120 protein-coding genes, 3 tRNA genes and 1 riboswitch (2 of these 124 running past the window's edge) are annotated in these 109,502 nt (G+C 62.3%); of the genes, 36 read left to right on the forward strand and 87 right to left on the reverse strand.

Features of this window, described 5'->3' with window-relative positions; genetic code table 11:
- The 10 genes from nuoG to tpiA all read right to left on the reverse strand — a co-directional run.
- Positions 1-271, reverse strand: the 5' portion of a protein-coding gene (nuoG, locus tag ACWBU6_RS21205) for an NADH-quinone oxidoreductase subunit NuoG (protein WP_452645351.1). Its footprint begins 2,060 nt before the window's first position; the window shows 271 of its 2,331 coding nt (coding positions 1-271); the start codon lies at positions 269-271; its stop codon lies off the left edge, out of view.
- 12 nt (positions 272-283) lie between these two features.
- Complete coding sequence (nuoF, locus tag ACWBU6_RS21210) at positions 284-1,582, reverse strand: NADH-quinone oxidoreductase subunit NuoF (protein ID WP_452645352.1); 1,299 nt, start codon at positions 1,580-1,582, stop codon at positions 284-286.
- A complete protein-coding gene (gene nuoE, locus ACWBU6_RS21215) occupies positions 1,579-2,058 on the reverse strand; it encodes an NADH-quinone oxidoreductase subunit NuoE (protein WP_452645353.1) in 480 nt (159 codons plus the stop codon). The genes nuoF and nuoE overlap by 4 nt, the downstream gene beginning before the upstream one ends.
- Before the next feature lie 9 nt (positions 2,059-2,067).
- A complete protein-coding gene (locus tag ACWBU6_RS21220; protein ID WP_452645354.1) occupies positions 2,068-3,321 on the reverse strand; it encodes an NADH-quinone oxidoreductase subunit D in 1,254 nt (417 codons plus the stop codon).
- Positions 3,322-3,324: 3 nt separating this feature from the next.
- Complete coding sequence (locus ACWBU6_RS21225; RefSeq protein ID WP_452645355.1) at positions 3,325-3,915, reverse strand: NADH-quinone oxidoreductase subunit C; 591 nt, start codon at positions 3,913-3,915, stop codon at positions 3,325-3,327.
- 6 nt (positions 3,916-3,921) lie between these two features.
- On the reverse strand, positions 3,922-4,398 hold the full coding sequence (locus ACWBU6_RS21230; protein ID WP_028104278.1) for a NuoB/complex I 20 kDa subunit family protein: 477 nt from the start codon (positions 4,396-4,398) through the stop codon (positions 3,922-3,924).
- Between the two features lie 3 nt (positions 4,399-4,401).
- Entirely contained in the window at positions 4,402-4,761 is a 360-nt protein-coding gene (gene ndhC / locus ACWBU6_RS21235) for an NADH-quinone oxidoreductase subunit A (protein WP_170298974.1), read from the reverse strand.
- 142 nt (positions 4,762-4,903) lie between these two features.
- A tRNA-Leu gene (locus tag ACWBU6_RS21240) sits at positions 4,904-4,988 on the reverse strand.
- A 95-nt stretch (positions 4,989-5,083) separates the two neighbouring features.
- Positions 5,084-5,536 carry a preprotein translocase subunit SecG gene (gene secG, locus ACWBU6_RS21245; RefSeq protein ID WP_452645356.1) on the reverse strand — a complete coding sequence of 151 codons (453 nt, stop codon included), beginning with the start codon at positions 5,534-5,536 and terminating at the stop codon, positions 5,084-5,086.
- 30 nt (positions 5,537-5,566) lie between these two features.
- On the reverse strand, positions 5,567-6,313 hold the full coding sequence (gene tpiA / locus ACWBU6_RS21250) for a triose-phosphate isomerase (RefSeq protein WP_452645357.1): 747 nt from the start codon (positions 6,311-6,313) through the stop codon (positions 5,567-5,569).
- A gap of 74 nt (positions 6,314-6,387) precedes the next feature.
- Here tpiA and ACWBU6_RS21255 point away from each other — a divergent pair, with 74 nt between their 5' ends.
- Positions 6,388-6,789, forward strand: a complete 402-nt coding sequence (locus tag ACWBU6_RS21255; RefSeq protein WP_452645358.1) for a hypothetical protein — start codon at positions 6,388-6,390, stop codon at positions 6,787-6,789.
- 15 nt (positions 6,790-6,804) lie between these two features.
- Here the strand turns inward: ACWBU6_RS21255 and ACWBU6_RS21260 are convergent, their stop codons facing one another.
- The 5 genes from ACWBU6_RS21260 to ACWBU6_RS21280 all read right to left on the reverse strand — a co-directional run bounded on the left by ACWBU6_RS21260 (position 6,805) and on the right by ACWBU6_RS21280 (position 10,219).
- Positions 6,805-7,785 (reverse strand): NAD(P)H-quinone oxidoreductase, encoded by a 981-nt coding sequence (locus ACWBU6_RS21260; RefSeq protein ID WP_452649593.1) that lies wholly within the window; start codon positions 7,783-7,785, stop codon positions 6,805-6,807.
- A 39-nt stretch (positions 7,786-7,824) separates the two neighbouring features.
- A complete protein-coding gene (locus tag ACWBU6_RS21265; protein ID WP_452645359.1) occupies positions 7,825-8,403 on the reverse strand; it encodes a TMEM165/GDT1 family protein in 579 nt (192 codons plus the stop codon).
- A 9-nt stretch (positions 8,404-8,412) separates the two neighbouring features.
- A riboswitch (yybP-ykoY riboswitch) is annotated at positions 8,413-8,583 on the reverse strand.
- Between the two features lie 50 nt (positions 8,584-8,633).
- Complete coding sequence (locus tag ACWBU6_RS21270) at positions 8,634-9,251, reverse strand: tetratricopeptide repeat protein (protein ID WP_452645360.1); 618 nt, start codon at positions 9,249-9,251, stop codon at positions 8,634-8,636.
- Between the two features lie 42 nt (positions 9,252-9,293).
- A complete protein-coding gene (locus ACWBU6_RS21275) occupies positions 9,294-10,055 on the reverse strand; it encodes a GIN domain-containing protein (protein WP_452645361.1) in 762 nt (253 codons plus the stop codon).
- 29 nt (positions 10,056-10,084) lie between these two features.
- The gene (locus ACWBU6_RS21280; protein ID WP_452645362.1) at positions 10,085-10,219 is read right to left on the reverse strand and encodes a hypothetical protein; all 135 of its coding nucleotides are present in this window, start codon (positions 10,217-10,219) and stop codon (positions 10,085-10,087) included.
- 143 nt (positions 10,220-10,362) lie between these two features.
- On the opposite strand from ACWBU6_RS21280, the gene ACWBU6_RS21285 reads away from it, so the two are divergent.
- From ACWBU6_RS21285 to ACWBU6_RS21305, 5 genes are all read left to right on the forward strand, one after another.
- Positions 10,363-11,769 (forward strand): c-type cytochrome, encoded by a 1,407-nt coding sequence (locus ACWBU6_RS21285; RefSeq protein ID WP_452645363.1) that lies wholly within the window; start codon positions 10,363-10,365, stop codon positions 11,767-11,769.
- A 138-nt stretch (positions 11,770-11,907) separates the two neighbouring features.
- A complete protein-coding gene (locus tag ACWBU6_RS21290; RefSeq protein WP_452645364.1) occupies positions 11,908-12,321 on the forward strand; it encodes a hypothetical protein in 414 nt (137 codons plus the stop codon).
- Positions 12,322-12,455: 134 nt separating this feature from the next.
- On the forward strand, positions 12,456-12,863 hold the full coding sequence (locus ACWBU6_RS21295; protein WP_452645365.1) for a hypothetical protein: 408 nt from the start codon (positions 12,456-12,458) through the stop codon (positions 12,861-12,863).
- 16 nt (positions 12,864-12,879) lie between these two features.
- Complete coding sequence (locus ACWBU6_RS21300; protein WP_452645366.1) at positions 12,880-13,284, forward strand: hypothetical protein; 405 nt, start codon at positions 12,880-12,882, stop codon at positions 13,282-13,284.
- Between the two features lie 13 nt (positions 13,285-13,297).
- Positions 13,298-13,696, forward strand: coding sequence for a hypothetical protein (locus ACWBU6_RS21305; protein WP_452645367.1), 399 nt, complete (start codon positions 13,298-13,300; stop codon positions 13,694-13,696).
- Here the strand turns inward: ACWBU6_RS21305 and ACWBU6_RS21310 are convergent.
- The 15 genes from ACWBU6_RS21310 to rpsO all read right to left on the reverse strand — a co-directional run bounded on the left by ACWBU6_RS21310 (position 13,683) and on the right by rpsO (position 24,448).
- Positions 13,683-14,246, reverse strand: a complete 564-nt coding sequence (locus ACWBU6_RS21310; protein WP_452649594.1) for a serine hydrolase domain-containing protein — start codon at positions 14,244-14,246, stop codon at positions 13,683-13,685. The genes ACWBU6_RS21305 and ACWBU6_RS21310 overlap by 14 nt on opposite strands.
- A gap of 36 nt (positions 14,247-14,282) precedes the next feature.
- Positions 14,283-14,603 (reverse strand): MmcQ/YjbR family DNA-binding protein, encoded by a 321-nt coding sequence (locus ACWBU6_RS21315; RefSeq protein WP_452645368.1) that lies wholly within the window; start codon positions 14,601-14,603, stop codon positions 14,283-14,285.
- The gene (locus tag ACWBU6_RS21320) at positions 14,600-15,061 is read right to left on the reverse strand and encodes a YciI family protein (RefSeq protein WP_452645369.1); all 462 of its coding nucleotides are present in this window, start codon (positions 15,059-15,061) and stop codon (positions 14,600-14,602) included. Before ACWBU6_RS21320 ends, ACWBU6_RS21315 begins: the two co-directional genes overlap by 4 nt.
- Before the next feature lie 93 nt (positions 15,062-15,154).
- Positions 15,155-16,242 (reverse strand): IS3 family transposase gene (locus ACWBU6_RS21325; RefSeq protein WP_452644703.1). Its coding sequence is split into 2 segments (ribosomal slippage): positions 15,155-15,990 and positions 15,990-16,242, totalling 1,089 coding nucleotides; the frame shifts between segments, so codons are not numbered across the junction.
- 105 nt (positions 16,243-16,347) lie between these two features.
- Positions 16,348-16,734: a hypothetical protein gene (locus tag ACWBU6_RS21330; protein ID WP_452645370.1), complete on the reverse strand. Its 387-nt coding sequence runs from the start codon at positions 16,732-16,734 to the stop codon at positions 16,348-16,350.
- 304 nt (positions 16,735-17,038) lie between these two features.
- Positions 17,039-17,425 carry a hypothetical protein gene (locus ACWBU6_RS21335; protein WP_452645371.1) on the reverse strand — a complete coding sequence of 129 codons (387 nt, stop codon included), beginning with the start codon at positions 17,423-17,425 and terminating at the stop codon, positions 17,039-17,041.
- An 11-nt stretch (positions 17,426-17,436) separates the two neighbouring features.
- The gene (locus ACWBU6_RS21340) at positions 17,437-17,907 is read right to left on the reverse strand and encodes a hypothetical protein (protein WP_452645372.1); all 471 of its coding nucleotides are present in this window, start codon (positions 17,905-17,907) and stop codon (positions 17,437-17,439) included.
- Positions 17,897-18,328 carry a hypothetical protein gene (locus ACWBU6_RS21345; protein WP_452645373.1) on the reverse strand — a complete coding sequence of 144 codons (432 nt, stop codon included), beginning with the start codon at positions 18,326-18,328 and terminating at the stop codon, positions 17,897-17,899. The genes ACWBU6_RS21340 and ACWBU6_RS21345 overlap by 11 nt, the downstream gene beginning before the upstream one ends.
- A 589-nt stretch (positions 18,329-18,917) precedes the next feature.
- Positions 18,918-19,187, reverse strand: coding sequence for a hypothetical protein (locus ACWBU6_RS21350; protein ID WP_452645374.1), 270 nt, complete (start codon positions 19,185-19,187; stop codon positions 18,918-18,920).
- Positions 19,184-19,831 (reverse strand): LysE family translocator, encoded by a 648-nt coding sequence (locus ACWBU6_RS21355; RefSeq protein ID WP_452645375.1) that lies wholly within the window; start codon positions 19,829-19,831, stop codon positions 19,184-19,186. The genes ACWBU6_RS21350 and ACWBU6_RS21355 overlap by 4 nt, the downstream gene beginning before the upstream one ends.
- A 69-nt stretch (positions 19,832-19,900) precedes the next feature.
- A complete protein-coding gene (locus tag ACWBU6_RS21360) occupies positions 19,901-20,428 on the reverse strand; it encodes a YbhB/YbcL family Raf kinase inhibitor-like protein (protein ID WP_452645376.1) in 528 nt (175 codons plus the stop codon).
- 83 nt (positions 20,429-20,511) lie between these two features.
- A complete protein-coding gene (locus ACWBU6_RS21365; RefSeq protein WP_452645377.1) occupies positions 20,512-21,309 on the reverse strand; it encodes a helix-turn-helix transcriptional regulator in 798 nt (265 codons plus the stop codon).
- An 11-nt stretch (positions 21,310-21,320) separates the two neighbouring features.
- On the reverse strand, positions 21,321-21,791 hold the full coding sequence (locus ACWBU6_RS21370) for a VOC family protein (RefSeq protein WP_452645378.1): 471 nt from the start codon (positions 21,789-21,791) through the stop codon (positions 21,321-21,323).
- Between the two features lie 81 nt (positions 21,792-21,872).
- The gene (pnp, locus tag ACWBU6_RS21375) at positions 21,873-23,996 is read right to left on the reverse strand and encodes a polyribonucleotide nucleotidyltransferase (RefSeq protein WP_452645379.1); all 2,124 of its coding nucleotides are present in this window, start codon (positions 23,994-23,996) and stop codon (positions 21,873-21,875) included.
- A gap of 182 nt (positions 23,997-24,178) precedes the next feature.
- Positions 24,179-24,448, reverse strand: a complete 270-nt coding sequence (gene rpsO, locus ACWBU6_RS21380) for a 30S ribosomal protein S15 (protein WP_130311226.1) — start codon at positions 24,446-24,448, stop codon at positions 24,179-24,181.
- 145 nt (positions 24,449-24,593) lie between these two features.
- On the opposite strand from rpsO, the gene ACWBU6_RS21385 reads away from it, so the two are divergent.
- Together ACWBU6_RS21385 and ACWBU6_RS21390 are read left to right on the forward strand one after the other, a co-directional pair.
- Positions 24,594-24,917: a hypothetical protein gene (locus ACWBU6_RS21385; RefSeq protein WP_452645380.1), complete on the forward strand. Its 324-nt coding sequence runs from the start codon at positions 24,594-24,596 to the stop codon at positions 24,915-24,917.
- An 81-nt stretch (positions 24,918-24,998) separates the two neighbouring features.
- On the forward strand, positions 24,999-25,682 hold the full coding sequence (locus tag ACWBU6_RS21390; RefSeq protein WP_452645381.1) for a transposase: 684 nt from the start codon (positions 24,999-25,001) through the stop codon (positions 25,680-25,682).
- Between the two features lie 21 nt (positions 25,683-25,703).
- On the opposite strand, the gene ACWBU6_RS21395 is transcribed toward ACWBU6_RS21390, so the two are convergent.
- The gene (locus tag ACWBU6_RS21395) at positions 25,704-27,011 is read right to left on the reverse strand and encodes an MFS transporter (protein WP_452649595.1); all 1,308 of its coding nucleotides are present in this window, start codon (positions 27,009-27,011) and stop codon (positions 25,704-25,706) included.
- Positions 27,012-27,232: 221 nt separating this feature from the next.
- Here ACWBU6_RS21395 and cyoA point away from each other — a divergent pair, with 221 nt between their 5' ends.
- From cyoA to ACWBU6_RS21430, 7 genes are read left to right on the forward strand one after another with little or no spacing between them, the layout of a single operon-like run.
- A complete protein-coding gene (gene cyoA / locus ACWBU6_RS21400; protein ID WP_452645382.1) occupies positions 27,233-28,177 on the forward strand; it encodes a ubiquinol oxidase subunit II in 945 nt (314 codons plus the stop codon).
- Positions 28,178-28,179: 2 nt separating this feature from the next.
- Positions 28,180-30,180: a cytochrome o ubiquinol oxidase subunit I gene (gene cyoB / locus ACWBU6_RS21405; protein WP_452645383.1), complete on the forward strand. Its 2,001-nt coding sequence runs from the start codon at positions 28,180-28,182 to the stop codon at positions 30,178-30,180.
- A gap of 49 nt (positions 30,181-30,229) precedes the next feature.
- Positions 30,230-30,814, forward strand: coding sequence for a cytochrome o ubiquinol oxidase subunit III (gene cyoC / locus ACWBU6_RS21410; RefSeq protein WP_452649596.1), 585 nt, complete (start codon positions 30,230-30,232; stop codon positions 30,812-30,814).
- On the forward strand, positions 30,811-31,221 hold the full coding sequence (gene cyoD / locus ACWBU6_RS21415; RefSeq protein WP_452645384.1) for a cytochrome o ubiquinol oxidase subunit IV: 411 nt from the start codon (positions 30,811-30,813) through the stop codon (positions 31,219-31,221). The genes cyoC and cyoD overlap by 4 nt, the downstream gene beginning before the upstream one ends.
- Positions 31,218-31,943, forward strand: coding sequence for an SURF1 family protein (locus ACWBU6_RS21420; protein WP_452645385.1), 726 nt, complete (start codon positions 31,218-31,220; stop codon positions 31,941-31,943). The genes cyoD and ACWBU6_RS21420 overlap by 4 nt, the downstream gene beginning before the upstream one ends.
- A complete protein-coding gene (locus ACWBU6_RS21425) occupies positions 31,940-33,223 on the forward strand; it encodes an ATP-binding protein (protein ID WP_452645386.1) in 1,284 nt (427 codons plus the stop codon). Before ACWBU6_RS21420 ends, ACWBU6_RS21425 begins: the two co-directional genes overlap by 4 nt.
- Positions 33,224-33,233: 10 nt before the next feature.
- Positions 33,234-33,770, forward strand: a complete 537-nt coding sequence (locus ACWBU6_RS21430; protein WP_452649597.1) for a response regulator transcription factor — start codon at positions 33,234-33,236, stop codon at positions 33,768-33,770.
- Positions 33,771-33,832: 62 nt separating this feature from the next.
- Here ACWBU6_RS21430 and ACWBU6_RS21435 read toward each other — a convergent pair whose 3' ends face one another.
- The 5 genes from ACWBU6_RS21435 to ACWBU6_RS21455 all read right to left on the reverse strand — a co-directional run bounded on the left by ACWBU6_RS21435 (position 33,833) and on the right by ACWBU6_RS21455 (position 38,301).
- Positions 33,833-34,474: a CatA-like O-acetyltransferase gene (locus ACWBU6_RS21435; protein WP_452645387.1), complete on the reverse strand. Its 642-nt coding sequence runs from the start codon at positions 34,472-34,474 to the stop codon at positions 33,833-33,835.
- 80 nt (positions 34,475-34,554) lie between these two features.
- Entirely contained in the window at positions 34,555-36,093 is a 1,539-nt protein-coding gene (locus ACWBU6_RS21440) for a 2-isopropylmalate synthase (protein ID WP_452645388.1), read from the reverse strand.
- Positions 36,094-36,128: 35 nt separating this feature from the next.
- Complete coding sequence (gene pssA, locus ACWBU6_RS21445; protein WP_452645389.1) at positions 36,129-36,974, reverse strand: CDP-diacylglycerol--serine O-phosphatidyltransferase; 846 nt, start codon at positions 36,972-36,974, stop codon at positions 36,129-36,131.
- A gap of 71 nt (positions 36,975-37,045) precedes the next feature.
- Positions 37,046-37,804 carry an SIMPL domain-containing protein gene (locus ACWBU6_RS21450; protein ID WP_452645390.1) on the reverse strand — a complete coding sequence of 253 codons (759 nt, stop codon included), beginning with the start codon at positions 37,802-37,804 and terminating at the stop codon, positions 37,046-37,048.
- A 272-nt stretch (positions 37,805-38,076) separates the two neighbouring features.
- Complete coding sequence (locus ACWBU6_RS21455; protein ID WP_452645391.1) at positions 38,077-38,301, reverse strand: SIMPL domain-containing protein; 225 nt, start codon at positions 38,299-38,301, stop codon at positions 38,077-38,079.
- Between the two features lie 125 nt (positions 38,302-38,426).
- On the opposite strand from ACWBU6_RS21455, the gene ACWBU6_RS21460 reads away from it, so the two are divergent.
- On the forward strand, positions 38,427-40,049 hold the full coding sequence (locus ACWBU6_RS21460) for an alkaline phosphatase family protein (protein ID WP_452645392.1): 1,623 nt from the start codon (positions 38,427-38,429) through the stop codon (positions 40,047-40,049).
- Positions 40,050-40,165: 116 nt separating this feature from the next.
- A complete protein-coding gene (locus ACWBU6_RS21465) occupies positions 40,166-40,507 on the forward strand; it encodes a hypothetical protein (RefSeq protein WP_452645393.1) in 342 nt (113 codons plus the stop codon).
- 44 nt (positions 40,508-40,551) lie between these two features.
- On the opposite strand, the gene ilvC is transcribed toward ACWBU6_RS21465, so the two are convergent.
- From ilvC to ACWBU6_RS21480, 3 genes are read right to left on the reverse strand one after another with little or no spacing between them, the layout of a single operon-like run.
- Positions 40,552-41,568 (reverse strand): ketol-acid reductoisomerase, encoded by a 1,017-nt coding sequence (ilvC, locus tag ACWBU6_RS21470; RefSeq protein WP_426336189.1) that lies wholly within the window; start codon positions 41,566-41,568, stop codon positions 40,552-40,554.
- A 33-nt stretch (positions 41,569-41,601) separates the two neighbouring features.
- Positions 41,602-42,093 carry an acetolactate synthase small subunit gene (gene ilvN / locus ACWBU6_RS21475; protein WP_028104341.1) on the reverse strand — a complete coding sequence of 164 codons (492 nt, stop codon included), beginning with the start codon at positions 42,091-42,093 and terminating at the stop codon, positions 41,602-41,604.
- 2 nt (positions 42,094-42,095) lie between these two features.
- A complete protein-coding gene (locus ACWBU6_RS21480; protein ID WP_452645394.1) occupies positions 42,096-43,817 on the reverse strand; it encodes an acetolactate synthase 3 catalytic subunit in 1,722 nt (573 codons plus the stop codon).
- Between the two features lie 392 nt (positions 43,818-44,209).
- On the opposite strand from ACWBU6_RS21480, the gene ACWBU6_RS21485 reads away from it, so the two are divergent.
- The 5 genes from ACWBU6_RS21485 to ACWBU6_RS21505 are packed head-to-tail and all read left to right on the forward strand — an operon-like array spanning position 44,210 to position 47,405.
- Entirely contained in the window at positions 44,210-44,803 is a 594-nt protein-coding gene (locus ACWBU6_RS21485) for an RNA polymerase sigma factor (protein ID WP_452649598.1), read from the forward strand.
- Positions 44,800-45,210 carry a DUF3619 family protein gene (locus ACWBU6_RS21490; RefSeq protein WP_452645395.1) on the forward strand — a complete coding sequence of 137 codons (411 nt, stop codon included), beginning with the start codon at positions 44,800-44,802 and terminating at the stop codon, positions 45,208-45,210. Before ACWBU6_RS21485 ends, ACWBU6_RS21490 begins: the two co-directional genes overlap by 4 nt.
- 3 nt (positions 45,211-45,213) lie before the next feature.
- Entirely contained in the window at positions 45,214-46,059 is an 846-nt protein-coding gene (locus ACWBU6_RS21495) for a DUF3106 domain-containing protein (RefSeq protein ID WP_452645396.1), read from the forward strand.
- Positions 46,046-46,561: an RDD family protein gene (locus ACWBU6_RS21500; RefSeq protein ID WP_452645397.1), complete on the forward strand. Its 516-nt coding sequence runs from the start codon at positions 46,046-46,048 to the stop codon at positions 46,559-46,561. Before ACWBU6_RS21495 ends, ACWBU6_RS21500 begins: the two co-directional genes overlap by 14 nt.
- Positions 46,562-46,598: 37 nt before the next feature.
- Positions 46,599-47,405 (forward strand): class I SAM-dependent methyltransferase, encoded by an 807-nt coding sequence (locus ACWBU6_RS21505; RefSeq protein ID WP_452645398.1) that lies wholly within the window; start codon positions 46,599-46,601, stop codon positions 47,403-47,405.
- Here the strand turns inward: ACWBU6_RS21505 and ACWBU6_RS21510 are convergent.
- Genes ACWBU6_RS21510 through ACWBU6_RS21520 form a run of 3 tightly spaced genes read right to left on the reverse strand, consistent with a single transcriptional unit; the run spans position 47,389 to position 49,230 of the window.
- Positions 47,389-47,682, reverse strand: a complete 294-nt coding sequence (locus tag ACWBU6_RS21510; protein ID WP_452645399.1) for a putative signal transducing protein — start codon at positions 47,680-47,682, stop codon at positions 47,389-47,391. The two genes, ACWBU6_RS21505 and ACWBU6_RS21510, sit on opposite strands and share 17 nt — an antisense overlap.
- Before the next feature lie 7 nt (positions 47,683-47,689).
- Complete coding sequence (locus ACWBU6_RS21515; protein ID WP_452645400.1) at positions 47,690-48,331, reverse strand: hypothetical protein; 642 nt, start codon at positions 48,329-48,331, stop codon at positions 47,690-47,692.
- The gene (locus ACWBU6_RS21520) at positions 48,331-49,230 is read right to left on the reverse strand and encodes a LysR family transcriptional regulator (protein ID WP_452645401.1); all 900 of its coding nucleotides are present in this window, start codon (positions 49,228-49,230) and stop codon (positions 48,331-48,333) included. The genes ACWBU6_RS21515 and ACWBU6_RS21520 overlap by 1 nt, the downstream gene beginning before the upstream one ends.
- 98 nt (positions 49,231-49,328) lie before the next feature.
- Between ACWBU6_RS21520 and ACWBU6_RS21525 the strand changes: the two genes are divergently transcribed.
- Positions 49,329-49,556 carry a DUF2798 domain-containing protein gene (locus ACWBU6_RS21525; RefSeq protein WP_452645402.1) on the forward strand — a complete coding sequence of 76 codons (228 nt, stop codon included), beginning with the start codon at positions 49,329-49,331 and terminating at the stop codon, positions 49,554-49,556.
- Between the two features lie 123 nt (positions 49,557-49,679).
- On the opposite strand, the gene ACWBU6_RS21530 is transcribed toward ACWBU6_RS21525, so the two are convergent.
- The 14 genes from ACWBU6_RS21530 to ACWBU6_RS21595 form a co-directional block, all read right to left on the reverse strand.
- Positions 49,680-50,363, reverse strand: coding sequence for an RNA pseudouridine synthase (locus ACWBU6_RS21530; protein ID WP_452645403.1), 684 nt, complete (start codon positions 50,361-50,363; stop codon positions 49,680-49,682).
- On the reverse strand, positions 50,363-51,322 hold the full coding sequence (gene ltaE / locus ACWBU6_RS21535; RefSeq protein ID WP_452649599.1) for a low-specificity L-threonine aldolase: 960 nt from the start codon (positions 51,320-51,322) through the stop codon (positions 50,363-50,365). Before ltaE ends, ACWBU6_RS21530 begins: the two co-directional genes overlap by 1 nt.
- Positions 51,323-51,426: 104 nt before the next feature.
- Positions 51,427-52,374, reverse strand: a complete 948-nt coding sequence (locus ACWBU6_RS21540; RefSeq protein WP_452645404.1) for a class I SAM-dependent methyltransferase — start codon at positions 52,372-52,374, stop codon at positions 51,427-51,429.
- Entirely contained in the window at positions 52,361-52,555 is a 195-nt protein-coding gene (iscX, locus tag ACWBU6_RS21545) for a Fe-S cluster assembly protein IscX (RefSeq protein WP_452649600.1), read from the reverse strand. The genes ACWBU6_RS21540 and iscX overlap by 14 nt, the downstream gene beginning before the upstream one ends.
- 16 nt (positions 52,556-52,571) lie before the next feature.
- On the reverse strand, positions 52,572-52,913 hold the full coding sequence (fdx, locus tag ACWBU6_RS21550; RefSeq protein ID WP_090444791.1) for an ISC system 2Fe-2S type ferredoxin: 342 nt from the start codon (positions 52,911-52,913) through the stop codon (positions 52,572-52,574).
- Between the two features lie 17 nt (positions 52,914-52,930).
- Positions 52,931-54,811: a Fe-S protein assembly chaperone HscA gene (gene hscA / locus ACWBU6_RS21555; protein ID WP_452645405.1), complete on the reverse strand. Its 1,881-nt coding sequence runs from the start codon at positions 54,809-54,811 to the stop codon at positions 52,931-52,933.
- Between the two features lie 19 nt (positions 54,812-54,830).
- Entirely contained in the window at positions 54,831-55,346 is a 516-nt protein-coding gene (hscB, locus tag ACWBU6_RS21560; RefSeq protein ID WP_452645406.1) for a Fe-S protein assembly co-chaperone HscB, read from the reverse strand.
- 4 nt (positions 55,347-55,350) lie between these two features.
- Positions 55,351-55,674: an iron-sulfur cluster assembly protein IscA gene (gene iscA, locus ACWBU6_RS21565; RefSeq protein ID WP_452645407.1), complete on the reverse strand. Its 324-nt coding sequence runs from the start codon at positions 55,672-55,674 to the stop codon at positions 55,351-55,353.
- An 18-nt stretch (positions 55,675-55,692) separates the two neighbouring features.
- Positions 55,693-56,076 carry a Fe-S cluster assembly scaffold IscU gene (iscU, locus tag ACWBU6_RS21570; protein ID WP_452645408.1) on the reverse strand — a complete coding sequence of 128 codons (384 nt, stop codon included), beginning with the start codon at positions 56,074-56,076 and terminating at the stop codon, positions 55,693-55,695.
- Positions 56,077-56,113: 37 nt separating this feature from the next.
- On the reverse strand, positions 56,114-57,379 hold the full coding sequence (locus ACWBU6_RS21575; RefSeq protein WP_452645409.1) for an IscS subfamily cysteine desulfurase: 1,266 nt from the start codon (positions 57,377-57,379) through the stop codon (positions 56,114-56,116).
- Positions 57,380-57,398: 19 nt separating this feature from the next.
- Positions 57,399-57,881 carry a Fe-S cluster assembly transcriptional regulator IscR gene (iscR, locus tag ACWBU6_RS21580; RefSeq protein ID WP_057259448.1) on the reverse strand — a complete coding sequence of 161 codons (483 nt, stop codon included), beginning with the start codon at positions 57,879-57,881 and terminating at the stop codon, positions 57,399-57,401.
- A 147-nt stretch (positions 57,882-58,028) separates the two neighbouring features.
- Complete coding sequence (locus ACWBU6_RS21585; protein ID WP_452645410.1) at positions 58,029-58,790, reverse strand: uracil-DNA glycosylase; 762 nt, start codon at positions 58,788-58,790, stop codon at positions 58,029-58,031.
- 55 nt (positions 58,791-58,845) lie between these two features.
- Entirely contained in the window at positions 58,846-60,204 is a 1,359-nt protein-coding gene (locus ACWBU6_RS21590; RefSeq protein WP_452645411.1) for a hypothetical protein, read from the reverse strand.
- Between the two features lie 33 nt (positions 60,205-60,237).
- Complete coding sequence (locus ACWBU6_RS21595) at positions 60,238-60,642, reverse strand: hypothetical protein (RefSeq protein ID WP_452649601.1); 405 nt, start codon at positions 60,640-60,642, stop codon at positions 60,238-60,240.
- Between the two features lie 130 nt (positions 60,643-60,772).
- Here ACWBU6_RS21595 and ACWBU6_RS21600 point away from each other — a divergent pair, with 130 nt between their 5' ends.
- Both ACWBU6_RS21600 and ACWBU6_RS21605 read left to right on the forward strand, forming a co-directional pair.
- Positions 60,773-64,447: an ATP-binding protein gene (locus ACWBU6_RS21600; protein ID WP_452645412.1), complete on the forward strand. Its 3,675-nt coding sequence runs from the start codon at positions 60,773-60,775 to the stop codon at positions 64,445-64,447.
- A gap of 85 nt (positions 64,448-64,532) precedes the next feature.
- On the forward strand, positions 64,533-66,206 hold the full coding sequence (locus tag ACWBU6_RS21605; protein ID WP_452645413.1) for a diguanylate cyclase: 1,674 nt from the start codon (positions 64,533-64,535) through the stop codon (positions 66,204-66,206).
- Here the strand turns inward: ACWBU6_RS21605 and maiA are convergent, their stop codons facing one another.
- The 3 genes from maiA to ACWBU6_RS21620 are packed head-to-tail and all read right to left on the reverse strand — an operon-like array spanning position 66,207 to position 68,423.
- Complete coding sequence (gene maiA / locus ACWBU6_RS21610) at positions 66,207-66,851, reverse strand: maleylacetoacetate isomerase (protein ID WP_452645414.1); 645 nt, start codon at positions 66,849-66,851, stop codon at positions 66,207-66,209.
- On the reverse strand, positions 66,848-67,870 hold the full coding sequence (locus tag ACWBU6_RS21615; RefSeq protein WP_452645415.1) for a fumarylacetoacetate hydrolase family protein: 1,023 nt from the start codon (positions 67,868-67,870) through the stop codon (positions 66,848-66,850). The genes maiA and ACWBU6_RS21615 overlap by 4 nt, the downstream gene beginning before the upstream one ends.
- A gap of 22 nt (positions 67,871-67,892) precedes the next feature.
- Positions 67,893-68,423 (reverse strand): VOC family protein, encoded by a 531-nt coding sequence (locus ACWBU6_RS21620; protein ID WP_452645416.1) that lies wholly within the window; start codon positions 68,421-68,423, stop codon positions 67,893-67,895.
- An 87-nt stretch (positions 68,424-68,510) separates the two neighbouring features.
- On the opposite strand from ACWBU6_RS21620, the gene ACWBU6_RS21625 reads away from it, so the two are divergent.
- Together ACWBU6_RS21625 and ACWBU6_RS21630 are read left to right on the forward strand one after the other, a co-directional pair.
- Positions 68,511-69,380: a LysR family transcriptional regulator gene (locus ACWBU6_RS21625; RefSeq protein ID WP_452645417.1), complete on the forward strand. Its 870-nt coding sequence runs from the start codon at positions 68,511-68,513 to the stop codon at positions 69,378-69,380.
- 8 nt (positions 69,381-69,388) lie between these two features.
- The gene (locus ACWBU6_RS21630; protein WP_452645418.1) at positions 69,389-70,000 is read left to right on the forward strand and encodes a gamma-glutamylcyclotransferase; all 612 of its coding nucleotides are present in this window, start codon (positions 69,389-69,391) and stop codon (positions 69,998-70,000) included.
- Positions 70,001-70,023: 23 nt separating this feature from the next.
- Here the strand turns inward: ACWBU6_RS21630 and ACWBU6_RS21635 are convergent, their stop codons facing one another.
- A complete protein-coding gene (locus ACWBU6_RS21635; protein WP_452645419.1) occupies positions 70,024-71,190 on the reverse strand; it encodes a PA0069 family radical SAM protein in 1,167 nt (388 codons plus the stop codon).
- Between the two features lie 125 nt (positions 71,191-71,315).
- Between ACWBU6_RS21635 and ACWBU6_RS21640 the strand changes: the two genes are divergently transcribed.
- From ACWBU6_RS21640 to ACWBU6_RS21650, 3 genes are read left to right on the forward strand one after another with little or no spacing between them, the layout of a single operon-like run.
- Entirely contained in the window at positions 71,316-71,882 is a 567-nt protein-coding gene (locus ACWBU6_RS21640) for a DUF2760 domain-containing protein (protein WP_452645420.1), read from the forward strand.
- A complete protein-coding gene (locus ACWBU6_RS21645; protein ID WP_452645421.1) occupies positions 71,879-73,726 on the forward strand; it encodes an Hsp70 family protein in 1,848 nt (615 codons plus the stop codon). The genes ACWBU6_RS21640 and ACWBU6_RS21645 overlap by 4 nt, the downstream gene beginning before the upstream one ends.
- The gene (locus ACWBU6_RS21650) at positions 73,723-76,587 is read left to right on the forward strand and encodes an Hsp70 family protein (RefSeq protein WP_452645422.1); all 2,865 of its coding nucleotides are present in this window, start codon (positions 73,723-73,725) and stop codon (positions 76,585-76,587) included. The genes ACWBU6_RS21645 and ACWBU6_RS21650 overlap by 4 nt, the downstream gene beginning before the upstream one ends.
- On the opposite strand, the gene ACWBU6_RS21655 is transcribed toward ACWBU6_RS21650, so the two are convergent.
- From ACWBU6_RS21655 to ACWBU6_RS21685, 7 genes are all read right to left on the reverse strand, one after another.
- Complete coding sequence (locus ACWBU6_RS21655) at positions 76,580-77,206, reverse strand: tRNA-uridine aminocarboxypropyltransferase (RefSeq protein WP_452645423.1); 627 nt, start codon at positions 77,204-77,206, stop codon at positions 76,580-76,582. The two genes, ACWBU6_RS21650 and ACWBU6_RS21655, sit on opposite strands and share 8 nt — an antisense overlap.
- A gap of 15 nt (positions 77,207-77,221) precedes the next feature.
- The gene (gene tssA / locus ACWBU6_RS21660; protein WP_452645424.1) at positions 77,222-78,145 is read right to left on the reverse strand and encodes a type VI secretion system protein TssA; all 924 of its coding nucleotides are present in this window, start codon (positions 78,143-78,145) and stop codon (positions 77,222-77,224) included.
- Between the two features lie 106 nt (positions 78,146-78,251).
- Positions 78,252-78,716 (reverse strand): type VI secretion system baseplate subunit TssE, encoded by a 465-nt coding sequence (gene tssE, locus ACWBU6_RS21665; RefSeq protein WP_452645425.1) that lies wholly within the window; start codon positions 78,714-78,716, stop codon positions 78,252-78,254.
- Positions 78,717-78,778: 62 nt separating this feature from the next.
- The gene (locus tag ACWBU6_RS21670; protein ID WP_452645426.1) at positions 78,779-79,270 is read right to left on the reverse strand and encodes an Hcp family type VI secretion system effector; all 492 of its coding nucleotides are present in this window, start codon (positions 79,268-79,270) and stop codon (positions 78,779-78,781) included.
- A 14-nt stretch (positions 79,271-79,284) separates the two neighbouring features.
- Positions 79,285-80,766 (reverse strand): type VI secretion system contractile sheath large subunit, encoded by a 1,482-nt coding sequence (gene tssC / locus ACWBU6_RS21675; protein ID WP_452645427.1) that lies wholly within the window; start codon positions 80,764-80,766, stop codon positions 79,285-79,287.
- On the reverse strand, positions 80,767-81,261 hold the full coding sequence (tssB, locus tag ACWBU6_RS21680; RefSeq protein ID WP_452645428.1) for a type VI secretion system contractile sheath small subunit: 495 nt from the start codon (positions 81,259-81,261) through the stop codon (positions 80,767-80,769). It lies immediately after the preceding gene.
- Positions 81,262-81,271: 10 nt separating this feature from the next.
- A complete protein-coding gene (locus ACWBU6_RS21685) occupies positions 81,272-81,853 on the reverse strand; it encodes a tetratricopeptide repeat protein (protein WP_452645429.1) in 582 nt (193 codons plus the stop codon).
- A gap of 164 nt (positions 81,854-82,017) precedes the next feature.
- Between ACWBU6_RS21685 and tssK the strand changes: the two genes are divergently transcribed.
- Together tssK and icmH are read left to right on the forward strand one after the other, a co-directional pair.
- Positions 82,018-83,322: a type VI secretion system baseplate subunit TssK gene (tssK, locus tag ACWBU6_RS21690; protein ID WP_452645430.1), complete on the forward strand. Its 1,305-nt coding sequence runs from the start codon at positions 82,018-82,020 to the stop codon at positions 83,320-83,322.
- Positions 83,319-84,065, forward strand: coding sequence for a type IVB secretion system protein IcmH/DotU (gene icmH, locus ACWBU6_RS21695; protein ID WP_452645431.1), 747 nt, complete (start codon positions 83,319-83,321; stop codon positions 84,063-84,065). The genes tssK and icmH overlap by 4 nt, the downstream gene beginning before the upstream one ends.
- Here icmH and ACWBU6_RS21700 read toward each other — a convergent pair.
- The 4 genes from ACWBU6_RS21700 to ACWBU6_RS21715 all read right to left on the reverse strand — a co-directional run bounded on the left by ACWBU6_RS21700 (position 84,062) and on the right by ACWBU6_RS21715 (position 90,116).
- On the reverse strand, positions 84,062-84,808 hold the full coding sequence (locus tag ACWBU6_RS21700) for an OmpA family protein (RefSeq protein ID WP_452645432.1): 747 nt from the start codon (positions 84,806-84,808) through the stop codon (positions 84,062-84,064). The two genes, icmH and ACWBU6_RS21700, sit on opposite strands and share 4 nt — an antisense overlap.
- 14 nt (positions 84,809-84,822) lie before the next feature.
- On the reverse strand, positions 84,823-85,779 hold the full coding sequence (gene tagF, locus ACWBU6_RS21705) for a type VI secretion system-associated protein TagF (protein ID WP_452645433.1): 957 nt from the start codon (positions 85,777-85,779) through the stop codon (positions 84,823-84,825).
- Entirely contained in the window at positions 85,776-89,333 is a 3,558-nt protein-coding gene (tssM, locus tag ACWBU6_RS21710) for a type VI secretion system membrane subunit TssM (protein ID WP_452645434.1), read from the reverse strand. Before tssM ends, tagF begins: the two co-directional genes overlap by 4 nt.
- 69 nt (positions 89,334-89,402) lie before the next feature.
- Complete coding sequence (locus ACWBU6_RS21715; protein ID WP_452645435.1) at positions 89,403-90,116, reverse strand: M15 family metallopeptidase; 714 nt, start codon at positions 90,114-90,116, stop codon at positions 89,403-89,405.
- A gap of 103 nt (positions 90,117-90,219) precedes the next feature.
- Here ACWBU6_RS21715 and ACWBU6_RS21720 point away from each other — a divergent pair, with 103 nt between their 5' ends.
- The gene (locus tag ACWBU6_RS21720) at positions 90,220-90,801 is read left to right on the forward strand and encodes a hypothetical protein (protein ID WP_452645436.1); all 582 of its coding nucleotides are present in this window, start codon (positions 90,220-90,222) and stop codon (positions 90,799-90,801) included.
- Here ACWBU6_RS21720 and ACWBU6_RS21725 read toward each other — a convergent pair.
- From ACWBU6_RS21725 to ACWBU6_RS21740, 4 genes are read right to left on the reverse strand one after another with little or no spacing between them, the layout of a single operon-like run.
- Complete coding sequence (locus ACWBU6_RS21725) at positions 90,782-91,546, reverse strand: alpha/beta fold hydrolase (protein ID WP_452645437.1); 765 nt, start codon at positions 91,544-91,546, stop codon at positions 90,782-90,784. The two genes, ACWBU6_RS21720 and ACWBU6_RS21725, sit on opposite strands and share 20 nt — an antisense overlap.
- 9 nt (positions 91,547-91,555) lie before the next feature.
- Positions 91,556-94,786, reverse strand: coding sequence for a DUF748 domain-containing protein (locus ACWBU6_RS21730; protein WP_452645438.1), 3,231 nt, complete (start codon positions 94,784-94,786; stop codon positions 91,556-91,558).
- Positions 94,783-96,762, reverse strand: a complete 1,980-nt coding sequence (locus ACWBU6_RS21735; protein WP_452645439.1) for a DUF6351 family protein — start codon at positions 96,760-96,762, stop codon at positions 94,783-94,785. The genes ACWBU6_RS21730 and ACWBU6_RS21735 overlap by 4 nt, the downstream gene beginning before the upstream one ends.
- Before the next feature lie 48 nt (positions 96,763-96,810).
- Entirely contained in the window at positions 96,811-97,704 is an 894-nt protein-coding gene (locus tag ACWBU6_RS21740; RefSeq protein WP_452645440.1) for a hypothetical protein, read from the reverse strand.
- A 66-nt stretch (positions 97,705-97,770) separates the two neighbouring features.
- On the opposite strand from ACWBU6_RS21740, the gene ACWBU6_RS21745 reads away from it, so the two are divergent.
- Both ACWBU6_RS21745 and ACWBU6_RS21750 read left to right on the forward strand, forming a co-directional pair.
- A complete protein-coding gene (locus ACWBU6_RS21745) occupies positions 97,771-98,388 on the forward strand; it encodes a TetR/AcrR family transcriptional regulator (RefSeq protein WP_452645441.1) in 618 nt (205 codons plus the stop codon).
- Complete coding sequence (locus ACWBU6_RS21750; RefSeq protein ID WP_452645442.1) at positions 98,385-99,239, forward strand: alpha/beta hydrolase family protein; 855 nt, start codon at positions 98,385-98,387, stop codon at positions 99,237-99,239. Before ACWBU6_RS21745 ends, ACWBU6_RS21750 begins: the two co-directional genes overlap by 4 nt.
- 18 nt (positions 99,240-99,257) lie before the next feature.
- Here the strand turns inward: ACWBU6_RS21750 and ACWBU6_RS21755 are convergent, their stop codons facing one another.
- The 6 genes from ACWBU6_RS21755 to ACWBU6_RS21780 all read right to left on the reverse strand — a co-directional run bounded on the left by ACWBU6_RS21755 (position 99,258) and on the right by ACWBU6_RS21780 (position 104,244).
- Positions 99,258-100,271 carry a hypothetical protein gene (locus tag ACWBU6_RS21755; RefSeq protein WP_452645443.1) on the reverse strand — a complete coding sequence of 338 codons (1,014 nt, stop codon included), beginning with the start codon at positions 100,269-100,271 and terminating at the stop codon, positions 99,258-99,260.
- A gap of 432 nt (positions 100,272-100,703) precedes the next feature.
- Entirely contained in the window at positions 100,704-101,024 is a 321-nt protein-coding gene (locus ACWBU6_RS21760; protein ID WP_452645444.1) for a HigA family addiction module antitoxin, read from the reverse strand.
- A gap of 1 nt (position 101,025) precedes the next feature.
- Positions 101,026-101,295, reverse strand: coding sequence for a type II toxin-antitoxin system RelE/ParE family toxin (locus ACWBU6_RS21765; protein ID WP_452645445.1), 270 nt, complete (start codon positions 101,293-101,295; stop codon positions 101,026-101,028).
- A gap of 104 nt (positions 101,296-101,399) precedes the next feature.
- Positions 101,400-101,475: transfer RNA gene (locus tag ACWBU6_RS21770), tRNA-Asn, on the reverse strand.
- A 58-nt stretch (positions 101,476-101,533) separates the two neighbouring features.
- Positions 101,534-103,717 (reverse strand): TonB-dependent receptor, encoded by a 2,184-nt coding sequence (locus tag ACWBU6_RS21775; protein WP_452645446.1) that lies wholly within the window; start codon positions 103,715-103,717, stop codon positions 101,534-101,536.
- Between the two features lie 107 nt (positions 103,718-103,824).
- Entirely contained in the window at positions 103,825-104,244 is a 420-nt protein-coding gene (locus tag ACWBU6_RS21780; protein WP_452645447.1) for a cupin domain-containing protein, read from the reverse strand.
- 121 nt (positions 104,245-104,365) lie between these two features.
- Here ACWBU6_RS21780 and ACWBU6_RS21785 point away from each other — a divergent pair, with 121 nt between their 5' ends.
- Complete coding sequence (locus tag ACWBU6_RS21785; protein ID WP_452645448.1) at positions 104,366-107,029, forward strand: S8 family serine peptidase; 2,664 nt, start codon at positions 104,366-104,368, stop codon at positions 107,027-107,029.
- An 8-nt stretch (positions 107,030-107,037) separates the two neighbouring features.
- On the opposite strand, the gene ACWBU6_RS21790 is transcribed toward ACWBU6_RS21785, so the two are convergent.
- The 6 genes from ACWBU6_RS21790 to ACWBU6_RS21815 form a co-directional block, all read right to left on the reverse strand.
- Positions 107,038-107,754, reverse strand: coding sequence for a hypothetical protein (locus ACWBU6_RS21790; protein ID WP_452645449.1), 717 nt, complete (start codon positions 107,752-107,754; stop codon positions 107,038-107,040).
- Positions 107,729-108,262 carry a hypothetical protein gene (locus tag ACWBU6_RS21795; protein ID WP_452645450.1) on the reverse strand — a complete coding sequence of 178 codons (534 nt, stop codon included), beginning with the start codon at positions 108,260-108,262 and terminating at the stop codon, positions 107,729-107,731. Before ACWBU6_RS21795 ends, ACWBU6_RS21790 begins: the two co-directional genes overlap by 26 nt.
- Positions 108,259-108,402: a hypothetical protein gene (locus tag ACWBU6_RS21800; protein ID WP_452645451.1), complete on the reverse strand. Its 144-nt coding sequence runs from the start codon at positions 108,400-108,402 to the stop codon at positions 108,259-108,261. Before ACWBU6_RS21800 ends, ACWBU6_RS21795 begins: the two co-directional genes overlap by 4 nt.
- Positions 108,403-108,507: 105 nt before the next feature.
- Complete coding sequence (locus tag ACWBU6_RS21805; protein ID WP_452645452.1) at positions 108,508-108,708, reverse strand: hypothetical protein; 201 nt, start codon at positions 108,706-108,708, stop codon at positions 108,508-108,510.
- Positions 108,709-108,766: 58 nt separating this feature from the next.
- Positions 108,767-108,842: transfer RNA gene (locus ACWBU6_RS21810), tRNA-Asn, on the reverse strand.
- Between the two features lie 52 nt (positions 108,843-108,894).
- A protein-coding gene (locus ACWBU6_RS21815; protein ID WP_452645453.1) for a DUF3334 family protein crosses the window boundary here: on the reverse strand, positions 108,895-109,502 show its 3' portion. Its footprint extends 85 nt past the window's final position; only the last 608 of its 693 coding nucleotides appear in the window; its start codon lies off the right edge, out of view; its stop codon occupies positions 108,895-108,897.

A 109,502-nucleotide genomic window follows, 5' to 3' on the forward strand; every position in this document is an offset into this window, starting at 1 on the left:
GCAGGAATTCCATCACCGACTTCTGTGCCTGCACAGCCTTGTCGGAGGCGGATTTCACGACCATGCCAGCCGATACCGGCGTGGCGCATGCTGGCAAAGGCTTAGGCGCCTTCTCCACTTCGACCAGGCACATACGGCAGTTTGCTGCGATCGACAATTTCTTGTGATAGCAGAAGTGCGGGATGTAGGTGCCCAGCTTGTTGGCGGCGTCCATCACCATGCTACCCGCAGGGACTTCTACCTTTTTGCCGTCAATTTCGATTTCAACCATGATAATCGCAGCTTAGTAAGCCGAAACAGGCACCAGGCAGTGCTTGTGTTCGACGTGATATTCAAATTCTTCGCGGAACTGCTTGACGAAGGCGCGTACCGGCATCGCGGCAGCATCGCCCAGCGCGCAGATGGTGCGGCCCTGGATGTTGTCGGCGATGGAGTTCAGCATGTCCAGGTCGCTCGGACGGCCCTGGCCGTTCTCGATGCGGTGGATCATGCGGTACATCCAGCCGGTGCCTTCACGGCATGGGGTGCACTGGCCGCACGACTCTTCAAAGTAGAAGTAGGACAGGCGTTCCAGGGCCTTCACCATGCAGCGCGTCTCGTCCATCACGATCACGGCGCCCGAACCGAGCATGGAGCCGGCTTTGGCGATCGAATCGTAATCGAGGTCGGTCTGCATCATGATCTCGCCGCGGATCACTGGAGCGGACGAACCGCCCGGGATCACGGCCTTGATCTTTTTGCCGCCGCGCATGCCGCCGGCCAGCTCCATGAGCTTGGCGAACGGAGTGCCCAGCGGGACTTCGTAGTTGCCTGGACGCTCAACGTCGCCCGAGATCGAGAAGATCTTGGTGCCGCCGTTGTTAGGCTTGCCTAGGCCGAGGTAGTTTTCGGCGCCGATGTTCAGGATGAACGGCACGGCCGCGAACGTCTCGGTGTTGTTGATGGTGGTCGGCTTGCCGTACAGGCCGAACGAGGCCGGGAACGGCGGCTTGAAGCGCGGCTGGCCCTTCTTGCCTTCCAGCGATTCCAGCAGCGCGGTTTCTTCGCCGCAGATGTAGGCACCGTAGCCATGGTGGGCGTGCAGCTGGAAGCTGAAGTCCGAACCCATGATCTTGTCGCCCAGGAAGCCGGCGGCGCGCGCCTCTTCCAGCGCTTCTTCAAAGCGCAGGTATTCCTGGAAGATCTCGCCGTGGATGTAGTTGTAGCCCACGGTGATGCCCATCGCGTACGCGCCGATGGCCATGCCTTCGATCAGTGCGTGCGGGTTGTAGCGGATGATGTCGCGGTCCTTGAACGTACCAGGCTCGCCTTCGTCGGTGTTGCAGACGAGGTATTTCTGGCCAGGGAACTGGCGCGGCATGAAGGACCATTTCAGGCCGGTCGGGAAACCCGCACCGCCGCGGCCGCGCAGGCCGGAGGTCTTCAGGTCGGCGATGATCGCTTCCGGCGCGATCTTCTCTTCCAGGATGCGGCGCAGCGCGGAGTAGCCGCCACGCTTGACGTAGTCGGCCAGGTGCCAGTTGTCGCCGTTCAGATCCTTCAGGATCAGGGGATTGATGTGACGGTCGTGCAGGGAAGTCATTTCTTGAGCTCCTCCACGAGGGCGTCCAGTTTGTCGTTGCTCATGTGGGAACACATGCGGTGGTTATTGACCAGGATGACCGGTGCGTCGCCGCAGGCGCCCATGCACTCCCCTTCCATCAGCGTGAACGCGCCGTCTTCGGTGGTGCCGCGGAAGTCGATGCCCAGCTTGGACTTCAGGTGTTCGGCCGCTTTCACGCCGCCCGACAGTGCGCATGGCAGGTTGGTGCACACGGTGATCTTGTGCTTGCCGACCGGCTTCAGATTGTACATATTGTAGAAGGTCGCAACTTCCTGCACGGCGATGGCCGGCATGCGGATGTAGTCCGCGATTTCCTTCATGGTTTCTGGCGACAGCCAGCCCAGTTCAACCTGGGCGTGGGCCAGCGCGGCCATCACGGCCGACTGGCGCTGGTCGGCCGGATACTTGGCCAACTCGCGGTCGATTTTTTTATAGCATTCTTGGGATAACAGCATTTCTTGCCCTTAGCGGTCGATTTCACCGAAAACGATGTCCTGGGTACCGATGATGGTCACGGCGTCGGCGATCATGTGGCCGCGCGACATTTCGTCCAGACCCTGCAGGTGGGCAAAGCCCGGTGCGCGGATCTTCATACGGTATGGCTTGTTGGCGCCATCGGAGATCAGGTAGATGCCGAATTCGCCTTTCGGGTGTTCCACCGCGCTGTACGCTTCGCCCGGCGGCACGTGGAAGCCTTCGGTAAACAGCTTGAAGTGGTGGATCAGCGATTCCATATTGGTCTTCATGTCCACCCGGTTAGGCGGAGCGACCTTGCGGTTGCTGGTCATGACAGGGCCCGGATTCGCTTTCAGCCATGCCACGCACTGCTTGATGATCTTGTTCGACTGGCGCATCTCTTCGATACGCACCAGGTAGCGGTCGTAGCAATCGCCATTGGTGCCGATCGGGATGTCGAAGTCCATCTTGTCATACACTTCGTACGGCTGTTTCTTGCGCACGTCCCAGGCGACACCCGAGCCTCGCAGCATGGCGCCGGTGAAGCCCATGGCCATTGCGTCGTCAGGAGACACAACGCCCACGCCGACGGTACGCTGTTTCCAGATACGGTTGTCGGTCAGCAGGGTTTCGTATTCATCGACATAGGTCGGGAAACGCTTGGTGAAGTCTTCGATGAAGTCGAGCAGCGAGCCCTGGCGGTTCTCGTTGCGCTCGGCCAGCGCTTTCGCGTTGCGGATCAGCGATGCCTTGTACTGCGGCATGGCATCCGGCAGGTCGCGGTAGACGCCGCCCGGACGGTAGTAAGCCGCGTGCATACGCGCGCCGGAAACGGCTTCGTAGCAGTCCATCAGGTCTTCGCGGTCGCGGAAAGCATACAGGAACGGGCCCATGGCGCCCACGTCCAGCGCGTGCGCGCCCAGCCACAGCAGGTGGTTCAGCAGGCGGGTGATTTCGTCGAACATCACGCGGATGTACTGCGCGCGCACCGGCACTTCCAGGCCCAGCAGCTTCTCGATCGCCATTACGTAGGCGTGCTCGTTGGACATCATGGACACATAGTCCAGGCGGTCCATGTAAGGCACGGATTGCAGGTAGGTCTTCTGCTCGGCCAGCTTTTCGGTAGCGCGGTGCAGCAGGCCGATATGCGGGTCGGCGCGCTGGATCACTTCACCGTCCAGTTCCAGCACCAGGCGCAGCACGCCGTGCGCTGCCGGGTGCTGCGGACCAAAGTTCAGGGTGTAATTCTTAATTTCAGCCATTTCTTACTTCCCGTAGTTTTCTTCGCGGATCACGCGCGGCACGTTTTCGCGCGGTTCGATGGTCACAGGCTGGTAGACAACGCGCTTCTGCTCCTGGTCATAGCGCATTTCAACGTAGCCCGACACTGGGAAGTCCTTGCGGAATGGGTGGCCGATGAAACCGTAGTCGGTCAGGATGCGGCGCAGGTCGGTGTGGCCTTCGAAAATGATGCCGAACAGGTCGAACGCTTCACGCTCGAACCAGTTGGCGGAGCGCCAGATCGTGGTCACGGAGGCCAGGATAGGCATGTCGTCGTCCGACGCGAACACGCGTACACGCAGGCGCCAGTTCTTTTGCACGGACAGCAGGTGGGTCACGGCCGCGAAGCGCAGGCCGTCCCAGGTGCCTTCACCGTAGGTCGAGTAGTCGACGCCGCACAAGTCGATCAGCGTATCAAAACGCAAAGCTGCGTCGTCGCGCAGCTCTTGCATTACCTGGTAGTAGTCCCCAGATTTGACTGTAATCGTCACTTCGCCCAGCGCGACGACGATGGAGGCCCGCTCGCCCAGCTTTTGCTCGAGGGCGGAGACCAGTGTTTGCAGATGTGTGTTCATAAGGTCTTACCGCGCGATCGTGTTGGTCTTCTTGATCTTGTTGTGCAACTGCAGGATGCCGTACAGCAGTGCTTCTGCAGTCGGCGGGCAGCCCGGCACGTACACGTCGACCGGCACGATACGGTCGCAGCCGCGCACTACGGAGTACGAGTAGTGGTAATAACCGCCGCCGTTGGCGCAGGAACCCATGGAGATCACCCAGCGCGGATCCGGCATCTGGTCATAGACCTTGCGCAGCGCAGGGGCCATCTTGTTGCACAGGGTGCCTGCCACGATCATCACGTCGGACTGACGTGGCGACGGACGGAACATGAAACCGAAACGCTCCAGGTCGTAACGGGCAGCACCAGCATGCATCATCTCCACCGCACAGCAAGCCAGACCGAACGTCATCGGGTACATCGAACCCGTACGCGCCCAGTTGATTACCGTGTCAAAGGTAGTGGTGATGAAGCCTTCGTTAAATACGCCTTCAATAGACATGGCTTATTCCCAATCAAGGGCACCTTTCTTCCAGATATACCAAAAACCGACCACGAATTCGGCGATGAACACCATCATCGTCACGTAACCCTGCCAGCCCAGTTCACGCATGGAGACACCCCATGGGAAGAAGAATGCAGTTTCAAGGTCGAACAGAATGAACAGAATTGCGACGAGGTAGTAACGCACGTCGAATTTCATGCGCGCGTCTTCAAAAGCTTCGAAGCCGCACTCGAATGGGGAAAGCTTGGCCGCATCAGGCTTGTTCGGGCCAAGGATATGACCCAGCACTTGCGGGACTACGCCGACGCCAAGGCCGACGAGAAGGAACAACAGGACGGGGAAGTAATTTTCGAGGTTCACGATGGGTAAGCAGCTTAGTTGAATTACGCTCGACCCCAATCACTTGCTACTGAGACCAGGATCAAACGACACATCCTCGTAAAAAAACCAGCTAAGCCACTGAATCAACGATTCAAACGACCTGCTGGCTTTTGATCTTTTTTGGTGCCGACGACGAGACTCGAACTCGTACAGCTTGCGCCACTACCCCCTCAAGATAGCGTGTCTACCAATTTCACCACGTCGGCAATAGGCCGCTATTCTACACTGTGATCATCGCTTTGTTAATGCAAATTGCGCATAATCAAGAAGAAAAACGGCAAAAAGTTCAAAGTTGCCAGTTTTACTTCGCTGGCGAAGCGGCTGGAGCAGCCGCCGCAGGCGCCGCAGCAGCTGGCGCAGGTGCAGCCGGAGCCTCGACCGGAGCCGGGGTGGCGGCGGCCGGAGCAGCGGGCGCAGGAGCCGGTGCGGCCGAAGGGATCGCTGCCGCGCCAGTCACGGGCGCCGGGGCTGGCGCCTTGACGTTGTCCATCACGCCGGCGCCGGCCGAGATATTACCCTTGCTGGCCAGGACCGACAGGCCAAGGGTGGCGCCGAAGAAAATCGCTGCCGCCAGCGCGGTCGACTTGGACAGGAAGTTCGAGGAGCCGGAAGCGCCAAACAGGCTGCCGGAAGCACCCGAGCCGAAGGCGGCACCCATGTCGGCGCCCTTGCCATGCTGCAGCAATACCAGGCCGATGATCGCCACGGCGGAGATGACCTGCACTACGATAACCAGATTGAACAGAGTGTTCATGCTATTCCTTAAATAATAAAATTGCCCTGCTTATGCGGCCGCGATGATGGCGAGGAAATCCGCCGCCTTCAGTGCCGCACCGCCAATCAGGCCGCCGTCGATATCGGGCTGAGCCATCAATTCCCTGGCGTTTTCCGGCTTCATGCTGCCACCATACAGGATCTGCATGCCGGCGGCGGATGCCGCATCCCTCTTCGCCACACGGGCGCGCAGCAGTGCGTGCACTTCCTGCGCCATTTCCGGTGTGGCAGTCTTGCCGGTGCCGATCGCCCACACAGGCTCGTACGCCAGCACAATCTTTGCCAGCTGTTCGGCGCCCAGCACCTCCAGCACGGCATCGAGTTGCTCGCCGACCACGTCGGCAGTCTTGCCAGCTTCGCGCTCTTCCAGCGTCTCGCCTACGCAAACCACCGGCACCAGGCCGGCACTCACGGCAGCCAGCGCCTTCTGGGCGACCAGTGCGCTGCTTTCCTTGTGATAGGAGCGGCGCTCGGAATGGCCGACGATGACAAATGCGCTGCCGAAATCGAGCAGCATCGCTGCCGAGACCTCGCCCGTGTACGCGCCCGCAGCATGGGCGGACACATCCTGCGCACCCCAGGCAATTGCGCTGCCAGTGAGTTCAGCCTGACATTGTGCCAGATATGGGGCTGGGACGCAGACCGCGGTATCGGCCTTTGCATCACCCAGGCCAGCCTTGATGCCTGCCAACAGGGTAGTGTTGGCGGCACGGCTGCCGTTCATTTTCCAGTTACCGATGACGAGTTTGCGGCGCATAGTAGCTTAATTTTTAATAACCCGTAATTGTAGCGTGCGCCCCAAAGTCGGGTCAAACGCTAGACTCCGCGCCCATGAAAAATAATATTTTTGACATCTTTTTCGGACTTACTTTAGCGCTGCCGATAGCGCTCATCCTCGGTGCGATGCCGATGTTGTTCAACAGTCACGCCCACGGCGCCACTTCGGCGGCGACTTTCTGGACCTTTGTCATTGCCTGGCCGGCGTTGTCATGGCGCTGCGTTGAACTGCGCCATCTCCGCAAACGCAGGGTCGAGAACATGCTTGCCGCATGCATGCTCCTGTTTCCGCTGGCCGCCGTTGCAGCACGATTCGGCTTGGTCGAAGACCGGGGCGGACTGGCCGGATCCATTGACGCCATATTCAACAACGTGGCCGGGGCCACGACAGTTGTCCTGGGCTGGAGTGGCGCCGCGCTTGCCTTTGCAACCCGCCGCAAGTTGCCGGCGCCCTGAGCAGCAGGGCCCGACTTAAAGCACCTGCAGCATGATCTTGCCTACATGGCTGCTGCTTTCCATCAGCGCGTGGGCCTTGGCCGCCTGCTCCAGCGGAAAGCTCTCATAGATTACAGGCTTGATGTCGCCCGCCTCGATCAGCGGCCACACTCGTTCTCGGAGCTGGCGCGCGATGGCGCCTTTGAAGGCCACCGAGCGCGGGCGCAACGTGGAGCCGGTGATGGTCAGCCGGCGTTTCAGCACCTGCCCCATGTCCAGCGTCCCCTTGGCGCCACCCAGCAGCGCGATGATGGCGATGCGGCCGTCGTCGGCCAGGCAGCTGATCTCGCGCGGCAGGTAGTCGCCGCCGACCATGTCAAGGATTACATCGACACCGGTGTCGCCGGTCAGCTCCCGCACCACGGCCGCGAAATCCTCGGTGCGGTAGTTGATGCCGCGCGCCGCGCCCAGGGCTTCGCACGCCCTCGCCTTCTCGTCGCTGCCCGCAGTGGCGAACACGCGATGGCCAAGTGCCCGCGCGAGCTGGATCGCCGTCACGCCGATACCCGAAGTCCCGCCCTGCACCAGCAAGCTCTCGCCCTTGCCCAGCCCTGCGCGGTCGAACACATTGCTCCAGACGGTGAAGAAGGTCTCCGGCAGCGAGGCGGCCTCCAGCGGCGACAGGCCGCGCGGAACCGGCAGCACTTGCTGCACCGGCGCGGTCACATACTCGGCATAACCGCCACCCTGCACCAGCGCGCACACCATATCGCCGACCTTGAAACCGCTGGCTGCCAGGTCGCCATCGACGATCTCGCCCGCAACCTCCAGGCCGGGGATGTCGGTGGCGCCAGGCGGCGGCGCGTAGCTGCCCATGCGCTGGAACACGTCCGGCCGGTTGATGCCGGCCGCGTGCACGCGGATGCGCAGCTCTCCTTCTTTTGCCACCGGCAGCGGTCGCTCGCACAAGCGCAGCACGTCGGCCGCGCCGGGTTTCTGGATTTCGATCGCACGCATCATGGCATCACCCCGCTAGGAAAGAGGCGATTGTAGCGCTTACAGGCCGAACCGGGCGCCCATGCCGAACAGGGTCGCCAGGCCCAGCGCGGCAAACATGGCGGCAGCGACGCCATGGACCAGCTTAAGGGGGATCCTCGCGGCCAGCTTATCACCCGCAAAGACGGCAGGGACATCGGCGACCAGCATGCCGAGTGTGGTGCCGGCCACCACCATCAGCGGGTCCGGATAGTGAGCGGCCATGGCCACGGTGGCGACCTGGGTCTTGTCCCCCATCTCGGCCAGGAAGAAAGTCACCAGGGTGGCGCCGAGGACGCCGAAACGGCTGGCGATGCCGGTTTCGTCATCCTCGATCTTGTCCGGAACCAGGGTCCAGGCGGCCATGCCAAGGAAGGACAGCCCCAGCACCCAGCGCAGCACATCGGGCGTGAGCAGGGACGTGATCCAGGCGCCCAGCGCGCCGGCCAGGCCGTGGTTGACGATGGTGGCGATGAAAATGCCGGCGATGATCGGCAGCGGCTTTTTGAAGCGGGCAGCAAGCAGGAACGCCAGCAGTTGGGTCTTGTCGCCGATTTCGGCCAGGGCGACTACTCCGGTTGAGACGAGGAGGGATTCCATTGTTTTAATCCAGGCCGGGCACGGACGAATGACCGCAACACGCCCCCGGCCTACATCGGCGGCGTCGCGGTCAAAGGTCTTGCCAAGTATGGGACCGCATATGCCATGGCCTGTGGGCCAAGTGTGTTGACAGATGCCTCCTCCAGGGTGGAGGAGCGGCTACTCCCCGATGACGGGCGGGATTTTACCCCAAAACCGGTAAGGCAGGGTCAGCCCCAGGTTTACCGGTTCTAGCCGCCCCCAGTGCGCGAACTGCGTGGCAACGGCGTCCCCCGCTTCCACCCCGACGACAACGCCTGCCCTTCCTCAATCTGCTCCTGCGTCATCCCGCGCGCCACAGACGCACGCTGCTCCGCCGCATTGGCCGACCCGCCGGCCGCCGCCAGGTTCCACAACATATAAGCAATCACATTATCCTGCGGCATGCCGCCAATGTGATACCGGTACATCAGGCCAAGCACTTGCTGCGCATCCGGATGCCCCTGCTCCGCCGCCTTGCGGAACCATGTCACGGCCTCCTTATGGTCCTGCAGCACCGCATTGCCGGTGTAGTACATGGCCCCCACCACATACTGCGCATCCGCCTTGCCCTTGAGCGCCGCCTTGCGATGCCAGTTCAGCGCCAGCTTGTAATCCTGCGGCACGCCACGGCCCATGTAATACATCAAGCCAAGCAAATGCTCGGCCTCCGTATTGCCCGCCTTGGCCAGCGGCAGGATCTCCTTGTAGGCCAGCGCATAATTCTTGTTGTTATACGCCGTGGCCCCTTCCGCGAACCCGGCATGCGCATTGGCCTGCAGCCCCAGTGCGATGCTGAGCGCGATTAACACGCCTCGTAGTTTTTTCATGGTGCTTTGATTTATCTCTTTTTATGCACTGCAGAACGTCTCTTACTTCCAGCTCACCTTGCCCAGGCCATCGACACTGACGTTGCGGGTGACAGGCTTGCCATACACGGTCACGGAGCCCAGCCCGCTCAGGTTCAGGTTGGCGTTGTGGGACGCATTGATGGTCGCGTTGCCCAAGCCGCTCAAGTCCAGGCTTACGTCTTCGGCCTTGAACTGCTGTGCATTCAGGCCGCCCAGGCCTCCCAGCGTCGCCTTCAGGTACTTGCTGCGGCCGCCGATGGTGATGTAGCCCGCGCCCTGCAAGTCGAGGTCGACGTTCTCGTTCTCCGTCACCCACACATGCATGCTGCCCACCCCACCGAGGTTGGCCTTCAGCTTTTTATAGTCGCACACCACCTTCATGCTGCCTGCGCCGTCCAGGGTAAGGTCGATGTTCTCGCCGCTAAAGCCGCTGACCTCCGTGCTGCCCACGCCTTCCGACACCAGTTCGCGCAACTGCGGCAACACCAGCTCCACCTTGACCGCGGCCGATTTCAGCTTGACGCCGCGGCTTTCCGTGTCGAGGTAGAGCGTGTCGCCGGTCTGCACGGCCGTCACGGTGCTCATGTAGCGCTTGTCGGTGATGATGTTGAGCGCCGGCGTATCGCCGCGGCGCAGCTTGAGGTCGATCACGCCGTCGAGCTTGACGCGTACCACGCGCGCATCGATGGTCCGCGATTCCGTCGTCGTGTCATCGGCACTGGCCAGGCCCAGGAACAGGCACAACGCAGTAAACAGCAAGCCAAACTGGAAAGTTTTCTTCATTTCGTATCCTTGGTAAGTCACCAGCGCGCTCACTGGTTGGCTGCCACAAGGACAAACGGCAACTCAGGGATCGCACTGGCGGCAACGATGGTTGCAATATTAATACCAACAAGGACCAGGAGGGTGGCCAGGACGAGGGCTTCCCTGTGTTTGGTGATGTTCATTTCGCGCTCCCGAATGACTTGTTTTCTCGATGGTTCCATCATATCGGCGGCCCCCGTCCCCGTCCTGCCGTATGCGACGAAATGCAAAAAACAGGGAACAGGCGGATAATCCGACTGCCTTTTCGCCATTCCAGAGGGAAACAATGAAACGATATGTCCTGGCGGCCGCTGCCGCCCTGCTCACCTCCCCTACCATTGCAGCACCCGACCTCAGCGCCGCCCACAAGCTCTACCAGGCCAACTGCGCCCAATGCCACGGCAAGGAGCTGGAAGGCGCGGCCGGCCCCGCCCTGGCCGACGCAACCTGGATTCACGGCCAGCCCACCAAAGCCAACCTGGTTCGGTTGATCGGCAAAGGCGTCGCCGACAAAGGCATGCCGGCCTGGGACAAGCAGCTAAGCAGCACCCAGCTCAGCCAGTTGGCCGAGTACCTGCTCCCGGCCAACGCGGCCGCCCGCAAAGCAGCGGCCGGTGCCGGCGCCGCCCCTGCCGCCGGCGCACCAGCGGCCCCGGCCAAAGGACTGCCTGCGCTCAAGCTGCCAAAAGGCTTCCATATCGCCGTCTACGCCGACAAGGTCGGCGGTGCGCGCCAACTGGCAGTTGCCGCCAGCGGCCTGGTCTTCGTCGGCTCGCAAAAAGCGGGCAAGGTCTACGCCCTGGTCGACGCCAACAAGGACGGCATCGCCGAAAAAGTCGTCACCGTCGCCGACGGCCTGAACAATCCCAACGGCGTCGCCCTGCTGGACGGCGACCTGTACGTCGGCGAAATCTCGCGCATCATCAAGTTCGACGCCATCGAAAAGACCTACGCCGCCAAACCTTCCTACAAAGTCATCAAGAACGACCTGCCAACCGACACCTGGCACGGCGCCAAGTACATCAAGGCCGGCCCGGACGGCAAGCTGTACATTCCGATCGGCGCACCATGCAATGTCTGCGACAAGGAAACCGAAGCCTACTCCAAAATCTGGCGCATGAACCCGGACGGCAGCAACTGGGAACTGTATGCCCGCGGCGTACGCAACACAGTCGGCTTCACCTGGCACCCGGTCACGAAAGAGCTGTGGTTCACCGATAACGGCCGCGATGAAATGGGCGACAACACCCCATCCTGCGAGTTGAATGTGGCGCCGCAAGCCGGCTTGCACTTCGGCTTCCCATACTGCCATGGCGGCGTGCTGCCCGACCCGCTATTCGGCAAAGGCAAAAGCTGCGAAGCCTACGTTCCGCCGGTGGCAGCGCTGGGTCCGCACGTGGCACCGCTTGGCCTCGCCTTCTACACTGGCACCCAGTTCCCGGAGCAATACCGCAACCAGCTGCTGATCGCGGAACACGGCTCATGGAATCGCGCCAACAAGATTGGCTACCAGGTCCGCCTGATCACCCTGCATGGCAACAAGCTGGTCAGCGACACCGCCTTCATCGACGGCTTCCTGCAGGATGAAGAAGTAAGCGGCAGACCGGTCGATATCGCAATGATGCCGGATGGTTCGATACTGGTTTCTGACGATCACGCGCACAAGGTGTATCGCGTTACCTATCAACGTTGATGGGGCATATGCGCAAGGTATCGACGCAGTCGCTTTCATCAAAATATTGAAATTCCGTCGTCCTCTTCCAAGGCTATATTTAAGAATGCCAGACAACAATTACGAACTGGCACCCTTGGTCCACGAACGGAGGCAGTCATGAAGCGATACTTCGCTGCCGCCGGGCTATTTGTGTTCGCTGCAAGCGCAGCAGCACAAAGCGGCACCGGCGCTGACCAATCGGTGGTTGTGCCCGCGCAGAAGCAAGTAACATTGGAGCGCAAGCTCATCTCACCGCAAGAGTTCTACCAATACCAGGGCGCCTATGCCCTGTCCAATGGCCAGACCCTCACATTGTCGCGCGGCGCAGTCCGCCTCTACGCGCAAATTGGCCAGCACCCACGGCAGCAAATCTTCTGGCATGGCGACGGCAAGTTCACTGCGGCCGACGGCAGCCTGAATATGAACATCGTCTGGATCGACGATGATACCGCCACCGGTGAACTGAACTTTTCGCCAAGCATGGCCGGCCGCCAGCCGGCGCATGCCACCCTCTCAATAGCCTCGCGCTGAACGCGAGCGAAAGCCTGCACACCGCGGCCACAAGCTACGGTGAAGCAGGGGTAGCAACCTGCCCAACCGGGCGCTATATTGAAAGAGCCAGGCAATTTTAGAGACCTGGCCACACCAAAAAAATGGAGGCAATCATGAAGCGGTTAGTGGCAACCGGCTGCCTGTTCGCGCTCGCCCTTACGGCATACGCACAGAGCTCCAATCAACAAGTTGTGATCCCCGCCTCGAAAGAGGTTCAACGCACGTATATGTCGTCCGAGGAATTCAGCAAATACAAGGGCGCATACGACCTCTCCAACGGCAAAACGCTGTACCTGATTCGCAAGGCTACGCGCATGTATGCGCGGGTCGACGATCAGAGCGAACACGAAATCACCCGCGCCGGCAATGGGAAGTTCCAGGCTCTCGACGGCAAGATGTGGATGGAACTCGTGTGGGCGCATGATGACTCCGTCAGCGGCAGCTTGAACTATGTCGACGAGTCGCCATCGGTGGCCGGCCTGGAACCCAAGGTGATCAGCATCCGGTTTGCATCGCGCTGAACCATGGGAGGCTATCGTGAAGCGCCTGTTGCTCGCGTGTGGCCTGGGCTTGTTCGGAGTTAGCGTTCCAGCCCAGAGCCAGACTTCGGTCGAAACAGTTGTGGTGCCTGCCCAAAAGGACGTGAAGCCGCTTACCTTGTGGCCCGACGAAATCCTTGAATTTATTGGCGACTACCAGCTCGCCAACGGCAAGACCTTGTACCTCACCAGGCAAGGCGCCAGGATGTACGGCCAGATTGGCTCGCTGCCGAAGCACGAATTGATCGCCACAGGCGTGCGCAAATTCAGCGCACCGGACGGCCAGCTTTCCGTCCACATCAAGTACACCTGGGACGGCCAAATTACCGGCAACGTGGCTTATGTCGATAGCAGCCGCAGCGCCGGCCTCGCGCCGGTGCTGGTAGAAATCGCCTCACGCTAAACAAGGAGGCGCCATGAAAACAACAATTGCGGTACTGGGGCTTGCGCTATGCAGCATGCAAGCCCTGGCGCAGCAACCAGCCGATGTCGGCCGCGTCATCATCCCGGCCGCCAAACCCCAGCCATACTATATCTGGCCGGACGACCTGCATGCATACAAGGGCGAATACTATCTCTCCAACGGCAAGAAGATGTACATCAACCGCATTGCCAACCGCCTCTACGCACAGGTCGGCAAGCTGAAGGAAAGGGAAATTATAGCTACGGGTGAGAACATGTTTGAATCGGTCGACAATTCCATGACCCTCAACATCGTCATCTCGCGCCAGGGCTATGTCAGTGGCAGCATAGTTTATCAAGATGAGGACCTGCCAGATAAACCGCTGGCCTATGCCTCCCTCATGACGCGCTAGCCGCGGGCACGTCTGGGCCGCCAGCCATCAGTGAAGCTGGCGGCCTCTTTTTACTGGCGCAGCGCGGTCGCGTCAGCGCCAGGCTGGCGCACCAGCAGGCTGCGGACCTTGCCGTCCGCACCGCGGCATGAGCAGCTTGTCGCCGTCGCGTCGCACGACACGTTTGACCTTGTCCGGGCTGACGTAAGTGCAGGAAATACCCCGAATTGCTGTAGCTGTAACGTTTGCCCGGCGCGAACTCCAGCGCTTCCCTGGCAAACAAGTCACGCACTTGCGCCAAAGTCACACCGTCATCCGGCAGCTCGCGGAATGCTTTCAGTGCTGTGTAGTTGGGAATGCCGGAGGTATGCTGCAGCAGGTGTTCGATCGTGACGATGCTGCCTTTGTCCGGAAAATCCGGCAGGTACTTACGGAAGTCGTCCTTCACCGACAGCTTGCCCTGCTCCGCCAGCATCAGGATGCTGACTGCCGTGAACTGCTTGGTGACGGAGCCGATGCGAAGCTGCATGTCCGGCTGCATCGCGCCTGGTCGTGCCGACGAATGGTCGATTCCGTGGGGCGAATGGTCTTTTCGCGAGCGCGAACGTCAGTTGCCCTTGCGCTTCGGCGCCTTATGCTCCCATGCCTGCTTCACCAGCCGCCTGACCACCGCCGCATCGGCCTTAGCCAGCTCTACCCGTACGCCGAGCACCTTACCACCCCACAGCAGCTTCTCCGCGAAGGAAGAATAAAGTTCCAGCACTTCATCCCGCTGCTCGTCGGGAACGAAGATGTGCACGAACTCCTCTCCCGGAGGGACAGTCACGAAAATCTTCCCCTTCACACGGAACGAACCAAAGGTGTGATGCGGTTGCTCGCTGACGTCCGGTAGCGACATGGCAAAGCTGCGGACAGTCGAGAATTTCACTTCGCTGCCGGCTTCATGATTTGCGAATGAACCTGGTTCACCATCATCAGGCCCGCGGAGCCGAAGTGGGAGTGGTACTCGGCAACCATTTCGCCTTTGACGATGACGGGATCGGTCGCTACCAGGGCCTTTGCCTCGTCGATGCTTTCGACTGCGAAGATGAAGATGCCGCGTGCGCCATCGACGCCATCCAGCGGGCCGGCATAAGCCAGCTTGCGCTCATTCGCCAGGCGCTGGATATTGGCCATATGGCCGGCAAACATTTCGGTTCTTTCCTGGCCCGCAGGGACTTTATTCGGCCCTGTGCGCAGCACGACGAACACATACTTGCGCATGCCATTGTCGTTCCCGCCCAGCGACTTCGCCAGCTCGGCATTGTAAGCCGGCGGCATTTGCGGCTGCGCCTGTGCAACAAAAGCCAGGGCGGACAACAGGATAGCGCCCAAAGTTGTTTTCATTCTTTGTCCCCTAATCGCCAGTGGATACCGGCACCGCGCACAATCATAACCCGGGGTAATCCCCCCATTTTTGATGCGCGCCAGAAGTAGGGGTTAGTCGGCGAGAGCGAGCTTCTGTTTTGGTGTTATCCCGCCCAGGCCCATGTTGGGGCGCTCGTGATTGTAAGTCCAGAGCCAGCCGGTGGCAAAGTCCTGGATCTCGTCGAGCGATTCAAACAGGTGCTGCGCAAGCCAGTCGTAGCGTACGGTGCGGTTATAGCGCTCGATGTAAGCGTTCTGCTGCGGCTGTCCAGGCTGGATAAACGCAATCTCAATGCCATGCTTCTTTGCCCATTGCGCCGTAACGCCGCTTATGTACTCCGGGCCGTTATCACAGCGTATCGCTCGAGGCTTGCCACGCCACTCAATGACTTGGTCCAGCGCCCGCACAACGCGTTCCGATGGCAGCGAGAAGTCCACGTCGATAGCCAGTCCTTCTCGGTTGTAATCGTCGATCACGTTGAACAATCTGATACTGCGACCGTCGGCAAGTTGGTCATGCATGAAGTCCATCGACCAGGTCTGGTTGATGGCCGTCGGCACGGACAACGGCACTGGCTTTTCCCTCATGATGCGCTGTCGTGGCTTGATGCGCAGATTCAGCTCCAGCTCGCGATAGATTCGATACACACGCTTGTGGTTCCAGCCGAAGCCCTTCACGTTGCGCAGGAACAGGAAGCACAAACCGAAGCCCCAGTTGCGCTGGTTGTTCGTCAGGCGAACCAGCCAATCGGCTATGACCTCATTCTCGGCATTGAGCTTTGCTTGATAACGGTAGCAAGTCTGGCTGATGCCGAAGGCCACACAGGCGCTCTTGACGGTCATGCGGCCGGCTTCGACGTAGTGTCGTGCCATCTCACGTCGGCGAGATGGCTTCACCACTTTTTTGCCAGCGCCTCCGCAACAATCTCCGCCTTCAGGCGCTCCTCCGCGTACATCTTCTTCAACCGACGATTTTCCTCCTCCAGCTCCTTCATTCGGGCCATCAGGGAGGCGTCCATGCCGCCGAACTTGGAACGCCATTTGTAGAACGTGGCACTGCTCATGCCATGCTCGCGGCACAGCTCAGGAACTGGGGCACCGGCCTCGGCCTGCTTCAGGATGGCGATGATCTGGCTTTCAGTAAAACGGGACGTCTTCATGCGGTAGAACCTTCAATTTCAAAGTTAGAAAATTCTACTTCCTGCGGCGATCATTTGGTGGGGGGATTACCCCGGCTCCGCGAGCATCGCGCCTCATGGCTCCCCTCAGTTCCAGAATTTCCACCATGATTTTGCATGGGTCTCCTGGGAAGGCTGTCGCTCCAAAGGCTGACCGACTGCGGGCTGGTCCTGGTAGGTGAAATCGAGTTTGTAGGACCATGCGCCCTCCTCTCGGAAAAAATGCAGCACGGCCTTGACCCACCAATCTCCCGATTCCCGCATCTCGACGTAAAGGTCTTCGCAAAGCTGCCTGAGCTGACCGCTGATTTGCGCCTTGTCTTCACTCTTCCCATTCTTGAGCGAATAGTTCATATAAGTGCCATCACAATCGATGGTCAGCCATCCTGCGTCCCAGGTTTCGGGCGAGCACGAAATCGACTCCTTCAACAACGCAATCAAGTGTCCGTTATAACGGTCAAAACGATTTGTCAAAAGTGCCTCCAGAAATATAAGTACAGTTCATCGCTCGCAGCTTCCGGCCTAATGGGAATCGTGCCAGTTCCCCACCCGCACTTTCCTCATCCACAGATCACGAGGTGTGTCGCGGAATACGCGGAATGGTCCAAGGAGATGGCGTACAGGACGTACGAAAGCCGGCGGACAGAATAGCATTCTTGCCCACGTGCAAAATGCGCAAATTCTCACGCAAGGAAATGAGTTTCAGTCTTTGGAATTGAGAACGTACGGCGTTTTCGAATGAGCTCTCCCGAAAACTCACTGATAGTGCATTCCTCAGCTATGCCCGCCCCCAGGTTTCGAGGGCCCCGACGAGTTGATAGTCGTCCAGCCCGTGAAGCCTCTTGATTAATCCATCAAGCGCCCGGGAGAGTGATGCGGCATCTGCCGCTTCATACTGGACGCAAGCCAGGCGACCTGGAGACCAGTCGATAATCTGTGCGGGCCGCAACGGTGCAAGCGCTCCATCGATCAGCGTGTCCGGCGGGGCTATCCCGGTGTAAGAAAAGTCCATGTAGTCGCCGTAGACCAGCATCCATACTTCAGGGTACCCGACCACGTTCAGTCTCGCAAAATGCGCACTCGCTGGAAGGTCTCCATGAAGAGATTCGCTGCCAAAGGCAGCCAGCAGAATGCGGCGAACTTCTTTTTCCAATTGCTCGTACATTGCGTGCGGTCCTACTGATCGGATATGAATATCAGCACAGATGCTCGTGCAATACCTGCACCGCGTCCATACAATCCCTCAACTCCCCGCCAACGCTTCTTTTCCACTTCAGCACTGACGGAGATCGTCAGCCCCGGCACATGTTCAAGCTGCAATCCAAACGTTGGCCAATCGACTAACTGGGCTACGTTGTAGATGATGTCAACCTGGGTCTCACGGACAACGTCCATCAAGTCGTCAGGATCGACTCCCTTATCCAGGAGTCTCTGGACGCTATGGCCTCCCACTGCCGACAGATGCGATGGATCTTTTTCGTCGATGACGAGGCTCCAAAGGCCGCGCAGCAGCAATTCCGAAAGCAAAGAACGGGCGTCGTGCGCGGACAGGTCTTTGGCGATGGATTCAGCTTGCACTTGTGCGATGCCCACCCGCCGAAGTTCGTCCACAACCACTGTGGATGGTGAAGACCTGCTATGACTCATTGCGCGCGCCTGCGACGATTTCCTTCGTTGCTTCCAACATTTTGTTGAAGGGTTCCGGAGGTTCGCCTTCGTACGAAATCACAGCGTCGCACAATTTCGCCAGGGCGCAACTGACAATCAAGGCCGCCGCGCAATCCTTCATGCTTCCCCTCCAGATCATGCTGATACAGAACTCCCTGTCTCCGATGAGCGAACGGAATTCGTCGGTCCCGTCGAGGAACTCCTCCGCCTCGCCCGAGTACAACTCAAAGCCCACATCAGGTGTCCCTTCCAGAATACACGGGGAGAAGCCGGAATCCTCCGCGAAGTCCAGCTCAGGGTGCAGCTTTAAATCAAAACCAAGAGCGTCAATGGCGGCTTGGAGCTCACCACGGCCTGGAATGGCGGTATGTTTCAGGAAGGCGTACTGTGTGTTGGACATTTGTTTTCCTAGAAAAATTCGATTTCAGTGCGGGTTCTTCATTGGGCATCAATATTCTTACCGTTTTCAAACCAGGATGCGCCACTAAGCCTGCCACCCCAGATTATGCGAAATTCTCCATGTGGTTTACCATCCTTGAATGTGCCGGTCCAATCCACGGTCGCATAGCTTGCAGAAGCTTGCCCCGTATACGGAACTCCGTCAGCAGAGGTTGCGAAGACGGGAACAGCACGATCCTCAACATATGTAAGCAGCAGGCCCGGCGGCGAAACAGCGAGGTGGTCAAGGGTAAGCAATGTTGGACCTCATGTCCGGTTTGAACAATATCGGAAACGGCGTCATTCCGAGAATGCCTCGTCGGGCGCACGCTCCTCCTCGACCGAATCCGGATCGTGATACCAATCTTCATGTGGCGAGAATTGCCCGCATTCGAGGCACTGTGTCTTCGGCCATTTGACGCGACACCCCGGGCAGACCGCCCTCGTCCAGAAGGTATTCCATACGGTCCCGCATGAGGGCACGCATGCCCAACGGTCTTCCGCTTGTGGGCGCCACTCGCAGCGCGGACAATAGATTTCGGCCTTCTCGTTCATTTCCGCACCAGCTTCACGCCGTCCACCGTCATCGTCCAATTGCCCGCGTCTTCATGTGGAGCACTGGAAACCACGAATACCGTCTTGACCGGGCCGGCTCCAACAATCAGGTTATCTCCTTCAAACTCCTTCAGCGGCACCCTGATCGACGTGTTCATGTTGCCGTCGCGTCCCGCCTGCGCAGGAGGAACAGGCTTGGTACAGCTCGCGAGTACAGCGGCAACGAGGACTGCGAATATTGCTCTTACTGTGCGCATGGTTTTCATGCTGCTCGCGCTGATGCCAGCATGCGGATGCCGGCGTAACCAAAGACTGCGGCCAACACCCCGTCAAACCAGCGCCGCATACGTCGGTAGATCTTGCGTGCGGCCTGGGTGGAAAACAGCAGCGCGTAGCCGCCAAATACTCCAATGCCGATCACGGCGCAACCGGCCACGATCAGCAGCGCGTCGGCGCGTTGCACTTCAGCGGGCAGTGCCAGCGTAACGATCGACAGCCATGTGAAGATCGCCTTGGGATTCGTCAGGTGCATGGCGGCACCGCGCAGGTAGAGCTGCAAAGCCGGGCCTCCGCGAGCCCCCACGTCAATGCCAGCAGGGAGCCTCGTGGCCAGCGCCGACCGCATGGACTTGAAAGAGAGCCAGAGCAGGTACATCCCGCCCAACACCTTCAATGCAATAAGCGCCTGCGAATACCGGGCCATCACCGCGGCAAGTCCGAAAGCAGCAAGCAGGCCCCATGCGGTCGAACCGCTGACGACACCCAGCGCAAATACCAGCGCACTCCGGCGCCCGGAACTCATGGCAGTCGCCATGACCGCAAGGTTGCTTGGCCCGGGACTTGCAGCCCCGAGCGTATAGGCCGAATAGGCCAGTACCAGATTGGCGCTTAGTATCGATGCGGAACCCAACACATTCTCCTGTAGGCGAGTCATGGCTCCCTGAATCATAGCTTGAACTGGCTATTGGCGCTCGGCGGCTTAGTCGCGTTTATATACGGCTTCGATGGTACTGGATGCCAGCGAATGTGCCTTCACCATATAACCGGTCAGCGCACCCGATGCGTTCTCCGGCAGCTCGAGCTTTCCAGAGAGCGCGTACACGGTGAACTGATAGCGGTGCACGCCATGCCCTTGCGGCGGACAGGCACCGCCAAAACCTTTGATGCCGTAATCGTTATTCATCGACTGGCTGCCGGCGGGCGCTGCGGCTCCCGCCGGCAAGGACGTCACATCTTTCGGAATGTTCACGAGCTGCCAGTGCCACCAACCGCTGCCGGTCGGTGCATCGGGGTCGTGGACCATGATGGCGAATGCCGCCGTACCTGCCGGCTCACCGGACCAGGATAGTTGCGGGGATCGGTTGCCGCCGGTGCAGCCAAAACCATCGAATTCCTGGCTCCTGCCCATGAACTTGCCGTTGGCGATATCGGTGCTGGTGAGTGTCAGCGAGCCAGCCGCAAACGCCTGGCCGGACACGAGGGCTGCAGCGAGAATGAGGTAACGCATGAATGCTCCTTAGTTAATCTGGAGCGCATATGGTATGCAGCCGGAAGACATTCGTTTAGCGCATTTTCAACCAGGATTTCGCCCTAATCGCGCATTCGTGTTTTGCGAAGGTCGCTCGGCGTCACGCCGTAGAACTGCTTGAACTTGTCGGTAAAGCGCGATTGCGATTGATAGCCGCACCTTTCAGCAACGCGTCCAATCGCATCAAAGCTTGCCTGGATAAGGTGAAGTCCATGGCCCAATCTTGCCCTGTCCTTGATCTCTTGCAGATTTGTCCCCTCGGCTGCGAGCTTTCGCCGCAGCGTCGACTCACTGATGGCCAGGCGCGAAGCCAGCGCGCCTGCATGAATGTCGTTAGCGACATCCTCAACGATAATGCCGTGCACCTTGTGGCTAAGACTCGGCGGCTCGACTACGGCGCCGATCTGCCCGTAGCCTAGATGATAAAGAAGCTGCAGGATCTCCTGTCGACGCGCGGCCCACATGGCGCGCGGCGCAAATGCGGACCACTCTACGAACTGTTGCAGCGTTTTCAGGAAGCTTTGCCCTATCTCGCCCTGGACGTACGGTGCGGCCCGGGCGTTTTTTGGCGGCAGGCATTTGAAATCGTCATACTCAAACTCAATGATCAGGGCCAGGTATTCGGCGTCGCCGGGAATATTGCGCATATCGATGCCTGGCCGATTCGAGAGAATGACGAAGCTGCCAGGCGGGCAATCTATTTCGCCAAGCTTCTTTTTGCCATCGAGCACGCAGATCAGCGTTGGTTTGATGATCGGGACATTGACGATCCGCTGCTGCCTGACCGACGAGTACACGGAGAACGGCAGCGCACAGCCGGCTTCCTGCATCCGCCTGACTGCGAGTCTTAAGTTTTCCATCAGGTGGAATCCTATCTGGTGTTCACCACGTCCACGACCAGCCTGTGATCCGCATCAAGCATCCAGGCCTCTTCATAGTCTATTTCGAAAAGATGACCGTCGGGATCCTTGAAATAAGCCGCGACGCCCCAGGCAGTTCTGGTGACAGGCTTGACGACGGTTCCGCCAGCCGCAAGCGCCCGCTCCAGGACACGAGGCACCTCGTCCTCAGATTGCGCCAGATACACGAGTGCAACTCCCGGAAAGCCCGTTCCTTTCGAGGTCGGGGATAAAGCATCCTTCGCGAACTCCTCCCTCGACAACAGGCAGAGTGCATAGCCGCCGAGATCGAACTTGGCAAATCCGTCATTCCCGGAAGGTGACTTTTTCCATCCCAGCGCTTCATAGAACTTGATGGAACGTGGGACATCTTCGACGCCCAGCAAGATCAGGTGCAACCTTTGGCTTGGCGGAGTGGAAGCGATTTTTTCTGCGAGGAGCATATTGACCTGAATCGATGGCATCAAAAAAACAAAAAGCCGCCAGGCTTACGCACCGGCGGCTTCCCTTGTCAGCTTGGCTGATTACTGTGCAGCGGCAGCCGCAGCTTCTTCAGCGGCAGCCTTCATCGACAGCTTCAGGCGGCCGCGCTCGTCGGTCTCGAGGACCTTCACGCGCACTTGCTGGCCTTCTTTCAGGTAGTCGGCAACAGCGTTCACACGCTCGTTGGCGATCTGAGAGATGTGCAGCAGGCCGTCCTTGCCAGGCATGACCTGGACGATGGCGCCAAAGTCCAGCAGCTTCAGCACGGTACCGTCGTAGCACTTGCCCACTTCCACGGAAGCGGTCAGTTCTTCGATACGGCGCTTGGCTTCCTGGCCGGCAGCTGCGTCGACGGAAGCGATGGTGACGATGCCGTCGTCGCTGATGTCGATCTGGGTGCCGGTTTCTTCGGTCAGCGCACGGATCACGGCGCCGCCCTTGCCGATCACGTCGCGGATCTTCTCAGGGTTGATCTTGATGGTGATCAGGCGTGGAGCGAAGTCGGACAGCTCGGTCTTCACAGTCGGCATGGCCTTCTGCATTTCGCCCAGGATGTGCTGGCGGCCCTCTTTTGCCTGTGCCAATGCAACCTGCATGATTTCCTTGGTGATGCCCTGGATCTTGATGTCCATCTGCAGTGCGGTAATGCCGTTGGCGGTACCGGCAACCTTGAAGTCCATGTCGCCCAGGTGGTCTTCGTCGCCCAGGATGTCGGACAGGACGGCGAAGCGGCCGCCTTCCTTAATCAGGCCCATGGCGATACCGGCCACGTGTGCTTTCATCGGCACGCCGGCATCCATCAGCGCCAGGCAGCCGCCGCAGACGGAAGCCATCGACGAAGAGCCATTGGATTCGGTGATTTCCGATACCAGACGTACGGAGTAGGAGAACTCTTCCTGCGACGGCAGTGCAGCGACCAGCGCACGCTTGGCCAGGCGGCCGTGGCCGATTTCGCGGCGCTTAGGCGTGCCAACACGGCCGGTTTCGCCAGTGGCGAACGGAGGCATGTTGTAGTGCAGCATGAAGTCGTCGGTGTACTCGCCCATCAGAGCGTCGATCTTCTGCGAATCGCGGGCGGTGCCCAGGGTCGCTACGACCAGTGCCTGGGTTTCGCCGCGTGTGAACAGGGCGGAACCGTGGGTGCGTGGCAGGACGGAGGTGCGGATGGTGATCGGACGCACGGTCTTGGTGTCGCGGCCGTCGATACGCGGCTCGCCTTGCAGGATCTGGGAGCGCACAACTTTCGCTTCCATTTCGAACAGGATGTTGCCGACTTCGACCGAATCAGGAGCGTCCACGCCGCTGGCGGCTGCATCTGCAGCCAGGTCGGCGATTACTTCAGCGGACATTGCGCGCAGCTTTTCGGTGCGGGCTTGCTTGTCCTTGGTCTGGTAAGCGGCGTTGATCTTCGCTTCGGCGAATTGCGCAACCTTGGCGATCAGCGCCTCGTTCTTGGCAGGAGGAGTCCACTCGTGCTCCGGCTTGCCGCCGTCGCGCACCAGTTCGTGGATCGCATCGATCACGACCTTCATCTGCTCGTGGCCATAGACCACGGCGCCCAGCATCACTTCTTCGGACAGCTGCTGCGCTTCGGATTCGACCATCAGCACGGCCGATTCGGTACCGGCAACCACCAGGTCCATCTGGGAGTCTTTGAGCTGGGTAGCGGTCGGGTTCAGGATGTACTGGCCGTTCTTGTAGCCGACGCGCGCTGCGCCGATCGGGCCGTTGAATGGCACGCCAGCCACGCACAGGGCGGCGGATGCACCGATCATGGAAGCGATGTCCGGGTCGATTTCAGGGTTCACGGACAGGACGTGCACGATCACCTGGACTTCGTTCATGTAGCCCTCTGGGAACAGAGGACGGATTGGACGGTCGATCAGGCGGGAAGTCAGGGTTTCTTTTTCAGAAGGACGGCCTTCGCGCTTGAAGAAGCCACCAGGGATCTTGCCCGCTGCGTAGGTCTTTTCCAGGTAGTCGACGGTCAGTGGGAAGAAGTCCTGGCCTGGTTTTGCGTCTTTACGCGCCACCACGGTTGCCAGTACGACGGTGTCGTCCATCGATACCATTACCGCACCGGATGCCTGGCGAGCGATTTCGCCGGTTTCCAGCGTCACGGTGTGCTGGCCGTACTGGAAGGTCTTCGTTACTTTATTAAACATGGGTTTATCCCTCTTTCTCTTTAGCCGACAGATTTTCAGGAGCTGTCGTAGCACCTCACCACGGACGGCCCGTAGGCCGCCATACTGCTTTACTGCAATAAAACTAAGGGTTTAAAAAACCAAAATGCCTGCGGCAGCGAACTGGCGCAGGCATTTCTCGTTTAAACCGGGTAACGCAAGAATTACTTACGCAGGCCGAGTTTAGCGATCAGGTCGCGGTAACGGTTTGCGTCTTTGTTCTTCAGGTAGGACAGCAGGGACTTACGACGGTTAACCATCTTGATCAGGCCACGACGGGAGTGGTGATCTTTGGTGTGCTCTTTGAAGTGGGTGTTCAGTTCGTTGATGCGAGCGGTCAGCAGAGCAACTTGCACTTCTGGGGAGCCGGTGTCGTTTTGGCCACGAGCGTTGTCGGCAATGATGGCCGACTTGTTGATGTTTTCAACGGTCATTTTCTTACCTTTCACATGCGATGCACGGAGTCTTTGGAACCCTGCACATCGTGAATTACGTTTAATATAAAAATCCGGCCGGATGGCCAGACACGGGAGTATAACCGGAATGAGGGGCGAAAGCTACCGCCACACACGATCAGCCATGAAAACCGCCACTTGCGTTGCATTTTTATCACTATTCCTCGCAGCCTGTGCTGCCGCCCCGCCCTCCTGGCAGCGTGGCAACGACAGCTTCAAGCCGATCCAGCTTGGCGTGACCACGCAGGCCGACCTGTTGCGCCTGTACGGCCCACCCGACGACCGCACCTTCTTACAGTTGCGCGACCTGAACGTCTGGAGCTACCGCTACAAAGAGTCCGGCGTATGGGATTCGATGATGCACATCATGTTGGACCGCCAGGGGATCGTCCGCGAAACCATGAGCGGCCCCGACCTTGAAAAAGAAGAGCGCGGCTTCTTCCGCTAAAAAAATGGGGACGTACCCCATTTAATTAGCAACATTGGCCTGTATCAAGGCCTGATGGCGTTTGTGCGGCAGAATTGGCGAATGCCTCGTCATGCCCGACTCGTCATTCCTGGCGTTCCCGTCCACTTGATTCAGCGTGGGCACAACCGACATGCCTGCTTCTTTTGCGAAGACGACTTCCAGTATTACTTGCGTTGGATGATGCGCTTTGCAAAGGAGGCCAGCTGCGACATCCACGCCTACGTGCTGATGACCAACCACGCCCACCTGGCGCTGACTCCACACGACGCTGGTGGCCTTGCCCTTCTCATGAAGATGCTTAACCAGCGCTATGTCACATACATCAACAAGAAGCGCCATTGGACGGGCACGCTTTGGGAAGGCAGGTTCAAGTCATGCCTGATATTTGACCAAAGCTATTTCCTCACCTGTATGCGATACATCGAACTGAATCCGGTGCGGGCGGGCATGGTCGATCATCCTCGCGATTATCCCTGGTCCAGTTATCGCGCAAATGCTGATGGGGCATACAACCCTTGCATTACGCCCCATGCCATATATCAGGCGCTCGGCGACACTGCAGCAGATCAGCGTTCCGCCTATCGCAACATCGTTTTATCCCAAGGGGATGAGATCGCCACCGTCAATATTCGCCGTGCCACGAATGGGAATTTCGTTCTCGGCGAGACGACCTCGACAGAAGAACTAGCGACTGTACTTGGCCGCAGGGTCACCCCAGGCAAACGGGGCCGCCCCCATAAATAAATGGGGTACGTCCCCATTTATTTAGTCCTTGATTTCAAGGGCGCGGTTGAGGCTGAGGGCGGCAAGCGAGCCGGCGGCGCCGGACAGCAGGTACAGGCTGACGTAAGCCAGGCCAAAGTGCGCCGACAGGCCGAGCGCAACCAGCGGGGCGAAGGCGGCACCGACCAGCCAGGCCAGGTCCGAGGTCAGCGCTGCGCCGCTGTAGCGGAAGCGTGACTCGAAGTTGGCGGTCACGGCGCCGGCAGCCTGGCCGTAGGACAGGCCCAGCAACGCGAAGCCGAGCAGGATGAAGGTGGTCTGCCCCGCGTCACCGCCCTGCATCAGCAGCGGGACGAAGCCGCTGAACACGCCAATCAGCACGGCCAGCGATCCCAGCGTGCGGCGACGGCCGATGCGGTCGGCAATCCAGCCCGAGGCGACGATGCAGGCTGCGGCAATGAACGCGCCGCCTATCTGGATGACCAGGAATTCGCTGACCGAGCGTTCCGAGTACAGCGTGATCCAAGACAGGGGGAAGACCGTTACCAGGTGGAACAGCGCGTAGCTGGCCAGCGCCGCCAGCGCGCCGATCACGACGTTGCGGCCTTGCGACTTGAACAATTCGCCGATATCGGTCGGCTGGAGTTCGCGTTCTTCCAGCAGGCGCGCGTATTCATTGGTCGACACCAGGCGCAGGCGCGCAAACAGGGCCACCACATTGATCGCAAAGGCAACATAGAACGGGTAGCGCCAGCCCCAGTCGAGGAAGTCGGCGCTGGACAGGTTCGCCAGCAGGAAGGAGAACAGGCCAGCCGCGACGATAAAGCCGGTCGGCGCGCCCAACTGGCCCAGCATGGCATACCAGCCGCGCTTCTCTTTCGGTGCATTCAAGGCCAGCAGCGACGGCAGGCCGTCCCAGGAGCCGCCCAGCGCAATACCCTGCCCGAAGCGCAGCATGGCCAGCAAGGCCAGCGCGCCCATCCCGCTCTGCCCATAAGTCGGCAGGAAGGCCATGCCCGCCGTCGATGCGCCCAGCAGGAATAGCGCCGCCGTCAGCTTGGCTTCGCGCCCGAACCGCAGCTGGATCGCCATGAAGGTCGCCGTGCCCAGCGGCCTTGCCAAAAATGCAAATGAAAAGATCACGAAGGAGTACAGCATCCCGTCGAGCTGCGAGGCGAACGGGAAAAACACCGCCGGGAACACCAGGACGGAGGCAATAGCATAAACGAAAAAGTCGAAATATTCGGAAGCCCGGCCAATCACCACGCCCACGGCAATTTCGCCGGGGGCAATGTGCTGGTCGCTCGAATCGGATGGCCGCATCGGAATTCCGTGGGCTGGTGCGGACATACTCTGCATGGTTCAGTCTCCTGTCTCTCACCGGTTGAGAGATATCACCGGTGTTTATTACTGTTATCTAACCTGCTGGTAGGACAATATGTCCAATTTCGCGCCTTGTCCAGACCCTTCAAAATAGAAAGATTCTTGACTTAGGACATTGTTTCTTGCGCATGCCTATATTACTTCTCCTCCTCGCAGCCGTCTGCCTTACAGGCTGCAATACCATCGTTATGAACCCTGCCGGCGATGTTGCCTCGCAACAGGCGCAGCTGGTGACCATCTCGACGCTGCTCATGTTGCTGATCATCGTACCGGTGATCGCCCTGACTGTGCTGTTCGCTTGGCGTTACCGAAAAGGCAACGCCAACGCCAAATATACACCTGACTGGGACCACTCGACCCAGCTCGAACTGGTGATCTGGGGCGCCCCGCTGCTGATCATCATCGTGCTCGGCCTGCTGACCTGGATCAGCACCCACCTGCTGGACCCGTACCGTCCACTGAGCCGCATCGACGAAAAGCGTCCGCTGGCAGCCGACCACAAGCCGCTGGTGGTGCAAGTGGTGGCCCTGGACTGGAAATGGCTGTTCATCTACCCGGAACAGGGCATTGCCACCGTCAATGAACTGGTGACCCCGATCGACACCCCGATCCGCTTCAAGATCACCGCTTCGACCGTGATGAACTCGTTCTACATTCCAGCGCTGGCCGGCCAGATCTATGCCATGCCGGGCATGGACACGACGCTGAACGCGGTGCTGAACAAGCCGGGCACGTATGAAGGTTTCTCGGCCAACTACAGCGGCGCGGGCTTCTCGCACATGCGCTTCAAGTACCACGGCATGTCGAGCGCCGACTTCGACGCCTGGGTCGCCAAGACCAAGGCCGGCGGCGGCAACCTGGACCGGGCCGATTACATGGCCCTCGAAAAGCCAAGCGAGCGCGAACCTGTGCGCCGTTACGGCGCGGTGGAAAAAGAGCTGTATACCGCGATCATCAACCGCTGCGTTGAACCGGGTTCGACCTGCGCCAGCCACACCATGGCTGCCGATGCCGCCCGTGTGCGCGCCGTCGTCGCCAAGAAAGAAATGGAAGCACGCATCTGCACGCCAAGCGATACCTACGCTGAAGCCAAAGCGGACGTTGCCCTCGCATCTACTTCCCGCAAGAACTGAATATGGACAACCAAACCCTCCACCCGTTGCTGGGCCGGCTGAGCTGGGAAGCAATCCCTTATCACGAGCCGATTCTTGTCGCCACCTTCACCATGGTGCTGCTGGGCGGCATGGCCATTCTCGGTGCCATGACCAAATACCGCCTCTGGGGCCCGCTGTGGCGTGACTGGATCACCAGTATCGACCACAAGAAGATCGGCATCATGTACATGGTGCTCGGCCTGGTCATGCTGCTGCGCGGCTTTGCCGACGCGCTGATGATGCGCCTGCAGCAAGCCATCGCCTTCGGCGACCAGATGGGCTACCTGCCTCCGCACCACTACGACCAGATCTTCACCGCCCACGGCGTGATCATGATCTTCTTCGTGGCGATGCCTTTCGTGACCGGCCTGATGAACTACGTGGTGCCGCTGCAGATCGGCGCGCGCGACGTGGCCTTCCCGTTCCTGAACAACTTCTCCTTCTGGATGACCGCATTCGGCGGCGGCCTGACCATGGTCTCGCTGTTCGTCGGCGAGTACGCGAAAACCGGCTGGCTGGCTTACCCGCCGCTGTCCGGCATCCTGGCCAGCCCGGACGTCGGGGTGGATTACTACATCTGGTCCTTGCAGGTCGCGGGGGTCGGGACATTGCTCTCAGGGGTCAACCTGATCGCTACCATCGTCAAGATGCGCGCGCCGGGCATGAAGCTGATGAAGATGCCTGTCTTCACCTGGACTTCGCTGTGCACCAACGTGCTGATCGTAGTGACCTTCCCTGTGCTGACCGCCGTACTGGGCATGCTGTCGCTGGACCGCACCTTCGGCACCCACTTCTTCACCAGCGATTTCGGCGGCGACGCCATGTTGTACGTGAACCTGATCTGGATCTGGGGCCACCCGGAGGTGTACATCCTGGTGCTGCCGGTGTTCGGCGTGTTCTCGGAAATCGTGTCCACCTTCTCCGGCAAGCGCCTGTTCGGCTACTCGTCGATGGTCTACGCTACCGTGGTGATCACCATCCTGTCCTACCTGGTATGGCTGCACCACTTCTTCACCATGGGCTCCGGCGCCAGCGTGAACTCCTTCTTCGGCATCACGACGATGATCATTTCGATCCCGACCGGCGCCAAGATCTTCAACTGGCTGTTCACCATGTACCGCGGCCGTATCCGCTTTGAACTGCCGATGATGTGGACCATCGCCTTCATGATCACCTTCGTGATCGGTGGCATGACCGGCGTGCTGCTGGCCGTTCCTCCTGCGGACTTCGTGCTGCACAACTCCCTGTTCCTGATCGCACACTTCCACAACGTGATCATCGGCGGCGTGGTGTTCGGCGTGTTCGCTGCAATTAACTACTGGTTCCCGAAAGCCTTCGGCTACAAGCTGGACGTGTTCTGGGGCAAAGTCTCCTTCTGGTGCTGGGTGGTCGGCTTCTACCTCGCCTTCATGCCGCTGTACGTGCTGGGCCTGATGGGCGTGACCCGCCGCATGAGCCACTTCGAGGATCCTTCGCTGCAGGTCTGGTTCCAGATCGCCGCCGTTGGCGCCGTGCTGATCGCCGGTGGTATCGGCTCCATGCTGATCCAGTTCTACGTGTCGTTCCGCCGCCGCGCCGCCCTGCGCGACGTAACCGGCGACCCATGGGATGGCCGTACCCTGGAGTGGTCCACTTCGTCCCCTCCTCCGGACTATAACTTTGCATTCACCCCGCGCGTGTACGACAACGACAGCTGGACCGACATGAAGCGCCGTAACTACATCCGTCCGGTGAAAGACTTCGTGGCCATCCACATGCCGAAGAACACGGCTGCCGGCTTCGTCATTGCCGGCCTGAGCGCCGTGACCGGCTTCGCCCTGGTCTGGCAAATGTGGATCTTCGCAGTGCTCGGCCTGGTGGCCACCGTGGGCGCGGCGATCATCCATACCTTTAACTACAAGCGCGATTACTACATCCCGGCCGAGGAAGTCGTTGTGACCGAAGCCGAGCGCACCCGTATCCTGGAGGCAGCCAATGTCTGAACTCGTTCTTGATCCTGCAAAGGCAGGTGCGCACGGCGCGCAGGACGACATGCCGTTCCACGTTCGCGAACACCATCCGGAGAACGGCACCCTGCTGGGCTTCTGGCTCTACCTGATGAGCGACTGCCTGATCTTCGCCGTCCTGTTCATCGCTTACGCAGTCCTGGGCCGCAACTTCGCGGGCGGCCCGTCCGGCGCCGAGCTGTTCGACCTGCCGCTGGTAGCCCTGAATACCGGTTTCCTGCTGCTGTCGTCGATCACCTACGGCTTTGCCATGCTGGCCTCGCAGCGCGCCAAGCTGGGGTCGACCCTGGCATGGCTGGCGGTCACCGGCCTGTTCGGCGTGGCCTTCCTCGGCCTGGAAATGTACGAATTCATGCACCTGATCCACGAAGGCGCAGGCCCGCAGCGCAGCGCGTTCCTGACCTCGTTCTTCGCACTGGTCGGCACCCACGGCCTGCACGTGACCTTTGGCGTGATCTGGCTGGTCACCCTGATGGTCCAGCTGAACCGCCATGGCCTGGTTGAAGCCAACCAGCGCCGCCTGATGTGCCTGTCGATGTTCTGGCACTTCCTGGACGTGATCTGGATCGGCGTCTTTACCTTTGTCTACCTGATGGGAGTCCTGCCATGAGCGCACACCACGACCACGAACATGGCCACGGCCACGGCGCGCACGGCGGCGGCCATGACCACGGCAGCATGAAGAGCTATGCCATCGGCTTCATCCTGTCGGTAATCCTGACCGCGATTCCGTTCTGGCTCGTCATGGGCAACGTGATCAAGGATTCGAGCACCACCGCCTTCGTCATCCTCGGCTTCGCCGCGGTGCAGATCGTGGTTCACATGGTCTACTTCCTGCACATGAACTCCCGTTCCGAAGGCGGCTGGACGCTGCTGGCACTGATCTTCACCATCGTGCTGGTGGCGATTGTGCTGATCGGTTCGATCTGGGTCATGTATCACCTGAACCACAATATGATGCCGTCCATGGGTCCGGCCGGCAGTTCTTCCGTGCATCCAATGCACGACATGCCTTGAGCAAAGCGCGCACCGCCTCCCCGCGGGCGCGCCTTTTTTGGGCCGCCGGGATTTCGCTCGCCTGTGCATTGTTCCTGGCGCTCGGCACCTGGCAGCTGTTCCGCATGCAGTGGAAGCAGGAGCTGATCGCCCGCGTCAACCAGCGGGCGCATGCGGCTCCGGTGGCCGCTCCCGCCAATCCCGAATGGCCGTCCCTGACAGCCGACAATGCCGAATACCGGCATGTGCAAGTTTCCGGCACCCTGCTGCTCGATCGCAGCACCCTGGTGCAAGCCTCAACCCAGCTTGGCCTTGGCTTCTGGGTCATGACGCCGCTGCAAACCGCTTCCGGCGAGACCATCCTCATTAATCGCGGCTATATCGCCGACCGCAAGACTGGCGCCGGCTCCGGCACGGCCCAGGCGACGGTCACCGGCCTGCTGCGCATGAGCCAGCCCGACGGCGACCTGCTGCGCAAGAACGATCCTGCCAGCCAACGCTGGTATTCGCGCGACGTGCAGGCCATTGCCAGCGCCCGCGGCCTGGCGCGTGTCGCCCCCTACTTCATCGATGCCGATGCCAGCCCTGCCCCGCAGGCCGGGCAGCCCGTCGGCGGCCTGACCGTGATCGCTTTCCGTGATAATCACCTGGTATACGCATTGACTTGGTATGCTCTAGCGTTGATGATCATCGGACGCACATGGCAAATCACTCGGAAAAAACGGCGGAACCCGGCGGAATGATGTCCTTGTCCCTGGCGGCGGGCGTCGGCGACACTACCGGCCACAAGAACATGCTGTACCTGATCCGGCTGCGCTGGATCGCGGTACTGGGCCAGATCACGACCATCGCCGGCGTAACCCTTGGCCTGGGCCTCAACCTGCCGATGCCGCAAATGCTCACGGTGCTGGCCTGCCTGATCGCCTTCAACATCGGCAGTCATTTGCGCTGGCACGAAAACCCGATCGTCACCAATAACGAGATGCTGCTGGCCCTGCTGGTCGACGTGGCCAGCCTGACGGCGCAGCTGCATTTCAGCGGCGGCACCACCAATCCCTTTGCCTTCCTCTACCTGCTGCAGGTGATCCTGTCGGCCGTGCTGCTCGATGCCTGGGCGGCCTGGACCATCGTCGGCATCACGGGCGCCTGCCTGGGCGGCCTGGCCCTGTTCTCCAAGCCCCTGCCCCTGCTGCTGGAAGACGAACGCGCCTTCGCCCACCTGTACGTGGTGGGCATGCTGCTGTGCTTCCTGCTGAACGCCGGCTTGCTGGTCATCCTGATCAAGCGCATCACAGGCAACCTGCGCGAGCGCGACGCCCATCTGGCGGAACTGCGCCAGCGTGCGGCCGAAGAGGACCATATCGTGCGCATGGGCCTCCTGGCATCGGGCGCCGCCCACGAACTGGGCACGCCGATGGCGACCATGGCAGTCCTGCTGGGCGATTGGCGCCGCATGCCTGAATTTGCGGGCAACGCGGCACTGCAGGAGGATATCGAAGAGATGCAGACGCAGCTCCAGCGTTGCAAGACCATCGTGACCGGCATCCTGTTGTCGGCCGGCGAGCTGAGGGGCGAGTCTTCGGCCAAGACCACGCTGCGCGCCTTCCTCGACGAAATGCTGGAAGAATGGCGCAGCAACCGTCCTGTCGTGGCCTTCGAATACGATGACCAACTGCCGAACGACCTGCCGGTGGTGTTCGAATCCGCCCTCAAGCAGACTATTTTCAACCTGCTCGACAACGCGCTGGAAGCCTCGCCACAGTGGGTGCGGTTGGAAGCGTCGGCTGACGGCGAAGTGCTGAAGCTGGCGGTCAGCGACCGCGGTCCCGGTTTCGCGCCGCCGATGCTGGCGCAGTTCGGCAAGCCTTACCAGTCAAGCAAAGGCCGGCCCGGCAGCGGCCTCGGACTGTTCCTGGTCGTGAACGTGATTCGCACATTGGGCGGCACTGTCGAAGCACGCAACCTGGACAAGGGCGCACTGGTCGAGCTGCGCCTGCCGCTGTCGGCAATCGCACTGGAATAGGAAAGGCATGATGGCTACAGAGCGCTTATTGTTGATCGTGGAAGACGACCCAGCGTTCGCGCGCACGCTTTCGCGCTCGTTCGAGCGGCGCGGCTATGCCGTTCTTCGCGCAAGCAACCTGGACGAAGTCGGCGCCCTGCTGCAAAAGCACACGCCCACGCATGCGGTGGTCGACCTCAAGCTGGAAGGCAGCACCTCCGGCCTGGCCTGCGTGCAGGCCCTGCACACCCATTCGCCCGACATGCTGATTGTGGTGCTAACCGGTTTCGCCAGCATCGTGACCGCGGTCGAAGCGGTCAAGCTGGGTGCCTGCCAGTACCTTGCCAAGCCGTCCAACACGGACGATATCGAAGCGGCCTTCTCGCACGTGGCCGGGGTGGCCGAGGTGGAACTGACCAACCGCTCGACCTCCATCAAGACGCTGGAGTGGGAGCACATCCATCAGGTGCTGGCGGAAACAGGCTTCAATATCTCGGAAGCCGCGCGCCGGCTCGGCATGCATCGCCGCACGCTGGCGCGCAAGCTCGAAAAACAGCGCGTCAAATAAGCGATGGAATTCCGCCACGCGTGGCGGAATTCGCGACGGTTCTACAGCGGCGCGCCCACTGCTCACAAGCCGGTTTCGAAAGCAATGCGCTCACCAAGGCGCTGCAATAGCAAGTGGACGTGGTAGCCATCGACGAAGCCGTGGTGCGCCTGGACGCAGAACGGGACCGTCATGGTATCGCCGTCCAGATCGCTGTAACGCCCCCAGGCGATTAAGGGAATGTCCGCGCTCTTGTACTGGTAAATCGGATGCTCGATTGCACGCATGTCGAGCCACGGCATGCAGGTGGTGTAGACATTGTTCTTCTGTTCGCGCAGCGCCAGGTCGCGGCCAGTATTGATGAGCTCGCGCGTCGCACGGGCTTCGACGCCGGCTGCCAGACTGCGTGAAATGAATTCCCCGCGCTCGTTCGACATGTCGAACCTCGCGTAATTCAGGTTATTGTCCAGATTGAGCACCGTATAAGCGCCGTAGAAATCGTCGATCCTGATCACCTCCCCCTCAAACTCGCGGTAGAGGAAATTGTCGACATCCTTCACGCTCATGTACAGGCAGTACAAAAGAAAATGGAACGGCGGCAGCTGCCGCTCCTTGCAATAGTGACGGAACTCCGGCAGCCGGGCGACAACACTCAGGTTCAGCAGCGGATTGGCATACTGGCGGAACGCCTCGTAGCGGTCGCGGCGATATTCAAATTTATCCATTCTCAATACTCACTCGGCGAGGCGGTCATCATATGGCGCGTGCGGCACTCTGTCCTTAAGACTTGCCAAGCAAATCCGGCTCAGACCTGCGGATTCAATTTTTCGATTTTAGAGTGCAGTTTGTTCAGTCCCGCCAGGTAGGCCTTGGCGGAAGCAACGACGATATCGGGGTCGGCGCCGACCCCGTTGACGATGCGGCCGGAATGCGCCAGCCGCATCGTCACCTCGCCTTGCGATTGGGTGCCGGGGCTGATGCCGCTGATGGCGAACAGCACCAGCTCGGCGCCGCTTTGCGCCCGGCTTTCGATGGCGTTGACCATGGCGTCAACCGGGCCGTCGCCGGTGCCTTCGGCGGCGTGCTCGACGCCGTCAATCGCGAATACGACGCGAGCAAACGGCAGTTCGCCAGTCTCGGAACGCTGCGCCAAGGAGACGAAGCGGTAATGCTCGCCGCCCGAAGCGGCTTCCTCATCGCTCACCAGGGCCATGATATCTTCGTCAAAAATTTCGGCCTTGCGGTCGGCCAGCTCCTTGAAGCGGGCGAAGGCGGCGTTGACCTCGGCCTCGGAATCGAGCTCGATGCCCAATTCTTGCAGGCGCTGCTTGAACGCGTTGCGGCCGGAGAGCTTGCCCAGCACGATCTTGTTGGCAGTCCACCCCACGTCCTCAGCGCGCATGATTTCGTAGGTTTCGCGCGCCTTGAGAATGCCGTCCTGGTGGATGCCGGAGGCATGGGCAAAGGCGTTGGCGCCGACCACCGCCTTGTTCGGCTGAACGGCGAAACCGGTGATCTGCGACACCATCTTCGACGCCGGCACGATCTGCGCGGTATCGATGCCGCAGTCCAGGTTAAAGTAGCCGGCACGGGTGCGCAGCGCCATGACCACCTCTTCCAGCGCGGTATTGCCGGCGCGCTCGCCCAGGCCGTTGATCGTGCACTCAACCTGGCGCGCGCCGCCGATCATCACGCCCGCCAGCGAATTCGCCACCGCCAGTCCAAGGTCGTTATGGCAGTGCACCGACCACACTGCCTTGTCGGAATTGGGAATGCGCTCGCGCAGGCGGCGGATGGTTTCGCCGTACAATTCCGGCACCGCATAGCCCACGGTGTCGGGGAAATTGATGGTAGTAGCCCCTTCCGCGATGACATTTTCCAGCACGCGGCAAAGGAAATCTTCTTCCGAGCGGCTGCCGTCTTCCGGGCTGAACTCGATGTCGTCCGTGAACTTGCGGGCGAAGCGGATCGCCAGTTTGGCTTGCTCCAGCACCTGCCCGGGCTCCATGCGCAACTTCATCTGCATATGCAGCGGCGAGGTGGCAATGAAGGTGTGGATGCGCTTTCGCGCTGCCGGTTCCAGCGCTTCGGCAGCACGCGCCAGGTCGCGGTCATTGGCGCGCGCCAGCGAGCACACGATCGGCTCGCGCACGGCGGTGGCAATGGCACGGATGGATTCGAAGTCGCCCTGCGAAGCAGCGGCGAAGCCCGCCTCGATCACATCGACCCGCAGCTTTTCAAGCTGGCGGGCGATGCGCACCTTCTCTTCGCGGGTCATGGAAGCGCCCGGCGATTGCTCGCCGTCGCGCAACGTGGTGTCAAAGATGATGAGGCGGTTATTCATGGATGCGCTCCTGTTGAATTGCCGCCCCTGCGGCGTTACGCCTTGTCGTCAGGCGTGGTTTTCTCGATCAGTTTGACCGGATTGCCCTTGACCAGCCGGGTCAGGTAGATCACGTAGCCCGACAGTCCGTATGCCACGAACAGCACAAACAGCACCTTCGGCGGGTCAATCGAAATCAGGGCGAAGAACATCGCGATCAGGAACACGGCCAGGAATGGCACCGACTTGCGGAAATTGATGTCCTTGAAGCTGTAGAACGGCACGTTCGACACCATGCTCAGGCCAGCAAACACCGCCAGGACCCAGGCCTGCCAAGGATAGAACACGCCATCCACGCCCAGGTCAGTCAACAGCATGACAAAGCCGGCGATCAGCGAAGCGGCAGCCGGCGATGGCAGGCCCTGGAAGTAGCGCTTGTCGACCACTTCGATATTGGTGTTGAAGCGCGCCAGCCGCAAGGCGGCGCCGGCGCAATAGACGAAGGCGGCGATCCAGCCCAGCTTACCCAGGCCGCGCAGCGCGAACTCGTAGATCACCAGCGCCGGGGCGGCGCCGAAGGACACCATATCCGACAGCGAATCGTATTGCGCGCCGAACTCGCTCTGGGTGTTGGTCAGGCGCGCCACGCGGCCATCCAGGCCGTCCAGCAGCATGGCGACGAAGATTGCCCAGGCAGCGTGCTCGAAGCGCTGGTTCATGGCCATGACAATGGCGAAAAAGCCGCAGAACAGCGCACCGGTGGTGAAAGCGTTCGGCAGCAGGTAGATGCCGCGCGAGCGCGGCTTGTCGAGGCCATCGGCCCCCTTGCGGCGGGCGAAACGGCTGAACAGCGATTGCTTGCCGGCGGCGTTCTTAGGCCGGCGGCGGGGGAATTTGGCCATACTCTTCCATTTTTTGTACCAGGGTGGCCCCTATTATAGAGGACACCCCGTATGGAAGTGGCAACTTTGGCTTACTTGAACTTGACCTTGCCGACCACGCGCATTTCCAGCGTGGTTTCGCCTGGCTCGAAGCTTGGCTCCGCCACGGACTGGTCCATCTCGGCCTTGGCTGCCATGCGGGCCATCATCGGCGCCGGAGCGCCGGCCGGGCCGCCGCCGTAATTGCCGGAACCTTCATAGTCGATGGTGTCCAGCACCGCGTCGCTCACCGGACGGCCCATGGCGGAGGCGATGGAGGCAATGCGCTCGTTCAGGTTCTTGTAAGTGGCGGCGATGCGCGCGTCGTCCAGCTTGCGGGTTGCTGCCGGGCTCAGGCCGAAGGACAGGCCGTTCAGCGTCAGCACCTTCTGCGCCGCGGCGACGGTCTTTGGCAGCACGCCGATATTGGTGGTGGTCATCTGCACGTACTGACCTACGCGCCATGCGGTCGGCTGGCGCGGCTTGGCCGCGGCGCCCGGCGGCAGCGGACGGTCTTCCGGATAGACCGGATAGGTATAATAACCCTGGGTTTTCAGCTTGGCTTGCGGGTCTTCCTTCTTCAGGATTTCCAGGCCCTGCTTGATCTTCTGGTTCACGCGCGAGGCGGCAGCCGCCTTGTCCTTGTCCTGTTCTTCGATCGCCAGCACGGCGACGGCCTGGTCGTTCGGGGCAGTGACTTCACCATAGGCAGGCACGATGACGGTGGCACCGGCGGTCGGGACGGATTGCGCGACGGCAGTCTGGGCGCCCAACACCAGCGCGGCGGCGGCAACAGCTTGCAGGACGGTCATTGTTATTCTCCTTGTTTGGTTACGATGGGACGCACTTTAACTGAGATCGCACTGCAGGTCTGTCACAGTTCGTGAGCGTTTGTAACACGCCGATTACTTGAAGCGTATTTTTGCCGTCGCGCGCAACTGTAACCTGGTCTCGCCGGGCTGCAGGCTTGGCTCTTCCACTTCGCCGATGTCTTCGCGGCGGATGCGGCTGCCCGTAACCTCTACCCGCTGATACTGCTGATGTTGCTGGTCGCCGAAGTCGAGCGACTCAAGCCTGGCATCGCTTATCGGGCGACGCCCTGCTTCAGGCGCTGGTTGACGCTTGAAGCCAGCGCCGCCTTGTCCTTGCCTTGCTCTTCGTAGCCAAACACGAGCTGCGCTTCGTCGTTTGGCGCCGTGACTGACCCCACTGCCGTCACCGTAACGAGCGAATTTTCGGTAGGCAGCGCCTCAGCCATCGCCATCTGTGCAGAACCGAGCGTCGCCAACAGAACCAGGGGCTTGAACATGCAAATTCCTTTTGAGGTAATCGTCGAAGTTCGAATGTAACTGAAACTGATACAAAAGTGTCATCTCGCGGACATCCGCTTGTGGCATGATCACGTGTCGTCCACTCCATTCATGAACAAGGAAAATGGCAAAGTACCTGATTCCCGCACTGGCCCTGGCGGCCACGTTCGGCGCCCAAGCGGCGCCGGCCAAACAGCCTGCACAACCAAAACTCGTCCTGGTCATGGCCGTCGATGGCCTGCCGCAGGAACAGGTGACGCGCTACGCCCACCAGTTCGGCCAGGGCGGCTTCCGCCGCCTGCTGGAGCAGGGAGCATGGTTCAGCAACGCACACCAGGCACACGGCATTACCGTCACCGCAGTCGGCCATGCGGCCATCCTCAGCGGCGCCTACCCTTACCAGCACGGTATCATCGGCAATAACTGGGTGAACCCGGCCAACGGCGCCAGCATGTACTGCACCGAGGACACCAATCACAAGTACATCGGCAACGAGAAGACCGACCCGCATGACGGCACCTCCCCGGCCAACCTGCGCGTGGATACGCTGGGCGACCAGCTGCGCTACGCGACCGGCCAGCAGTCCAAGGTGATTACCGTATCGGGCAAGGACCGTGGCGCCATCCTCCTGGGCGGCAAGACCGGCACGGCCTATATGTATATGGAAGAAAGCGGCAATTTCGCGTCCTCCACCTTCTACATGAAAGAGCACCCGCAGTGGGTGCAGAAGTACCAGGCGGGCAAGCCGCAAGAGCGCTACTACGGCGTCAAGTGGAAGCCGCTGCTGGCAGATTCGGCCTACGCGGGAGATTACGGCGATGCGCCGAACCTGCAGCTCTCCAGCGAATCGGGCAAGACCGACGCGGCCTATTACAAGCGCCTGAAAGAGTCTCCATTCCTCGACGAGCTGACCGTGGAGTTCGCGCAGGCTGCAATCGAAGGCGAGAACCTCGGCAAGAATCCGGCCGGCGTACCCGACCTGCTGGGCGTCAGCTTCTCCGCACACGACCTGGCGAACCACGGCTACGGCCCGGAGAGCAAGATCTCGCACGACCACCTGCTGCGCCTGGACCGCATGCTGTCCAACTTCTTCTCCTACATCGACAAGCGCATCGGCATGGACAATGTGCTGGTGGTACTGACTGCCGACCATGGTTTCGCGAATACCCCGGAATTTGCGAACGAAGTCCAGAAAGCTGGCGTCAACCACATTGACGGCAAAAAGCTGGTGGAAGACCTGAATGCCCACCTGACGTCCAAATTTGGCCTGGCCAAGGGCGTATCTGCCTACTCGATCCCGAACCTCCACCTGGACTACGCCCAGATCGAGAGCAAAGGCCTGAAACACGAAGATGTTGAAAATGCCGCAGCACGCTTCCTGTTGTCGCAACCCGGCTTGGCCGACGTGTTCACCCGCACCCAGATGGAAAGCGGTGCGGTCGGCGGCACGCGCATTGCGACCCTGATGCGCAGGGCCTGGAACCGCCAGATTTCCGGCGACCTGATGGTGGCAGCCAAGCCGCACTGGATCTTTGGCTTCCCGACCGGAAAAGGCACCACCCACGGCTCGCCGTATGCCTACGACACCAACGTCCCACTGATCGTCATGGGCAAGCCATGGGTGAAGTCCGGCCACTACGGCCAATATGCCGAAGTAGTCGACATCGCCCCCACCCTCGCCCACCTGCTGAACGTACGCCCCCCAGCCGGCGCCGAAGGCCGCGTCCTCACCGAAGCGCTGAAGTAAAACAATTGTCCACTTTGGGGTCAGGAACCAAAGTGGACATTTCCGCCCGTATAATGAAGCTCCGATCCCATCCCGGAGCACGATATGCCGAATTTCCGCATCGCCCCGATGCCACAATGCGTTCTTCGGATGTCGTGGCAGCGTTAGGAAACGTCAGCAAGGCAGGCAACGACAAATCGAACTCCGGTAACACCCTTGTACTTGAGCTGCAGCGATATTCATTCGAAGACCACGGTGCGCACATCGAGCTGGCGATCAGCATCCGCAACATCAAAGGGGAAGTGTTCCGGAAGGTCTATAGCGCCGATGGCCGTACTCAAGGCGGGAAGATGTTCTGGGGCGGCGCGTTTGCCATGAAGAATGCAGTCCAGCAATCGACCAAGCTGGCGATGGACGACATCCTGGCGCGCTTCATTCGCGATGCCGGCAGTACCGGCCTCGCCTCGGCAGCAAAATAAAAAAACGGCCCCGAAGGGCCGTTGAAGTTTGCTTCTAGGGACAATCAGTTCTTGGACTGATCGACCAGTTTGTTTTTGGCGATCCAAGGCATCATCGCGCGCAGCTTGGCGCCGACTTCCTCGATCTGGTGCTCGGAAGTGAGGCGGCGGCGGGAGATCAGGGTCGGTGCGCCGGCCTTGTTCTCGAGGATGAAGCTCTTGGCGTATTCGCCAGTCTGGATGTCTTTCAGGCACTGGCGCATCGCTTCCTTGGTGGCGGAGGTCACCACTTTCGGACCGGTCACGTACTCGCCGTACTCCGCGTTGTTGGAAATCGAGTAGTTCATGTTGGCGATGCCGCCTTCGTAGATCAGGTCCACGATCAGCTTAAGTTCGTGCAGGCACTCGAAGTAAGCCATTTCCGGCGCGTAGCCTGCTTCCACCAGGGTTTCGAAGCCAGCCTTGATCAGTTCCACGGTACCGCCACACAGGACTGCCTGTTCGCCGAACAGGTCGGTCTCGGTCTCTTCGCGGAAGTTGGTTTCGATGATGCCAGCCTTGCCGCCACCGTTGGCCGACGCGTACGACAGCGCGATGTCACGGGCGGAGCCGGATTTGTCCTGGTACACGGCGATCAGGTGAGGCACGCCGCCGCCCTGGCGATAGGTGCCACGCACGGTGTGACCTGGGGCCTTGGGTGCGATCATGATCACGTCCAGGTCGGCCCGCGGCACGACCTGGCCGTAGTGCACGTTGAAGCCGTGGGCGAAGGCCAGCACGCCGCCTTGCTTGATGTTCGGTTCGACGTTTTCCTTGTACACCTGGGCGATGTTCTCATCCGGCAGCAGGATCATGACGACGTCGGCGTTCTTCACCGCTTCGTTCACTTCCGCCACTTTCAGGCCGGCCGCTTCGACTTTCTGCCAGGAGGCGCCGCCCTTGCGCAGGCCGACGGTCACGTTCACGCCGGATTCGGTCAGATTCTGTGCGTGCGCGTGGCCTTGCGAACCATAGCCGATGATGGCAACGTTCTTGCCTTTGATGAGGGAGAGGTCAGCGTCTTTGTCGTAGAAAACTTTCATGGTCATTCCTTGGGTGTGAATTCGGTTCAATTATTAGACTTTGAGGATGCGCTCGCCGCGGCCAATGCCTGAGCCGCCGGTACGGACAGTCTCCAGGATCGAGGCGCGGTCGATCGCGTCGATGAAGGCGTCCAGCTTGCTCTTGGCACCCGTCAGCTCAATGGTGTAGGTCTTCTCGGTCACGTCGATGATGCGGCCGCGGAAGATGTCGGCGGTACGCTTCATCTCTTCGCGCTCCTTGCCGACGGCGCGGACCTTGATCAGCATCAGCTCGCGCTCGATGTGCTGGCCTTCGGTCAGGTCCACCACCTTCACCACCTCGATCAGACGGTTCAGGTGCTTGGTGATCTGTTCGATGATGTCATCGGAACCGGTGGTGACGATGGTCATCCGCGACAGGGTCGCATCTTCGGTCGGCGCAACGGTCAGCGTTTCGATGTTGTAGCCGCGGGCGGAGAACAGGCCCACCACGCGGGACAGCGCACCCGCCTCGTTTTCGAGCAGTACAGAAATAATATGGCGCATGATTACAGGTCCTCCGAGCCAAGCAGCATTTCGGAGAGGCCTTTGCCAGCCTTCACCATCGGCCACACGTTTTCACTCTGGTCGGTAATGAAGTTCATGAAGACCAGCCGGTCTTTCATGCCAAACGCCTCCTTCAGCGCGCCTTCGACGTCGCCTGGCTTTTCGATACGCATGCCGACGTGGCCGTACGCTTCGGCCAGCTTTTCGAAGTCCGGCAGCGAATCCATATAGGACTCGGAGTAGCGCGAACCGTAGTCGATCTGCTGCCATTGGCGGACCATGCCCAGGAAACGGTTGTTCAACAGGATAATCTTCGGCGTCAGGCGGTACTGTTTGCAGGTCGCCAGTTCCTGGATATTCATCTGGATCGAGCCTTCGCCGGTAATGCAGGCGACGGTCGCATCCGGATTGGCCATCTGCACGCCCATGGCATACGGCAGGCCGACACCCATGGTGCCCAGGCCGCCGGAGTTGATCCAGCGGCGCGGCTTGTCGAACCTGTAATACTGCGCAGCCCACATCTGGTGCTGGCCGACGTCGGAGGTGACGAACGCGTCGCCCTTGGTGATGTCGAACAGCGATTCGACCACTTGCTGCGGCTTGATCACCAGGTCGGAAGTGGCGTAAGCCAGGCACTTGCGGCCGCGCCATTCGTTGATCTGCTTCCACCAGTCTTTCAGCGCGGCGGCGTTCGGGCGCTGCTCGGTCGCTTCCAGCTGCGACAAGAGTTCGACCAGCACGTCCTTCACGTTGCCGACGATAGGAATGTCCACTTTCACGCGCTTCGAGATCGACGACGGGTCGATGTCGATGTGGATGATCTTGCGCGGGTTCTGGCTGAAGTGCTTCGGATTGCCGATCACGCGGTCGTCAAAGCGGGCGCCGATCGCAATCAGCACGTCGCAGTTCTGCATCGCGAGGTTGGCTTCGTAAGTGCCGTGCATGCCTGGCATGCCGACGAAGCAAGGATCGGAAGCGCGCGAACCGCCCAGGCCCATCAGGGTATTGGTGACCGGGAAGCCGAGCTTTTCAACCAGTTTGTTCAGCTCATTCGATGCATGCGCCAGGATCACGCCGCCGCCGGTATAGATCATTGGACGCTCGGCCGACAGCAGCAGTTGCAGTGCCTTGCGGATCTGGCCGGCGTGGCCCTTGTCTACCGGACGGTAGGAACGCATCTCGATATCCTTCGGATACGAGTACACGTGCTTGTGCATCGAAATGTCTTTTGGAATATCGACCAGCACCGGGCCCGGACGGCCGGTCTTGGCGATATAGAAGGCTTTCTTGATGGTCTCCGCCAAGTCTTTCACGTCCTTCACCAGGAAGTTGTGCTTGACCACCGGGCGGGTGATGCCGACGGTGTCGCATTCCTGGAAGGCGTCCTGACCGATGGCGTGGCTCGGCACCTGGCCGGAAATGACCACCATCGGAACAGAATCCATGTAGGCGGTGGACAGGCCGGTCACCGCATTGGTGACGCCAGGTCCGGAAGTCACCAGCGCCACGCCCACTTTGTTCGAGCTGCGCGAATACGCGTCGGCGGCATGGATGGCAGCCTGCTCATGGCGAACGAGGATGTGCTGGAATTTGTCCTGCTTGAAGATGGCGTCGTAGATATAGAGGACGGCGCCGCCGGGGTATCCGAAAACGTGTTCTACGCCTTCCTCAGCGAGGCAGCGGACAACGATTTCGGCGCCCGTGATGGGAGCTTCGGTATTCATGAAACATTCCTTTCAAGGTCCATAGGAGATTGATCGGATGCTCTTGCCTAGCGAAGTGGGCGACACCGTGCACGACTCTCAGCTTCCCTTCTTTCTGCGGTCACACAGACCCTTCCCCCATGCGTAGCTGGAGTACAAGCCGGTGCTAAACGCAACTCGTTTGGCCGGAGTTTTGCAGCGGTTTCTAGCCTACCTCTCGCGCTTGTGGCACGGGTTAGAGCAAACTGCTGACAATAGAAAGCTGGCTTTTCGAAACGGCTTTGTGTGCCTGTCCCGAAGAACCGGGGAGCCTTGTGGTGTGCAAAGCGACCTTAACGTTACCGCGCTGCACCATATTGGTCAAGCTTATTCTGCATTTTTTGTTAAAATGCCGGATTGTTCAGACTAGCGATATAGCGCAGCCCTCTTCCCGACGCATGGCCACAGACAAAGAATTATCGGATTTCCTCGAAAGTGTCGAGCGCCGCGCCTTCAAACAAGCGGTCTATGCCGTCCGAAAGGACGAATCCGCACTGGACATTGTGCAAGATGCAATGATCAAACTGGCTGAGAAGTACGGCGACAAGCCGGCGGCCGAACTGCCGGCGCTGTTCCAGCGCATCCTGCAGACCACCATACTTGATTATTTCCGCCGCGAAAAAGTGCGTAATACCTGGGTAAGTCTTTTCTCGGGCCTTGGCCCTGGCCAGGAAGAGCATGAAGACTTTGATATACTGGAATCTTACGAGGCTGAACAGGGTTCCCAGGCGGCCGAGTCGAGTGCGGATCAGGTAGAACGGGCACAAATCTTGCAGTTAATTGAAGAAGAAGTGCAAAAACTGCCGGCGCGTCAACGAGAAGCCTTCCTCATGCGTTACTGGCAGGACATGGATGTAGCAGAAACTGCCGAAGCGATGGGATGTTCCGAAGGGAGCGTAAAGACGCATTGCTCAAGAGCAACACACACTCTCGCTGAATCGCTCAAAGCCAAGGGAATTAAGTTATGAACACCGAAGACACCAACTTTGCATACGGCGTGCGGCGCGCGCTCAATGAAAAGCTAGACGATCTGCCAGCCTCGACGACTGATCGCCTGGCTGCCGCCCGCAAGGCGGCGCTGGCGCGCAAGAAAGCCGATGCCCCGGCGCGCGTGCGCGTGGCCCGTACCGCCCCGGCTGTGGCTGGCGGCGCTAGCGGCTTCTTCGCCAATCCGTTTGCCTGGTTCAACCGCGTCAGCGTGGCCCTGCCATTGCTGTTGCTGCTGGGCGGCATGGTTGGCGTGTACCAGTACGAACAACAGCAATCGATCGTGGAACTGGCAGAAATGGACGCCGCCGTGCTGTCCGACGAACTGCCGCTGTCTGCTTACCTTGACCAGGGCTTTGGCGCCTATCTCGAGACTCGCGAGCAATAAAGTATGGCGCGTGTAAGTGGCAGGTCAAAATGGATTGCTGGAGCAATCGCGCTGGCGGGCGTGGGGATCGCTGCCGTCGCCTGGCTGGTGACCCGCCCTGCTTCGTCCCCAGCGCCGGCACCTTCGACTACCGCCACTGCTGCAGCGCCTGCCAAGCCGGTTGGTGAAAAGCCGCACTGGTCCGACCTCAAGCCCACCCAGCAGCAAGCCCTGGCGCCCCTCGAGTCCACCTGGGAAGAGCTGGGTCCGGTCCGCAAGCAAAAATGGATTTCCATCGCCAATCGCCTGGCCAAAATGAAGCCGGCCGAAAAAGCGCGCGTGCAGGAGCGCATGCGCGAATGGGTGGCGCTGTCGCCGGCCGAGCGCAAGGCCGTGCGCGAGAACTTTGCGCGCGCCCAGAAAAAGGCTACACCGCCGGGCCAACGCGCTGCCGAGTGGGAGCAATACCAGCAATTGCCCGAAGAGGCCAGGAAAGCCCTGGCTCAGGCCGCCGCAGCCAAGAATAACCAGGTCGTGAAGACCCCTAGCCTGGCGCAGTCCAGCGTGAAGACGCCGGCACCGGTCAAGGCCCAGGGCCACGGCCTGGTGCGCGCACCAGGTACGGTACCGCCGGGCACCGTGCCGCCCGCGCCCATCGGCCTACCGCAAGGCTCGCCGGCCGTGGTGCCGCCGGGCAGTTCACAGGGGGCGGGCCACCTCGCTCCGGCTGCCATGCCTGCTGCCACGAGCGCTCCAGTTGCGGCGCCCGCCGCCAATCCGGCTGCGCCGGCGGCCGATGCAGGCATGCCGGCTTCCGTTACGCCAGCCGCGCCCAGCGCTCCACCAGCCGTTCCTAATGCAAGCAAATAACGCTGCCCCGACTGTCAAGCGCCGCCTGATTTCGATGGTCTACGAAATCCTGCTGGCCTTTGCCGTGCTGTTCCTGCCATTCCTGGTGTTTGAGATCGCGACCCAGGCCAGCCACACCCCGCTGGTGGAGCACATGCGGCAATTCCTGGCTTTCCTGATCCTGGGCGCCTATTTCATCCATCAATGGGCGCGCAAGGGCCAGACCCTGGCCATGCAGACCTGGCGCATCAAGGTGGTGCAGCCTGGCTATGAACACCTGCCGCTGCGCACCGCTGCATTGCGTTACATGCTGAGCTGGATGTGGGTGTTGCCGGGAATCGTCGTTGGCTTCCTGGCCGACCTCAGCAATAAGCACAAGCTGTACGCCCTGCTGGCCAGCGTGTTGGCTTGGTCGCTGACGGCCTTCCTCGACAAGGACCGCCAGTTCCTGCACGACCGCATTGCCGGCACCCGCCTGGTGCAATTGCCGAAACCCGAGAAAAAAGCCGCCAAAGCCGCTTAAGCACTCGCTATACTGGACTTGGACAAGGGAGGCAACCATGGACAAGGACAGCAGCTTCACTGGCTCTATTCCGGAAACCTACGAGCGCGCCATGGTGCCGCTGCTCTTCACCCCTTATGCAATCGACATGGCGCGCCGGCTGGCGCAGCGGCGTCCGTCACGCATACTGGAAGTGGCTGCGGGCACCGGCGCCGTCACCCGGCACCTTCTGCAAGAGATCCCCGCCGCGCACATCGTCGCCACCGACCTCAATCCCGCCATGCTGGACCAGGCGCGCAAGGCGGTCGTCTCGCCGCGCGTCGAATGGCAGGAAGCCGATGGGCAAGTGCTGCCCTTCCCCGACGCCAGTTTTGACGCGGTGGCCTGCCAGTTCGGCGTGATGTTCTTTCCCGATAAGGCGCGCGGTTTCAGCGAAGCGCGCCGCGTGCTGAAGCCGGGTGGACTGTATTGCTTCAATGTGTGGGACGGTATCAGCCATAATGATTTTTCCGCCACCATCAACCACGCGCTGGCCAAGGTGTTTCCCGAAGACCCGCCGCGCTTCCTCGCGCGCGTGCCGTTTGGCTGGCATGATGTCGAGGTGATTCGCGAAGAGTTGAAGCGTGCCGGCTGGACCGGCAGTATCACGCACGAACTGGTGACGGCGACCAGCCGCGCCGATTCCGCGGCGTCCACCGCCATCGCGCTATGCCAGGGATCTCCGTTAAGGGCTGATATTGAAGCGCGCGATCCGGCGCGCCTGCAGGAAGCGACCGAAGCGGCGATCGCGGCGCTGACCGGGAAGTTCGGCAGCGGCGCCATCGAAGGCAAGATGCAGGCGATTGTATTTACTTGCGAGGCGTGAACTCGTAGACCCTGGCGCCCGCGCCAACATCTTCATCATCGCCAAGTGCCAACTCGCCGCGCTCGAAAGCGGCGAGGACTTCCAGCGCCTGTTCCAGTTCGTCTTGCGGCACCATCACGCGTGCCCCGCCGATGGCCGGCGCCAGCAGGAGCGCGGCCTGCATGTGCTGGTCATCCATGACCGTCGCATTCAGTCCAGCCGCGCGCAGGCAACCGCACAGGATGAAGGCATCGGCTGGAATCAGGCAGCGGCGAACGAGGGAGAAGTCGTTATCCATCACGCAATCATAGCTTGAATGGTGGGTTGGGATCTTTTTTGCACTCCAAGTGCCGGCTGCGCCCCTCCCGGACCAGTTTCTTGATGCCGTGCGTGCAGGCCTTATCGAGATCCGGTAGCGGATATTGCTGCGTAACGCGCCCCTCGGCATCCAGATCGAATCCGGTCCCGCCTACCAGCAGCAAGCTGTAACAATCGGGATGAGTACAATACATTTCGCAATCGATGCAAGCGTTGGCTTCGTCGCCGTCATGGTATGCAATGCAGTGGTCATACACAGCCGGAACGAGGATCTCGAAAGTGTTTGACTGGAAGTACCCGCACTTGCCGCTTTGGTCAGCGAAGCGTGCCACGCCACGTGGGGCGTAGGGATAGTCGTAGTCGCTCGTATGGTAGATGCCAGGAACGACGACGCGGCCACGGCGATCCAGCGCCACTACTTCGTTAGGCCAGCCATCGATGACAATGACTGCCTTGCCGGATTTCTTGAAGGAGAGCTTGCGCAGATACTGCGGTTTGAGTTGACGCACGCCGGCTCGCTCCGTGAAGCAACTGGCTGACCAGCCATCCCGCGCCGGACAGCCCTGACCTGCCGCCCTGGCACTAAAGGGAATTAGTACCAGCAGGAATAAAAGCAGGTATGCTCGCATCAGATATCTCCGGTAAGTAAAGGGTGCTGGGCGGTGAATGCCGCCAAGTGTTCCAGCAAGGCGCGCACGCGGGCCGGCAGGTAGCGCTGCTGAGACCAGACTGCGTAGACGCTGCGCTCACGCGTGGTCCAGCCGGGCAGCAGCCGCAACAATGCTCCCGATTCCAGGCTGGCGTGGCATTGTAACTCTGGCGCCAGGACGATGCCGAGGCCAGCTTCCGCCATCATCACCGCCAACCGCACTTCATTGACGCGCACGCGAGGATCGGGATGCAGCACGAATCGAGCGCCAGTGCCGGGGTCCTGCAAATGCCATTCGCGCAAAGGGAGAGTGGCTATGGTGGCATGGCCTTCCAACTCCGTCACATTGCGCGGAGTTCCGTTGCGGGCAAGGTAAGCAGGTGAAGCCGCCAATACCAGCCGCACCTCGCCCAGCTTGCGCTGCGTGAGCGTGGAATCGGCCAATGCGCCGATGCGGATCGCCAGATCGGCGCCGCTGCCGACCAGATCCTGTACTTCATTGGACAGCTCCAGTTCGAGTTGCACCCGAGGGTACTGCTCGAGAAAGCTGGCCCAGGCCGGTGCCAGAATTTCGCTCGCGAAATTCACTGGGGCAAGCACGCGGATTGAACCTTCGACGGCGCCAAGGGTGGCGTCAAGCCTGAGAGTTGCCTGTCGCAACGCTTGAACCAGCGGGCGGCATTGTTCGTAATATTGGCTTCCCTCCGCCGTCAGCATGGTGCGGCGCGCGCTGCGGTGCAGTAGCCGATACCCCAGGCCGGCCTCCAGTTTCTGAAGGCGGCGCGTAACGGTGGCAGTCGGTAGCCCCTCCTTTTCGGCAGCGGCGTTCAGGCTGCCGGCATCGACGATAGCGATGAAAAGAGCGAGGTCGTCAAGCATGATTCCATTTTTGGAACTAGAGATTGAAATTTCAACTCTAGTGTACTTCAACGGAATTAACTACGCTTATGGCATTGAACAATTAGCTGGAGAGCATCATGCCTGACCTGCGTACCCGAATGATTTTTGCAGCCCTGATGTCGTTGCTGATGAGTGTAATCATGAGCGGCTGGATCACCTGGCTGAATATCGGCTTCCACCCGCAATATGCGCAGCGCTGGGGCCATGCCTTTCTGGCCGCCTGGCCAGCCGCCTTTTTCGCCGTAATGCTGATCGCACCGATGGTGCAACGGGTAACAATTCGCCTTGCCACCGCCCTACGCTAGAGCTTGTGTCACACCCTGGGGTCGCACCCTCAGTGTGACACGACCTCGGCCGCAGAGAAGGATGAGCCCGTGTCACACTTGGGGTGTGACCCCAAGGTGTGACACGGGCTGGGCAATAGGATTTTAGAAGCGCTCGTAGCCTTGGAGGTAGCGCCATTCGCCTGCTTGCAGGCCGGACATGGAGATGCGGCCGATCCGCTGGCGCTTAACGGCGGTGGCTTTCAGGCCGACGTCGGCGCACAGTTTTACGACCAGCGCTGGTTTCGGGGGCTTCACGGCGAAGCGCAGGCGGTGCTCGTTTTGCCAGCTTACTTTGCCCGCGCCCTGGTTGAGCAGCGTGAGGCCGTTGTCGGCAATTTCACCTTCGACGTCGACAATCAATTCCTGTTCGACCGTGGCACCGTCGTCAACCAGCTTGCGCGCCACGCGGAAGTCTTGCGTGAATACGAACAGGCCGCCCGCTTGCTTGTCCAGCGCGAGGCAGGCGGTCAGGTTGCGCAGGTGGCGCTTGAGGAAGCGGACGCGCTGGGCGTCTTTGCTGCGCGCTTCGGGTACCAGGCAGGCCAGTGCGTCGGCGCCGGCCGGCTTGTTCAGCAGGATCGTGACCGGTGCGATGTCGAGCAGGGTCGCGTCGGGTGAGAGCGCGACCTGCTGTCCGGGCGCGACTCGGGCGCCGGGTTCTTCGACGATCTCGCCGTCAACCGTGACGTAGGCGCCTTCGATGTAGTTTTCCGCTTCGCGGCGCGAGCATGGAACCATGTCCGCCACGCGCTTGGCGAGGCGGATGGTGTTGTCTTCGTTATTCATTATTGCTTGAAGTAGTGGGCGAATACGGCTGCAACGTGTTCGATGTCGGCGCGCATTACGTCCAGGTGGGTCACGAGGCGCAGCGTCGGCGCCATCGAGACGCGGATGCGTTCTGCTGCCAGCGCGGCGTTCAGGCCTTCGCAGGCCTCGCGCGGCATGGTGACGAACAGGATGTTCGTTTGCGGCACGCTGACTTGCAGCACCCCGATTTTTGCCAGTTCGGCGGCGAGCCAGCTTGCGTTGGCGTGGTCTTCGGCCAGGCGCTGGACGTTGCTCTGCAGGGCGTACAGGCCCGCGGCTGCGATGACGCCGGCCTGGCGCATGCCGCCACCCAGCATCTTGCGCCAGCGCTTGCCCTGTTCGATCAGTTCCTTGCTGCCGCACAGGACCGAGCCGACCGGGGCGCCCAGGCCTTTGCTCAGGCAGACGGAGACGCTGTCGAAACCTTTCACTGCGTCTTTCAGCGAGATGGCTTGCTTGACGGCGGCGTTGCAGATGCGGGCGCCGTCGAGGTGCGTCGCCAGGCCGCGCGCATGCGCGAGGCTGGTCGCCTGTGCGATGTATTGCTGCGGCAGGACTTTGCCGCCGATAGTGTTCTCCAGCGCCAGCAGCCTGGTGCGGGCGAAGTGAAAGTCGTGCGGCTTGATGGCGGCTTCGATGTCTTGCAGGGCGATGCTGCCGTCGGCCTGGTTGGTGATCGGCTGCGGTTGGATACTGCCGAGGACTGCGGCACCCCCGCCTTCGTATTTGTAGGTGTGGGCGTCCTGGCCGACCAGGTATTCGTCTCCCCTGCCGCAATGGGCCAGCAGGGCGATCAGGTTGGTTTGCGTGCCGGAAGGTGCGAACAGTGCGGCTTCGTAGCCGAAGAGTTGTGCGGCGTAGGCTTGCAGGGCGTTGACGGTGGGATCGTCGCCGTAGACGTCGTCGCCCACCTGGGCGGTGAACATGGCTTCGCGCATTGCGGCACTGGGATGGGTGACCGTGTCGCTGCGCAGGTCGATCCAGCGTTCGCCATCAGCCGCGATCGGCTGATTCGCGCCGGCACCGGCTGGATAGGCGGAACTCACGGAGCCACCTCGCCAGCGGCTGCAGGCGTGTCGGCTGCGACGCCAGGCGCGCCGGTGTAGAAGCGCTCACCCATTTCGTCGAGGCCAATGGTGGACAGCACTTCCTTCAGGCGCTCGGCAGGCTTGCGCCGCGGGAGATTTTTGTACGTGGCGACGATCAGCTCATTCTTCATCGAGTGCTCCCAGCCTACGAGTTCCGTTACGGTGACCTGGTAGCCGTGCGATTCGAGCTGCAGGCAGCGCAGGACGTTGGTGATCTGGCTGCCGAATTCACGCGTGTGAATCGGGTGGCGCCACAATTCTGTCAGTACGTTCTTACCCAGCGAGGAGCCTTTGTTCTTGCGCAGCACCGACGCAACTTCGGCCTGGCAGCACGGCACCAGCACGATGTGTTTGGCCTTCTTCTTCAGGGCGAAGTCGATGGCGTCGTCGGTGGCGGTATTGCAGGCGTGCAGTGCGGTGACGATGTCGATCTGCTCCGGCAACTTGTCGGAGGTGGTCGATTCGGCGACCGACAGCGGCAGGAAGCTCATCCCCGGGAAGTCGAACTTGCGCGCCAGTTCTTCGGAGCGCGCCACCAGCTCTTCACGGGTTTCGATGCCATAGATGTGGGAGTCGTCGCCCAGCGCCTTGAAGAACAGGTCGTAGATGATGAAGCCGAGGTAGGACTTCCCTGCCCCGTGATCGACCAGCGATACCGAGCCTTTGGCCGAACGGACGTCGTTCAGCAGCGGTTCGATGAACTGGTAGAGGTGATAGACCTGCTTCAGCTTGCGGCGGCTGTCCTGATTCAGCTTGCCGTCGCGGGTGAGGATGTGCAGTTCCTGCAGCAGCGCGACCGATTGGCCGGGCTTGACTTCAGGGATATCGGTAACGGTTGCCGGGAGCGGAGCGCGAGGCGCAGGCGCGGCCTTGGCGCCGCCAGCGGGCTTACTGCGCTTCATCGATCCACGCCTGCTGGATCGCTTCCAGCACTTTTTCGCCGCCGCGCTTGTGGTCGTCGTCGAAGTCCTCCAGGTCGACGATCCAGTTGTGCAGGTCGACAAAGCGCACGGTGGTCGGGTCGACCTCCGGGAACTTGTCGTACAGGGCTTCGGCAATCGCCGTCACATCACTCCATTTCAACATGCTGCACCTCGGCTCAGTGGCCGCCCTCGCTGGCGTGGTTGATGGTGTACTTCGGAATCTCGATGACCAGGTCTTCGTCCGCCACGATGGACTGGCAGGACAGGCGCGAGCACGCTTCCAGGCCCCAGGCTTTGTCCAGCAGGTCCTCTTCGGTGTCGGTCGCTTCGTTGAGCGAATTGAAGCCTTCACGCACCAGTACGTGGCAAGTGGTGCAGGCGCAGGATTTCTCGCAGGCGTGCTCGATGTGGATGTCGTTCTCCAGCAGGACGTCGCATACGGACTTCCCTGCTTCGGTTTCGATCACGGCGCCTTCGGGGCACAGCTTGGCATGCGGCAGGATGACGATTTGTGGCACTTCTATTCCTCAGTCGATTAAACAACCTGGTCCAGCGTCTTGCCGGCCAGTGCGCTGCGCACGCTGCGGTCCATGCGGCGCGATGCGAATTCTTCGGTGCCCTGGGCCAGGGCTTCGTAGGCGGCTTTTACCGCATAGTGGTCGGCTTCGCCGCTGCCGGATTTGACCAGCACGTCCATGGTGGCGGCCATCAGGGCGTCGATGGCGGCGCGCTCTTCATCGTTCAGCAGCGGTCCGTCTTCGTCCAGTGCGGACTGGGTGGCCAGCATGATGCGCTCGGCTTCCACCTGCTCTTCGCGCAGGGCGCGGGCTTTCATGTCGGCTTCCGCTTCGGTGTGCGATTCGGACAGCATGCGCGCCACGTCGTCGTCGCCCAGGCCATACGATGGCTTGACGGTGATCGAGGCTTCCACGTTGGAGCGCAGTTCGCGTGCCGAGACCGACAACAGGCCGTCGGCGTCCACCTGGTAGGTGATGCGGATGCGCGCCGCGCCGGCAGCCATCGGCGGGATGCCGCGCAGCTCGAAGCGGGCCAGCGAGCGGCAGTCGCTCACCAGTTCGCGTTCGCCCTGCAGCACGTGTACCGCCAAAGCGGTCTGCCCATCCTTGAAGGTGGTGAATTCCTGCGCGCGGGCGCACGGGATGGTGGAGTTGCGCGGGATGATCTTCTCGACCAGGCCGCCCATGGTTTCAATGCCCAGCGACAGCGGGATCACGTCCAGCAGCAGCCAGTCGTCGCCTGCGGCGCGGTTGCCGGCCAGCAGGTTGGCCTGGATCGCTGCGCCCAGCGCCACGACTTTGTCCGGGTCGATGTTGGCGTGCGGGATGGTGTGGAAGTATTCGCCTACAGCGCGCTGTACGTGCGGCATGCGGGTGGCGCCGCCGACCATGACCACGCCGTCGATGTCGTCGGCGTCGATGTTGGCGTCACGCAGGGCTTTCTTCACGGCGTTCATAGTCTTGGCGACCAGGTGCTTGGTGATGTCGGCGAAAATTTCAGGGGTGATGCGTTGGTGGACTTCTTCGCCCGAGCGCAGCACGGCGTCGATGGTCACTTCCGGCTTGGTCGACAGCAGTTCTTTCGCTTCGCGCGCTTTCACCATCAGGGTCGCTGTGTCTTCGTCGGACAGCGGCGCGAGTTTTTCCTGCTCGTGCACCCAGCAGAACAGGCGGTGGTCGAAGTCGTCGCCGCCCAGTGCGGAGTCGCCACCGGTGGCCAGCACTTCGAACACGCCTTTGGACAGCTTGAGGATCGAGATGTCGAAGGTGCCGCCGCCCAGGTCGTAGACGGCGAAGATGCCTTCGGAGCCGTTATCCAGGCCGTAGGCAATCGCCGCCGCAGTTGGTTCGGACAGCAGGCGCAAGACGTTGATGCCGGCCAGTTGCGCGGCATCCTTGGTGGCTTGGCGCTGGGCTTCGTCGAAATAGGCCGGCACGGTGATCACGGCGCCGACCAGGTCGTCGCCCAGGGAATCTTCCGCACGCTGGCGCAGGGTAGCGAGGATCTGGGCCGATACTTCGACCGGCGATTTAACGCCGGCAACGGTCTTCAGCTGCACCATGCCGGGCGCATCGACGAAATCGTATGGCAGGTTTTCGGCGTAGGCAATGTCCTTCAGGCCGCGGCCCATGAAGCGCTTGACCGAGACGATGGTGTTCTTCGGGTCGGTGGTCTGGTGGGCTTGCGCCTTGTAGCCGATGTTCGCATGGCCGTTCGGCAGGTAACGCACCACGGAAGGCAGCAGCGGATGGCCGTCTTCGTCGTTCAGCACTTCGGGAATGCTGCTGCGGACGGTCGCTACCAGCGAATTGGTGGTGCCGAGGTCGATACCCACTGCCAGGCGGTGCTGGTGCGGGGCGGTCGACATGCCCGGTTCGGAAATCTGCAAAAGAGCCATGGTGAAACCTATTCTTCTTTTACGCCTCGATGGCGTCGTAAGCGAAGCGCACTTCTTCGCCGAATTTTTCGATGAACATCAGCGCGCGCACACCTTGCGCAACGGCGTGATAGTCACCGGCATTGCAATGCCGTTCGATCTCTGTGAGCTGGGCCTTGCGGGCGGCGCGCAACTGGCCGTCCAGCTTGTCCAGCAGGTCGCCGTCCTTGCCGGCGCGGGCTTCGGACAGCTCTTCGCGCCATTCCATCTGCTGCATCAGGAAATCCATCGGCATGGCCGTGTTGGATTCCATTTTCAAATCGACGCCATTCAGCTCGCACAGGTACTGCGCGCGCTTCTGCGGATTCTTCAGGGTCTGGTAGGCCTCGTTGGAACGGGTCGACCATTGCATGGCGACGCGTTTTTCGGCATCGGTGGCGTTGACAAATTTGTCCGGGTGGACGCGGCTCTGGACTTCGCGGTAGGCGGCGTCCAGGGCGCCCATGTCGACGGCGAACTGCTGTGGAAGCTGGAAGAGTTCGAAGTGATTCTGCACGATATTAAATGCGGAAGCTTTCGCCGCAGCCGCATGCATCCTTCTCGTTCGGGTTGTTGAACTTGAAGCCTTCGTTCAGGCCTTCGCGGGCGAAGTCCAGTTCGGTGCCGTCGATGTACGGCAGGCTTTTCGGGTCAACGAAGACCTTCACGCCGTGCGATTCGAAGACCTGGTCCTCGGCCGCCACTTCGTCCACGTATTCCAGCTTATAGGCCAGACCGGAGCAGCCGGTCGTGCGTACGCCAAAGCGCAGGCCAATGCCCTTGCCGCGACGCTCGATGTAGCGGTTGATATGCTTGGCTGCTTTTTCGGTCAGGGTGATTGCCATACTTCCTCCGCGCGCTGCTTAGGCGCCGTGTTTTGCCTTGTAGTCGTTCACGGCTGCCTTGATGGCGTCTTCCGCCAGGATGGAGCAGTGGATCTTCACTGGCGGCAGGGCCAGTTCTTCGGCGATCTGGGTGTTCTTGATGGCCAGCGCTTCGTCCAGCGACTTGCCCTTCACCCATTCGGTCACCAGCGAGCTGGAGGCGATTGCCGAACCGCAGCCGTAGGTCTTGAATTTCGCGTCTTCGATCTTGCCGTCCGCGCCGACCTTGATCTGCAGCTTCATCACGTCGCCGCAGGCCGGTGCGCCGACCATGCCGGTACCGACGGCCTCGTCGCCCTTTTCAAAGGAACCGACGTTGCGCGGGTTTTCGTAGTGGTCGAGGACTTTTTCCGAGTATGCCATTTTGATGCTCCTGTAATCTAAGAATTCTGCTCTGCGCTTAGTGCGCTGCCCACTGGATGGTGGAAAGGTCCACGCCATCCTTGTACATTTCCCACAACGGGGACAGTTCGCGCAGCTTGCCCACTTTGCCTTTCAGCAGTTCGACGGCGAAATCGACGTCTTTCTCGGTGGTGAAGCGGCCGATGGTGAAACGGATCGAGCTGTGCGCCAGTTCGTCGCTGCGGCCCAGGGCGCGCAGCACGTAGGACGGCTCCAGCGAGGCCGAGGTGCAGGCGGAACCGGACGATACGGCCAGATCTTTCACGGCCATGATCAGCGATTCGCCTTCCACAAAGTTGAAGCTCACGTTCAGGTTGTGCGGCACACGGTGGTCCATGTCGCCGTTGACGTAGGTTTCTTCGATTTCCTGCAGGCCTTGCGCCAGGCGGTCGCGCAGCGCGCGGATACGCTCGATCTCGGAGTCCATTTCCACTTTCGCCAGGCGGAAGGCTTCGCCCATCGCCACGATCTGGTGGGTTGGCAGAGTGCCGGAGCGCAGGCCGCGCTCATGGCCGCCGCCGTGCATCTGCGCTTCGATACGCACGCGCGGCTTGCGGCAGACGTACAGGGCGCCGACGCCTTTCGGACCGTAGGTCTTGTGCGCGGTGAAGGTCATCAGGTCGACCTTCAGCTCTTGCAGGTCGATCGCCACCTTGCCGGTCGCCTGCGCGGCGTCGCAGTGGAAGATGATGCCCTTCTTGCGGCAGAAGGCGGCGATTTCCTTGATCGGCTGGATTACGCCGATTTCGTTGTTGACCATCATGACCGAGATCAGGATGGTGTCCGGACGCACGGCCGCTTCCAGCTGTTCGATGCTGATCAGGCCATTATCCTGGGTGTCCAGGTAGGTGGCGTCAAAGCCCTGGCGTTCCAGCTCGCGCACGGTGTCCAGCACGGATTTGTGCTCGGTCTTGACCGTGATGATGTGCTTGCCCTTGGACTTGTAGAAGTTGGCCGCGCCTTTCAGGGCCAGGTTGTTCGATTCGGTGGCGCCGGAGGTCCAGATGATTTCGCGCGGATCGGCGTTGACCAGGGCGGCCACGTGGCCGCGCGCTTCCTCCACCGCCGCTTCCGCGGTCCAGCCGTACATGTGGCTGCGCGAGGCCGGGTTGCCGAACTGTTCGCGCAGGTAAGGGATCATCTTGTCCGCAACGCGTGGATCGATCGGCGTGGTGGCCGAGTAGTCCATATAGATCGGGAAGTGCGGCGCGGTCTTGAATTCTACCGGTGCTACCTGGGCGACGTTCTTTTCGGGGGCGTTCATCTAAATTACTCCAATTCGGTTAACCGAGGGCTGCTTGGTTGCTGTTGCGGTGGACATGGACTGGCTGCTCTGCCGCGGCTTTGGCTTTTTGCTGGTCCACCAGGTCCTGCAGCGACACGGAATCCAGGTAGTCGACCATCTTTTCATTCAGGGTGGCCCACAGTTCGTGGGTCATGCAGCGGGCGCCATTCGCGTGGTCGGCGCCGTGGCAATTCTCCTTGCCGCCGCACTGGGTTGCATCGAGCGGTTCGTCAACAGCAATAATGATGTCGGCGACGGTCACCTTGTCTGCCTTGCGGGCCAGGCTGTAGCCGCCGCCAGGGCCGCGGATCGATTCCACGATTTCGTGGCGGCGCAGCTTGCCGAACAATTGTTCGAGATACGACAGGGAAATCGACTGGCGCTGGCTGATTCCGGAAAGCGTTACCGGACCTTTGCCCTGGCGCATGGCCAGGTCAATCATCGCAGTCACTGCAAAACGGCCTTTGGTAGTCAGACGCATCACAACCTCGGTTCAACTCAGTTAAAATATCGTTCTGTTCTCGCAATGCACCACCGGATTACTTGAACGATTTAGTCAAGTATAACAGACTTGCGCAGACCTTGCCGGACGCGCCTCTGAGTGTCCGAGGGGCAATGCGCGCCCCGCTTAGCGTTTGAGCAAACCCATCGGGCCGAACAGCGCCTGCATTTCCTTATTGGCAATAAATGACAGATTGTAGGGGTGCTCCGCCACGATCTGCGGCAGCGCCTGCACGCTTGGCAGCTTGTTGAGCTGTTCGGCGATTTTTCCCCACAGAATGAGTTTCGGCTGCTGTACGGCCAGCGCCTGCATGACCGTTTCGAAGAATGGCAGCCAAGCCTTGGCATCTTTCACAGGGGCAACGTGCGGGCGGAACACCAGCGATGCATTCAACAGCAGGAAACCATGGCGGTGCAGGCGCTCCTGCATCTCGGCCAGGGTCTGGATGGCGGCACCGGCCCGGGCCCGGGCCGAGCAGGCGGCCAGCGCCGTGCCGGCGGTATTCGACTGGTCCAGCTGGCCGTCTGCGACCAGCAGCATTTTCATGAAGTTGCGCAGCGACGTGGCCTTGTTGACGGGCTTGGACAGGCCGCCGCCCTCTTCTTCCGACCACAAGCCCTGTACGGCGCCGTCCATGAAACACACGCCGGTGGCGCTTTCGGCGCGCGGATAGGGGCCCTCGCCCACCAGTACGTAGCGCACCTGGTCCAGCGGCTGCTGGAAGGCGGCGAACAGGCGCAATTCGGTCGGCAGGTAACTGTCGGCCGCCAGCGCCGGCAGGTAGGCCGGGCTGGCCGCCGCGATCGCATGCAGGCCGCGCTCGAGAATCGGGCGCCACGAAGGGTGGGCGCGGTCGAGCGCTTGCAGGATGGGGCTGGGAATCGTCATGGCGGCTGTCGGCGATGGGCAAAGGCGAGATTGTATCGCCGCCGGCCACGGCGGTCTACGGCTTGTGGTCCCCGGCGCCGGCCGCCGCCGCTGAATTTTTCAGCCTGACGTTGGCGGCGCGCAGCTTGCGGTACAGGAAGGCCACCGCCAGCAAGGCAGCGGCGGCCAAGACCGCGGCCACCGACCAGGCAAGGCGCAATTTCGACTGGTTGCGCCGTTCCTTGCTGTTCTCATCTTTCTGGCGCAGCAGTTCTTCGTCCTCGCGCTCTTTCTTCTGGAGCTGGGACTGGACGGTGCTGGCGTCCTGCGCCTTGCGCCGTGCCCGTGCATAGACTTGCAGGGCAAGCTCCTTCAAGCCCACATAGTCCAGCGCCCGCGCATACTCGGACAGGGCGTCGGCATCCATCATCTCGATATTGACGGCCTCGATCGCTTCCCGTCCCGCGTCAAGCTGGCCCAGGTAGATCAGGGCGATCCCTTCGTTGAACTGTGAAATTTCGGCCATCTCGGCGTTGCCGGTGGCCAGGGCCGCCTTCTTCGATTCGCGGCTGAGCGACAAAGCCTCGACGTAATCCTGGCTTTTCAAGCTCATGTCGGCCAGGGTGACCTGCAGCTCAGGCACATCTTCATCCATCCGATGCTTCTGCAGCCACGCCACCACGTCGTTCAACGCGTCGCGGGCACGCGCCACCTGGCCCGCGCTTTCGGCAATTTCCCACTCTGCATAACGGGCTCGGACCATGGGGCCATCAAGCGGAATGAGGGCCGCCTTGGCCTTAAGCACGTCGATCGACTTGAGCGCCTCCTGGCTGCCGCCGGCCAGCCCGTTCAGGGCATAGGCCCGGGCGCGCAGGGCCATGAACTGGGCGATCGGCTGGTCCGACCTGTCTGCCAGCGCCACGGCGTGGTCAATATACTCAAGCCCTTTGCGGCCATTGCCGCGCTGGATTTCTTCCTGGCCGACGGTGAGCATCACTTTGGCCTGGAGTGCAAAATCGCTGGTCTGGTCGGCCAACTGGCGCGCCTGCTCCAGGTGCTTGCTCGCCGCTTCCCTGTCATCGAGCGCGGAGTACAGGTAGGAACGGTCGAGCAGGCTATTGGCGATGATCGAATCGTCATCGAGCAGGCGTCCGATGCGCTCCTGCTCAGCCACTGCCCGCAGCGACAGGGTGCGGTCGGCGGTGCGGGTTACCTTGCTGAGCACGGAATAATAAGTCGCCTGGTCGCGCTGCGGCCATTGTTCGACTTGCGGTTTCAGTTTTTTCAGTTCAGCCAGCGTGCCATTGGCGGCCAGGTAGGAAAACTCCCGCAATTGCCCCAGGCGAGCCGTCACATCCTGCGCCCAGGCCGGTGCCTGCAGCAGCGTGGCGGCGAGAATGGACATGCCGAGCATGCGCGGAATATTGCGAAACATACAGCTTTCGATTTGATAGGAAGTAAAGATATTTTACTGCCCGGCAAACAGATCGTGGGCATTCAATATGGCAAAAGCGATTTCAGGGTGACGATCGAGGCATTTCCGTATCGCTGCGGGTACAGATTGGCGCGTCTTGCGGCACAGCCCGGGCCGCGCGCCCAGCTCGATCTGGAAGCCGCGCACCGTGCGCACCTCGTTCGGTCCCGGTGCAATGCGGACCGAGACGCCCAGCTGCTCTTCCAGCCGCTGGCCGATGCGCATCAGCTCGGCATAGGTGGAAATGGCCGCGATCCGCTCCAGCAGGCGCTGCTCTTCTTCCTTCGTCAGGCGCAGGATGCGCAGGTCGGCCTGCGGGTCCTCCAGCAGCGACGCGCGGTCGCAGTCGCAGGCACCCGGCGGGCACTCCTTGCGGATGGGGAAAGGCGGCATCGTCATCGTCCCAGTATCCGTTGCTTGCATCGTGCTGTCAAACGCGGCCGGGGCGGCGCTTGTTCAGGACACTTGTGTGCGCCGTTCGAGTTTCATACAGTGCAGAATTGCTAAAAATTCACAGGTCGAGAAACGCGTGACTATCACACCGGAAGGCTCGCAGTTCCTTGCTTCCCCAGGGGCGCTAGGCCAGCAGATCGCGGCCTTCGACTGGTCGTCCACGCCGCTCGGGCCCCTTGACGCCTGGCCGCAGAGCCTGCGCACCACCGTCAACCTGATGCTCAATTCGAGCCATCCGATCTGGATCGGCTGGGGCCCGCAGGCCACCTTCCTCTACAACGACGCTTATATCGATGTGCTGGGTGCCGCCAAGCACCCGTGGGCACTGGGCCGGCCCGCGCAGGAAGTCTGGTCCGAAATTTGGCACTACTGCGGCCCGCTGGTGGACAAGGTATTCCGGCGCGCCGAGTCCAGCTATGTCGACGCGGTCCAGCTCTTCATGAACCGCGGCCACTGGGTGGAAGAAGTCTGGTATTCCTTTTCCTATAGCCCGATCTTCAATGAGGCGGGCGCCGTGGGCGGGCTGTTCTGCCCCTCCACCGACACCACCGCCACGCGCCTGAACGCGCGCCGCCTGGCCGCGCTGTCGACGCTGTCGGCCAGTGCCCTGCGCGAGCAGGATGTGGCCAGCGCCTGCGCCACCGCCATGCACACCATTGCCGAGAACCGCGACGATATTCCGTTTGCGCTGCTGTTCAAGCGGGTGGGCGAGGCGCTGCGCCTGCAGCAAACGGCGCACGTGGCGGACGCGGCCTGCGAGCTCGCGCTGTGGCCGGTCGAGCAGGTGCTGGCCAGCGGCACGCCGCAGGCCTTGGCCACGGCCGGCCTGCCCGGCCTGCCGCTTGGCCTGGCCGGGCAAACGGTGCAAGTGGCACTGGCCCTGCCGGTCACCGACGGCGTCCTGGTGCTGGGCACCAGCCCGGCGCGCCAGCTCGATGCCGAATACCGCACCTTCTGCGACCTGGTGGCGGGCCAGCTGTCGGCTGCGGTGCAGAACGCCAGCGCCGCCGCCGAGCAGCGCCAGCGCGCCGAAGCGCTGGCGGAGCTGGACCGCGCCAAGACCGCCTTCTTTAGCAATGTGAGCCACGAATTCCGCACGCCGCTGACGCTGATGCTGGGCCCGATCGAGCAGGCGCTGGACGACAGCGCCAACCGCCTGCCCGCCGTGCACCACGAGCGTTTGCGCCTGGCCCAGCGCAACGCCCTGCGCCTGCAAAAGCTGGTCAACACCCTGCTCGACTTCTCGCGCGTGCAGGACGGGCGCATGCACGCCAGCTACGCCAAGGTCGACCTGGCCGCCCTCACGCGCGACCTGGCCAGCGGCTTTCGCTCGGTGGTGGAGAGCGCGGGCCTGTACCTGAGGGTGGACTGCGATGAAGTCGCCGGCGCCTGGGTCGATATCGCGCTGTTCGAAAAGATCGTGCTGAACCTGCTGTCCAATGCCTTCAAGTTCACGTTCGACGGCGGCATCACGGTCCGGCTGCGCCAGCAGGGTCAAGCCGCCGTGCTGGCAGTCGGCGACACCGGCGTCGGCATTTCGGGCGACCAGCAGCAGCGCATTTTCGAACGCTTCCGCCGCGTGGAAGGGGCGCGCTCGCGTACGCACGAAGGTTCCGGCATCGGCCTGGCGCTGGTGCGCGACCTGGTGGAGCTGCTGCACGGCCGCATCGAGCTGGAAAGCACGCTGGGTGCAGGCAGCACCTTCACCATCACCCTGCCGCTCGGCCGCAGCCACTTGCGCGAAGACCAGTTGCGCCACGGCGCCGATGCCGAGACCGGCGCCTTGCGCGCGGCCTTCCTGCTGGAAGCGCAGCGCTGGCTGCCGGCAGCAGACAGCGAGGAACCCTTCCTCGACCTGGCCGACGACGACAGCGTCGTGACGCTGGGCGCGCGCGTGCTGGTGGTGGACGACAACGCCGACATGCGCGACTACCTGGCGCGCCTGCTGCGCCAGCGCTGGCATGTCGGCACCGCCGCCAACGGCCGCGAAGCGCTGGCAGCCATGGCCGGCGGATTGCCCGACCTGGTGGTATCCGACGTGATGATGCCGGAGCTGGACGGCTTCGGCCTGATCGCCGCCATGCGCGCCGATCAGGCCCTGCATGACGTGCCGGTGCTGCTCCTGTCGGCGCGCGCCGGCGAGGAAGCGCGCATTGAAGGCGTCAATGCCGGCGCCGACGACTACCTGGTCAAGCCCTTCTCCGCGCGCGAGCTGCTCACGCGGGTCGACGCGCAGCTGATGCGTGCGCGCATCCGCCAGGCCGAACGCGCCCATCTGGCGCGCATGGCCAACACGTTCCAGCAGGCGCCGGCCGCCATTGCCATTGTGCGCGGCCCGGACCTGGGCTTTGAGCTGGCCAACGAGCGCTTCGTGGAACTGAGCTGGCAGCGCGAGCTGATCGGCTTGCCGATGCGGCGCGCCTTCCCCGAGCTGGAAGGCCAGGGCATGGTGGAAGAGATGGAGTTGGCGCTGTCCAGCGGCCGGCCCGTCACCGGCAAGGCGCGCCGCGTCTTGCTCAAGCGCGACGGCGGCCTGCAGGAGTGCTACTTCGACTACGTGCACCAGCCGGTGCGCAATGCGCGCGGCGAAGTGGACCGCGTCGCCATCGTGGCCTTCGAAGTGACGGAGCTGGTGCGGGCGCGGCGCGATGCCGAGCTGGCCAACCGCACCAAGGACGATTTCCTGGCCATGGTCGGGCACGAGCTGCGCAACCCGCTGTCGCCGATCCTGATCGCGCTGGAGCTGATGCGGCTTAAAGGCCTGGGCGGGCTGGTGCGCGAGCACGCGGCCATCGAACGCCAGGCCCACCACCTGGTGCGCCTGGTGGACGACTTGCTGGATGTGGCGCGCATCACGCAGGGCAAGATCGCCCTGCGGATGGAACGCGTGGAGCTGTCCCGGCTCCTGGCGCAGGCGCTGGAAACCGTCAGCGGCCTGCTGGAAGAGCGCCAGCAAAGCCTGGAACTGCAAGTGCCGGCCCAAGGGCTGGCAATCGATGCCGACCCGATGCGCTTCGTGCAGGTTCTGGTCAACCTGCTGACCAATGCGGCCAAGTACTCCAACCTGGGCGGCCATATCCTGATCCGGGCGGCGGCCGACCAGGAGCGTGTCGTCATCATGGTGCGCGACACCGGCATCGGCATCGGCGCCGAGATGCTGCCGCACCTGTTCGACAAGTTCGTGCAGGCCCCGCAATCGATCGACCGCTCGCGCGGCGGCCTGGGACTGGGCCTGGCCATCGCCCGCAGCCTGGTGCAGCTGCACGGTGGCGAAATCGCGGCGCACAGCGCGGGCCATGGCGCCGGCAGCGAATTTACCATCCGGCTGCCGCTGGCGGGCGAACCGGCCGGCGCCCCTGCGGCGGGCGCCGAGCCGGGCCGCCTGGCTGCCGTGGCGCCGCGCCGGGTACTGCTGGTGGACGACAACCAGGACGTGCTGCAAGGCTTGCGCACCCTGCTGGAAGTCGGCGGGCACGAGGTGCAGGCGGTGGCCGACCCTGCCAGCGCGCTGCGCGCCAGCGCCAGCTTCGTGCCCGACCTGGCCATCCTCGACATCGGCCTGCCCGGCATGGACGGCTACGAGCTGGCCAGCGAGCTGCGGCGCCGGCCCGGTTTTGGCAACACGCGGCTGGTAGCCTTGTCCGGCTACGGCCAGCCGGCGGACCAGGCGCGCGCCCTGGCCGCCGGCTTTGCCGCCCATCTTGTCAAGCCGATCACGCCGGCCCAGCTCTATTCGCTGCTGCTCGATTAAATACGCCGTGGTGTTGCAAATCTGCCACGATAGTTTCCCGCAGGGAAATTAAACTGCACGCGAGCGTGCTACACTCGTTTCCCCTATGTGCCCCCGATCGTACTTTCGTGCATTGCTGCGCCTGGCTGCCGCCTTATGGCTTGCCAGCACCTGTGCCCATGCGCTGGCCGGGGAGCGGCGCGTGCTGGTGCTGTACTCGCTCGGCGCCGATTCTTCCTCGGCCTGGCAAAGGCTGGTACACAAGGGCATGTACGACGAACTGGGTCGCAGCAGCCAGGGGGCGACGCCGGCCGTTTTCGAAGAGCGCTTCGACGCCAACCGGGTGGGCGAAGACAAGGCGCAGGAGGGCATGGCGCCCTACCTCGCCACCAAGTACGCCGATGTCAAATTCGACGCCATCGTGACCGAGAACTTCGTCGCGGCGCGTTTCCTGTCCAGCCATCCCGAACTGTTTGCCGGCGTGCCGCGCCATTACGTCAACCATGGCCGCGACCAGTGGCTGCCGCGCGACGGCATGGGTTACGAGGTGACGTCCGATTTTGCGCGCGCGATCGGCGTGATTCCCCTGGTGGCGCCGAATGTGCGGCACATTGCCATCGTCGGCGACAAGAGCGCGCGCTGCCAGCTTTGGCTTGACCGCATCCGCAGCGTCATGCCGCGCTTTCCCGGCATACGCTTCGAGATCTGGGACGATGGCAGCGTGGACGAGCTGCGCCGGCGCGCGGCGCTCCTGGACCGCAGCAGCGCAATCTTCATGCTGGCCTCGCTGCGTGGCGAAGGGCACGCACGCATCCAGCCGCGCGAGCTGGCGCTGCAGATCTCAGCCGCCACCAAAGCGCCGCTGTTCACCCACTCCGAATCGCTGGTCATGCCGGGCGTGGCGGGCGGATATGTCGTCAGCGGCGAAGCCGTGGGCCGCATGGTGGCGCGCCTGCTGCTCGGCCAGCCGGCCATGACCAGCCAGGTGCAGGGCTACTACTTCGACTACCCGACGGCGCGCCGGGCCGGCCTGCGCAATATGCCGCAGGATGCGGTAATGCTGAATCGCCCGCACAATGTGTGGGAGCTGTACCGCTGGCAAATCATCTCGGCCGGCGCGCTGATCGCCTTCCAGGGCATATTGATTTCCGCGCTGGTGCTGTCGCTGCGCTCGCGGCGCCGCGCCATGCGCGAGCTGGCGTGCGAACGCAGCAACCTGGAAGAGCGCATCCTGCAGCGCACGCTGGAGCTGCTGCAGGCCAACCGCAAGCTGGAGGAACTGGCGGCCACCGATCCGCTGACCGGGATCGCCAACCGGCGCAGGATGACGGAGCAGATTGCGCAGGAGCTGGAACGGGCACGCCGCTTCCACCACCCGCTGTCGCTGCTGATGATCGATATCGACCATTTCAAGCGCATCAACGATACGTACGGCCACGAGGCCGGCGACCAGGCGATTATCCAGACTGCGACCTTGCTGACAGCGAGCCTGCGCGCGGTCGATACGGTGGCGCGCTTCGGCGGGGAGGAATTCGTGCTGCTGATGCCGGAGACGCATATCGCAGTGGCCACGCATGCGGCCGAGCGCTTGCGCGAACGGGCGGCAGCGTTGCGGGTGCGGACGGCGTCCGGGGTGGAGGTGGAGCTGACGATCAGTATCGGCGTGGCGGCAGCCGATCCGCACGGCGCAGCGGATACGCCCTCCTCCCTGCTGGTGCGCGCCGACAAGGCGCTGTACCGGGCCAAGAAGGAAGGCCGCAACCGCGTCGTGCAGTCCTGACTACTCCGCGTCGGGCTGGGCGGAAGGATGCGCTGCCATGAACGCCGGCAGGCCGGCGCAATTTTCCGCAATGCGCGCCACGTTCGGATACGGCGCCAGGTCGATATTGAAGCGCTGCGCGTTGTACACCTGCGGCACCAGGCAGCAGTCGGCAATGGTCGGCGTATCGCCGTAGCAGAATCGTCCCATGTCGCCGTCGCGCTCCAGGTGCGCCTCGAGCGCCTGCATGCCCTCGCCCATCCAATGGTAGTACCAGTCCATCTTCTGCTCTTCGCTCAGGCCCATCGGTCCCTTGATGTGCTTGAGCACGCGCAGGTTCATCAGCGGATGGGTATCGCAGGCAACCGTCTGCGCCAGCGCGCGCACCCGGGCGCGGCCCACGGCGTCCTGCGGCAACAGCGGCACCATGGGGTGCACTTCTTCCAGATACTCCATGATGGCCAGCGATTGCGTCAGTACGATGCCGTTGTCCTCCAGCGCCGGCACCAGGCCGGCCGGGTTCACTTCGCGATAGGCCGGCGCCAGCTGCTCGCCGCCATCGCGCAGCAGGTGCACCGGCACTGCTTCATACGCCAACCCTTTCAGGTTCAGCGCAATGCGCACGCGGTAGGCGGCCGAGCTGCGGAAGTAGGTGTAGAGCTTCATTCACGGTCCCCGTAATGGCGCACGGTCTGGTCGATGGCACCGAAGATGGTCTTGCCTTGCGCGTCGTGCATCTCGATGCGCACGGTGTCGCCGAACTGCAGGAAGCCGGTTTGCGGCTTGCCGCCTTCGATGGTCTCGTACATGCGCACTTCGGCCAGGCAGCAGTAGCCCACGCCGCCGTTGGCAATGCTCGAGCCGTGCAGGCTGCCCTGCTTGTTCGAAACGGTACCGGAGCCGATGATGGTCCCGGCGCACAGTTCGCGCGTCCTGGCGGCATGCGCCACAAGCTGGGCGAAGCTGAAGGTCATGTCCTCGCCGGCATTGGGCTTGCCGAACGGCTGGCGGTTGATCTGCACCAGCAGCGGCAGGTGCAGCTTGTTGTCCTGCCAGGCCTTGCCCAGTTCTTCCGGCGTGACGGCCACCGGCGAGAAGGCGCTGGCCGGCTTGGAGTTGAAGAAGCCGAAGCCCTTTGCCAGCTCGTTCGGAATCAGGTTGCGCAGCGAAACGTCGTTGACCAGCATGACCAGGCGGATTGCCCTGGCAGCGTCGTCGTCGCTGGCGCCCATCTTCACGTCGCCCGTGATGACCGCCACTTCCGCTTCCAGGTCGATGCCCCAGGCTTCGTCCAGCGCGAACACCGGGTCGCGCGGGCCGACGAAACTGTCGGAGCCGCCCTGGTACATCAGCGGGTCGGTGTAGAACGACGCCGGCACTTCCGCATTGCGGGCCTTGCGCACCAGTTCCACGTGGTTGATGTAGGCGGAGCCGTCGGCCCACTGGTAGGCGCGCGGCAGCGGCGAGTGGCACAGGCTTTCGTCAAATGGCTGGGCGCCCGATGCGCTGCCCTGGTTCAGCAGGGCGTAGATCTGTTGAAGTTGCGGTGCGGCGACGTCCCAGTTATCCAGCGCATCCTGCAGGGTGGCGGCGATGTTCGGCACCGGCTGGCAGGATTTCAGGTCGCGGCTGACGACGACCAGGCGGCCGTCGCGGCTGCCGTCTTTCAGGGAGGCTAATTTCATGTGATTCCTTCGCTTTGAATCTTTACTCTTGTGGGGCGTGCATCCATGCAGCGTGCTTGGGCGCCTTTTTCGTTTTAGCCCATTCTTCCAGCATTTCCCACTTCACATCGTCCAGCTTACGCATCATTTCCGGGGTGCCGGTGTTGGCCGCCAGTTCCAGGCGGTGGCCATTCGGGTCGAAGAAATAGATCGACTTGAAGATGGTGTGGTTGACGGGGCCCAGCACCTCGATGCCGGCGGCGAGCAGGCGCTCCTTGGCGGCCAGCAGTTCGTCCATCGACGCCACTTCCAGCGCCAGGTGCTGCACCCAGGCCGGGGTGTTTTCGTCGCGCCCCATTTCTTTCTGGGTCGGCAGCTCGAAGAAGGCCAGGATATTGCCCTGGCCGGCGTCCAGGAAGACGTGCATATAGGGGTCCGGGGCCTTGGTCGAAGGCACTTCATCCTCCGCGATGGCCAGCACGAAATTCATGTTCAGGTGCTTGACGTACCACTCGACGGTTTCCTTGGCGTCCTTGCAGCGGTAGGCAACGTGGTGGATTTGCTTGATTTTCATGGCAGGGCTCCTTTTTATCCCGCCATTAAACGCTTGTTTCAGCTATCATACAAACGATATTTTCACGTCCATTTATTAGTTTTCCTGATGAGCCCAACCATCCGCCAGATGCGCGCCCTGGTCGCAGTGGCCCGTACCGGCAGCTTCACCGCGGCCGCCGACCTGCTGCATGTCACCCAGTCCGCCCTGTCGGGGCAGATCAAGGAGCTGGAACAGCTGCTGGGCGTGAAAGTGGTTGAGCGCAATACGCGGCGCGTCCAGCTGTCGGAGGTGGGGCGCGAGCTCTATCCGCTATTCGACAAGATGCTGCAGGACCTGGATGGAGCAATGGCGGATATCGCCAGCCGCAAAGCCTTGAAAAAAGGCATCGTGCGCGTCGCCGCACCGCAGATGATGGCCTGTACCTTGCTGCCGCAGGTGATTGGCGCCTTCCGTGCCTCCTATCCCGACGTGCAGGTGCAACTGGTCGATTGCGCGGTCGATAACGTGGCCGCGCGCGTGGTGAGCGGCGAGGTGGATGTGGGGATTGGGCCGGAGCGCGACGTCACGGCCGAAGTGGATGCGCAACTGCTGTTCGAGATGCCGTTTGTCGTGGTCTTTCCGCCCGCTCACCCGCTGGCCGCACGGCGCAAGGTCGCGTGGGCGGAGGTTAACCAGCTTCCCCTCATTGCCTTGCAGGGCCAGTTCACCGAGCGCCTGCTGCGCGACATGACCACGCTGGCCCCCTATAACGAGGTCACCTTCATGACCACCGCCCTGGCCATGGTGGCGGAAGGCCTCGGCATTACCGCCTGCCTGCCGTACGCGGAACCGATGGTGCGCCGCTATGGACTCGAAATGCGCCCGCTGGTCGAGCCTGAGCTGAAGCGCAAGTTCTTTATCTATACCAAGACTTCGCGCACGCCGTCCCCCGCTGCGGAACGCTTCATCAGCGTGCTTGGCGAGTATTCCCTATAATTTGCCGCATGTCGCACAATACGATTGAAGCCAACAAGGCTATGGACAAGTTCGACGGCCACCACCAGGTGTGGCTGTTCGGTTATGGCTCGCTGATCTACAAGGCGGATTTTCCCTTCATCGCGCGCCGGCCCGCGCATATCTTCGGCTGGTCGCGCCGTTTCTGGCAAGGCTCGCACGACCATCGCGGCACGCCCGACGCGCCGGGCCGCGTGGCCACCTTGATTCCTGCCGAGGGCGCGGTCTGCCACGGCATGGCCTATCTCGTCACGCCGGAAGAGTTCGCACACCTCGATCATCGCGAGAAAAACGGCTACCTGCGGGTGGCGATCGACATCCACTTTGCAGCCGGAGGCGTGGAAGAAGGCTTGATCTACATCGCCGCCGCCGACAACGCGGCCTGGCTGGGCGAAGCCAGCGTGGAGGAAATCGCGCGCCACATCGCTGCCGCTTCCGGGCCAAGCGGCCCCAACATCGAATACCTGCTGCGCCTGGCCGCCGCCCTGCGCGACATGGGCCAGCATGATGAGCACGTGCATGCGATCGAATCCCATCTGGCGCTGTTGCAGCAAGACATGGAAGACCAAGGCAAGCGGCCTGCCTCGCGCGCCCCTCGGTAAGCACCAGGTTCACCGTGCGCCGCCTAGAACAGGTCCATCTGCCCCGCTTGCGCAGCGGCCCGGGCGCGGGCGCCGGAGGGTGGGATGTAATCGGGGCGCTTGAACTGGGTGCAGTCGAGCGAGCGGAATTTGCTGTGGCGGCCATGGAAGCCGAAGCGGGTAATGCCTTTTTCGATGCGCTGCTGGATCAGGTCGGCCCACACGCCTTCGCCGCGCATGCGCGAACCGAATTCGGCTTCATAGTCTTTGCCGCCGCGCATGTCGCGGACACGGTTCATGACGCGCGCTGCGCGGTCGGGGAAATGCGCTTCCAGCCATTCCTTGAACAGCGGGCTGACTTCCCACGGCAGGCGCAGCACGACGTAGGTCGCCATCACCGCCCCGGCGTCGCGTGCGGCGGACATGATTTTTTCGATATCGGGCTCGGTCACGAATGGAATGATCGGCGCGATGCTGACACCAACCGGAATGCCGGCCTTGGCCAGCGTCTCGATCGTGCGCAGGCGGCGCGCCGGCGCTGCGGCACGCGGCTCGAGGGTGCGTGATATCTTGCTGTCGAGCGTGGTGATGGTGATCGATGCCGCCGCCAGCTTACGCTCCGCCATCGGCGCCAGAATGTCGATGTCGCGCTCGATCAGCGAGGACTTCGTGATCAGGCCCACCGGGTGGTTGCACTCGGCCAACACCTGCAGCACGCGCCGCGTGAGCTGGTACTCGCGCTCGCAGGGCTGGTAGGCGTCGGTATTCACCCCCAGTGCCAGCGATTCCACCTGGTAACCCGGCCTGGACAATTCGGCGCGCAGCAATTCTGCCGCATTGACCTTGGCAAACAGTTTGGTTTCGAAATCCAGCCCGGGCGACAGGCCGAGGTAGCTGTGCGACGGCCGGGCAAAACAATAGATGCAGCCATGCTCGCAGCCGCGGTAAGGATTGAGCGAGACACGGAACGGGATATCGGGCGACTGGTTGCGCGTGAGGATGGTCTTGGCCGTTTCCGCCGTGACGATGGTGCGCGGCGGACGCAGTTCGGCCTCGGCATCGTCCGGATCGGGCGCCCAGCCGTCATCGAACGCTTCCCGCGCCTGCAACTCATACCTTCCTTGCATGTTTGATACCGCGCCGCGCCCTTTTTGGGCCTTGAGCGATTGCGGCGGCAGCATCACTTGCCCTTCTGGTTCATGGTCCTGCATGGGCTGCCTCGAAATATTACTGTATATTCATACAGTATTCTAAACCGCCCGCGCCGCGGCCGCAAGCCAAGCTGGTATCATGCGCACTCCTCCGGGATATCCCCCGACATTCAAAGACCAAGAACATGAGTAAATCGAACAATCTGCCCTCCTTTGGGAGCCGGATTTCCCTCGCCTTCGGCGCCTTTTTCAAGACCCTGGGCGATGCCCAATTCGCCGCGCGCGTGCGTGACGACAGCGTCGGCCCGCTGGTCGCTCCGGCACCGCCCCCCGTCCCTGCCCCGGCACCAGCCGCCGCGCCCCTGCGCGAAGCCACGCCTGACGCAGCACTGCAACTGCTGTCGCTGTTCCAGCGCGAAGCACGCCTGATCGACTTTACGCAGGAAAACCTCACCGGCTACTCCGACGCCGATATCGGCGCCGCCGCCCGCGTGGTGCATGAAGGCTGTTCCAAAGTCCTGCGCGAACATTTCACCATCGACGCCGTTCGCAGCGAAGCGGAAGGCAGCCGCGTGACCCTGCCGGAAGGCTTCGACGCGTCCGCCGTGCGCCTGACCGGCAATGTGGTCGGCCAGGCGCCGTTCACCGGCACCCTGAGCCACCGCGGCTGGCGCGCCTCCAGCGTGCGCCTGCCGAAACTGGCCGAAGCGCATGACGCCAAGGTACTGGCACCGGCCGAGGTGGAACTGTGAGCGATCCTCGTTTTGCCATCGGCATCGACCTTGGCACCACCCACAGCGCGCTGTCGTATGTTGAACTGGCCGGCAGCGACGGCGAGAAGACCAGGCACGGCGTGCTGGGCGTGCCCCAGCTCAGCGCACCTGGCACGGTGGAAGAGATGCCGCTGCTGCCAAGCTTCCTCTACCTGCCGCATCCGGACGAACTGGCAGCCGGCGAACTGGCCCTGCCCTGGGCCGCTCCCGACGCTCAGCCAGCAGTGACGGGCGAAATGGCCCGCAGCCGTGGCGCCACCACGCCGATCCGCCTGGTGGCGAGCGCCAAGAGCTGGCTGTGCCACCCCGGCGTCGACCGTCGCGCCGCCATCCTGCCGCATGACGCGCCGGAAGAAGTGCCTCGCGTGTCGCCGCTGGAAGCGTCGACGCGCTACCTGAAACACCTGCGCGCAGCCTGGGACCATGCCCATCCTGACGCGCCGTTCTCGCAACAGGCGGTCACGGTCACCATCCCTGCATCGTTCGATCCGGCCGCGCGCGAGCTCACTGCCGAAGCGGCGCGCGCTGCCGGCTACGAAAACGTCACGCTGCTGGAGGAGCCGCAATCGGCCCTGTATAGCTGGATCCAGAACAGCGACGGCCGCTGGCGCAAGGAAGTGAAACCGGGCGACATCATCCTGGTGGTGGACGTCGGCGGCGGCACCAGCGACTTTTCGCTGATCGCCATCCTCGAGCGCGATGGCAAGCTGGAACCGCACCGCGTGGCCGTGGGCGACCATATCCTGCTGGGCGGCGACAATATGGACCTGGCGCTGGCCCACCTGGTGGCGCGCAAGCTGGCAGCCAGCGGCACCCAGCTCGACGCCTGGCAGATGCGCGCGCTGACCTACGGCTGCCGCACGGCCAAGGAAAACCTGCTGGCCAACGCGCAGGCGGCCAACTGGCCGATCGTGGTGCCAAGCCGCGGCTCGAAGCTGATCGGCGGCACGATCCGCACCGAACTGACGCGTGACGAAGTCACGACCTTCATCACCGATGGCTTCTTCCCGAAAGTGGAAGCTTCCGCGCGCCCTGCCGTGCGTGCCCGCGCCGGCCTGACCCAGCTTGGCCTGCCTTACGCGCAGGATGCGGCGATCACCAAACACCTGGCGGCTTTCCTGGCACGCCAGGCCGGCGCAACGGCGGAACTGGAGGGCTTTGCCGTCGATCCGGCGCACACCTTCCTGCATCCAAGCGCAGTGCTGTTCAATGGCGGCGTGTTCAAGTCCGAACTGCTGGCCAGCCGCGTGATGGAAACCGTCAACGACTGGCTGTCCATGGAGGGCGCGCAAGCGGCACGCATGCTGGGCGGCGCCGACCTTGACCTGGCAGTGGCCCGCGGCGCGGCCTATTACAGCTACGTGCGGCGCGGCGCCGGCGTGCGCATCCGCGGCGGCACGGCGCGTTCCTACTATGTTGCGGTGGAATCGTCGATGCCGGCCATTCCCGGCATGGAGCCACCGATCCAGGCGCTATGCGTGGCGCCGTTTGGCATGGAAGAAGGCAGTGAAGTGGAACTGCCGGGCCAGGAGTTCGGCCTGGTGGTGGGCGAGCCGGTGCACTTCCGCTTCTTCGGCTCTTCGGTGCGCCGCCAGGACCAGGTTGGCACCGTGCTCGATTTCTGGGGTCCGGAGGAACTCATTGAGCTCAACGAAATCCAGGCCACGCTGTCGCCCGAGGGGCGCTCCGCGGGCGAAGTAGTGCAGGTGCGCCTGCACGCCTGCGCCAGCGAGTCGGGCACGCTGGAACTGCTGGCAGTGGCGCAGGATGGCCAGCGCTGGAAGGTCGAATTCGACGTACGTGGCAGCGGCGCAGGCCAATGACGCAGTACCTGGTCAGCATCGACCTGGGCACCACCAATTCGGTGCTCGCTTATGCCGCGCCGGGCGGCGACGTGCAATTGTTCGAAGTCGAACAGCTCACCGCGCCGGGCGAAGTTGGCAGCGCCGTGCTGCTGCCCTCTTCCCGTTATCACCCCGTTGCCGGCGAATTTGCCGGGGGCGAGCTGCACCTGCCATGGCCGGAGCCGGCCGTGGCCGGAGCGCCGCCTGGCGCCGTCATCGGCCGCCTGGCACGCAAGCTGGGCGGGCAGGTGCCGGGCCGGCTGGTGGCCAGCGCCAAGAGCTGGCTGTCGCACACCGGCGTCGACCGCATGGCGCCGATCCTGCCATGGGGCGCTTCGGACGACGTGGCGCGGGTATCCCCGGTTGCCGCCAGCGCGAGCTATCTTGCGCATTTGCGGGCGGCCTGGAGTACGCGCTTTCCATCCGCGCCGCTGGAGCAACAGCAAGTCGTCCTGACCATACCCGCATCCTTCGATGAAGGTGCACGCGCGCTCACGCTGGAAGCGGCCCGTATGGCCGGCTTGCCTTCGCTGCGGCTGCTGGAGGAGCCGCAGGCGGCTTTGTACGACTGGCTGTACCGGCACCGCGCTTCGCTGGCGCAGGAGCTGGCCGAGGCGCGGCTGGTGCTGGTGGCCGACGTCGGCGGCGGCACCACCGACTTCACGCTGGTCAAGGTCGAGATGTCCGGCGGCGCACCGCAACTGACCCGCATCGGCGTCGGCAACCACCTGATCCTCGGCGGTGACAATATGGACCTGGCGCTGGCCCACCTGGCCGAGCAACGCCTGGCCAGCGACACGGGCGGCGCCGGCAGCACGGCTGCGCCGCAGCGCCTGTCGGCGGCACGCCTGGCACAACTCACGGAGCGCTGCCGCGCTGCGAAGGAGGCGCTGCTCGCCGCCGATGCGCCCGCGCAGGTCAGCGTGACCTTACTCGGTTCCGGCTCGAAACTGATTGGCGGCAGCCGTTCCATCGCGCTGCGGCGCGAAGAGGTCGAACAGATTGTGCTGGACGGTTTCTTCCCGCACAACGCAATGCAGCAGCCGGCGCAGGCAAAACGCGGCGGCATCGTCGAGTTCGGGCTGCCCTACGCCAGCGATCCGGCCGTCACGCGCCACCTGGCCGGCTTCCTGCGCCAGCATGCAACGGCTGCGCGCGCGGCGCTGGGACTGCCGGACGACGGCAAGCTTCCGGTGCCCGATACCTTGCTGTTGAACGGCGGCGTATTCCGCGCAGCCCGGCTGTCCAGGCGTTTGACCGATACGCTGTCGGCATGGCGCGGCCAGCAGGTACGTGTGCTGCACAATGACGATCCCGATGTCGCCGTCGCACGCGGCGGCGTGGCGTATGCGCTTGGCCGGCAAGGCTTGGCGCCCACCATCGCCGGCGGTTCCCCGCGCAGCTATTGGCTGCTGCTCGATAATGCCCGCGCTGCGGGCGTAACGCGCCGCGCCGTTTGCCTGCTGCCGCGCGGCAGCGCAAGCGGCCATGAAGTGCGCCTGGATGAGCGCAGCTTTGCCTTGCGGCTCGGGCGCCCGGTGCGCTTCCACATCGCCACCACGCTGGCCGATGCCGTGCCGCCGCAGGCTGGCGACGTGGCCGACCTCTCGCCCGAGGAGCTGACCGCGCTGCCGGCCATTGCCACCGTCCTGCGCGACAGCAAGGACGCCAGTGCACGCAAGGAAATCACGGTGCGATTGGCTGCCGCGCTGACCGAAGTCGGCACGCTGGAAGTCCATTGCGAGGGGAATGGCCAACGCTGGCAGCTCGAATTCCAGCTGCGCGAGCACGGTGCAGGCGATGCGCCCGGCCCCGGTGTCGAGGAGGCAAGCGCCGACGCCGATGCCGCGGCCAATGCCGATAGCGCCGTCGAGGCCCCCCTGCCGGCACGCCTGCCCGAGGCGCTGGAGAAGATCGAGCGCATCTTCGGCAGCCGCGCGCAGCAAGTGGACGCCAGGGAGGTACGCCAGCTACGCAGCCAGCTTGAACACCTGCTTGGCAGCCGCGAACGCTGGGCCACTCCGCTCTTGCGCCGCCTGTTCGATGCATTGATGGAGCGCGCCAAGGGCCGCCGCCGCTCGGCCGAACATGAACGCGCCTGGATGAACCTGGCCGGCTACTGCCTGCGCCCGGGCTTTGGCCATACGCTGGACGAATGGCGTATCGAGCAGCTGTGGGCGACTTTCGAAGCGGGCGTGCAGAACCACAAGGACAACCAGGTGTGCGCCGAATGGTGGACCTTGTGGCGCCGCGTATCCGGGGGCCTGCCGCCGCCCGCGCAACTGCGCCTGCTCGACGATTTTGCCTTCAACCTGCAGGCCGACGCCAGCGAACGTGGACGCCGCCCCGTCACGCTGGTCAACGGCAGCGAAGAAGACATGCTGCGCCTTGGCGCTTCGCTGGAACGCATTCCCTCGGCCTACAAGGCAGAAATCGGCAACTGGATGGTGGGCGAGCTGCCGAAGGCGAAGAACCCGGCCGCGCAAACCCGTTACCTGTGGGCGCTGGGCCGGGTCGGTGCACGCCGCCCGTTCCACGGCAGTGCGCATGACGTGGCGCCGGTGGCAACGGTGGAGCAATGGCTGCAGGCGGTGATGCTGCTGGATTGGCGCAAGGTTGAAGCGGCCGGCTTTGCGGCAGCGCACCTGGCGCGCATGACTGGCGACCGCTCGCGCGACATCAGCGATGGCTTGCGCAGCGAGGTGGTACGCCGGCTTCAGGTTGCGGGCGCGCCGCCCAGCTGGCCAGCGATGGTGCGCGAGGTGGTCCAGCTCGACCAGGCCAGCGAACAGCGCATGCTGGGCGAAGCGCTGCCGCCTGGCCTGAAACTTCTCAGCTAGCGCCGCGCCCGCGCGCAGCCTGCGCCTGCTGCTGCGCGATGAAGCCGTCGAAGGCCGCGATGACGCGGTCGTAGCGGTGGTCGTCGCCTTCCAGCTGCGCCAGCGCGTAGCAGGCCGCTTCCAGTGTCGAAAGCTGATCCGGCGCGTGGGCTTTGCGGATCAGATAATGGGATGGCGGCGTGCCGCGCAGCGCAAGGCGCGGCAAGGCTTGCAAGGCGGGGTTCAGATACAGCATCTTACGGCTCTTGCGCCAGGTGGCGTCCAGCACAAGCAGCTGTGTCGTTGCCGGCGCCGGTGTGGCGCCGAGCGGCGGCGGCGGGGCGATGCCGAGCGCGCGGTCTGCAACTGTATCGGGATACAGGAGAACCGGCTGGCGCCCCTTTGCGCCAAGCATGGCGCGCAGCGCCGTTGCGTCGAACTGCTCGCCGACTTCGATGCGGCTGCCGGGCAGGCAAAGGTGCAGCAGGCGCGCGCTGCCCTTGGCATTCTCCACTTCCATCGGGTGCTGCAGGATTAGCACGTCAACCGCGCTCGCCATCGGCGCTGCCCAATGGCAGATGCAGGTGGCAACGGGGCGCAAGCAGGTGGCGCATTTGGGTCGCCGCGGCATGGTGTTCATGCCGCGGATCATACACTAGGCCGGCGGCGCAGTCCCAAGCAACTCGTCCAGCTGCGCCACCAGCGCCGGATCCTTGACGACCGCGCGCAGCCATTCGTGCAAAGGCAGTTCACCCCAGCCGGCCGCTTTCTCCGCCAGGTAGGCGACGGGACTATGCGGTTCCGTGCGCCGGAAGAACTCAGCAACCAGCCGCAGTTGCGCCAGCGCGTGTTCACGGCTTTGCGGGAGCGCGGGCCGGCCCGGCGCCCCTTCGCCTGCGCCCAAGGCCTCCTGCCGTAACCCGCCGCCGATCGCGCCGGCAACGTCGCCAATTCCGCCTGCGGCCGCCCCGCTGCTTGCCGCACTGCTGGGCGCCAGCCGCTGCGCATCTTCCAGCGCACGCTGCACCGCATCCCATGCTTGCCCGAACGCCGGGCCATCCGCCCCGAGGCGGGCGTCCACCGCGGCCTGCAGCCGCCGCAGCGCTTCCTGGCAATGCCGCGCATCCTGCAAGCGCTCTTCAGCATCGCCTTCGGAGGCAAATTCCTGCACCAGGGCCGCCGTCCGCCCAAGCAGCCAGGCGAGGTTGCCGCTGCGCAGCTCGTGCTCGCCGCCTTCCGGCAAAGGGTGTACATGCTCCCAGAAGCGCTCGCACAACCCTGCCAACAGCAGGAATCCCTCAGCCAGCCCCCGCATCCGATGCATATGCGCCCACGCCTCCGCCAGCCACACAGCCAGCCGCAGATCCTTGCTGCGCGCGCGCAGAAGCTCCGCGCAGCGGGTGGCGACCAGCGGCCAGTCCGCACTATGCAAGGGCCGCGCCCACTCGCCCTGTTCCAGCGTTGGATCGTCATGGCGCCGAGCGGCGGCAATGGCATCCATGCACGCATCAAACGATACGTCTTCGCCGCAGGGCAGGTCGACGCTGACAGGTTCCAGCAAATCCAGGTTCGTAATCATACTTCCTCCTATCCGGCCGCAATGCGGAACCGGCCCTGGCGCGGCACGCCCGCTTTGACCTTTGTGACGGGCAAGCCCTCGGCCAGGCGGGCCAGCAGCGCATCGGCTAGGCCTGCCAGCCGGCTCCGCGCCTGATGGAATAATGCAGCGACGATGGCTGCAAGGCGGCGCTGAAGCTGACAGCTTCATTAACGCCCTGCACCCGCAACACGCCAGCAATGACGATGTCGATGCGGTTGACGGCACCGGTGCGCTGGGCCAGCGTAACCTGCACATTGCATAGCCGCGGTTCGTGCCGCTCAACAGCCTGCCGGATACTGCTACAGATGCGCAGCCGGTCTTCGCTGCTGCTATGGGACAGGCCGGCGAAATCGGCCAGCCCGAAATTCAGGACCGAACATGCGCATTCCGGATACGCCTGCAACTGCTGCTGCGGCAGCGCGGTGCGGGTATTGAGCAGCGCCTCCAGGTCGTGCGCCACACTTTCCTTCAACTGTTCCTGCGACAGGAAGCGCGTACCGGGACGACTTCCCAGCAAGCGATCCAGCAGGCCAGGCCTGTAGCCGTCCATGCCGCTCCTCCGAAAAAAACGGCTGCAGCACTTGCGCGCCGCAGCCGCAACTCCCTCCAAAATCATGCAATGCGGTTGGTTGCCAGGTCCCAGCCGCCGGACGTATTGCCGCCCATGCCGCCCGAAACGCGCTGCTGCGTGTACTTCCAGCGCACCTTCGAGAACTTGAATCCCACTTCTTCTGTCAGGATGTCGCCTTCGCTGACCGAAGGCGACACCGCACCTATCAGCACGTTATCGAGTTCGATCTCGAAGTACTTGACCCGCTCGCCCTGCGCATCGGCGCGCATGAATTCCAGCCTGGCCTTGGGAATAGTGCGGCCGGCGGAGCAGGTCTGCAGCAGGATCGGCGAGGCCAGGTCGGCCAGCTTGGTGATCACCACGTCGCGATGCTCGCAGCGCTCGGCAGTATGGCCGCCACCGGTGGAGGACGTGGCCGAACGGGGCTGTTCCACTGACCAACTGACCGATTTGCACTCGATCCAGTCCTTGTGACGGTCATCGGTCGACTCCCCCTTGATGCCATCGATATGCAGGTACACGTCAATTGCCATCGCAATGCTCCTTTTCAGTAGTTGCTGGTTTGCGGCAGTTCCGCCACGAGACGGAGGGAAACGGTCAGTTCGTCGAGCTGGAAGTGCGGCCGCAGGAAGCTGACAGCGCGGAACACGCCAGGCCGCCCCGGCACTTCGCTGACCTGGACCGAAGCCTCGCGCAGCGGGAATTGCGCTTTCTGCTCCTGGCTGGCGTTATCGTCCAGCAGCACGTACTTCATCAGCCAGCGGTTCAGGAAATCTTCCACATTGGCGGCGGCGGCGAAGCTGCCGATCTTGTCGCGCATCATGGCCTTCATGTAATGCGCGATGCGCGAGACGGCGAAGATGTATTGCAGCTGCGACGACAGCACGGCATTGGCGTTGGCCCCGTCGGAGTTGTAGCGCCCGGCCTTCTGTGCCGACTGTGCGCCGAAGAAGGCGGCGTATGCAGTATTTTTGCAATGGACCAGGGAGATGAAGCCAAGATCGCTGAGTTCCTTTTCGCGGCGGTCTGTGATCGCCACTTCGGTCGGGCATTTCAGCGCTATTTCGCCTTCGTCGGTCTTGAAGGTGTGCGTCGGCAGGTCGTCCACCAGGCCGCCGCCCTCCACGCCGCGAATCGCGGCGCACCAGCCGAACTGCTCGTGCGCCCTGGTCAGGCGGGCGCCAAAGGCATAGGCCGCATTGCACCACAGGTACTTGTGGTGGTCCCTGCCATCCACTTCTTCGACGAAATTGAAGCCTTCCACCGTGGTGCCGTCGACCGGGTTGAATGGCAGGCGCCCCAGGAAGCGCGGCAGCGTCAGGCCGACGTAGCGCGCGTCTTCCGATTCGCGGAAAGCCTTCCATTTGGCATACTCCACGGTATCGAATACCTTGGCCAGGTCGCGCGGCTTGCCAAGTTCGCTGTAGCTTTCCAGCCCGAACAGCTCAGGCGAGGCGGCGCTGATGAATGGCGCATGGGCTGCGGCGGCCAGGTGCGCCATCTGCTCGATGAAGTAGATGTCTTCCGGCTGGCGGGAGATCTCGAAGTCGCCCAGCAGCGCGGCATAAGGCGAGCCGCCGAACGTGCCGAACTCCTCTTCGTACACTTTTTTGAAGATGGTGCTCTGGTCGAAGTCCAGCGCACTGCGGAAGTCGCGCACCAGCTCGCGCTTGCTGGCGTTCAGCATGCGGATCCTGAGCGACGGCCCGGTGGCCGTGCTGCGCACCAGGTAATGCAGCCCGGTCCAGCTTTGCTCGAGCTTCTGGAATTGCGGAGCATGCATGATGGCGCTCAGCTGGTCCGAAATCATGCGGTCCAGCTCCGCCACGCGGGCATCGATGGTGGCCGACAGGTTGTGCGACATGTGCACGGTGCCTTGCATGACTTGCCGCGCCAGCTCGCCGATGATGTCGCGCGCCCGTTCGTGTTCGCTGCCGGATTTGGCGACCTTGCTTTCCTCAACGATGCGGTCAAGCAGGTCGTCGTCCTCCAAGGCCGCCGCCGCAGCGGACTTCATTTGCGCGCTCATTCAATCCTCCCCGGGCGTGATGGCCGCCAGCTTCGCAGTGTTCTGCAGTACCTCGGTCAGCAAGTCTTCCAGCCTGTCGTTGCCGGCCAGTTTGTTGCGCAGGTCGGCAAGCTTGCCGCGCGCCTCCAGCAGCTTGCCAAGCGGCTCGACCTGGCGCACGACCGCTTCCGGGCGGAAGTCCTGCATGGAACCGAAGCGCAGTTCCACCGCGAACTCGCCCTCCCCGCCCAGCCGGTTCGGCACCTGGAAGTGCAGCACCGGATCCACGCCAGCCAATACTTGGTCGAAGTTGTCGCTGTCGACGTTGACGAAGTTGCGCTCCTTCAGGCGCTTTTGCGGCACTGCCGGATTGCCGCCAAAGTCCCCCAGAACGCCGACCACAAAGGGCAGCTCCTTGTTTTCCACGTCGCCGCCGACTTCGACGTCATAAGTCATCTGCACCCGGGGCGGACGAACTTTGCCCAGGCGCTTCTGTACGCTGTCACGGTTTGCCATTGCCGGCTCCTTATTTCAGTGCGCCGAAAGGATCGGCCGTGGGGGAAGGACTGGGTGCAAAGCGCGGCCCCGGCAGCTTGATCGCCGGCGCGCTCTTTTTCGGCTGCCGTCCACCTCCGGCAACAGGAACCAGCACATCCTCGCCAAGCGTGCTGCGCAGCGTGCGCGCCAGTTCCTGCGCCTCGCTGCGCACCGACCCGCCCAGGCTGCTCTGCTGGTTCAGTTCCGCCAGCGAGCGGGTCGACAGGCGAAGGCCGCTGACTGCGATGATGCTGAGGGCTTGTTTGTCGGCCGGGTCGCGCTGCAGCGCTTCCTGTGCCTGCACGATGGCGTCGCTATAGTTGCCGCGGTCGAAGCGCATTTGCGCCATGTGCAGCCAGGGCGTCTTCTCCGATGGGTAATTGGCAGCCGCAGCCTTCAGTGCCGCGTGCGATTTCTCGTGTTGGCCCGCCGCGGCCGCGCGGTCGGCATCCGCCAGCATTTTATCCAGCGATTGCACGCCGGCGCGGTCGCTGCCTTGCAGGGGCGCGTTGGTGGCGCATCCGGCCAGCGCGGCCGCGCCAATCAGAACTGCCGTGAATGATCTGCGCATCGTCCTCTCCTTCCGCAATGTGAAGGCCATTATTGGATCGATACGCGAGCCTGCCATTGCGTTGTCTCAAAGCCCGCCGACATCGCCGCATGGCAGTTTGCGCCCGCGCAAACGCTGGCTGCACGGCGCCAGCTTTAATGGATACCTCGAACAAGGAGGACGGCATGACATTACCTGCAAAGATCCTGTGGAGCGAAGGCCTGTTCCTGCGTCCGCAGCACTTCCAGCAGCAGGACCGCTATCACGAAGCGCGCATGCATGCGACAGTGCTGGCAGCGCAGCCAATGCTGTGGGGCGTGCAATCGGTGGAATGGGACACGGCAGCACTGGCAAACGGAAGACTGCGCGCACTCGCCCTGCGCGCAATCTTCCGCGAAGGCGAGTTGTTTGACGCGCCGGCCAGCGACCCGCTGCCGCCCGCAATCGATCTCACTGCCTTGCCGGCGGAGGTACAGGAGATCTGCTACCACGCCGCCTTACCCTCGCAGGAGTCGGACCGCTTCCAGCAGGCCGATCGGGAAACTGCGGACTTGTTCAGCGATGCCCTGCCGGCCGGGCTGACCTATCTTCGCAAGCAGGTGCGCCTGGTATCGGAGCTGGAACCGCTCGGCGCCTATGACAGCTTTCCTTTGCTGCGGCTGCGCCGCGTCGTGTCGGGCAGCTTCGAGGTCGATCCGGCGTTCATGCCGCCATCTCTTTCCATCGGCGCGACGCCGCGGCTCAAGCTCCTGCTTGACCAGCTGATGGATGCCTTGCAGGCCAAGGCCAACGCCTTGCAGGGACATATGCGCGAACCGAGCCGGAATGTCATCGAATTCCGCACAGGCGACGTATCTGCGTTCTGGCTGCTGCACACGGTTTCCGGATCGGCGGCAACCTTGCTGCACCTGCTGCGCCATCCTTCGCTGCATCCGGAGCGCCTGTACCAGGCCATGCTCGGCCTGGCCGGCGGCCTCATGACGTACTCGCGCCTGGTCCATCTCGGCAACCTGCCCTGCTACGACCATGCGGCACCCGGCCCGGCCTTCCTTCAGCTCGACGCCCTGATCCGCGAACTTCTCGACACTGTGATTTCGGCGCGCTATTTTGCCATCGCCCTGCACGAGGAGAAGACCGGCTACCACATCGGCAAGCTCGATTCCGGCAAGATCGGTGCCGGCGCTAGCCTCTACCTTGCCATCGCCGCAGCGATACCGGTGCTGGAACTGGTGGAGGCGGTGCCGCTGCGCGTCAAGGCCGGCGCACCGGACGACGTGGAACAGTGCGTGCTGTCCGCCATGCCCGGCGTGAAGCTGGTGCACGCGCCGCAGGTGCCGTCCGCCATTCCGGTGCGTCCCGACACCTGCTACTTCGCGCTCGAGAACCGGGGCGTGCTGTATGAGCAGATGCTCAAGGCACAATCCATTGCCATCTATGTGCCGGCAGGGATCAAGGAACTGCGACTCGAACTTCTGGTGGTGAACGCATGAACCATTTCATCGAACGTCGCGCCGCCGCGCCACAGCAACGCGTGCCCGACCTGGTAGAGCTGCTGCACGAAGGCTTTCACATGCTTTCCCTGCTGCGTCACGGCAGCGCCCCGCCGGGTGAGGCGGAATTTGCCGGCGCCATCCGCAGCTTCCTGGACGAGTTTGACAGCCGGGCGCGGGCATTGCACATCGCAGCAGACGACATCGAAAGTTCCAAGTATGCCTTCTGTGCCGCGCTGGACGAAACCATCCTCGCGTCCACATTTCCATTGCGCGATGCATGGGAACGCAGGCCCTTGCAACTGCTGCTGTTCGGCGACCAGCTGGCCGGCGAGCACTTTTTCGACAAGCTGGAGCAACTGAGGCTCAGGGGCAGCGAAAGGCTGCAGGCGCTGCAGGTATTCCATATGTGCCTGCTGCTTGGCTTCAGGGGCCGCTATGCACTGGAGGGAAGCGACCGCCTTTGCTACCTTGCCGCACGCCTGGGCGATGAGATAGCGCACCTGCGCGGCAAGGAGAAGGGCTTTGCCCCGCGCGCGGCACGCCCCGACAACGTCGCTCACAAGCTGCAGAGCAACGCGCCGCTGTGGATCGCCGGCGGCGTATTCAGCCTGGCGGCGCTGGTCTCATTCGGCGCCATGCGCTACACGCTTGCCAACTCGACCAGCGCCACGCTGGCGGCATATCAGGACGTAGTCAAGCAGCCGCCGCGTCCAGCCACCCTGACGGTGACGCTGCCCTAGTCCGCGACGCGAAACTCGATACGCCGGTTGCGGGCACGCCCCTCGGCGCTGGCATTGTCGGCCAACGGCTGGTCCGATCCGGCACCGGACACCGCGATGCCGGCAGCAGCTATGCCCTTGGCGGCCAGGTAGCTGCGCACTGCGCCGGCCCGGGCCAGACTCAGTGCCAGGTTGGCTTCACGCGTGCCGGTGTTGTCGGTGTGTCCAATGACCTCCACCCTGCGCCCGTCGATCTGGCCCAGCGCGGCGGCCATTTCGTCCAGGATCAGCATGCCGGAAGGGCGCAGCACCGCCTGCCCGCTTTCAAATTCGATGATGCGGCGCGCCAGCGCAGTATCGAGCACCTTCTGCGCCGGTGCGTTGACGCGCAGGCCGTTGCTGATGGTGTAAGTCGGATTGAGTCTGTTGGCCAGCTCGCTGGCCACCTGCTGCCGCAGCGCCTCGTTCGCAACATCGCCGCGGATTCCCACCCTGTTGCCTTCCACCGTCAGTTGGCCCTGGGTGACCTGCTTCAGCGGTTCGGCAAGCAGCTTCTGCATATGCGCGCTCCAGTTGGGCGGCGCGACCACGCTGCCCACCGCAAGCTGGTCGACCACGCGCGCGGTGCCATACAGGGCGCGTGCCCGCAGCAGGATGGCCGCCTTGGTCGCTTCATCGGGCACCGTGCCCGCTACCACGACCGGGGCAAGCTGTGCGACGGCCGGAGCGCAGGCCACGCAAAATACCAGGGCCAGTCTACGCATGGCGGGCTCCTTTGTCAGCAGAAGGTTTCATGGAACAGCTGTATGGCAACGGGCAAGCCCAGCTGTCCCTGTTCCAGGCAAGCTGCGAGGCGCTGCAAAGGCGCATCACCATGCAGTGCGCCTTCCACCCAGGCGCATTCGCCAAGCACCACCATGCCTTCCTGCGCCGCCCCTGGATCGATCACGGCAGAAAGGCTGGCCGGGTTGGCGCCATCCAGACCAAGCACTAGTGCGGGCTGGCCGGCAACCGGCGCAAGGAACATGGCAATCTCCAGGTCCTGGCACGCCAGCAGCGGTGTGGCAAGCGTCATCCAGAAAGCGGCAACAGGCGCACGCAATACCCCTTCACGCGGCAAAGGCAGGGCCAGGCTACGCGAAGTCACCGGCACATGGTCGCGCAGCGGCGACAGAAGCAGTCCCAATGCCAGCAGCAGGTGGCGCACAGGCACGCTGCCCTGTTGCCCGGCCAGCGATTCTTCCAGGCTGTCCAGGCAGGCGGCAGCCAGATAGGCTTCCAGGTCGGCCCGCGCCCGGCCCGCCTCGTGCAAAGGCACTGGCGCGATGCCATCGACCGGACGTGCGGCGGCAGCGGCCGCCGCCCCGGCGGCAATGGCCAGGCCCTCCCATGCCGGCGCCAGCGCCAGCGGGCTGCAAGGAAGGAATTCGCGCGGCTTCGGGACCTGGTGCACGGCCATGCAGGTGAACGGGAAGCGGCGCGCCGACAGGTCCCGGCTGGCCAGCATATGCCCGCATATCACCTGGCGCGATCGCGTTCCGACAAAGGCGAAATCCAGCGCGGGACATGCATCGTAATGCAGCCGCCAGCGCGGATTGGCAGCCAAGCGCTGCATGACAGCAGCCAGCCACTGATCCATCAACTCCACCAATACCTGGTCGCCTGGCGAGCGCACGAAATCGCCGCACCCTGGCAGCTTGCCAAAATAGGCGATGCGCTGCGATGTGACGCTCATGGCGCAGCTCCCTTGCCGACCACCGTCTCGGGCAGCCGCATGCCGCGAAAGCCGCCATCGCCTTGGGCACTGCCCGGTGTGCTGGTAATGCGCAGGTCCACCGTGACAGCAACGGCTGCGCTGCTCCAGCGCAGCTCGTGCACGCCCTGCTCCTTGCGCGTGCGGGCCGCCGAGTCGATCATGCGGCGCAGGGCCGTGGGGCCGCTCTCGCTGAACAGTTCCACCACCTTGCCGTCCGGCGCCACACCGCTGATGCGCACGCCGCTGCTTCCCTGCGGCCCTGGATAGACCATATTGGTCCATTGCGGCACGCCGTTACGAAAGCGCAGCAGCTGGCCGTCGATCTCGAGTGAATATTCCAGCAGGCCGTTGGCGGCGTGCGGCAGCAGCTGAAATACCGTCTGCGCCGGCGCCGCCACGCCGCCGGCGGCCAGCGGTGCGATCCATGCCGGAAAGCGCTGCAACGTCTGCGGCGCGAAACCGATGCCCATGTCGGCCCAGGTACGCGGCGCCAGCACGTCGCCGCGGCGCACGACCAGCGCGCCAAGCGAGCTGCCGACAAACTTGGCAATCGCCCCTTCCGGTCCGAACACCTGGCCAATCTCGGCCTGGCTGGCTTCCGCACTGCCCGCAGGCGCGAACGGGAACTTTTCCGCCAGCGTGCGGGTGAATGGCTGGTAGACCTGTGCCTGCCATGTCTTGTTGATTTCAGCCTCCGCCGGTGCAACCAGCCCGGCAAAGACCTGTATCAGCGGCCGCACCAGCAGCGGGCGGATGGCCTGTTTCTGCGCCTCGCCCAGCCCCGCCATCATCTGCTCGTCCACATGGCGCAATGCCTCGGACAGCTCGGAGCCGCTGCCCTCCAGCGTTTGCTGCATCAACTGCTTTGCACCCGGGCCGGGATCACCCTGGTTGCGAATGCTATTCAGGCGTGCCCGCAGCCGCGAAAGGTGGTCGAGGTAAGTCCGCATCAAGGAAGCATCCTTGTCGCGCGCCGCCAGCAAGCCCGCCACGGGGGCGAACTCGCGTCCCAGCGCGCCGGCCTGCGGCAGCGCGGCCGCCACGGCCGCTGCCGCCGGGGCGCGTTCGAACAGGCGCGTCCTGAACCATTGTGCCAGCCCGCGGTCCGCCTGCTGTACGCTGGCCGCCGTCAAGCCCGGACTGTCCCAGCCGGTCTGCGCCACTACCGTGCTCCAGACCTTAAGCAACGGCGAGATGGCGGGATCCCCCAGGCGATTCATGGCGTCCACCGTGCGCGGGAAATCGGGCAGCTCCGCGATCAGGACGCCTTGCAGGAAGGCTTGCCACTCCTTTGTGTACTCCGTCTTATAACTGTCAGTCAGCGCCTTTTGCACCTGTTCCGGACTGCCTTCCAGCGTCAGGTCGGTGCGCTCGGCCGTTTTCAACACCCAGTCGCTGGACTGCAGCGCGCTGTTGGCCGCCTCTCGGATCGCGTTGCGGACATAGCCCTCCCAGGCCTCCCGCGTGAAAGCCCCCGATACGGCATGACTGCCCTGCACCAGCTCCCGATCCGGTTCGCCGACAATGCGCGCTACCGTCATTGACGGATAGCGTGTACCGGCACGCGCCTTGATCTCGGCATAAACGCGCTCGCGCGCCGTCATTCCGCGCACAACCTGCCGCAGCTGTTCGCGCGCAGCATCGACCATCGCCAGCTTGGGATCGATGCGCGGCCAGTCCGGATCGTTCAGCTGCGACAGGTAGAACGCCAACAAGCCTTCCGCACTGCGCAACAGCTGTTCGCGCGGCATGGCGCCGCGATTAGCCTCCAGCCAATTGCGCCAGTGGCGCGTGAGCTGGTCGCCCAGGTGGGCGGTCTCGGCATGCGATTTATCGGCCAGCATCAGGTAGGTTTTCAGAGCGTTGTACGAATCCTCGACATTGCCCGCCTCGCGCTGCCCAACAGCGAACAATTGTGATTCCAGGCTGGCCGCAACAGGTTTGAGCAGGATCTCGCCCATGCCCCTGAAATACTCGCTGCGCAGCTTGCGGCCCAGCGTGTCTCCCTGGTACAGCCCCATGCCCAGCAGCCAGGGCGACTCGCGATCCAGTTTATCCAGTTGCTCAATGCGGTCTTGCAGCAGCTGCAGCGCTTCCAGGCGCGATTGCAGGTCCGGCCGCTGCGCCTGCAGCTTGACCGCCTTATCCAGGTCCGCCGCCGCATTGGCGACCAGCTGTGCGTTGCCCGAATACGACCAGGTCCATGCACCCAGAGCCGCCCCCAACAGCACGATCGCCCCGGCAAAGCCGCCGTTGCGCAGCAGCCGCTGCCTGCGGGTTGCATACTGGGAAACGAGGTCCTTGTCGGCGAAGATCACTTCGCGGAAAAGCCGCTGCAGGAAGTATCCCGCCTGGCTTCCCGTGCGGGGAGCGGCATCGGCCGGCAGCGCCAGGCCGAAGCGCCGCGCAACGCGCAGCGACTGTGCACACAGCGGCTGCCCTTCCTGCAGTGCGCTGGTGAAGTAATAGCCCCTGAACAAGGGGCGGAACTGGAAGGGATTGTCTTCGAACAGTGTGGCGAGGAAGGCTTTCAGCGGGGCGCGCAAGGCCGCGAATTCCAGCGGAAAGGTATGCACGCCGGCCGGCACCAGCTCGCGGCGGCGCTGCGCCATGATGGCGATCCCCATCTCGCCCAATCCTTCGCACAATTCATCAAAGCTCTGCTCAAAAAATGCCAGCATGTCGCGGCAACCCGCCTTCTGCCTGAAAGGCATGGTCGCGCCCCACGGCCGCTCGCGCTCAGCCGTTTCCGCGTCCATGAAAAAGTCCGCAAAGCCGGCTACCAGGTCAGCCTTGGTGAACATGACATACACGGGCGCGAAGACTTCCAGCCTCTCGATCAGGTCTTGCACACGCTGGCGCAGGCTGCGTGCCAGTTGCAGCACCGAGTCCGTGTCGTCGCCGCGCAGCTCGGCGACGCTGACTGCGATGATGATGCCGTTGACCGGCGCCCGTGGCCGGTGCTTCTTCAACAGATCCAGGAAGCCATGCCATTCCTCCCGGTCCGCGGCCTGCACCGCATAGCGCCCGGCGGTGTCGAGCAGGATGCCTTCCGCGGTAAAGAACCAGTCGCACTGGCGCGTGCCGCCAACACCCTGGACCGCCTGCGGATCGGCAAAGGGAAAGCGCAGGCCGGACTGCGTGATCGCACTGCTCTTGCCGGCGGCAGGATTGCCGATCACGATATACCACGGCAGTTCATACAAGGCGCGCGCGCCGGTTGCGCGGCCCAGGCGCGAATTCCTGATCGTGCCGACCGCCTCCTGCATTGCGTTGCGAACTGCAGCCAGGTCGGCTGCGGCGCGCGTTTCGGCCGGCTCCGCCGGGCCGGCTTCATGCCGGCGCGCGAGGTAGCGCCGCGCGCCCCACACAGCCAGTGCCAGCAGCGCGACCGCCGCAATGCCGGCCAGCGCCCACACCAGCGCAAGTTGCAGAAGTCCGGCGCCCAGCAAGAACAGCCCGGCCAGGCAAGCGAAGGCCAGTATGTTCAGTGTGCGCCTGTCGGTGAGCAGGTACCAGGTTCGTTGCAACATGATGGACCGGAAATGGGAGGCAGGTTGGCCGATGTTGCCACCAAGCGGCGCGGCGCCTCTTGAGCCGCCTCAAGCCCTGGCCTCGCGTGTGCGCAATTCGGTATGGCCAAAGTCCATCATGGCCCAGCGTCCGCCCCATACCATGCCGACAGCTTCGGCAGCTTCGCCATACAGCCGGTAGCCGCGCATGGCCCAGGGATCGCGTTCGCTGATGACCAGCCGCCCGTCGCGGACAAAGGCGCAGTCGGCGGCCAGCCCGAACTGGTGGAAACTCTGGAAGGCGCGTGCATTGCTGACATGGCTGCCCGCCGCGGCCAGCCTTTCCTGCCGTTCCGGGCTACGGTAGCCTTCCAGCAAAACCATCTCATAGCCGTGCCGGTCGCGCATCACATTGAACACCACCAGTAGGCGCCGTGCGAAATCCTTATCCAGCTGCTGCCAGTCGCGGTCTGCCTGCGCCAGCATGGGCCGCAGCAATTCGACCTCCGCAGCGGCGAAGGCCAGCGGCGGCAACGGCGGTGGCGGCACCAGCTGTTCACCTTGCAGCAAGGCCGCGATCTGCGGATCAATGGGATGGCCGCTTTCTTCGAAGGCCGGTACCATCTGCCGCGGGCGCAGCCAGTGCACCAGAAGCGGCGGAGCACCGGCCAGCAGCGCACTCCCGGCGCCAGTCAACAGCATGCGCCGCCGGCGCGGGTTGGGCCCGCGCTTTGGGGGAAATAGCAACAGCCAGCCGGCCGCGATCGCCGACACGAAGATGCCCGCGACGATAAATAGCAACATGGTGCGATCCATCAATACCAAAGCGCATACAGCACGCGACACTTGAATCCTATGCCGCCCCGCAATCGGACGGGTCGAGCGAAATCAAGCTTTGGGAGGACTTATGCGGCACGATTTGTTTGCAGGACCCTCGCTGCGGGATGACCGGCATCGCATCCTGGCGCGGCTGGCCAATGGCGGCAGCGTGCCGGCGCCAGCTCGCCAGTGGGCCCGTTGGAACCGGCTGCGACACGCCCGGCTTGCGACAGTCGCCACGCTGCTGGCTACTGGCGCCGCCGCGTGGGTGTGGCTGCAAAATGAGGGGGACCAGCCCACACCCGGACGGCTAACGGGAGCGTCGCCGGGCGCCGTGCTTCCGGCGATGCCCGCATCTGGCAGCACGCCAGGCGAAGACGCTCCGTCCCGGGCAGCGGAAATCGTCACCGCTGTGGCACCGCAAAGCGCGCCTGCCGCCACACCGTCCAAGGCAACGGCCACCATAACGACCACCGGGGCGGCGATGGCGGCCTCGAAGTCCACGGAGATGAAAGCGGTACGTCCGCGCCCCGCCAGGGCGGCCGGGGCCCCGCACAGGCCGCAAGCCGCTGCAGCAGCGCCGGAAGGTGATGAAGATGTGACCTTGCTTGCAGCAATGCTGAAGCACGCAAAGCCGCAAAAGCCTTCGCCTACCCTGCCAGAGGATTGACGAACGCAGCCATGGCCTGCAACGCCGCCTCCGGCTGTTCGATGTGCGGGCTATGGCCGCAGGCGGGCAGCAGCAACTGCCGCGCGCCAGGCGCGCCCCGCTCGATGGTATCGAGCTGCGCGCCTGAGCCGTAATGGTCTTCGCTGCCCTGCATCGCCAGCAAGGGACAGGCGATCGCTGGCAGCAGGTATTCGATATTCCACTGCCTGAACCAGGGCGCCAGCCAGGTATCGGCCCAGGAAGAGAACACCTGCTCCGCCTTGTCACCGTGATAGCGCCCCAGGGCGCGCATCTTGCCTTTAGTGTGGGCGGCCAGCACCGCCCGGATGCCCTCGATGGTAATGTCTTCCACAAAGACGTGTGCGGCAATACTGACCACGCCGCGCAGGCCCTGCGGCCGTCCGGCCGCATAGATCAGCGCTATACTGCCGCCGTCCGAATGTCCCACCACGACATGTTCGCGGCCCGGCGCCAGGCGCTCAAGCACTGCCGGCAGTTCTGCCAGCGCAAACTGGTGCAGGTAATGGATGCTGCGCGGTACAGCCTGCGGCGAAGACCTGCCGTAGCCCTGGCGCTCGTAGGCCAGTCCCGCGCAACCGGTGGCTGCACATAGCCGCTGCGGGAACTCCTTCCACATGCCGATGCAACCGAGGCCCTCATGCAGAAACACCAGTAATGGCTTGTGCGGATCACCTTCGATCAGCTCATAGTGCAGTTGCACGTTATCCATTTCCAGTATCCGCATGCGGGGCTCCTAGCGCAAGGCGAAGTCGGCGCGGCCCGCAACCCCAGCCTTCGGTGCGACCAGGAAGATGCGCTCCGGCGCCACCTGCCCCTGGCCCACCAGCCAGTCTTTGGCCACCTGCGCGCGGCGATTGCCGAGCGTGATGAAGTCGTCCTGCTCAAGCGTGATATTGGCCAGCATCAGCTTTTCCATTTCTTCTACCGGCAGCGATTTGGCAAAGCCCAGGGCGTTACGCGGCTTGACGAATTTCTCGTCCTTGTAAGCCCGTTCCAGCAGGCCCGCGTATTCGTCCTTGGCCACTTGTACGCCGCCTGCCGGCAGCTCGCTGCTGCGTGCCTGCAGCTCGCGCGTCTTGAGCTGGCGCAGCTTGCGCTCCAGCGCCACGCGCTTGAGCGCGTCCGCTTCCGCCGCATCATCGAAGCGGCCGGTGATATCCAGCTTCAGGCCAGGGCGCTCGGTCAGCGCCTTGGCCAGGGATTTCAGTTTTCCTTCCGATGCCGGCAGCAGCGCCGAACGGCCCTGGTCGAACTCCAGCATCGACAACTCCTCGCCGCCGCCGAACAGGGAGCCGATCAGCGCGAATGGCGAGGTGACGGTTTTCATGATGGCGTTGCCGATCACCTTGAGGATGATGCCGCCCAGCGAAAACTGCGGGTCGTCCAGCGATCCGCCGATCGGCACGTTGATGTCGATCACGCCATTACGGTCGCTCAGCAAGGCAACCGCCAGGTTGACAGGCAGCCTGGTTGCGTCCGGATTCGTGCTCTCCTTGCCGAAAGTGAGCTGGTCGAGCACCAGGCGGTTCTCTGCCTTCAACTGGCGGTTCTCCAAGGCGTAAGCCACCTCGAACGTCATCTTGCCCTTCTCGATTCCGTAGCCGACATACTTGTCCGCATAGGCCGACAGCTGAGACAACTCCATGCCGCGCACCTCGGCGCGCAGGTCGAGCGAAAGCTCCTGCTTTAAGGGATGCACGCGGCCGGCGATCAGCAGGGGGGCGCCGCTGACGTTGCCGCGCAGGTCAACGTTTGCGTTGTGCACGGGATCCGACGACAGGCCAGTCACCGTTCCACCGAGCTCTTTCAGGTTGGCCGTGTAGTTTGGCTTGATGAAGTTGTCGGTAAAGCGTACACGCCCGCCGGAGAGCAACAGCTTGCCGATACGGATCGGTGGCAGCGGTTCTGCCGGTTTCGCCGGAGCCGCCTTGGGAGCCGGGGCGACGGCCGGCAAAGGTGCGGCTTGCGCCACGTCCCTCGCCTTCGCCCTGGCATCCTTTACCGCCTGCGCGCGGGCGCTGGCTTCGGTCAGGCTCTTGCCCTCCTCCCCTTCCCGGCGCATCACATCCTGCACGTTCAGCCGCCCGTTCGGATCGATAATGACGCGGGCAAAGAAGTCGTCCAGCGCGATGCGGTCAATGCTGAGGGTGAACGGCTTGAAATTGACGTCCATGCCGCCAAAAGCCAGCGACTTCCAGCTAAGGAAATCATTGGAGCTCGATTTGTCGACGGTAGAGAGCCGGCTTACACTGACGTCGCCCTTAAAGCCGCCTGCCACTGCGCCATCTTTGCCGGTTTCGAGGCGCAGGCGCGCTTTGCTGGAAACGGCTGCCTGCAACAGGCGAAGGTTCACGTAATCGGTGACATAGGGCTGCAAGGGCAGCAAGTCGAAATTCTTCAGTTCCAGTGCCAGGTCCGCATTCAGCGGCGACGGCGCCAGCTGGCCCTTGAGCTCCAGTTCGCCTTTATTGACGGCTGTCTTCAGCGCCACCTCCGCTGACGCACCGGGCGCGTTGGAATAGCCTTCGACGGTCAGCGTCAGGGGCGACAACTTGAAGATGGTCGGTTCGGCGCGCAAGTCTTCACGCAACTTCGCGTCCCAGTCGCTGATCTCCAGCTTGCCCACTTTGATTTGCATCGGCTCTTCGCCAGCCGGCTTGGCTGTTGCCTGGCCGGCGGCTGGCTTATCCGCCATCTTGCCCTGGTGGACATCGATTTCCGCACTGTTCGAAGTGAGCGAAGCGATATCCAACGTGCGCTTGCCGCCGTCAAAGGCGACGTCCTGCACGAGCAGGCCGAACTTCGCCAGGTCGGCACGCAGGTTGCCGTGCGGCGTGTCATCGGCATAGCGCAGAGCTGCGCCGTTGACAGCCAGTTCCTTCAGCAGCACTACCGGGCCGGAGCCCGCAGGCCTGGCGGCAGGCGCCGGTCCGGGCGCCGCCGCTTCCGGCGCCGCTGCCGGCACCAGCTGGCCCAGGTTCAACACACCATCCTTGCTGCGTTTGACGTCCAGCGCCAGCCCGTCGATGTCGACTTTCGCAATCTCGAAACGCTGCGCCAACAGGTCCAGCTTGCCCAACTTGACCTTCAAGCTATCGAGCTTGGCCACCTGGGTGCCGTCGAGTTGCTGCAACTGCGCCCCCGACAACGTAGCTTCCCCGCCCAGCACCAGCGATGCCGGCTTTTCCTTCGGCTGCACCACGGTCAGCTTAAGCTGCGCCTCCAGGTGCGCCGACGGCAGCTTGAAGCCAGGCTTGAACGGCAGGTAGCCCAGATAGTTGGTCAGGTCGACTTTATCGAGTTTCAGGTCGAGCGCATAATCCTTCGGCTCGGCAAACGGGCGCGCCCTGCCCTTCAGCAGCAGCGGTGCGCCATTGATCTTGGCGCTGAACAGCGGCTCGACGAAAATCGTTACATCAGCTGGCAGCGACGAAACAAACGGCAGGCCAAGTTTCAGGTCCTGCACCTTATGCGTTACGCCGGCCGGCTTGTCCTCGAAGGCCAGGCTGCCTTCTTCCAACTGGATGTTATTGACCGAAAAGCGCGCCGGCTCAGGCGACGGCGGCTGGCTCGCGATCAGTTTCAGGATATCGTCGATGTTGTAGCGGTTATCGGCGTCGCGCGCCAGGCGCACATAAGGCTTGGTCAGGCGCACTTCCTGCACCACCGGCGCCATGCGCGTGACAGACTGCCACGACAGGTCCGCCCCCAGCCGGTCGAAGCTGGCAAAGACGGTGCTGCCGTCCTGCTCCATCATCTTCACACCGCGCACCGAGGCGGCCAGCGTGAACGGGTTGAACGAGACTTCCTCAATGCTGAGTTGGCGATGCAGTTTCTCCGACGCCTGTCTGGCCGCCTGCGACTTGACGAGCGCCGGCACGGCAAGGAAGCCGATGCCGGTGTAGGCCAGCAGCAGCCCGGCCAGGGTGCCGGGAACAAGGTATTTCAATGGCGGGATCTTCATAGGCCATTATTGTAATCGCATACGCCTTGCGGAAAGATCCGGGACAGCCAGGCTTTTTGCGCATCGCTGAAAGCCGGCGCCGGCCCGTAAGTCCCGTCGGTGAAGGCCCGCTGCAAGGGCTTGAGCTTGCACTTGAAGGTATCGCCCTGGATCGATTCACCCGCCACCATGCGCGGGCTGCTGTAGATTGGGAAGGCCCGGGTACATGCGCCAGGCTTGCTGCCATCGAGGATGCCGGCCCACGCATCGGGGCCCGAACCAAGCACATTTCCGCCACCGTCCACACATCGGTCGGCAAATTCCGCTGGTGCGCTGCCGCTGGTAAGGTATTTATCCAGCACCGCCATCGCCTGCATCACCTGCCCCGCCAGGTCCGTTTCCGTTCTTGCAAACCAGATAACCTGCTGCCTGGCCTCGCCAGTATTGGCCGCCAGCAGGCGGGCACGGACCGAGAAAGCCTGCCGCGCATTGTGCATGTCCAGCTCCGCCTCACGGTAGGGTCGCAGGTCGATCATCGGTATCCCAAGCCGCTTGCCGGTGAAAACATGGCCGGAATCGAAAGCCGCGCGAATCGCCCGCTGCTCGCCCTCGCGCCGCGGCGCCGGTCTGCCGGCCGGATCGCGGCAAGTCGCGCTGCGATGCATATTGACCGAATCGAAAGGGTCGCTGTCAGGCTTGTACGGCACGAAATCGCGCTGTTCCTTCCAGCTCCCGGCACAGGCATTCAGGCGCAGGAATTCATCGGCATCCAGCTTGCCTGCCACCAGAGCAGCGAGGCCGTACTGCACGCCCACATTATCGATCGGGATGGGCGCAAAACCTTCAGCATCGGCGCCATAGAACTCTTCCAGATCGTTCCAGTGTGTCCACTTTACCTTGGCAAAGGACGCCGGCGTATAACCGTAGAAATCGATGGCCTTGTCAAATCTGCTGTCGCGAAAGTGCGGGTTCAGCACCATCGGCATGGCGAAACGCCAGCCGTTGATGCATTCGGTCGTACCAGGCTTGCCGGTGAAAGGGTTCTTTGCAGTGTCGCTGGCGTTCATGCCCAGCACTAGCGACTGGCTGCTCCAGTTCGCCCACCGGGAATGTGGGTCGCGCGCCACCTCGTCGCGGAAGTACTGCCCCAGCAAGGGACAGTCGGAGATCGGGATCGATTGCGTCACCATGTCCGGATACGACTGCACCGGAATCCCCGCATCGAACAGCCCCGGACGATTTTGCGCAAACAAATACTGCTGCACCGCCCCGCCAGAGCCGCCGATGCCGATCGTATAAACCGGCTCGCCGTACTTACCGGTGAAGTAAGCCTTGGTCTGCGCCGCCGTCTCTTCGGCCAGCCGCATATTGTAGTGAACTCCGCTCTCATTGCCGGAGGAGCTGGCAATCGCATAGCCCTCCGCCAGCAGCTTGGGCATCAGCTGCTTCTCCGAGCTATTCAGCTTGTCGTTCAACCACATGGCCGTGCCCTGCTGGTGGCCTATGCCGACGCCGCCACGCATCCAGTAAAGCAGCTTACGGTTCCATGGCGCACGCTCCAGCATGGCAATCGTGTAGATGAAACGGTTGATGGTTCCTGCTTCGACGCGCACCACAAACGGTATCGTCTCTGCATTTACCACAACCGTCTTCATGTCCGGGGGTGGCGCCCGAAAGCCATTCGAGGGATCGAACGGCTTGAAGCCGGCACCGGTGAAGTAGAAATGCTGGATGCGCGGCTTGATGGCACATTGGCTGCTATGGCCGACCACCTTCCCCGTCTCGTCGCGCACCGGATGCCCAATGCCTTGATGGTTATCGACCAAAGGCTGGCCGAGCCCGGATTCCATTGTGCGGCAGACAAAAGGCTGCTGCTGGTGCTGGTGCTGCAAGTGCTGGAGCAGGTCCTGCTGGTGCGGCGGCTGTCCTTGCTGTTGCGGGGTGCTGCATCCTGCCAGGGTGATAGCCGCTAGCACGGCCAAAGTCCAAGCTTTCATGGCGCCTCCTCCTTGGCAGCCAGTGTAACGCGGCTGCAGCGATCATGCCTATCGCTTGCCCGCCAACTCCTGCGGCCGATACCACAATTCACCTCGCGCCAGCGGCGTTTGCGGCGGCAGACCTGGATTGGGAATACGGAAAAGGCGGCGGCGCGCCAGGCCGGAACGCTTGATCAACGGTCCTTTATACGCCGTAAACAGCGCTTGCAGCGAGCCATCCTGCACCATCGCCTCCAGCCCTGCCTCCAGCCGGTCGGCCAGCGCCTCCCCTTCCGCATCGCGCCGGGTAAAGAAATAGCGCGCCAGCGGGTAGTAGAGCGCGATACCCGGCTCCACCTCGAAACCGAAGCGATGATGCCGTTCATCGTACTCGCTCAAGGCTTCATCGACAGAGCGCGACAAGGCGTCGAAGCGTTTAACTTCCAGCATCGAGAACAAGCCATCGTAATTATTCCCCTCCACCACCTTGAAGCCGCCGGCCTGCAGGATGCCGACGTCGACCCAGCCCTTGCCCTGCCCAATGCTAAAGCGGCGCAACTGGTCGAGCGACTTGACCTTGGCAAACCGCGGCAGGTCTTCATGGCGCACCAGCAGCAGGCGGTAGCCGATCAGGCCACGATCGACGGGAATCCGCACGGGACGGAACTGCTGTTCCAATTGGGCTGACGTAGCGCGGACAAAGACATTGATGGAACCTGCCCCGGCAGCTTCGGCCGTTACCCGCGCCGGCGACATGTATTGACTGGCCTGGCGCAATTCATAGGGGCCGAAGCGTGCGCGCGTCTTTTCAAGCGCCGTGCGCAGCACCTCCCAGTCGTACAGGTAACGGCTGTCCTGCGCGGACTCAGGGCGTGGATAAACAAGCTGCTGTGGGACCTTCGCAGGATTTGCAGCCGCCTGCATCGTCAACAGGACAAGGAATAGCAGGCCGGTCATCTTCATGACGGCCAGCTTAACCCGAAACGAAGAAGCTTGACTAGAATATCATTCTAGAACAATATTCTAACCATGATCCAAGCCGACCGAAAAACCGCCATCCTGTCATCCGCCCTCGCCGTGTTCTCTGAACAAGGTATCGAGGCCACGTCGATAGAAGATATCCGCCAGCGCAGCCAGGCGTCGGTGGGCAGCATTTACCACCACTTCGGCAACAAGGAAGGTATCGCCGCCGCCCTGTTCGCACAGGGCCTGGACAATTACTGGCAGCAGATCAAGGACAACGTGGCCCGGGCCAGCAACGCCGAGTTCGCCATTCATGCCATCGTCAGCACCCATCTGCACTGGATCGTGGAGCAGCCCGACATGGCGCGCTTCCTGTTCGCGCGCCGCCAGGCCGTCAGTGCCGAACATGACGACGCCATCCGCCAGCGCACCGCCAGCCATTTCAGGGAAGTGTTTGAAAAACTGAAGCCGTGGTTCAAACAGGGCGTGCTGCGCCGGCTGCCGGTCGAACTGTATGGTCCCCTCCTGCTAGGCCCCTCGCAGGAACTGGCGCGCAACTGGCTGGGCGGGCGCATCGCCTTCGACCCGCTCAGTGCCATCGATGAATTGAGTAGCGCCGCGTGGCGCACGCTCGCCACCAACCCGGTCCACACCGGCGCCGCCTACAAAGGATCAAAAACATGAGCGCCACTCGCATCACCTTGCAAACGCAGGATGGCCAGCAACTGGCCGCCTACCGCCACGATCCCGCACGCGCGCCACGCGCGCAAGTGGTGTTCGTCCCCGGCATGGCGATTCCCCAGCGCTTTTACGCTACCTTCGCTGCCTTCCTGGCGGGGCTGGGCTACCGCGTGTGGACCTTCGACTATCGCGGCATGGGCGAATCACGCCAGGGTCCCCTGCGCCGCTGCAAAGCCGACATCACCACCTGGATCGCACTCGATCTCGAGGCTGTGGTGCAGCACGCCACGACACAGGACGCTGCACTTCCCCTTTTCCTGCTCGGCCACAGCCTGGGCGGCCAGACCGCCCCATTGCTGCCGTCGATCCGCAAGGTAGCAGGCTTGGTCAACATTGCCGTTGGCAGCGGCGCGACGCGCCACAACCATCCGCGCGTACAGCGCACTGCGCCGCTGTTGTGGTACGTGCTGGCACCATTGCTATGCCGGATGCTCGGCTACTTTCCCGGCAAGCGCCTGGGCATCCTGGGCGACATTCCAAGCGGCGCAATGATGCAGTGGCGCCGCTGGTGCCTCACGCCCGACTACCTGCTGGCTGGCGAACCCGGCGCGCGCGAAGCGTATGCCAGCGCCAGCTTTCCCGTGCTCGGCCTCACCTTCAGCGACGATGAGCTGCTGCACGAATCGGGCTCGCGCATGCTGCATGAGGCCTACACTAACGCCAAGGTCGACTATCGCGTACTCAGCCCCGGCACCTTCAACCAGGAACGCATCGGGCATTTCGGCTTCTTCCGCCCCCACCAGGAAAAAGTATTGTGGCCCATGGTCGGCGAATGGCTCGACCAGCATTGCTGACTACTTTCAGGAATCCCTTTAAGGCCGAAGATACTGGACACCCAGAATTACCACTGCAGAAACCGCAAATGCAGCTATTGCCCAACGGCCATCAATGTGCCAGTCATTCTGGTTCTTCCGGAGTTCTTTGAGCTCTTGATCCCGCCGTGCCACATCGTTGCGCAACCGGCTCGTTTCACATTTCGCAGCGGTGACGCTTTCCTCACTTCGAGCAAGCATTGCGGTCAAGATGCAAGCGTTTTCTTCGAGCCGTTGCACCTCGGTAGTAAGCTCTCCGACACGCTCTTCGGCAGCACCCCGGGCCTTTTCTGATTCCGCAAGCTGTTGCCTGAGGATGACCCGATGCTGCTCCAAGTATTCCAGCGTACTCGGGTTATTGAGTACATCGCAGGAAAGAAACCCGGTAGGACCTTCCAGCATTTTTCTGATGCGACAGACGTAAGCAGCTTCATGCTCATCTGTCGTCGTCTCAACGTCGTACTCATACAGGATGCCCTGAGGGATCGACACCTCCACCATGGGCAGTCGCAGTGAACGGGCGATGTCGAGCTTGTCATTGTCCACGGCATGCGCGCGCCTGATCTCCACGTAAAGCTCGCCACCCCATTTCAGGCCAAGACTGGTTTCGCTCTCGAAGCGAAGGAAAACGTCGGTGCGCCGCAAGCTCTCGGGATGATCGATCCCCTTCTCTAGCTCGCTTGCAATGACTGTGATCCGATGGTTGCCTAGCTTGCCAAGCTTCAGCATCGTGCCCGTAATCGAGGACAGCGCTTCTTTGAACAGCAGATGCTGCAACGATTCGCCAGCCCCGCCCGAATGTTCATCCGCAGTCACCTTATACTTGAAGTGTGGCGCACTGCCCTTCCTATAGACATGCGACATCGGCTTACGCTGACCAGCGTTGTGAAGACTGTAGTAGGTCTGCCGGGTTGATTCGCCGCGATAGAACTGGTCCCGTTCATTTGCGACAGACCAAGCAGTTACAGTAACTTTCCCGGCTTGCTCGAGGTAGGCCCTGGTCTTCATGCGCATGAGTTAGGAATGACCTCATAAAATAATACCCGAACACGCGCAATCTGCTCCGATTTCATTCTTAACGCGGCCGAACAACAGACACACGTGATTCGGTGCCTTTCCAAGGAACTGGCTATGCTTATACAATTGCCGTGAGGCCGCAGGTAGCAAAAGTCGTTGGGGGAATCTCGTTTGAGTGACTGTGCAAGACTCGGCTGCAAGCTGTGGCGATTTCATCTGATCAGGCCCGGACTGGAAGCGGGCACACAATCGGGAAATACAGGGCGTAGACACTGCCGCCACAGGCCCAAGAACAAGGATGCCAATATCCAACCCATCGAAATTCTCCTGCGGAATGCAAAAAGCCCAACCGTATGGTTGGGCTTTTCTGAGTTCTGGCTCCCTGACCTGGACTCGAACCAGGGACCTGCGGATTAACAGTTCGGCGGCCTACGCGTCCAGCGCGAGCGGTTCGATCTCTTTCGTAATTGCCTTACCTGCCAACGCCTCGGCCACCCGAAGGTCATACGCACTTTGCAAATTCATCCACCCTTGTGCCTCGCTGCCAAAATAGCGTTCCAGGCGCAATGCCGTATCTGCCGTGACTCCACGCTGGCCCTTGGTAATCTCACTAAGGCGAGAATAGGGAACGCGCAATGCCAAGGCTACAGCACGAACGCTTACGCCCATAGGCTTGATGTAGTCCTCCATCAAAATTTCCCCCGGATGGATTGGACGCATTCCATTCTTGAACATGATGTATTGCTCCATTCTAATGAGGATCTTCGATCCGAACGTCGCAGGGTCCATTTGTACCCCACCTGAAACTCAATCGCCACTGAGCGTTGATGCGCACATGCCAAGCGCCGTTGTATTCCTTCAAATCGTTGCCCGGTGGCGCTTTCATGAAGTTGACCGAAGGTGCCGCGTCAAGCTGGGCCAGCTTACGTTCGGCGACGCTCTTAATGTTTACAAAACGCCGGCTCTTGCCTGTTGTGAAGGGCGCCTCGGTGTCTGGACACGCAAAGGACTGGATTGACATGAATTTATGTTATCCGTTATCCGGATAACGGTCAACTTATTGCTTGAGAATTGCTGACTGAATGCAAAAAGCCCAACCGTTTAGGGCTGGGCTTTTCTATGTTCTGGCTCCCCGACCTGGACTCGAACCAGGGACCTGCGGATTAACAGTCCGTCGCTCTACCGACTGAGCTATCAGGGAAAAGAGGCCGCATTATATCGGCCAATTTCAGGACTGGCAAGCGCCAGCCCTGAAAAATTTAGAACGAGCCTTTGAACTGCACGCCAAACTGACGTGGCTCGTTGACGAAGCCGGTCAGGTTGTTGAAGTCGATGGCGCCGGTGATGCGGCGCTGGTCGGTAATATTGCGTGCGAAGGCTGCGACTTCGTACTTGCCGCCGGCCCAGTTGTAACCCACGCGCAGGCCGCCTTCGGTCAGCGGTGCGCCGGTGAATTCAACTGCCTCGTACAGGAAGAAGTTCACCTTCGAGCGGTAGGACCAATCGGTCACCACGAACAGGTTGCCTTCCGCCAGCGGGTAGTTGTAGCGGGCGTTCAGGTTGATGATCCACTTCGGCGCCTGTGGCAGCGCGTTGCCGTCGATGACCACGCGGCCCGACGCATTGACCGGATCCAGGATGGTGCACTGCGCGCACTTGTTTACGGACAGCGACGGGTCGCGGATCTCGGTGAAGTTGTACGAAGCGCTGGCCGACATCTTGAAGTCGTTGGTGATAAAGCCCTCGATTTCGCCTTCGATGCCACGGCCCTTGGTCTTGGCAGCGTTGATCAGCTTGGTGACGTTGGAGTTACCGCCAACCACGGTCAGCTGCTGGTTCTTCACGTCATAGTCGTACACGCTCAGGGAAGCGCGTGCGCGGCGGTTCCACAAGTCGGCCTTCACACCGGCTTCGATCGAGGTGATGGTTTCAGCATCAGCCACGGTGATCGGCACCGAAGTAGAAGCAGCTGCGATCGATGGAGCGCGGAAGCCGGTCGCGTAGCGGGCGTACAGGCTGACGTCATTGTTCAGCTTATAGGTGCCGCTCAGGTCCCAGTTGAACTTGTCCTTGGATTCGGAAACCGACTTCGGACCGACCAGGGTGGTGCCGGTGGTTTCCAGGGTGTCGAAGTCTTTCTTGTCTTCGGTGTAGCGCAGGCCGCCGCGCACGGTGAATGCGTCCGTCACTGCGTAGTTCACGGAACCGAACAAGGCCCAAGCTTCGTTCTTCTGCTGCGATGTCACGCGCGAGGTGCGGCTGCCGGCAACGTTGAAGTTGTCCTGGCCGGCCACTGCCTTCTCGTCGAAGTAGTACGCGCCTGCCTGCCAGTTCATCGGGCCGGTGTACTTGGACTCGATGCGGAACTCTTGCGAGTACTGCTTGATATCCGGTACGAAGGCTGCGGTGGCAACCTGGAACGGTACCGCTGGCGCATTGGTCGGGTTGCCGCCGTCGATGTCGCCGCGCGAGTTGTAGCGGGCCACGGTCTCGTAACCGGTGATCGAGAACAGCTTGTGGGCGCCCAGGTCCCAGCTCATGCGCATGTTGGCGCCCTGGGTTTTCAGTTCCTGGTCTTCACGGCCGTTGATGGCGATCTTTTCCGGATCGAAGCCATCCACAAAGGTATTCGAACCCTTCTTGATGATGTTGGCGCGGAACAGGCGCGAGCTGCCGGTGGTCTGGCGCTGGTGCACGTTGAGCAGGGCGTTGAACACACCGTTCGGCTGGTACAGCACCTGCACGCGTTCCGCGTGTTCATTGTAGCCTTCCAGCGCGTCCTTCTCGCCGGTGAAGGTGTTGTCGACGAAGTCGTCGCGGTGCTGGCGCAGGGTCGAAACGCGCAGGGCCCACTCTTTCGACAGCGGCACGTTGGCGGCCGCTTCGATATTGGCGGTAGCGTCGGTAGCGTAGGAAACGTTGTAGAAGCCTTCCACGCCGCGCAGGCTTGGCTTGGCCGATTCAAACTTGACCACGCCGGCCGGGGTGTTGCGGCCGAACAGGGTGCCTTGCGGGCCACGCAGCACTTCCACGTTGGCCAGGTCGAACATCGGGTAACCCTTCAGGATCGGATTCTCCTGCACCACGTCGTCATAGATCAGGGAAACCGGCTGCGAGGCGAACACGGCGAAGTCGGCGTTACCGTAGCCGCGGATGTAGAAGCGCGGGAATACACGGCCGGTCGACGATTCGACGTTCAGCGATGGGGTCTTGCCGGCCAGGACGCGGATGTCCTGGCCGCCGGACAAGAGGATGTCGAGCTTCTCGGCCTTGATCGAGGACACGGATACCGGCACGTCACGGATATTTTCGGCGCGGCGCTGTGCGGTAACGGTCACCACTTCCATTTGGCCGGCTGGGGCCTGGGTTGCTTCCTGGGCCATGGCGGCCATCTGCACAGTGGCAAGGCTTACCAGCACGTGCATTTTGGACAACTTCATCATGTTCTTTCCTTGTGGGCGGTTTGATGGATGTCCCCTATTCTCCCCACTGGTCGCGGTCTGTCGCCGCAAAATAGCCGGCATTATATACCCACTATAACTTTCCGACACTATTCCTTGACCGTCAATGTGCTACCAACAGCGCCCGCATAGAACACCAGCAGCCTGGCCGGCCCCCTGCTTACGTTGCGGCCGTTATGCAGGGTGTTGACCACTTCGGCCAGCGCCTGCCCGGCCAGCACACGTTTTATCAAACCGTCTTTCAGGCTAACCTCCAGCTCGCCTTCGAGCAGGTAGCCAAACGACGGGACGGGGTGCAGGTGCCAACCCGTTTCGCCGCCAGGGGCGATTTCCACCATCAAGGCGGTGATTTCGGCCTGTCCGCCCGGATAGGCCAGCGCCGCCCCGTTCCAACTGGACGGCGACTGCATCAGCCTGGTGACTTTGATGGAAGTGGACTGCTCCAGCGCATAGGCTGGCTGGGCGGTGAAGATGGCGAGCACGGCAACGACGGATGCGAAGTTTTTCATGGCTGTCTCCGGTTGGTATATGCCGCATGATAGACGCAGGTCAAGGCCCGATCAAACAGCCCTCCTAGACTGGCTTGATCCCCGCAACAAAAGGGGACTTCCGAACCCGCTAGGAGACATCATGAAGAACTTCCCGCAAGAAATGAACCATGCCTCGGGCGCCTCGCTGGCGCTCGACACTACCCGCCTGCTGATCGCGCTCAAGCAACCGAAGGAGCGCAGCGCTGTCGAACAATTCCTGCACAGTGTCGACCTGCTGCTGGAGGACGAAGCCGATGAAGGCATGGTGCCGGGTGAACGCGTCAACCACACCAAGACCCGCTACTTTGTGCAATCGCGCCGCCCGTTGGATGACGGGCGCCTTGCCAGGATTGAAGAAGCCGGCGCGCAGTTGGGCCTGGACTGGATCGGCCCCGTCTACCGCCAGGCCGGCCAGCGCGGCCGCCGCGCCCTGATGGCGCCCTTGCCCCATGTGGCGCTGGTCAAGCTGCGCCAGCGCGACGCCGGCTTCAAGCTGCCGGAGGGCCTGGGCGCCAAAGGGGCGGCCGAGCCGGCAATCCAGGAGATCGCGGAGAAATCGCGCTACCTGAATGGCCACCACTACCTCCAGATCAGCAATGTCAAAGAGATCAATGCCTACCAGCTGCGCGAACGCCTGCGCCAGATTCCCAACGCGCCCATTTCGGATTTCCAGTTCGAAACCATGCCGCTGCTGACGCCCACCTCGATTGCCCCCAACGACACCTTCTTCCCACAACAATGGGACATGACCCGCATTGAAGCCGGCGGCCCGGGCACCACCGGCTGGGACATCACGACCGGCGCCGCCACCACCGTGGTCTGCGTGCTGGACGAAGGCTGCGACCTGAGCCACCCCGACCTGCGCTTTTCCGCGCCCGGCATCAACCTGGGCACCATGAGCGGTGACGGCTCGCCCACCGGCAACCACGGCACCGCTTGTGCCGGCATCGTTGCCGCCACCTATAACAATGGTACCGGCGTCACCGGCGTGGCAGGCGATGCGCGCATCCTGCCGGTCGCCTTCGACGCCTGGACCGACGTCGAAGTGGCCGCCGGCATCAATTACGCCTCCGCCAACGGCGCCAGCATCATCAGCATGAGTTTCGGCTGGAACGGCTGGAGCCCGGCCATCATCGACCCGGCGATACAGAGCGCTTTCAATAACGACCTGGTGATGTGCGTCGCCACCCACAACTACAACGGCCCGATCACCTACCCCGCCACCAATCCGCTGGTGATCGCGGTCGGCGCCTCGGACGAAATCGACAACCGCAAGACGCCGGGCAGCCCTGACGGCGAACCCTGGGGCTCCAACTTCGGCCCGCAAATCTCCGTAGTATCGCCCGGCGTGCACATCCCGACCACAGACCGGCAAGGCGCGGCAGGCTACAACGCCACCGACTATGACCTGGTGTTCAACGGCACCTCCTCCGCCACGCCGCACGTAGCCGGCCTGGCAGCCCTGATCCGCAGCGTCTACCCGATGCTGGACAATGTGCAGGTACGCGCCCATATCGAACGCACCGCGCAGAAAGTCGGCGCCGTGGCGTATGCGGAAACCGCCGGCAAATCAAACGGTACCTGGAACCAGGAAATGGGCTACGGCCGCATCAACGTCTTCCGCGCTCTCGATGAAGCGGACGTGATGATCAAGGACGCGCCAGCCGACAATGGCAGCGAGCCCTTCACCGGCGGGAATTTCTGGGACTTCTCCGACATCGTGGTGCGCATCAACGACGATAATGTCTTCGTGCCAAGCGACCCGCTGCAATCGAAGAATGTCGAGCGCGGCCAGGCCAATTACATCTATGTGCGCGTCACAAACAACGGCGCCCGCGACGCACGCAATGTCTCGGTCAGCACGCGCATCACGCCTTATGTGGGGCTGCAGTTCGTCTACCCGCCCGACTGGACCCTGGTCGACGCCATGCACGTCAGCCCGACTGGCATTACCACCAGCTTTGCCAGCGTACCGGCCGGCGGCACCGTCATGGCCAAATTCCGCATCGAAGCAGCCCAGACGGAAGACCTGTACGGCTGGCAGGAGAACCACCCATGGCACCCTTGCCTGCTCGCAGTCGTCAACGCCGACAACGACTACGCCTTCGCCACGGCACCACTGACCGGCGATCCGATCAGCGCCCGCCGCAACAACCTCGCGCAGCGCAACCTGTCGGTGATCGACGTACTGGCGGGCGCCCGCGCCGCCTTCCCCTTTGTGGCGGGCAGCCGCTACAACCGCGAAGCGCGCATGACACTGGTGATCGACCGCAGCCACCTGCCGGAAACGATGCCGCTCACGCTGTCCTTGGATGAAGACGGTTCAGCCTTCCCGGCTATCGATTTCGACAACCAGTCCGACCCGCAGCCCGGGCACACCCACGGCGAGGAAGACATGAAAAAGGATTGCGGCCTGGTCTTCCTGCAGGATACCCGCGTCAAGACCCGCTTCGCCTGCTGCTGCGGCATCCTGACGCTGGCGAAAGGCTCGCACTTCGACTGCCTGCCGCGCCGCGCGCTCGGCGATGTGACAGTGCAAGGCGGCGATGTGGTGCTGCGCAATGGCAAGCGCTATGTAGAGATCCGCCAATCGGTGGTCAAGGTCACCATGGAGAAAGACGCCGCCATGATGTACCCACTGGCGCTGCAGACCAGCATCCCTTCGGCAGCTGCCGAAGGAAGCCAGTACCAGGTCAACGTGGCCCAGCTGAATGAACAGGGCACACCGGTGGGCGGCGCATCCATGGTCTACCACGTGGGTTGAGTCAGCGCTCAGGCCCGCAACAGTTGCCGGTCGGCGGCGGTCTGCGGGCCAAGATGCTGTAAAGCGGATGGCGACAGCCGCTTTACAAGTTCGACGATACCGTCATCGTCATCCAGCAAGTTGATAAACGAAGCCAGCACCACCTTTTCGTCCGGCGAGTCGGCTTGCAGTGCCAGGTCGCGCGCAATGTCGCGCAAGCGCCATTGCAACTCCCGGCTTGCCACTTCTTTCTCAAACTGCAGGCGCTGGTCGGAGGCAGTGCCGAAAACCATCGGCTGCAGATAGGCATCGAGCCCGGTACTGACAAAGGCGCGCTGGATTTTGCGCACGCGCTCCAGCGTTGCGCGCAGCAGTTTGCAGGTTCGCTCGGATTTGGCGGCCGGGCCGTTGATCAGGCGCGCGCCGAGGGTGAGGATGGCTGCGATCCGGGCAAACAGCCCCGGCACGCTTTCGCCTCGCCTGCGCAGCGCCGCCGGTGCAGGGCCGGAATGCTGGTACTCACGCAAGGCGCCCGATACCGCCGCCAGCAGTTCCGGCGCCTGTTCGCCGGCAATGATCTTCAGCGCCAGTTCGGCGCGCTCCAGGGGATAGTCCTTCAGCAGCAAGCCGGCAATCATTTCCGCCACGCCGCCCGCCCAGCCGGCGCCGCTGATCTGCTGCCGGCCAATCTGGCGCGGATAATCCGTGCCATCGAAGCGCTCATGGCTTGGCCACGGTCCACCCAACGGATGGCGGGAACGATTCGGGCCGGTCGATCAGCATCTGGCCGGTGCGCGGATGAATCACGACACGAGCCCATTCATGCGGCTGCAAGCGCTGGCTGCGCACCAGGTAGCGTGGATCGACATACAGCTCGCCGATATCGTGCCGCGGGCCAGCCAGGCCGGCTGCCAACTGCTCCTGTTCCGTAAGGCGCAAGGTTTTCGCCATGCAGATCAAGAGCATGCTGACCAACACCGCGTGCTCCAGCGAGGGGCCGCCGGTCCTGTCGGAAGCAGTCAGCATCAGCGCCATGGCATAGCCGAATTCGAGTTGCCCCAGCATTTGCAACGGAGGAACCCCACCGCCCGGCACACTGCGCAACAGGCCGGCCACAGGCGCACTGACATCGGCCAGACGCTCGGCCACTTGCGCAACCGCCTTTGCGTCAACGCCATCGGCGCCCCGGATTGAGGCCTCGAATGGCCGCAGCAGCTTATGCGCGATCAGCTTCGCGCGCAGGGCCCGCGTCACGCGCGTGCCTTGGACACCAGCTTCATGCCGCGCACATCAAGGATATCGACAATGACTTCTACCGACATCTGCTCCGCAACATCCATCACCTTGTCCAGATAATGGGCATTCACAAGGGAGGGATGGGGCGCGGCACTCATTGTCAAATTCCTGTTGCAATAACTTCACAAAGCTATCGCATCACAAGTTTCCTTGCGGGACCATTTATCTCCTTTTGATAACCATGCAAAGATGTCGGAACGACCTTATGCCAAGGCCTCCTTCGCAGCCTCTTCCGGCGTGAGACCGTCATAGAACAGGTCCGTGAACCATTCGATTTGCTCTTCAATATGATCCTGGGCCTGCTCTACTGTGGCACCGCCCTTGACCAAATAGCCTTCAACCTCGATGCACCACTGGATCAACTCCAGGGTTTCCGGATCGAGTTCTTCCTTCTTTTTTGCCATATCAATCTCCCGCGCAAAGCAAAAAGCCCAACCGGATGGCTGGGCTTTTCAATAATTCTGGCTCCCCGACCTGGACTCGAACCAGGGACCTGCGGATTAACAGTCCGTCGCTCTACCGACTGAGCTATCAGGGAAAAGAGGCAATATTATATCTGCCGTTCCGGCTTTTGCAAAGCCTATTTTAAATCACATGCCAAGTGACTTCAAAAGTTCATCGGCATCATCCGCCGAGGTCGCCTGGGCCGGGGCGGCAGCTGCCGCTTTGGCTGCCTGCTCACGCTCCAGCAGTGCATCCGGGTCTTCGACTTCAGTCTTCTCGAAATCGTGCAATTTAATAAACTCCGTGCGGTCGATCGCCAGCTCGAGGTAGAAGATGTTGTTCCGCTCGGTGAAGAAGGACACGCGGCGCATTTCCGGGCGATCGAGCGGGGTATCGACGCTCAGCGTCACCTGCTTGTTCAGCACCAGCATCTTCGGCTGGTTCTGCGTGATATTGGTATGCAGCTCGCTGCGCACCTTGCCGGTGAAGTCGCCCACGATCTGGTTCATCAGCTCGCCCATGATGTTGGCCACTTCGTCGGAAGTGAAGGAGCTGGCCAGTTCGGACTTCGGCATGCCCATGCTGAGCATGTAGCGCTCGTAAATCTCCATCGCCGCCTCAGCCGAGAAATTCAGCACGACCAGGCCGGTGAAGCCGCCGTCGAACAGCACGAAGCAGCCGATATCGGGTTTCAGGCCGACCTTGGTGATGCGCTGCACCATGGCCGAGTAGGTAATCCGGCTTTGCGAGGCCA

Source organism: Pseudoduganella sp. HUAS MS19, assembly GCF_053615455.1.

Coding starts and splice junctions, on each gene's coding strand:
- nuoF (WP_452645352.1), bottom strand. CDS start 1,582: ATGACTTCCCTGCACGACCGTCACATCAATCCCCTGATCCTGAAGGAT.
- nuoE (WP_452645353.1), bottom strand. CDS start 2,058: ATGCTGTTATCCCAAGAATGCTATAAAAAAATCGACCGCGAGTTGGCC.
- ACWBU6_RS21220 (WP_452645354.1), bottom strand. CDS start 3,321: ATGGCTGAAATTAAGAATTACACCCTGAACTTTGGTCCGCAGCACCCG.
- ACWBU6_RS21225 (WP_452645355.1), bottom strand. CDS start 3,915: ATGAACACACATCTGCAAACACTGGTCTCCGCCCTCGAGCAAAAGCTG.
- ACWBU6_RS21230 (WP_028104278.1), bottom strand. CDS start 4,398: ATGTCTATTGAAGGCGTATTTAACGAAGGCTTCATCACCACTACCTTT.
- secG (WP_452645356.1), bottom strand. CDS start 5,536: ATGAACACTCTGTTCAATCTGGTTATCGTAGTGCAGGTCATCTCCGCC.
- tpiA (WP_452645357.1), bottom strand. CDS start 6,313: ATGCGCCGCAAACTCGTCATCGGTAACTGGAAAATGAACGGCAGCCGT.
- ACWBU6_RS21255 (WP_452645358.1), top strand. CDS start 6,388: ATGAAAAATAATATTTTTGACATCTTTTTCGGACTTACTTTAGCGCTG.
- ACWBU6_RS21260 (WP_452649593.1), bottom strand. CDS start 7,785: ATGCGTGCGATCGAAATCCAGAAACCCGGCGCGGCCGACGTGCTGCGC.
- ACWBU6_RS21265 (WP_452645359.1), bottom strand. CDS start 8,403: ATGGAATCCCTCCTCGTCTCAACCGGAGTAGTCGCCCTGGCCGAAATC.
- ACWBU6_RS21270 (WP_452645360.1), bottom strand. CDS start 9,251: ATGAAAAAACTACGAGGCGTGTTAATCGCGCTCAGCATCGCACTGGGG.
- ACWBU6_RS21275 (WP_452645361.1), bottom strand. CDS start 10,055: ATGAAGAAAACTTTCCAGTTTGGCTTGCTGTTTACTGCGTTGTGCCTG.
- ACWBU6_RS21280 (WP_452645362.1), bottom strand. CDS start 10,219: ATGAACATCACCAAACACAGGGAAGCCCTCGTCCTGGCCACCCTCCTG.
- ACWBU6_RS21285 (WP_452645363.1), top strand. CDS start 10,363: ATGAAACGATATGTCCTGGCGGCCGCTGCCGCCCTGCTCACCTCCCCT.
- ACWBU6_RS21290 (WP_452645364.1), top strand. CDS start 11,908: ATGAAGCGATACTTCGCTGCCGCCGGGCTATTTGTGTTCGCTGCAAGC.
- ACWBU6_RS21295 (WP_452645365.1), top strand. CDS start 12,456: ATGAAGCGGTTAGTGGCAACCGGCTGCCTGTTCGCGCTCGCCCTTACG.
- ACWBU6_RS21305 (WP_452645367.1), top strand. CDS start 13,298: ATGAAAACAACAATTGCGGTACTGGGGCTTGCGCTATGCAGCATGCAA.
- ACWBU6_RS21320 (WP_452645369.1), bottom strand. CDS start 15,061: ATGAAAACAACTTTGGGCGCTATCCTGTTGTCCGCCCTGGCTTTTGTT.
- ACWBU6_RS21335 (WP_452645371.1), bottom strand. CDS start 17,425: ATGTACGAGCAATTGGAAAAAGAAGTTCGCCGCATTCTGCTGGCTGCC.
- ACWBU6_RS21340 (WP_452645372.1), bottom strand. CDS start 17,907: ATGAGTCATAGCAGGTCTTCACCATCCACAGTGGTTGTGGACGAACTT.
- ACWBU6_RS21345 (WP_452645373.1), bottom strand. CDS start 18,328: ATGTCCAACACACAGTACGCCTTCCTGAAACATACCGCCATTCCAGGC.
- ACWBU6_RS21350 (WP_452645374.1), bottom strand. CDS start 19,187: ATGAAAACCATGCGCACAGTAAGAGCAATATTCGCAGTCCTCGTTGCC.
- ACWBU6_RS21360 (WP_452645376.1), bottom strand. CDS start 20,428: ATGCGTTACCTCATTCTCGCTGCAGCCCTCGTGTCCGGCCAGGCGTTT.
- ACWBU6_RS21365 (WP_452645377.1), bottom strand. CDS start 21,309: ATGGAAAACTTAAGACTCGCAGTCAGGCGGATGCAGGAAGCCGGCTGT.
- ACWBU6_RS21370 (WP_452645378.1), bottom strand. CDS start 21,791: ATGCTCCTCGCAGAAAAAATCGCTTCCACTCCGCCAAGCCAAAGGTTG.
- pnp (WP_452645379.1), bottom strand. CDS start 23,996: ATGTTTAATAAAGTAACGAAGACCTTCCAGTACGGCCAGCACACCGTG.
- rpsO (WP_130311226.1), bottom strand. CDS start 24,448: ATGACCGTTGAAAACATCAACAAGTCGGCCATCATTGCCGACAACGCT.
- ACWBU6_RS21385 (WP_452645380.1), top strand. CDS start 24,594: ATGAAAACCGCCACTTGCGTTGCATTTTTATCACTATTCCTCGCAGCC.
- ACWBU6_RS21390 (WP_452645381.1), top strand. CDS start 24,999: ATGCCTCGTCATGCCCGACTCGTCATTCCTGGCGTTCCCGTCCACTTG.
- ACWBU6_RS21395 (WP_452649595.1), bottom strand. CDS start 27,011: ATGTCCGCACCAGCCCACGGAATTCCGATGCGGCCATCCGATTCGAGC.
- cyoA (WP_452645382.1), top strand. CDS start 27,233: ATGAACCCTGCCGGCGATGTTGCCTCGCAACAGGCGCAGCTGGTGACC.
- cyoB (WP_452645383.1), top strand. CDS start 28,180: ATGGACAACCAAACCCTCCACCCGTTGCTGGGCCGGCTGAGCTGGGAA.
- cyoC (WP_452649596.1), top strand. CDS start 30,230: ATGCCGTTCCACGTTCGCGAACACCATCCGGAGAACGGCACCCTGCTG.
- cyoD (WP_452645384.1), top strand. CDS start 30,811: ATGAGCGCACACCACGACCACGAACATGGCCACGGCCACGGCGCGCAC.
- ACWBU6_RS21425 (WP_452645386.1), top strand. CDS start 31,940: ATGATGTCCTTGTCCCTGGCGGCGGGCGTCGGCGACACTACCGGCCAC.
- ACWBU6_RS21430 (WP_452649597.1), top strand. CDS start 33,234: ATGGCTACAGAGCGCTTATTGTTGATCGTGGAAGACGACCCAGCGTTC.
- ACWBU6_RS21435 (WP_452645387.1), bottom strand. CDS start 34,474: ATGGATAAATTTGAATATCGCCGCGACCGCTACGAGGCGTTCCGCCAG.
- ACWBU6_RS21440 (WP_452645388.1), bottom strand. CDS start 36,093: ATGAATAACCGCCTCATCATCTTTGACACCACGTTGCGCGACGGCGAG.
- pssA (WP_452645389.1), bottom strand. CDS start 36,974: ATGGCCAAATTCCCCCGCCGCCGGCCTAAGAACGCCGCCGGCAAGCAA.
- ACWBU6_RS21450 (WP_452645390.1), bottom strand. CDS start 37,804: ATGACCGTCCTGCAAGCTGTTGCCGCCGCCGCGCTGGTGTTGGGCGCC.
- ACWBU6_RS21455 (WP_452645391.1), bottom strand. CDS start 38,301: ATGTTCAAGCCCCTGGTTCTGTTGGCGACGCTCGGTTCTGCACAGATG.
- ACWBU6_RS21460 (WP_452645392.1), top strand. CDS start 38,427: ATGGCAAAGTACCTGATTCCCGCACTGGCCCTGGCGGCCACGTTCGGC.
- ACWBU6_RS21465 (WP_452645393.1), top strand. CDS start 40,166: ATGCGTTCTTCGGATGTCGTGGCAGCGTTAGGAAACGTCAGCAAGGCA.
- ilvC (WP_426336189.1), bottom strand. CDS start 41,568: ATGAAAGTTTTCTACGACAAAGACGCTGACCTCTCCCTCATCAAAGGC.
- ilvN (WP_028104341.1), bottom strand. CDS start 42,093: ATGCGCCATATTATTTCTGTACTGCTCGAAAACGAGGCGGGTGCGCTG.
- ACWBU6_RS21480 (WP_452645394.1), bottom strand. CDS start 43,817: ATGAATACCGAAGCTCCCATCACGGGCGCCGAAATCGTTGTCCGCTGC.
- ACWBU6_RS21490 (WP_452645395.1), top strand. CDS start 44,800: ATGAACACCGAAGACACCAACTTTGCATACGGCGTGCGGCGCGCGCTC.
- ACWBU6_RS21495 (WP_452645396.1), top strand. CDS start 45,214: ATGGCGCGTGTAAGTGGCAGGTCAAAATGGATTGCTGGAGCAATCGCG.
- ACWBU6_RS21500 (WP_452645397.1), top strand. CDS start 46,046: ATGCAAGCAAATAACGCTGCCCCGACTGTCAAGCGCCGCCTGATTTCG.
- ACWBU6_RS21505 (WP_452645398.1), top strand. CDS start 46,599: ATGGACAAGGACAGCAGCTTCACTGGCTCTATTCCGGAAACCTACGAG.
- ACWBU6_RS21510 (WP_452645399.1), bottom strand. CDS start 47,682: ATGGATAACGACTTCTCCCTCGTTCGCCGCTGCCTGATTCCAGCCGAT.
- ACWBU6_RS21515 (WP_452645400.1), bottom strand. CDS start 48,331: ATGCGAGCATACCTGCTTTTATTCCTGCTGGTACTAATTCCCTTTAGT.
- ACWBU6_RS21520 (WP_452645401.1), bottom strand. CDS start 49,230: ATGCTTGACGACCTCGCTCTTTTCATCGCTATCGTCGATGCCGGCAGC.
- ACWBU6_RS21525 (WP_452645402.1), top strand. CDS start 49,329: ATGCCTGACCTGCGTACCCGAATGATTTTTGCAGCCCTGATGTCGTTG.
- ACWBU6_RS21530 (WP_452645403.1), bottom strand. CDS start 50,363: ATGAATAACGAAGACAACACCATCCGCCTCGCCAAGCGCGTGGCGGAC.
- ltaE (WP_452649599.1), bottom strand. CDS start 51,322: ATGCGCGAAGCCATGTTCACCGCCCAGGTGGGCGACGACGTCTACGGC.
- ACWBU6_RS21540 (WP_452645404.1), bottom strand. CDS start 52,374: ATGAAGCGCAGTAAGCCCGCTGGCGGCGCCAAGGCCGCGCCTGCGCCT.
- hscA (WP_452645405.1), bottom strand. CDS start 54,811: ATGGCTCTTTTGCAGATTTCCGAACCGGGCATGTCGACCGCCCCGCAC.
- iscA (WP_452645407.1), bottom strand. CDS start 55,674: ATGGCAATCACCCTGACCGAAAAAGCAGCCAAGCATATCAACCGCTAC.
- iscU (WP_452645408.1), bottom strand. CDS start 56,076: ATGGCATACTCGGAAAAAGTCCTCGACCACTACGAAAACCCGCGCAAC.
- ACWBU6_RS21575 (WP_452645409.1), bottom strand. CDS start 57,379: ATGAACGCCCCCGAAAAGAACGTCGCCCAGGTAGCACCGGTAGAATTC.
- iscR (WP_057259448.1), bottom strand. CDS start 57,881: ATGCGTCTGACTACCAAAGGCCGTTTTGCAGTGACTGCGATGATTGAC.
- ACWBU6_RS21585 (WP_452645410.1), bottom strand. CDS start 58,790: ATGACGATTCCCAGCCCCATCCTGCAAGCGCTCGACCGCGCCCACCCT.
- ACWBU6_RS21590 (WP_452645411.1), bottom strand. CDS start 60,204: ATGTTTCGCAATATTCCGCGCATGCTCGGCATGTCCATTCTCGCCGCC.
- ACWBU6_RS21595 (WP_452649601.1), bottom strand. CDS start 60,642: ATGACGATGCCGCCTTTCCCCATCCGCAAGGAGTGCCCGCCGGGTGCC.
- ACWBU6_RS21605 (WP_452645413.1), top strand. CDS start 64,533: ATGTGCCCCCGATCGTACTTTCGTGCATTGCTGCGCCTGGCTGCCGCC.
- maiA (WP_452645414.1), bottom strand. CDS start 66,851: ATGAAGCTCTACACCTACTTCCGCAGCTCGGCCGCCTACCGCGTGCGC.
- ACWBU6_RS21615 (WP_452645415.1), bottom strand. CDS start 67,870: ATGAAATTAGCCTCCCTGAAAGACGGCAGCCGCGACGGCCGCCTGGTC.
- ACWBU6_RS21620 (WP_452645416.1), bottom strand. CDS start 68,423: ATGAAAATCAAGCAAATCCACCACGTTGCCTACCGCTGCAAGGACGCC.
- ACWBU6_RS21625 (WP_452645417.1), top strand. CDS start 68,511: ATGAGCCCAACCATCCGCCAGATGCGCGCCCTGGTCGCAGTGGCCCGT.
- ACWBU6_RS21630 (WP_452645418.1), top strand. CDS start 69,389: ATGTCGCACAATACGATTGAAGCCAACAAGGCTATGGACAAGTTCGAC.
- ACWBU6_RS21635 (WP_452645419.1), bottom strand. CDS start 71,190: ATGCAGGACCATGAACCAGAAGGGCAAGTGATGCTGCCGCCGCAATCG.
- ACWBU6_RS21640 (WP_452645420.1), top strand. CDS start 71,316: ATGAGTAAATCGAACAATCTGCCCTCCTTTGGGAGCCGGATTTCCCTC.
- ACWBU6_RS21650 (WP_452645422.1), top strand. CDS start 73,723: ATGACGCAGTACCTGGTCAGCATCGACCTGGGCACCACCAATTCGGTG.
- ACWBU6_RS21655 (WP_452645423.1), bottom strand. CDS start 77,206: ATGAACACCATGCCGCGGCGACCCAAATGCGCCACCTGCTTGCGCCCC.
- tssA (WP_452645424.1), bottom strand. CDS start 78,145: ATGATTACGAACCTGGATTTGCTGGAACCTGTCAGCGTCGACCTGCCC.
- tssE (WP_452645425.1), bottom strand. CDS start 78,716: ATGGACGGCTACAGGCCTGGCCTGCTGGATCGCTTGCTGGGAAGTCGT.
- ACWBU6_RS21670 (WP_452645426.1), bottom strand. CDS start 79,270: ATGGCAATTGACGTGTACCTGCATATCGATGGCATCAAGGGGGAGTCG.
- tssC (WP_452645427.1), bottom strand. CDS start 80,766: ATGAGCGCGCAAATGAAGTCCGCTGCGGCGGCGGCCTTGGAGGACGAC.
- tssB (WP_452645428.1), bottom strand. CDS start 81,261: ATGGCAAACCGTGACAGCGTACAGAAGCGCCTGGGCAAAGTTCGTCCG.
- ACWBU6_RS21685 (WP_452645429.1), bottom strand. CDS start 81,853: ATGCGCAGATCATTCACGGCAGTTCTGATTGGCGCGGCCGCGCTGGCC.
- tssK (WP_452645430.1), top strand. CDS start 82,018: ATGACATTACCTGCAAAGATCCTGTGGAGCGAAGGCCTGTTCCTGCGT.
- icmH (WP_452645431.1), top strand. CDS start 83,319: ATGAACCATTTCATCGAACGTCGCGCCGCCGCGCCACAGCAACGCGTG.
- ACWBU6_RS21700 (WP_452645432.1), bottom strand. CDS start 84,808: ATGCGTAGACTGGCCCTGGTATTTTGCGTGGCCTGCGCTCCGGCCGTC.
- tagF (WP_452645433.1), bottom strand. CDS start 85,779: ATGAGCGTCACATCGCAGCGCATCGCCTATTTTGGCAAGCTGCCAGGG.
- tssM (WP_452645434.1), bottom strand. CDS start 89,333: ATGTTGCAACGAACCTGGTACCTGCTCACCGACAGGCGCACACTGAAC.
- ACWBU6_RS21715 (WP_452645435.1), bottom strand. CDS start 90,116: ATGTTGCTATTTATCGTCGCGGGCATCTTCGTGTCGGCGATCGCGGCC.
- ACWBU6_RS21720 (WP_452645436.1), top strand. CDS start 90,220: ATGCGGCACGATTTGTTTGCAGGACCCTCGCTGCGGGATGACCGGCAT.
- ACWBU6_RS21725 (WP_452645437.1), bottom strand. CDS start 91,546: ATGCGGATACTGGAAATGGATAACGTGCAACTGCACTATGAGCTGATC.
- ACWBU6_RS21730 (WP_452645438.1), bottom strand. CDS start 94,786: ATGAAGATCCCGCCATTGAAATACCTTGTTCCCGGCACCCTGGCCGGG.
- ACWBU6_RS21735 (WP_452645439.1), bottom strand. CDS start 96,762: ATGAAAGCTTGGACTTTGGCCGTGCTAGCGGCTATCACCCTGGCAGGA.
- ACWBU6_RS21740 (WP_452645440.1), bottom strand. CDS start 97,704: ATGAAGATGACCGGCCTGCTATTCCTTGTCCTGTTGACGATGCAGGCG.
- ACWBU6_RS21745 (WP_452645441.1), top strand. CDS start 97,771: ATGATCCAAGCCGACCGAAAAACCGCCATCCTGTCATCCGCCCTCGCC.
- ACWBU6_RS21750 (WP_452645442.1), top strand. CDS start 98,385: ATGAGCGCCACTCGCATCACCTTGCAAACGCAGGATGGCCAGCAACTG.
- ACWBU6_RS21755 (WP_452645443.1), bottom strand. CDS start 100,271: ATGCGCATGAAGACCAGGGCCTACCTCGAGCAAGCCGGGAAAGTTACT.
- ACWBU6_RS21760 (WP_452645444.1), bottom strand. CDS start 101,024: ATGGAGCAATACATCATGTTCAAGAATGGAATGCGTCCAATCCATCCG.
- ACWBU6_RS21765 (WP_452645445.1), bottom strand. CDS start 101,295: ATGTCAATCCAGTCCTTTGCGTGTCCAGACACCGAGGCGCCCTTCACA.
- ACWBU6_RS21775 (WP_452645446.1), bottom strand. CDS start 103,717: ATGATGAAGTTGTCCAAAATGCACGTGCTGGTAAGCCTTGCCACTGTG.
- ACWBU6_RS21780 (WP_452645447.1), bottom strand. CDS start 104,244: ATGAAAAACTTCGCATCCGTCGTTGCCGTGCTCGCCATCTTCACCGCC.
- ACWBU6_RS21785 (WP_452645448.1), top strand. CDS start 104,366: ATGAAGAACTTCCCGCAAGAAATGAACCATGCCTCGGGCGCCTCGCTG.
- ACWBU6_RS21800 (WP_452645451.1), bottom strand. CDS start 108,402: ATGAGTGCCGCGCCCCATCCCTCCCTTGTGAATGCCCATTATCTGGAC.
- ACWBU6_RS21805 (WP_452645452.1), bottom strand. CDS start 108,708: ATGGCAAAAAAGAAGGAAGAACTCGATCCGGAAACCCTGGAGTTGATC.